This is a genomic window from Leisingera sp. ANG-M1, assembly GCF_000813745.1.
Taxonomy (GTDB): Bacteria; Pseudomonadota; Alphaproteobacteria; order Rhodobacterales; family Rhodobacteraceae; genus Leisingera.
In genome coordinates this window covers 111,894-211,200 of record NZ_JWLC01000027.1, presented here as the reverse complement: position 1 = coordinate 211,200, position 99,307 = coordinate 111,894, and the positions used below count along the sequence as shown (strand labels likewise).

Sequence of the window (99,307 nt, the reverse complement as noted above, 5' to 3'; positions counted from 1 at the left end):
GCCCCCGCTCCAGCCCCAGCCCCCGCCGAAGAGCTTTTGGCCCGGCCTCTGGAGGACAGCTTGTCGATCCCGGTCTGCAGCCCCCAAGGCGATCCCGATTGCATCCAGGCTCAGGACTGCGGCCAGTTCCTCGCCCGTCAAGAGCGCTGGGATGAGCTCTCCCGCCGCATTCGCGAGGCGGATGAGGCCCGCAGCGCCGCCCGCTGCGGCATTCCGCTTGCCGATCTGATTGCCTATGGCGCCCGCGCCGATGTCGTGAACGCGACCGAACACGCGCTGGCCGAAGAGGAGAATGCCGGCAGCCGCAGCCTGATCCGCGGGCTGATGGCCTTTGAAGCCTTGCGCGCCGAACACCGGCACGACCCCTATCTGACGGCCCTGGTGGCACTGGCGCATATCGACATCGGCTGGGCCTGGCGCAGCCCGGGCAGCGGCCAGGACGCACCCCAGGCCAGCAAGCGCCGCTGCGCCGCCCATTTCGACCGCGCCGCCGCACTGCTGCAGCCGCTGGCGGACGAAAACCACGTCAGCCCGTTTCTCACAGGGGCGCAATGCGCGCTGCTCGCCGGACGCTCCGGCGAAACTCTGCGCGTGGCTGACGCCTTCGGCGCATTGATCGATCTCGCTCCTGGCAACCACCGCCCCATGCGCACGCTGGGCACCCATATGCTGCCGCGCTGGTCCGGATCTTACGCCGCGCTTGAGCTGGAGGCCCGCCGCACCGCCGCGCGGACTTCGGAAATCTGGGGCGCGGGCGGCTACACCTGGGTTTACTTCGACGCCATCACCATCGACGATCAGGCCTGCGCCCGGGTCGACACGCGGTTCTTCCTGGACGGGCTTCGCGACATCGTTGCCGCCAACCCGTCGCAGGAGATGATCAACCTGCTGGCTGCCTACTGCACCGTCACCCTGCGCAAAGGGCTGGGACAGAATCTGCAGGCCGATGTACCCCGGCTGAAGATCGCCGAAGCGGCGGACTGGCTGATCCGCGACCACCTGAAAGAGCTGCACCCGCTGGTTTGGGCCCATGCCGCCGAGGGTTTTGACAACAGCGCCCGCATCACTTCGCTCAGCCGTTTTGCCGCCCGCGGCCATTCCGGTGCGCTGCAAGCCATCGCCACTCAGTTCCGCGAGGAAATCGAAGGCGGCCAGAAAGTGTCCTTCACCGAGCAGGGCCTGGAGTTCACTCCGGCCTGAACTGCCAGACGCATGAAAAACGGGGCCTCAGGCCCCGTTTCCTCATTTTTTCTTGAAAGCGTCCATCAGCGCCGCACCCAGCGCACCGGTGCTTTGGCCGGACCCCTGGCCGCCAGGCTTGCCACCCTTGGGCCCGGCGGGAATCTTGCCTTTGCCGCCCCGGTTTCCGCCCTGCGGACCGCCCGGCTTGCTGCCGCGGCGCGGGCCCTGCCCCTTCGGCGCGCCCCGCGCATTGCGGTCCTCCTTGGCCGAGGCGCCGCCATCCTTGCGCATCGTCAGCCCTATACGCTTGCGTGGCACATCCACCTCGGTGACGGTCACCTTTACCACCTGGCCGGTCTTCACCACCTCATGCGGATCCTTCACAAACCGGTCGGCCAGCTGGCTCACATGCACCAGCCCGTCCTGATGCACGCCGATATCCACAAAGGCGCCAAAGGCCGCCACATTGGTCACTGTTCCTTCCAGCACCATGCCGGGCTTCAGATCGGTGATCTCCTCGACCCCGTCTTTGAAGGACGCGGTCACAAAAGACGGACGCGGGTCGCGGCCTGGCTTCTCCAGCTCCTGGAAAATGTCGCGCACGGTGGGCAGGCCAAAGCTATCGCTGACGAAATCCTCAGCTCTCAATCCCCCCAAGGCCCTCTCATCGCCCATAATCTGCCGGATATCCCGGCCGCAGGCTTGCACCACCTTGCGCGCCACGTCGTAAGCTTCGGGGTGAACCGAGGAAGCATCCAGCGGCTCCTTGCCGTCACGGATCCGCAGGAACCCTGCGCATTGCTCAAATGCCTTGGGGCCAAGGCGCGCAACTTTCAGCAACTCCCGCCGCGATTTGAAGGCGCCGTTCACGTCGCGGTGCGCCACAATCGCCTCTGCCAGCCCGGGGCCAAGGCCCGAGACATGGCTCAGCAGCGGCGCCGAGGCCATGTTCAGGTCGACGCCCACCGCGTTCACCACATCCTCGATCACCGCCTCCAGCGACTTCGACAGTTTATGCTGGTCCACATCATGCTGGTACTGGCCGACGCCAATGCTTTTGGGCTCGATCTTCACCAGTTCCGCCAGCGGATCCTGCAGCCGCCGCGCAATCGACACAGCGCCGCGCAAACTCACATCCAGATCCGGAAACTCCCGCGCCGCCAGCTCAGATGCGGAATAGACCGAAGCGCCCGCCTCGCTCACCACCACCTTGGTCGGCGCCTTCACCTTGGCCGGCAGATGCTTCAGCACCTCCGCCACCATCCGCTCGGTCTCGCGGCTGGCGGTGCCGTTGCCGATGGCAATCAGCTCAACGCCATGCTCGGCAATCAGCTTCACAATAGACACCTGCGCCCCGCGCAGATCGTTCTTCGGCTGGAACGGGTACAAGGTCTCGGTGGCCACCAGTTTCCCGGTTGCATCAACCACTGCCGCCTTAACGCCGGTGCGGATGCCCGGGTCCAGCCCGAGAGTCGGCCGCGCACCGGCTGGCGCTGCAAAGAGCAGGTCTTTCAGGTTGCGCGCAAAGACCTGAATGGCATCCTCTTGCGCGCGGCCGCGCAGATCGCCCATCAGCTCCAGCATCATCGACAGCGACAGTTTCACCCGCCAGGCCCAGCCCGCCACCTTGCGCAACCATATGTCGCCCGGGCCCTGGCCGCCCGCGCCCAGCACCGCCGCGACCATGGCTTCGGCCCGCGCCCCGCCCTCTTCCGGCTCGGGGCCAACGTCCAGCGTCAGCACGCCCTCGTTGGAGCCGCGCAGCATCGCCAGCGCCCGGTGCGAGGGTACATCCGCCCAGCGCTCTGAGTGTTCGAAATAATCCGAGAACTTGGCGCCTTCCTGCTCCTTGCCCTCAATCACCTTGGCGGTGACCACGGATTCGCGCTGCAGAAACTCCCGCAGCCGGCCCAGAAGTTCCGCATTTTCGGTCAAACGCTCTGTCAGAATATCCCGCGCGCCATTCAGCGCATCCTTCACCGTGGCCACGGCCTCGGTGACATAGCTTTCAGCCAGTTTCTCCGGATCGGCGCCGCGGTTGCCCACAATGGCCTCCGCCAGCGGCTCCAGCCCGTTTTCGCGCGCAATCATCGCCTTGGTGCGCCGCTTGGGCTTGTAGGGCAGATAGATATCCTCCAGCTGCGCCTTGGTCTCCGCCTTGGCAATCGAGGCCGCCAGCTCATCGGTCAGCTTGTCCTGAGACTTCACCGATTCCAGGATCGCTGCCCGCCGCTTTTCCAGCTCGCGCAGATACTCCAGCCGCTCCGCCAGAGTGCGCAGCTGGGTGTCATCAAGCCCGCCGGTCGCTTCCTTCCGGTAACGCGCAACAAAGGGCACCGTCGCCCCTTCATCCAGCAGCGCCACCGCGGCGCTCACCTGCTTAGCGGCAGCGCCGATCTCTCCGGCAATGGTCTGACTGATGCGGGCGGATGTGTCCAAGGCGGCCTCCTGAAGTTCTGCTCGGGCTGCCAGTCTTAGCCGCCTGCCCGCGCCGCGCCAAGAGTTCAATGCCAGTTTGGCGGCTGCCAGCCCGCTTATCAGGGACCGTCTGGCAGATCCGGCGTATGCGCTTCCCCCCAGGCCCTGATTGCGGTCATGACAGGGGCCAGCGCCTCGCCGCTACTGGTCAGGCGGTATTCCCACCGCGGCGGGTTCTGCGAATAGGCCTGCCGCTCCAACACGCCGTTTTCCTCCAGCCTGCGCAGCCGCCCGGAAAGCGTATTCGGCGAGATCTTCAGGATATCCTGCAAGTCCTGAAACCGCCGCGGCCCTTCCAGGAAAAACTCGCGCAGGATCAGAAGGACCCACTGGTCCCCCATCACATTCGTCGCCCTCAGAACCGGGCAATTTTCACGTGGCATTTGGCTCATGGAAAGAATTTAGGCGTTTGGCTTGCAAATGTGAAGTAACTACTTATCTGATAGCCACTATCAAACCAGAACCAACCTAGCAACGGTCCAGCCAGGAGTCAGGACAATGTTTGAAACCTTCGCCACATACTACGTTCAGGCCTTCGCAGTCATTCTGCCCGCCTTTGCCATCGGCCTTCTCTGCATCGGCGCTCTGAAATCAGGCCTCCCCTTGAGGCAAGCTGCAATGGGTGTCGCAGCGACCGCTGTTCTCCTTGGCCTGTGGTTTCCGCTGATTTCAGTCCTGGCCAAGGCAGGCATTCTCATGCCTCCCCTCGAATACACCGACCCGCCTTACGCGCTGATGCCTCTGCTTGGTGGTGCATTTCTCCTCTGGTCAATGGGGCGCCTGACAGCCACCGGGCGGGCGATCCTGGGAGGGTTAAGCCATTCTCATCTGATCAGCATCCAAAGTCTCCGGCTGATAGGCGGCGTGTTTGTAATAGGCTGGCTGACGGGTGACCTGCCTTGGCAATTCGCATTGCCCGCCGGTATTGGCGACATCCTGGCCGGCGTTGCTGCAATTCAGGCTATGCGCGCCCTGAACCGCGGCGATGCCAATGCTGAAAGCCTGGTCCGCCGCGCCAGTTACATCGGCCTGGTGGACTTTGCCGTTGCGGTCAGCCTCGGCATTGCGACCTCGGCAGGAGCCCTGCAACTGATGTCCTTTGACAATCCCAATATCATCAACGCCTACCCCCTGGCCCTGTTCCCGGAATACTTCGTACCGGTGTTTATTGCCTTCCAGCTGTTCTCCCTCGGTGCCCTGCGCCGCAAGAGCCGGCAGCTGGCTGCAGTCTAAAGCCTCCCGCGGCGGTTCTTCGGGGCCGCCGCCTTCAGTCGTCCGCCTTCCCGTCACGGCACAGCCGCCCGATTTCCACGGCTGGCCGCTGTTTCCCATCCTTGCGGCTCTTGCTCCCCCTGCCGCACTGGCCTAGAACGCTTGCCAACTAGGACATTCGGATACGGCGGAAAACCATGCTCGACCTGACATATGAACTCCCCAAGCCCAAGGTGATCGCGGGCGCCAAGCATGACTGGGAATTGGTCATCGGCATGGAGGTGCATGCCCAGGTCAGCTCCAATGCCAAGCTGTTCTCCGGCGCCTCCACCAAGTTCGGCGCCGAGCCGAACTCCAACGTGGCCATGGTCGACGCAGCGATGCCCGGCATGCTGCCGGTGATCAACGAATACTGCGTCGAGCAGGCGGTACGCACCGGCCTCGGCCTCAAGGCGGACATCAATCTGTGGTCGGCCTTTGACCGCAAGAACTATTTCTACCCGGACCTGCCGCAAGGCTACCAGATCTCTCAGCTCTATCACCCCATCGTAGGCGAAGGCGAAGTGCTGGTGGAACTGGGCGACGGCACCGCGCGCAACGTGCGTGTCGAGCGCATCCACATGGAGCAGGACGCGGGCAAATCGATCCACGACATGGACCCCAACATGTCCTTCGTGGACCTGAACCGCACCGGCGTCTGCCTGATGGAGATCGTCTCCCGCCCGGACATCCGCGGCCCCGAGGAAGCAGCAGCCTATATCGCCAAGCTGCGCCAGATCATGCAGTACCTGGGCACCTGCGACGGCAACATGCAGAACGGCAACCTGCGGGCTGACGTCAACGTCTCCGTTTGCCTGCCGGGCCAGTATGAGAAATACCAGGAAACCCAGGACTTCTCGCATCTCGGCACCCGCTGCGAGATCAAGAACATGAACTCCATGCGCTTCATCCAGCAAGCGATTGAGGTCGAAGCCCGCCGCCAGATCGCCATCATCGAGGCCGGCGGCGAGGTCGAGCAGGAGACCCGCTTGTACGATCCGGACAAGGGCGAAACCCGCTCCATGCGCTCCAAGGAAGAGGCGCATGACTACCGCTATTTCCCCGACCCCGACCTGCTGCCGCTGGAAATCGAGCAGGCCTGGGTGGACGACATCGCCGCCAATCTGCCGGAACTGCCGGACCAGAAAAAAGCACGCTTTATCGGCGACTTCGGCCTCAGCGATTATGACGCCTCGGTGCTGACCGCCGAAGTGGAAGCCGCGGCATACTTCGAGGAAACCGCCAAGGGCCGCAGCGGCAAGCTGGCTGCCAACTGGGTGATCAACGAGCTGTTCGGCCGCCTCAAGAAGGACGACAAGGGCATCACCGACAGCCCGGTCACTCCGGCACAGCTGGGCGGCATCATTGACCTGATCGCCTCCGACGCGATCTCCGGCAAGATCGCCAAGGACCTGTTCGAGATCGTCTATACCGAAGGCGGCGACCCGGCCCAGATCGTCGAAGAACGCGGCATGAAGCAGGTGACCGACACCGGCGCCATCGAGACCGCCCTGGACGAAATCATCGCCGCCAACCCGGCGCAGGTGGAGAAAGCCAAGGTGAACCCGAAACTGGCAGGCTGGTTTGTCGGCCAGGTGATGAAAGCCACCGGCGGCAAGGCCAACCCCAAAGCGGTGAACGAGCTGGTCGCCAAGAAACTGGGCGGCTGAACTTGCCCGTCTTGCACGCACAGGAGAAGGCACCCCATGGGTGCCTTTTTTTGTCTGGCCACAGCGCCTGCCAGCAAAGGCTTCTCCCGCCATTCTGACTTCGCAGCTCTTTCAAACCGGCTGCTGCATTTCTGATACGCCTTTTTCCATTGATACTCCGTTGACGCTGACCGGGAGCCATCATGCACGTCACCATTCACATCGGCCTGCCCAAATGCGCGTCTAGTTCCCTGCAGGGATACTTTGCTGACAACGACGCCCTGTTCCGTAACGCCGGACTGCTTTACCCGGTCAGCCACCGTCAGGAAGACGGCTACAGGCATCATGACCCGCTGCTGGCCTCCGGATTGGACGTGGCTGCTGCGGCTGATGACATTCTGCAGGAGGCCGAAGCGTCCGGCTGCCGCCGCGTTCTGCTCTCCGCCGAACAATTCTCCAGCGACCGCACCGGCAAGCTTGCCGCCGTGGCCGGGGCATTTGCGGACCGGCTCAGCCCTGATGCGGTCTCTTGCCTTTGCCTGATCCGGGACCCGGTTGCGATGCTGCGCTCAAGCTACCAGCAATTCGTGCGCGCCGGTCTTTGGCGGATCGACCGCCAGGCGTTCTACCAAACCACCGATGCGTCGATGGAGGCCTATATCCAGGAATTCCACAGGCTTTGGGGCTGCCACTGGTTTGCCTATGACCAGTTAATCACGCGTGCCATGGCTGGGGTTCCCGCCAGCGGGCTCCAGGTTTGGGACCTGGACCAAACCCCAAGCTTGACGGAGCGTTTGAACGCCCATTTCAATCTTCCGGACGGCACCGCCGCAGAGGTCCGGAACACTCGTCTGCCGCAAGTGAAGATACAGTTTCTGCGCCGCTTCCAACAGGATTTCGGCCACAAGATCTATGACCGCAACCGCCCCGCGCTTATCCGCAGGGTCAATCTCTCCGGCAGCGGCTACACGCCCGAGCAGGCACTCCTGGACGGCCTAGACCTGCCGGACGGCCAGCTGCAACAGCGCTTCCCGCAAATGCAAACACATAAGTTGAAGGCCCTGGCTATGAGCGGCCCCCGGTAACACTCTGCCCGGCCGCCGTCCGCCAAAGCTTGACCCGCAGCCCCTAACCGCTAAACCTGCGCCTTGAGACAGGAGACGTTCATGCAAGCTTTTGAGTACAAGGTTGTTCCCGCCCCCGCCAAGGGCACCAAGGCGAAAGGGGTGAAATCACCCGAGGCGCGCTTTGCCAATTCGATCGAGATCCTGCTGAACGAAATGGCAGCCGAAGGCTGGGAATTCCAGCGCGCCGAGCTGCTGCCGAGCGAAGAGCGCTCAGGCCTCACTGGCTCTACCACCAATTGGCGCAACGTGATGGTATTCCGCAGGGCCGTTGCCGCCGATCAGCCCGCCGAAGCGCCTGCAGAGGACGCCGCCGCCCCAGTACCGGAATTCCGCCATAGCGAACCGCCGCTGACCGCCGCTGCAGGCGATCCGCTGGCGCCGCCGGAAGCCACTCAGGTGCCAGGCCCCGGCGCTGCCAAAATGCAGGCCGACGATGGTGTCGAAGAACTGAGCCCGGTCTCCGGCATGACCGCCGCGCTGAAAAAGCGGGCCGAGCAAAAAGGCGACGGGGAGGACTGATCCTCCCCCTTTTCTGATTACGCCCCGATATCCAGCGCCAGCGCGTGGATGCGCGGCACTATACCGCCCAGGGCTTTGTGCACGGCCCGGTGCTGCGCCACCCGGGACATGCCCTGAAACGCCTCAGCCCGGATCATCACCGCAAAATGGCTCTCGCCCGAGCCATCATCACCGGCATGCCCCGCATGCTTGTAGCTTTCGTTCTCAACCTCCAGCGCGCTTGGCGCAAAGGCCTCTTGCAGCGCCGCTTCGATTTCGTCCTTCACACTCATTTTCCGCTCATCCCCTCACTTTTTTCTCTGCGCCCTCTTCAATCTGGCGCCCCTTAGACTAAACTGCTGCCTCCGAGTCGAACAGATGCGTCTAGAAGGTGCACCCCCATGAGCAAGTCCGATCCTTTTGGCTTTGATATGTCCGTCCGCTCCGCGAAAAAGAAGAACCCGCGCGGGCGCCGGGCGGCCACCGGAGCGTCCGAAACATCCCAGCGCGTCTGCGACAAGGAAGGCTGCAACGAGCCCGGCAAGTTCCGTGCGCCGAAAGCCCCGGATGTGCTGGATGATTTCTACTGGTTCTGCCAGGAGCATGTGCGCGAGTACAACAACCAGTGGAACTTCTTCGAAGGCACCACCGAGGCCGAGATGAACGCACAGCGCTCCAAGGACAAGGTCTGGGAGCGTGAGACCAAACCGATGGGCGACCCCGAAGCTCGCGCCTGGGCGCGGCTTGGCATCGAGGATCCGCATCAGGTTCTGGGCGCCAACGCCACCCAGAACCCCGGCCGCAGCGCCAAGGCAGGCCGCCGCCTGCCGCCCACCGAGCGCCGCGCGGTCGAAATCCTGGAGGCCAAGGACGACTGGTCCAAGGCCGACATCCGCAAGGCCTACAAGAAGCTGATCAAAGTGCTGCACCCGGACATGAACGGCGGCGACCGCAGCCAGGAGGAACAGCTGCAGGAAGTGATGTGGGCCTGGGACCAGATCAAGGACAGCAAGAGCTTCAAGTAATCCGGCAGATACAATTCGTGAGGGCGGCAGGCAGCCGCCCTTTTCTTTGCCTGGCTCCCGCCCCGGCTTGCAGAATTCCCGCATCCGGGCAGAGAGCCGCTCAGCGGTTCACCGGCGCTTGCAGCTCCGGGCGGTTTGCCGCTAATTCGCACCATGCCAGCCAAGATCTTTTCCATGCAGGCGCGGGAAGACGGCAGCGCCCGCCTCGCGCTCAAACTCAAACCTGCCGGACGCAGCGGTATCGAGCGCATTTCCTGCGATGTGCCGCCGGATGGCCTGGTGCAGCTAGTGCTCTTTTCCGAAGCGCTTTGCCTGCGCAGCGCTGCAGGTCTGCCAGCCGCCGCCGAAGTCGCGTTCGACGGGCTTGTACTGTCCTTCGATCCGGCCCGGCAGGACATTCTGGTCGAACGGCAGGCCGGCTATTCCCAGCAGACCGCCCGCCTTCCCGCCGGCAGCTTTCTGGCCGAAATGGCCGCCATGACCGAGATTTGCATTGCCCGGGCAGAGACCTCGAAACACGGGCAGGCGCTCAAGGAACTGCTGGCCGGCTGCCCTGCTCCCGAAGGGCTGGAGGCATTGGCGGGCAAGGATGATGCTGAACAGGCGCTGCACCATCTGCATGAAATCGCTTTGCTGCTCCTGGTGCAGGAGGCCGCCGCCCGCGGGTCTGCGCTGGCCCGCATGCTGCGCGGGAAGAAGTCCCGCGACCAGGCCGCGGGCGCGGTTCGCAGTCTGCTGCACGGGCTCGCCGCCGAACTGGTTGCAGAACCAGCCCCTCTCTCCGCCTCCCCGCTCCACAGCGCCTGAGCCTGAGCGCAACCGCCTCGCTGCGAACGGCAGGCGGGCTGCGCACCGCAAGGCCATCCCGCTATCCTTTGGGATAAGTGCCCGCGCCTTTGCACCGGGCAAGACCGCACTTCTATCCTTTTGCAGTCGGGCAAGGCACGCGGATCCCGTGTAAATTGAGTGCACTGAGAACGTTCGCTTCAACCGCCTTACCTGCCCTGCCCCCTGCTCAGGAGACCGCCAATGATCCGCCTCGTCCTTTCCGCTGCCCCGGCCGCTGGCCTCACTCACCAGGATATCGGCAAGTTCATCAGCGAAACCCGCCCGCAGTGCCGCAACAACGGAGTCACCGGCATGATGATCCGCAACGGCGGAACCATTCACTTCATCATCGAGGGCCCCGAAACCGCGATAAACGCCACCGCATCCCAAATCCTCTCCAGCCCGCTGTTTGAGGGGGCTGCGAAAGGCGGCACGATGCCGATCCGTTTCCGCGCCCTCGACAAGATCTGCCTGGCCTATGCCAAACCTGAAAACCTGTCGGAAGACATGTGCCGCGAGATCACCATGCTCACAGGGCTGGAGTTCGAACAGGACGCCCTGGCCGCCTGACTCCTGCCCGCCCAGCTTACCCCCTCCCGTGAAAAGACCGTCCCGGCCGCCCCAGCCATGGGCGGTCTTTTGCCGAAAATTAACGATTGCCCCCGGCCGCTTTGACGCCTGCTGCCCCTCGGGCTACGCAAAGATGTGCCGGCCGCAGCTTACCCCCCCGAAGCGAGACAAGAGCCGGTGAAAATGCGCCCCCTGCTGCCCGGCCGGGGGCGCTGTTTCGTTGCCGCCCCGCGCTGCCTCCGGCTGCATCTCAGGCCGCAGCCTGTCCAGTTCCGGCACAATCGCATCATCAGCTGGATTGAGGCGCGACTTTCCCTTGCGCGCGGGCGCCAGATCGGGCACCAATCCCGCGGATTGGACCCTGAACACAGGGAAGAGAGATAAGGATCGACTGGGATGACCGAGGGCTTTGTGGACATGAACGCGAAACCGACTGAAGCGGTTTCGGTGCGTGACGTATTCGGGATCGACACTGACATGACGGTCAAGGGCTTTGCCGAAGGCTCCGACCGGGTGCCGGCACTGGACCCGACCTACAAGTTCGACCCGGAAACCACGCTGGCCATCCTGGCGGGCTTCAGCCACAACCGCCGCGTTATGATCCAGGGCTACCACGGCACCGGTAAATCGACCCACATCGAGCAGGTCGCCGCCCGCCTGAACTGGCCCTCTGTCCGCGTGAACCTCGACAGCCACATCTCCCGGATCGACCTGATCGGCAAGGACGCGATCAAGCTGCGCGACGGCAAGCAGGTCACTGAATTCCACGAGGGCATTCTGCCTTGGGCGCTGCGCAACCCTGTCGCAATCGTGTTCGACGAATACGACGCAGGCCGCGCCGACGTGATGTTCGTGATTCAGCGTGTTCTTGAACATGACGGCAAGCTGACCCTGCTGGACCAGAACGAGATCATCACCCCGAACCCGTTCTTCCGCCTGTTCGCCACCGCCAACACCGTCGGCCTCGGCGACACCACCGGCCTCTACCACGGCACCCAGCAGATCAACCAGGCCCAGATGGACCGCTGGTCGCTGGTCTCGACCCTGAACTACCTGAGCCACGATGCCGAGGCCGCGATCATCCTGTCGAAGGCACCGCATTACAACACCGAAGCAGGCCGCAAGACCATCAGCCAGATGGTGACCGTTGCAGACCTGACCCGTACCGCCTTCATGAACGGCGATCTGTCCACTGTGATGTCGCCGCGGACTGTGATCAACTGGGCCCAGAACGCCGAGATCTTCCGCAATGTGGGCTATGCCTTCCGCCTGTCGTTCCTGAACAAATGCGACGAGCTGGAGCGCCAGACCGTGGCCGAGTTCTACCAGCGCTGCTTCGACGAAGAACTGCCGGAAAGCGCCGCCAGCGTCTCGCTGGGCTGATTTTGACGTGCCGCCCGGCCGAAAGGCCGGGCAGCGCCCGACCCGCCCCCCACGGGGCGGGCGCTTCGCTTCCTGCCCCGCCGGGACGGGCGCTGCCCTAACCGCAGCCCGCCCACTGGACTTTACCGGAGGCTAAGGCGATGCTGACAAGCGGATAAGGTGCGACCATGAAAAAGCCAAACGACAACCCAGCCGATCCGTTCAAGAAGGCGCTGGCCGAAGCCACCAAGGTGATGGCCAACGACCCGGAGCTGTCGGTCAGCTACACCGTCGATCCCTCAGGCCTGTCGGGCGACTCGATGCGGCTGCCGCAGGTCTCCCGCCGGATGACCCGCGAGGAAGTGCTGCTGGCCCGCGGCACCGCCGACGCACTGGCCTTGCGCCACAAGTTCCACGACGACGCCACCCACGCCAAATATGTGCCGCAGGGCGAAATGGCCCGCGACCTCTATGAGGCGATGGAAACCGCCCGCTGCGAGGCGATGGGCGCACGCCACATGCCCGGCACCGCGTCGAACATCGACGTCAAGATCCGCAACGAGTCGATCCGCCGCGGCTATGACCAGATGAAGTCCTCCTCCGAGGCGCCGCTGGCCGCAGCCGCAGGCTTCCTGGTGCGCCATCTGGCGACCGGCCGCGAGCTGCCCGAAGGGGCTTCCAACATCATGGAGCTGTGGCGCGGCTTCATCGAATCCCAGGCCGGCGGCACGCTGGAAAACCTGGACGAAACCATTGCTGATCAGGCGGCATTCGCCAAGCTGGCGCGGCAGATCATTTCCGACCTTGGCTACGGCGACCAGCTGGGCGACGACCCGGACGAGCTGGATGACGACGCCAACGACGAGGCCGAGGACAACGCCGAAGAGCAGGACGATCCGGACAGCACCGGCCAGGATGACTCGGAAGAGGAGCAGGCCGACGCATCCCCCGAGCAGAGCCAGGAGCAGCAGCAGGACGAAAGCCAGGCCCAGGTCTCGATGGACGAGATGGCCGAGGACGAGCTGTCGGAAGAGACCGAAATGCCCGACGGCGAGGCGCCGCTGGAGCCGCCTGCGCCGCCGCCCGCCTCCGAAGCGGATCCCGACTACAAGGTGTTTCTCGACACCCACGACGAGGAAATCGCTGCCGAAGACCTGGCCGAGCCCGCTGAACTGGAACGCTTGCGTGCGTATCTCGACCAGCAGCTGGAGCCGCTCAAAGGCGCAGTGTCACGCCTTGCCAACAAGCTGCAGCGCCGCCTGCAGGCGCAGCAGAACCGCTCCTGGGAGTTCGACCGCGAGGAAGGCATCCTGGATGCCGGCCGCCTGGCCCGGGTTGTCGCCAACCCGACCACACCTCTGTCGTTCAAGGTCGAGAAAGACACCGAGTTCCGCGACACTGTGGTGACGCTGCTGCTGGACAACTCCGGTTCCATGCGCGGCCGCCCGATCTCGATCGCCGCGATCTGCGCCGACGTACTGGCCCGCACGCTGGAACGCTGCAACGTGAAGGTCGAAATCCTCGGGTTCACCACCCGTGCCTGGAAAGGCGGCATGGCGCGCGAGGCCTGGCTGAACGAAGGCCGCCCGCAGCAGCCCGGCCGCCTCAACGACCTGCGCCACATCATCTACAAGGGCGCCGACGCCCCGATGCGCCGCACCCGCGCCAACCTGGGCCTGATGATGAAAGAGGGCCTGCTGAAGGAAAACATCGACGGCGAGGCGCTGGAATGGGCCCACCGCCGGATGGCCGGGCGCCCCGAGGCGCGCAAGATCCTGATGGTGATTTCGGACGGCGCTCCGGTGGACGATTCGACGCTCTCGGTGAACCCGGCAAATTACCTGGAGAAACACCTGCGCGACGTGATTGCCATGGTGGAGAAGAAAAAGCAGGTGGAGCTGCTGGCGATCGGCATCGGCCACGACGTGACCCGCTATTACGAACGGGCAGTGACCATTACCGATGTGGAGCAGCTGGCCGGCGCCATGACCGAACAGCTTGCCGCGCTGTTCGACAGCGACCCGCGCGCCCGCGCCCGCGTCATGGGCATGAAACGCGCCAGCTGACAGCAGCCGCCGGAGCAAGGTGCCAGGGCAGCTCTCCCGCGCCTTTGGCCTGCATCAAAGATGCCGCCAAAAGCCTTGGGCGTGGCCGCGCGCATTCGCGCGCGGCGGCACCGGAGGCTTTGCCTCCGGTGCCCGGCCCAACGGGGCGGGGAGCATCTTCGATGCTCCCAAGCCCGGGCGGGAGCCTCCCGTTTCCCTAATGCCGCAAGGTCCCTGTCATTCTCTGCCCGCCGGGCTTGCCAGCCGCGGGGCGATTTGGGACAAGAAGGAATGCGCGGAAGCTTTCCGCGCCTTTTCTTTGCCGCCAGGGGCCAGCGCCCCCAGCCGCCCCGCCCGTCAAGCAGGAGAGTTGCCCCATGTATCAGACCTTCGATGTGACCGCGCGCCCGGAGCAAGGCCCGCCGCGGCTGGCAGCATTGCGCAAGGAGCTGGCCGCAGAAAACCTCGACGGCTTTCTGGTGCCCCGCGCCGATGCCCATCAGGGCGAATACGTGGCGCCCCGCGACGAACGGCTGGGCTGGCTCACCGGCTTCACCGGCTCGGCCGGATTCTGCGCCGTGCTCCGGGACATCGCCGGCGTCTTTATCGACGGCCGCTACCGCACCCAGGTGAAACGGCAAGTTGCAGAGGAGTACACCCCTGTCCCCTGGCCCGAAGTGCAGCTGGCGGACTGGCTGAAAGAACAGCTGCCGCAGGGCGGAAATGTCGGCTTCGACCCCTGGCTGCATGCTGCAGGACAGATCACCTCCCTCACCCGCGAGCTGAAAGGCAGCAGCATCACCCTGGTGCAATGCGAAAACCTGGTGGACCGCATCTGGGCGGATCAGCCCGCGCCGCCGATGCAGCCTGTGGCAGCGCACCCGCTGGACTACGCGGGCGAAAGTGCTGCGGACAAATGCGCCCGCCTCGCCAAGGGCCTGCAGGATGCAGGCCAGGCGGCGGCTGTCATCACCCTGCCCGACAGCATCATGTGGCTCTTGAACATCCGCGGCGGCGATGTGGCCCGTAACCCGGTGGCGCATGGCTTTGCCATCCTGCACAGCGATGCCCGCGTGGACCTGTTCATGGCGGCGGAAAAACTTGCAGGCCTTAAGGGCCACTTCGGCCCCTCGGTCACGCTGCTCGCGCCCGAAGACTTCCTGCAGGCCGCCGCCGCGCTCAACGGCTCGGTCGCAGCTGACAGCGGCACCCTGCCGCAAATCGTGGCCGACGCATTGGGAGACCGTCTGGTGCCCGCAGGCGACCCCTGCGCCCTGCCCAAGGCCCGCAAAAACGCGGCTGAAATCGCAGGCAGCGCCGCAGCGCATCTGCGCGATGGTGCCGCCGTGATCGAGCTCCTGGCCTGGCTCGATGCACAGGCGCCCGGAACCCTTACCGAAATCGGCGTGGTCAAGAAGCTGGAAGAGTTCCGCCGTCAGGACCCTTCCTTACGCGACATTAGCTTTGAAACCATCGCAGGCACCGGCGAAAACGGCGCCGTCATGCACTACCGGGTCACTGACGAGACCGACACCCGGCTGGAGGACGGCCACCTCCTGGTGCTCGACAGCGGCGGCCAGTACCTGGACGGCACCACCGACATCACCCGCACCATTGCCATCGGCACGCCCGGTGAGGAGGAACGCAACGCATATACCCGCGTGCTACAGGGCATGATCGCCATGTCCCGCCTGCGCTGGCCCAAGGGGCTTGCGGGCCGCGATATCGAGGCCATCGGCCGGATGCCGCTGTGGCTGGCAGGACAGGACTTCAACCATGGGCTTGGCCACGGTGTTGGCGCCTATCTAAGTGTCCACGAGGGCCCGCAGCGCCTTGCCCGCACCAGCCACGTGCCGTTTGAACCCGGCATGATCCTGTCAAACGAGCCCGGCTACTACCGCGAAGGCGCCTTTGGCATCCGCATCGAGAACCTGATCGTTGCCCAGGAGGCCCCGGCGCTTGAGACCAGCGATCCGGAGCGCGAGATGCTTTGCTGGCGCACCCTGACCTTTGCCCCCATTGACCGGCGGCTGGTAAACGTGGCAATGCTTACCGCCTGCGAACGGGACTGGCTGAATGCCTACCACCAGGAGGTGGCCGAAAAGACCGCAGCACAGCTCAGCCCCGCCGCAAAGGCGTGGCTTGATGCCGCAACCGCCCCCTTGTGACACGCGATTGTTACATAGGCTGCTACATAGACTGAGCAAAGACGACACGAACGAAGAGAATGGGAAAACACGCATGACCACTATCCGCATCCGCAAGGCCGAAGGCACCTGGACCGTCCGCTCCGGCGGCGCCGTGTTGGGGGAAAGCTCCAACGCTCTGGAGCTGTCTGAGGGCGATCTGGATCCGGTCATCTATTTCCCGCGCGGCGATCTGGCGATGGCCTTCTTCGACAAGACCGAAAAGACCAGCCATTGCCCGCACAAGGGCGATGCCAGCTACTATTCGATCGCCAATAAATCCTCGGTCACCGAAAACGCCGCTTGGAGCTATGAAGATCCGATCGAGGCCGTGGCCGAAATCAAAGGCTACCTGGCCTTTGTTCTGAGCGATTCTGTCAAGGTGGAGCAGGTCTGAACCGGCTTCCCGCCCTGCCCCCCCGGCGGGGCCCGGCTGCATCACCCTGAAAACTCAAAAACCGGCGCGTTGAGTGCCGGTTTTTTTGTGTCCATTTTTGTGTCCGGCAGCGGGGACCGCACCGTCAGAGCTAAAGACTAAAACAAATATTCCGCCGCCCTGGGTCCGGGCGCTGGGAGTGCCTCGCGGCAATTGGGAACCAGTCAGGTCAGGACAGCACGGCTGAGGTTCAGCCTGGCTTCTTCCAGCGCATCGCCTGCGCCGAGAATATCCGTCTCCCGGGCGCATTGGATCGCGTAATTGATCACCGCCTCCAGCGCAGCCCGTTCATTTTCCCGCTCGTCCGCCTTCATGTTCGCACCAGCCTCTTGCGGGCCGATTTCGAGATTACGCATCTTTTTCCTGCCAAAAGTGAGAAAGACCTGCTTTTATTCACAGTCTTGCTGCAGGTGCTGCGGCGGGCAACGAATTTCTTAGTAATTTCTTAACCTGCACGTTCAAAGTGTATCCAATTCCCCACAGTTCTGGGGAGGCAGTGGAAAAAATTCCCCTTTAGGGTCACAGTTCCGTGTCAGGCGAACCGCACGGACGGGGGCAGCCCTGGCAACCCGCTATCTGTGCTCTTCGGCAGCGGCGGCGGCCAGCGCCCGGTTATAGGCCTTCAGGGCATCCACCTGGTACAACGCGCCGATAATCTCTTCACTGCCGCCCTCCTCCATCATCACCGGCAGGAACACCGCATCTGCCCGGTCAAACACCGGCATCGCCGCCTCCAGCGAGGCGGAGGCGCGGATGCACAGCCCCTGCTCCACCAGCCCGCGGCACTCTTCCAGAGGCGCACAGCGGCTGTCGCCCATCGGCCGCATCACTGCCCCTGCCCGGATCAGCGACAACAGATAGGCTTGCGGGCCAGCCGCGCAGTGGATGTTGCGCTTTTCCAGCTGGGTAAGGAAGAAGGAGCGGTCCACCAGACGCGAGGCCAGCGCCGTCGACATCGAGACCGACACCATCACCGCCAGGCCGATCTGCCAGTCGCCCGTCAGCTCGAACACAATCAGCGTGGTGGAAATCGGCGCCCCGAGAACAGCTGCTGCCACCGCCCCCATGCCGGCAAAGGCATAAAGCGTGTGGGTGCCGGAGACATCCGGCAGCACCGCAGTGGCAATCAGGCCGAAGGCTAGCCCGGTCAGCGCCCCGACCATCAGCGAAGGGGAGAACACGCCGCCGCCCATGCGCCCGCCCATGGTGATCGCCACAGCCGCGGTCTTGACAGCGGTAAAGATCACCGCCTGCCCCAGGAGCAGCCCGCCAGTGAGCGCCAGCACCGTGGTTTCATAGCCGACACCGATGATATGCGGATACCAGATGGCGATAACGCCCAGCATGGCGCCCGACACCGCCGGGCGCAGCCAGCGCGGCAGATGCAGCCGCTGCTGCACCGTATTGCCCACCTTATCGGCAAAGAAGATCGCCTTCATCAGCGCCACAGCAACCAACCCGCAGATCAGCCCCAGGATCAGGAAGGCCGGCAGCTCCACATAGAACTGCAGCGCCCCGGGCGTATTCAGGGTGAACTCGGTGACATCGCCGTATTCCAGCCGGTTGATCACAGTTCCGGCCACAGAGGCCACCACAATCGGCGCAAAAGCATTGACCGAAAAATGCCGCAGCACCACCTCCATCGCAAACAGCGCGCCTGCGATGGGCGCATTGAAGCTGGCCGAAACCCCTGCCGCCACCGCGCAGCCCAGCAGGTCGCGCCCGGTGATGCCGTCGGCGTTGATCCGGTTGCTGACCCAGGTGGAGATCACCCCGGCCAAATGCACCACCGGCCCTTCGCGTCCGGTGGAACCGCCCGTCGACAAGGTGATGAAGGAGGCCAGTGCTGAGGCCAGCCCCTCTTTGTGCTCGACCCGCCCGTTGTGCAGCGCAGCGCCTTCGATCACATCAGCAACCGAGCGCACCCGCCCGTCCGGCGTGAACCGGTCCAGGATCAGCCCCACCACCAGCCCGCCGCCGGCGGCAATACTGACCAGCGTGTACCAGGGCAGGTCTTGCGCAAAGGAATGCAGGTAGTGGATGTCCGGCGCGCCGTAGATCCAGGCTTGCAGCGCCGTGATCCCCTTGCGGAAGAACAAGGCGGCAAACCCCGCCGCGATGCCAATCCCCAGGGCAATCAGCCAGAACTGGAACTGGCTGGGGCCGCGGTGCCGAAGCACCCGCCAGATGTCTTTCAGGCCCGCCAGCCACTGGACAAGCATTGCGGAAAGGGACGAACGGATTTCTTCTACCATAGCCTGCCAGCGGGTCGTTTGTTTTCAATGGCCTAAAGTGCCACACAGCCGGTTAAGGAACCCTCACCCGGTGCGGCATTTCAACAGCTCAGCCGGCCAGCAATGCCCGGGCCGCGGCACGGGCCTCATCGGTGATCGTATCACCTGACACCATGCGGGCAAGCTCGTCCACCCGCTCGCCTTCGGCCAGCGGCACCACCTGCGACAGTGTCATGCCATCGACCACCTGCTTGCGCACCTGCCAGTGATGGCCGCCAAGCGCCGCCACCTGCGGCGAGTGGGTCACTACCAGCACCTGGCCGCCGCCCGCGAGGCTGCGCAGCCGCCGGCCCACGGCATCGGCAGTCGCGCCGCCGACACCGCGGTCGATCTCGTCGAATATCAACGTCTTGCTGACATTCTCGCCGCGCAGGCAGACTTTCAGCGCCAGCAAAAAGCGGCTCAGCTCGCCGCCCGATGCGATCTTGTTCAGGGCCCCTGCCGGCGCGCCCGGGTTGGTGGCCACGGTAAAGGCCACCGCATCCATGCCCTCCGGCCCCGGCTCGGCAGTGCTGATGCGGGTCTGGAACACGGCGCGCTCCATCTTCAGCGGCGCCAGTTCGGCCATCACGGCCTTGTCCAGCGCAGCCGCCGCCTGGCGGCGCACCGCGCCCAGCTGCTTGGCCGCCTGCGTGTAAGCCGCCTCCGCCGCCTTCAGCGCCGTTTCCTGATCTGCCAGGTTCTGATCGCCCGCATCCAGCGCCGCCAGCTTGGCGCGCAGGGTTTCGGCATAACCCGCCAGCTCATCGGCTTGCACATCATGCTTGCGGGCCAGCCCGCGGATGGCAAACAAGCGCTCTTCACAATCTTCCAGTTCGCCCGGGTTGAACTCCAAAGTTCCCAGCACCCGCTCAACCCCGTCCTGGGCCTCGCCCAGCTCGATCATCGCGCGCGAAAGCGCGGCCAGCGGCTCCTCCAGCCCGGTATCGTCTTCCTGGCCCGCAACCCCTTCCAGCCAGCGCTGCGCCTCGCCCATGGCGCCCTCGGCGCCGTCGCTCAGCAGCGCATGGGCGCGGGCGATGTCGCCGCGGATGCGTTCTGCCGACTGCATCTGGCGGCGGCGGGTGTCCAGGGCTTCATCCTCGCCCGGCTGCGGGTCCAGCTTGTCCAGCTCGGCGACGGCATGGCGCAGGAATTCCTCCTCTGCCCGCACCGCCTCCAATGCGGCCCGGGTGGCCTCCACCGTTTTGCGCGCCTTGGCGGCACCGGTCCAGGCACCGCGCACCTCGCCCAGCAGGCCCTGCACATCCGCGTACTGGTCCAGCAGCGCCATATGCCCCCGCGGGTTCAACAGCCCACGGTCATCATGCTGGCCGTGCAGCTCTACCAGGGTTTCCGACAGCGCCCGCAGCACCTCGCCCGAGCAGCGGCGGTCGTTCACCCAAGCGGTCTTGCGCCCCTCGGCTGTGTTCACCCGGCGCAGGATCAGCTCATCGCCGCCCGGCAGCCCGGCTTCCTCAAGGATCGCATGCGCAGGATGGCCCTCACCCAATTCGAATTCGGCCAGAACCTCGCCCTGTTTGGCACCCTGGCGCACCAGCTCGGCCCGGCCGCGCCAGCCCAGAACAAAGCCAAGGCTGTCCAGCAGAATGGATTTCCCGGCACCGGTCTCGCCGGTCAGCACATTCAGCCCGGGCTGAAAATTCAGCTCCAGGTGATCAATGATCAGGATGTCCCGGATATCAAGCGCGCGCAGCATGACCCTGCCCCCGTGCTGCGGCGGCCGTTACAGCCACCGCCCCTTGATCGTCTGGCGGTAGATCTGGCTCAGCCAGTTGTTGCCGCGGTCCTTGGGCTTCAGCCCGTTGGCGGTCAGCAGCTTGTAGCTGTTCTCGTACCAGTCGGTGGACTGGAAGTTATGCCCCAGGATCGCACCGGCGGTTTGCGCTTCAGCGGTCAGACCCAGCGACAGATAGGCTTCGACCAGACGGTGCAGCGCTTCGGGTGTGTGGCTGGTAGTCTGGAAATCCTCGACCACGACCCGGAAGCGGTTGATGGCTGAGGTGTAATGGCCGCGGCGCAGGTAATAGCGGCCGATCTCCATCTCCTTGCCCGCCAGATGGTCGAAGGCCAGGTCGAACTTCAGGATCGCCGAGTTGGCATATTCGCTGTCGGGGTAGACCTCGATCACAGTGCGCAGCGCCTGCAGCGCCTGGAACGTCAGCCCCTGGTCGCGGCCAACCTCGTCGATCTGGTCATAGTAGCTCAGCGCCAGCAGATACTGGGCATAGGCCGCGTCTTCATCCGCCGGGTAGAAATCAATGAACCGCTGCGCGGCTGCACGGCTTTGTTCGTAGTCCTTGAGGCCGTGATAGGCAAACGCCTGCATGATCACCGACTGTTTGGCCCATTCAGAATAAGGGTAAAGACGCTCGATTTCCGCAAAGTGATAGGCCGCATCCTTGGCCCGGTTGTTGGCCAGATCGAACTCGGCACGCTCATAGATCTGTTCCGGCGTGAAGGCTTCCAGCGACTCATTCCGCTTGACCGCAACACCGTCACCGCCGCCGCACCCCGCAAGGGCTGCTGCCAAAAGCACTGCGCCGAGGGTCCTGGCTCCTGCTCTGATGCCGTTCATAGTGCCTAACCTCACCGTCTTTGCCTTACGGGTGTGTGCCCCGGTTATGCCGTCTCTAGCATATTCAACTGGGGCACAAAACGCCTTTTGCCACTTGTGCGTTCACATGGCAGAGAAAGATCAGGCAGGTCAAGGGCAGCCATTCCCTGCCGCAGCGCCCTGCAAGAAAAGACCCGGGACACAATGGTCCCGGGCCAGTCTGTCCGCTCGTTCCTGGTTCTCTGCCTTATGCCACGCGGCGCTGCTCGGCCGGGATTTCCGACCAGATCAGCCCCTGTCCCGGCAGCCGTGCGGTCATCGCTGCATCGCAGGCGACGGCCCGGACCGCACCCGGCTCCGCAAACAAGGCACGCAGCAAGGTGTTGGTCAGCGCGTGCCCCGCGCGCTCGCCAACATAGCGCCCCAAGATCGGCCCCCCGGCCAGCGCCAGGTCCCCCAGCGCATCCAGCATCTTGTGGCGCACAGGCTCATCCGAATGGCGCAGTCCCGCGCCGCTTTCGACCCGCTCGCCATCAAACACGATGGCGTTTTCGCCCGGCACACCGCCAAGAGCGAGACCGTTGGCCTGCATAGTTTCTACATCCGCCTGGCGGCAGAAGGTGCGGCTGTCGCACAGCTCACGCGCAAAGCTGCCGTTGCGCATGTCCAGGACCTTGCTCTGACGGCCGATTGCGGCCTCGGCAAAGTCGATGTGGAATTCGATGGTCAGCCGGTCCGACGGCAGCAGGGTGGCGCGGGCGCCGTCCCGTTCCACCGTCACCGGCTTCAGCACTTCAAAGGCAGTGGCAGGCACGCCCAGACGCTGCACGCCGTACTGCATGATGCCGCGCACAAACGGAGCCGAGGAGCCATCAACGATCGGCACTTCCGGGCCGTCGATCTCGATCAGCGCGTTGTGCACGCCGCAGCCCGCCAGGGCCGCCATGATGTGCTCGATTGTTGAGACGCTCACGCCGGCCTCATTGACCAGCCGGGTGCACAGCGGGCTGCGCTCAACCAGGTCCCAGCGGGCGGGAAGCAGCGTGTTGCCCAAAGCAATATCGGTGCGTTTGAAGACGATGCCGTGCCCCGCCGGAGCCGGGATCAGAACCATGCGAGCAGGCTTGCCGGAATGCAGGCCGACCCCTTCGAATGCCACCGATGCCTTGAGCGTATTCTGCACGTTGCGCCTCGTTCCGCTGTTTCCGGCCTCGGGGGCCGTGTTGCGAACGAGAGTTAAGGTTTTGCAAAAAAAGGCACAACTCAATCTTTGTAACGGATTGAAACATGCCTGTAACAGATAGGCAAAACGCCGCTCAGATCCAAGCAACCCTATGCATTTAAACAAGAAAAAGCCGCCCTAAGGCGGCTTCCTCAATGCGCTTTGTGAACCTTTAATTGGCCTGGCGGCGCAGGAAAGCGGGGATTTCGATCCGTTCCTGGTCCGGATCCGCCTGCTGCTGCACCTGCTGCGGCTGTGCAGCGGGGGCCGGTGCCTGCATAGCGGGCTGCTGCCGCGCTGCCTGCGGCTGCTGCTTGACGGCCGAGGTTTCGGCGCTGCCGGTCATCCGATGGATCAGCGAATTGAGACCGAAACGGCGTTGGCCTTCAGGCTGCTGCTGCTGCGGTTGCGGTTGCGGCGCGGACGCTGCAGGGGCTGCAGCCGGGCGCTGCTGCTGCGGCTGTGGGGTCTGCACCCGCTGGGCAGCTGCCTGCAGACGCTCCAGAGCCTGCGGCGACGGAGTGCCCGGCGCAGGCGCCTTTGGCGCCACGAAAGAGGCTTCCGGCTGCGCTTCTACTGCATCCGCCTGCGGACGGAATTCCGGCACCTGCGGCTGATAGGCCGGCGGCGGCAGGCCGTCGTCGCCCATCGGCTCAACCTCTTCAAAGATATCCTCGGCCTGTTCCTGGGCCGCGGCCTGTTCAGCGTTCATCTCGGCAAACAGAGACGGCTCTTCCAGTGCGGGCGCTGCTTCCGCAGCCTCGGCTGCCGGAGCCGGTGCGGCCTCAGCAGCAGCGGGTGCGGCAACCGGGGTTTCCAGCTCCAGCGGTGCGGCGGCGCGGGTTTCCTCGACGGTCACGGTCTGGCGCAGCGGCGCCGACATCGGACGGCGCGGCACCGGCATTTCGGTGTTCACGTCGGTCGCATCGATGCCGGTGGCCACAACGGACACACGCATCTTGCCTTCCATGCCGGTGTCCAGGGTCGAGCCGACAATGATGTTGGCGTCCGGGTCCACTTCCTCGCGGATGCGGTTGGCGGCTTCGTCCAGTTCGAACAGGGTCAGGTCGTGCGAGCCGGTGATGTTGATCAGCACGCCCTTGGCGCCTTTCAGGCTGATCTCGTCCAGCAGCGGGTTGGCAATCGCCTTCTCGGCAGCCTGGACCGCGCGGTCCTCGCCCTCGCCCTCGCCGGTGCCCATCATCGCCTTGCCCATCTCGTCCATCACCGCACGCACGTCGGCAAAGTCGAGGTTGATCAGGCCCGGGCGCACCATCAGGTCAGTGACGCCTTTGACACCCTGGTACAGAACATCATCCGCCATCGAGAACGCCTCGGTGAAGGTGGTCTTCTCGTTGGCCAGGCGGAACAGGTTCTGGTTCGGAATGATGATCAGCGTGTCGACAACGCGCTGCAGGCTTTCAACGCCGGCTTCGGCCTGGCGCATCCGCTTCAGGCCTTCGAACTGGAACGGCTTGGTAACAACACCCACGGTCAGCACGCCCAGCTCACGCGCGGCCTGCGCGATGATCGGCGCCGCACCGGTGCCGGTGCCGCCGCCCATGCCCGCGGTGATGAAGCACATATGCGCGCCTGCCAGGTGATCGACGATCTGCTCGATGCTTTCCTCAGCCGCGGCCGAGCCCACCTGCGGGCGGGCGCCTGCACCCAGGCCCTCGGTGACTTTCACACCCAGCTGGATGCGGGCCTTGGCCGCGCTCTGCTGCAGCGCCTGCGCGTCGGTGTTGGCCACGACGAATTCAACGCCGTCGAGCTCTTTCTCGATCATGTTGTTGACAGCGTTGCCGCCGGCCCCGCCGACACCAAACACCGTGATCTTCGGCTTCAACTCTTCCTGCCCGGGCATCGATAGATTCAACGTCATGCTCTTACCGCCTGTGTTACCCGCCCTTCCCGCAAAGGGCTTATTCCTGTCCTATTCACATAATCCTACCGCGCAGAGGTTGTTGCGTCATCCAAAAAAGCGTCAAACGCCACAAAATAAGGCCTCATTCTGAGGTGAAACCCGCGGTATTTCGCCGTCCCTAGCAGATATTGGGGATCAAGCACAAGCCACACACAACAAAGCTCCGCCACCCGCGAAACCACTGGCGCGGAGAGATCTTCGAATTGCGTGACGGCCACTGCTCGGCCTTCTGACTCGCCGCATTTTTGCGGACGTTAAGAACAACCTAACGGGTCACAAGAGCGCTGTCACGCCCTCATTCGCCACCAGGGTTGAATTGAACTGCAGCTTACCAGTTGTCGCGGAACCACCGCACCGCCCGGCCCAGCGTGCCCGCCGGATGACGGCTGGCAGGCATGTCGAAATCCCACCATTCGTCCTGCGGATGGGCCGCGAACAGGCACAGCCCCACGGCGGACGCAAAGCCCGGCCCGGTTGCCGATTGCGGCAGGCCATGCACCCGCAAAGGCCGCCCCAGGCGCACCTGCTGGCCCAGAATGCGGCTCGCCAGCCCATCCAGCCCCATGATCTGGCTGGAGCCGCCGGTCAGCACGATCTGCTGGCTTGGGAGGTATTCGAACCCGGCCGCATCCAGCCGCGCCCGCACCTCTTCCAGGATCTCTTCCACCCGCGGCCGCATGATGCCGATCAGCTCGGCCCGGCTGACGGTGCGGCGGTCATGCTCCCAGTCACCGGTGTCGCCGCCGATATCGATCATGTCGCGGTCATCGGCGCCGGTGGCATGCACCCCGCCGCAAAAGGTCTTTATCCGCTCGGCATTGGCCAGGGGCACGCCCAGCCCCATCGAAATGTCGCTGGTGATGTGATCGCCGCCCAGACGCACCGCGTCGGCATAGATCATGTGTTTCTTCATGAAGACCGAGATCGAGGTCGAGCCGCCGCCCATGTCGATACAGGCCGCGCCCAGCTCCTGCTCATCTTCAACCAGCGAGGAAAAGCCCGAGGCATAAGCCGAGGACGCGATCCCCGCCAGCTCCAGATCGCAGCGCTGGATGCAGCGCACCAGGTTCTGCACCGCGATGGCATCCACCGTCAGCATATGCATGTCGACCGCCAGGGTCTGGCCCATCTGGCCGCGCGGATCACCCAGGCCCGACCGGTTGTCGAGCGCAAAGTTCACCGGCTGCGCGTGCAGCACCTCGCGGCCCGCGCCGTACTCCGGCACCTCGCAGGAGGCCAGCACCTGCGCCACCTCATTCTCGGAGACAACCTGCCCTTCCAGCTCCAGCTTGGAGTCGAGGCCATAAGAGCGCGGATTGGCGCCCGAGAAACAGGCGATCACGTGATCCACCCGCACCTCGGCCATCTTCTGCGCTGCCTGCACCGCGGTGCGGATGGCGCGCTCAGTCTCCTGCATCGCGTTGATCTCGCCGAACTGCACCCCGCGCGAACGCGTGGTCGCAGCGCCAATCACCCGGAAGCCCGACTGCCCGGCCAAAGCCCCGATCGAGCCGTCCTCGCTCAGCTTGCCGGTGCCGTCGAAACGCAGCACCAGGCAGGCGATCTTCGAGCTGCCCACGTCCAGAATGGCCACCACACCGCGCTGCATCGCCTGGCGCCGCATCTGCCGCATCGCCCGCTGCGATTGATAGAGATCTGTCATCTTACTGCCCGCCCCCGTTCAGCTGCCGGATCCGCCACCAGTTTTCCACTGAGTTTTCGGTCATGCGGATGGTCGGGCGCCCAGCCAGGCGCATATCCACCGCCGCCACATCGCGTTCCAGCAAATCCTGCACTTCACTCACCGCCAGCACCCGCTCCAGCGCCGGCACCGGGTTCTCCGCCGGCAGCATGATCCGCTGCTTGCGGTCCAGCACCACGTCCCAGCGCCGCTCGCCCACCCGCACCAAGCCGCGCAAACGTGCACCCAGCGGGCGCGCCGCCGCAAACAGGCGCAGTGCCTCGGCCGCCTCGCCGTCGGCGCCCTCGCCGGCAATCAGCGGCAGGTCCGGATGCAGGCTGCGGTGGCCCAGCTCGGCCACGTGAATGCCGCTTTCGTCCAGCAGCGCCAGCCCCTCGCGGCTGCGCCAGATCAGCGCCGGTTCGCGCTCTTCCACGTCCACCTGCAGGATGCCGCCCGGACGGATCCGCACGCTTGCGGATTTCACCGGATCCAGCCCGGTGATCACATCTCGTATCTGCTGCAGGTCCAGATCAAAGGAGCTGACCGGAAAATCCAGCGGCACCACTTCGCGGATATCCTGCGCCACGCTGGTGCCCGCCCCATCCACCGCCATCACATTGACCATGAACTCCGGCCGCTCTTCGATCGCGGCGCGGGCATCATTGACCAGCCCCCGCAGCGCGTCGCGCCGCCCTTCATCCGCCAGATAGGCGCTGCCCGCGGCAAAGATCAGGCAGAACGGTATGCCAAAGCGCAGGCCGAACCGGATGCCCGGCGTCAGCATCCAGCGCTGCAGCCGGTACTTCAGCCGTGACGGCGCCGGGTCTGCCCGCTCACCCGTCTCGCGGCGGAAGCGCCCTTTCAGCGATTGCATGACGCATCCTCCACCATCCAGGCGCAGAGCTGGCCAAAGGTCATGCCGCAATGGTCCGCCTGCTCCGGCACCAGCGAGGTCGGCGTCATGCCGGGCTGGGTATTGGTTTCCAGAATGATCAGCCCGTTTGCGCCGCGGGCCTCATCCCAGCGGAAATCGGTGCGGCTGACACCGCGGCAGCCCAGCACCTCATGCGCTTTCAGCGCATATTCCAGGCAGAGGTCGAAAATCTCCCGCGGCAGATCGGCCGGCAGCACATGGCGCGAGCCGCCCGGCTTGTATTTGGCGTCGTAATCGTACCAGCCGTCGGTCAGGATATCGGTCACCGTCAGCGCCTTGTCCCCGATCACAGTGGTGGTCAGCTCACGCCCCGGCGCAAAACTCTCCACCATCACTTCGGCAGGCATCTCCTCCGACAGCTGCGGCGGGCCGTTCGCCGCCTCATGCACAATATAGATGCCGACGCTGGAGCCTTCGTTATTGGGCTTCACCACATAGGGCGGCGCCATCACATGGCCCGCGCTCACGTCATCCCTGGCAAAGATACCGCTTTCGCAGACCGGCAGGGCTGCGGCCTTGAAAACCTCCTTGGAGCGCTGCTTGTCCATCGCCAGGGCTGAGGCCAGCACACCGGAATGGGTATAGGGGATCTGCAGCCATTCCAGCATGCCCTGCACGCAGCCGTCCTCGCCCCAGCGCCCGTGCAGCGCGTTGAACACCACATCCGGCTGGATTTCCTGCAGGCGCGCGCACAGGTCCTGGCCCGCGTCCACCTCAACAACCTCAAACCCCTCACCGCGCAATGCGGCCGCGCATTCGCGGCCGCTGGACAGCGATACCTCGCGTTCGGCCGATGGTCCGCCCATCAGCACCGCGACTTTCGGGAGTGCCCTGCTCGACTTACTCACCTCGAAGCGCCTCAATATGCGGGGCTTTCATGCCCCTGGTTTTTGGAGCCCCCAAAAGGCCCGCCTTATATCCTTGTGCCGGGCTGTTCCCGGCTGATTTTTGCGGGGCGCCTGCCCCCTTAAACCGGCAGATCATTGCCGCCTCTTCGGCACCCTAACGCCCTAAGTCTTACCGGCGCGTTAACGATGCCTTTACCACGTTTAACAATTGCCGCTGCCCGGTTCCTGGCTGGAACACATGCCCCCATCCAGCTGCGGCCCGGGAAGCCTTTGTCAGCGCTGAGGAATTCCAGTTATTCGGGAAGCGGATCACCAATCCGCATGATTTCCCACTCTAGCGTGATGCCGGAATTGGCGTAAACCTTTTTCCGCACCTCCTCGCCCAATCCCTCCAGATCTGCGGCAGTTGCGCCACCGGTGTTGATCAGGAAGTTGGAATGCTTCTCGCTCATCTGCGCAGCCCCGCGCCGGGCGCCGCGCATGCCGGCACTGTCGATCACCTTCCAGGCTTTCAGGTCATGCACGTCGTCTTCCCGCCCGGTCGAGGAGAACCCCGCCGGATTGCGGAAGGTGGAGCCGGCCGAGCGGTCGCGGGTCGGCTGGGTCTCATCGCGCTTCCGCAGCTGCGCCTCCATCCGGGCATGCAGCTCCGCCGGTTCGCCGCTGTGCCCCCGCAGCGTGGCTGAAACCAGCACCGCGCCTTCCGGCATGGCGGTCTGGCGGTATTGAAATGCCAGTTCCTCCGCGGTGATCTCGCGGATTTCACCCTCCCGGGTGACAATCGTGGCCGAGACAAACACATCCGCAGTATAGCTGCCGTAGCAGCCCGCATTCATCCGCACTGCACCGCCGATCGAGCCAGGAATGGTGCGCAGGAAAGTAAGGTCAATGCCTGCGTCCGCCGCCTTCTTGGCCACATGCGCATCCAGCGCCGCGGCGCCTGCAGTAACGGTATCGCCGTTGACCTCAATCCCATTGAAACCGCGGCCCAGCCGGATCACCACCGCGCGCAAGCCGCCGTCCCGCACGATGAGGTTGGAGCCGACCCCCATCGGGAATACCTGCACCGCCGGGTCCAGCTGCCGCAGGAAATCCGCCAGGTCTTCGACATCAGCCGGCTGAAACAGATGGTCCGCCGGACCGCCGACCCGCAGCCAGGTCAGCTCCGCAAGCGGCTTCTGCTCCGTGAGCCGCCCGCGAGCCGCCGGAAGAATAGTTTCAGTTTGCGCCGCCATCGTCTCTTTTGTCCCAAGTTCCAGCCAATGAACGCGCACAGTCCGTAAACAAGATGGCCGTTGAAATAAAGGGACAACACGACTTTGCGGAGATCATGCTGGTGGTTTTCGTGATAGAGGCTAAGCACCAGCCAGACCAAGAGCAGCAGCCAGAATGCCACCAGCCCGCGCGCCAGGCCGCGCCGCCGGAACCGCGCCAGATAATAAAAGCCGATCAGCCAAACCAGGCCAAAAACCAGCCATATCAATGTAATCGCTACCACAACCCGACTCCGGACCAGTACCAGGCAACCGGCCGCGGAGAGAAACAATTTGCCACCGGAAGCGCACATACGCGCCGGGCGGCAGGAGACCGCCAGGCACCCTACAGCTTTAGCACCCCAAGGAAAACACCCGGTAAACGAGCGGAAGAAACTGTTCTGGCGGCGCATCAGCGCCGCAAACCGCATTCACGGCCGTTTCATCCAGCGGTTCAAAGCATAGACCGCAAGCCCGGAAAAGAGCCCCGCCAGGGCCGCAGCCATTGCAGCAATGAGAAAAAACCGAGCGCAATTCCAAGGCCGTTTCCTGCCCCTTTGCCGCCGGTGCCGCCTTCGAAATCTGGCTGGACGAAGACAACGAAATCATAGACGAACGCCCCGATACCCAGCGCCGCAACCGCTCCAAGCACTTTGAAAAAGTGCCAGCGCCCGCCCGGCCAGGCCGAAGGCCAACCCAATACCGGCTGACAAGGTCGGCCAAAACACGGCGGCACTCCGGCTACTCGCGGCTGCCCCGCGGCAAAACACCGATCCAGCGCAGGAAATAAACCACCGGCCAGCGCAGCACCGACATCCCCGCCAGCAGCACTGCCAGCCCCCACCAGGGGCCGTTTTCATAAGTCACATAGCCCAAAAGCGGAATGCCCAGCGCAATCAGCACATAGGCGCGGCGCCAATGATTGTCGCGACTCGGAATCATCGCCAGCAAATTGGCCGCCAGCGCCCAGACGGCGGCAAGGGTCAGGGACAGCGTCACACCCGCCCCCTCAGCCCGCCGGCTTCCTCTTGCTTCAAATATCCCGGGGGGAGCCGCAAAAGGCGGCGGGGGGCAGCGCCCCCGCCACTTCCCGCGACACTCATTGCTGCAACCGGTCCGGCAGGCCGTTGGCCCAGGTACTGATAGTGCCGGCGCCGAGGCAAACTACCATGTCGCCAGGCCGCGCTTGTTCGCGCACAAGGCGCTCCAGGTCGTCTTCGCTCAGGATGGCGCGGGCATGGCGGTGGCCATGGCGGATCAGACCCGCCACCAGATCGTCGCGGCTGGCGCCTTCAATCGGCTCCTCGCCCGCGGCAAAGACCTCGGCAATGGCCACGACGTCCGCCTCATTGAAACAAGCGCAGAAATCATCGAACAGGCTCGACAGGCGGGTGTAGCGGTGCGGCTGATGCACCGCAATCACCCGGCCCTCGCAGGCTTGGCGCGCCGCTTTCAGCACCGCCGCGATCTCCACCGGGTGGTGGCCGTAATCGTCGATGATGGTGACACCGTCGACTTCGCCCACCTTGGTGAAACGCCGGTTCACACCGCCAAAGGCCGCCAGCGCCTCGCGGATCTCGGTGCTGTTCATGCCCAGATGCCGTGCAACCGCAACAGCGGAGAGCGCATTCGAGACGTTATGGTCGCCCGGCATCGGCAGGGTACAGCCCTCGATCACCCGGTCCTCGGCCTGCAGGTGCACGTCGAAATGGGCAACGCCCGCCTTATAGGTCAGGTTCACCGCCCGCACATCCGCCTGCGCGTTGAACCCATAGGTCACGACCCGGCGGTCCGAGATCCGCCCGATCAGCGCCTGCACTTCCGGGTGGTCGGTGCAGCAGACTGCAATGCCGTAAAACGGAATGTTGGAGACAAACTCCAGGAACCCGTCACGCAACGTGTCAAAATCACCCCAATGCTCCATATGCTCGGGGTCGATATTGGTCACCACAGCGATGGTCGCAGGCAGCCGGTTGAAGGAGCCGTCGCTCTCATCCGCCTCGACCACCATCCATTCGCCCTGCCCCATCCGTGCGTTGGAGCCGTAGGCGTGAATAATGCCGCCGTTAATGATTGTCGGGTCAAAACCGCCGGCCACCATCAGCTCGGCCATCATGGTGGTGGTGGTGGTCTTGCCATGGGTCCCGGCAATGGCAACGTTGGACTTGAGCCGCATCAGCTCCGCCAGCATATCGGCCCGGCGCACCACCGGCAGGCCGCGCAGGCGCGCCTCGTCCAGCTCCGGGTTGCCCGGTTTGATTGCCGAGGAGATCACCACAACCGCGGCTTCCTCCAGGTTCTCCGCCTTCTGGCCCACAAAAATCCGCGCGCCCAGCTCCTCCAGGCGATTGGTGATTTTCGAAGACTTCAGGTCCGACCCCTGCACCATGTAGCCAAGGTTCAGCAAAACCTCAGCGATGCCTGACATGCCGATGCCTCCGATCCCCACGAAATGGATCGGGCCGACGTCACCAGGCAGTTTGGTTGCAGGGTTCATAACGTTTATCCTTCCTCGGCCAGCTGCTCCACCAGTGCCGCCAGACGTTCAGCAGCATCGGGAACCCCGGCGCTCAAAGCGGCAGCCGACATCTGTGTCGCAGCCTGCGGGTTACTCAGAATCGCGCCCATATGCTCTGCCAGCGCCGGAACATCAAGGGCGCTTTCCGGGATCATCACGGCGGCATTGGCGTCAACCAGGCCGCGGGCGTTAGCGGTTTGATGGTCGCCGGCGGCAGCAGCAAAGGGGATCAGGATCGAGGGCCGCCCGATGACCGATATATCAGCCACCGACGACGCGCCCGAGCGCGAGATCACCAGCTGCGCCTCGGACATGCGCGAAGGCACATCATTGAAAAAGGTCTGCACATCGGCGTTGATACCGTGTTCCGCATAAAAGGCGCTGACCCGTTCCAGATCTTCGCTGCGCGCCTGATGCGACACCCGCAGGTGCTGGCGCATGGCCTCCGGCAGGGCTGCGACCGCACCCGGCACCACGTCCGACAGGATGCGCGCGCCCTGGCTGCCGCCCATCACCAAGAGCGACATCGGATAGTCGCCCGGCGGAATATAGCCGGCGCCCGCACGCTCCATCACCGCACTGCGCACCGGGTTGCCCACATGCTCATGCGGAACCCCGTCCGGCAGCGCGGTCGGCCAGGTGCCGCAGGCAACGCCCGCAACCCGCTTGGCAAAGATCTGATTGACCCGGCCCAGAACGCCGTTCTGCTCATGAATCATCCGCGGCAGTTTCAAGAGCGTCGCCGCCCCCAGCGCCGGGATCGACGGGTAGCCGCCAAAGCCGATCACCGCATCCGGCCGCTCGCGCCGCATCTGCATCATCATCGATAGAACGCCGCCGGCAATCTTCGGCCCCACCAGCGCCTTGGCCAGCAGGCCGCCGCGGGCAAAGGTGGCCGAGGACACTTCGGAAATCTCAACCGCCTCCGGAAAGGCGCCGGTGTAGCGCGCCCCGCGGGCGTCCGTTGACAGCTTCACCCGCCAGCCGCGGGCCAGCATCGTCTCCGCCAGCGACTGCGCCGGAAACATATGGCCGCCGGTCCCGCCGGCCGCCATCAAGAGCAGTTTCTGTGCCATCCCAGGGGGTCTCTTTCCAGATCTCTCAGCGGCCGCGGCCGTTCAGGTAGTCGGCAATCCCGCCCTGCGGACGGGTCCGGGTAAAGGCCAGCAGCATACCCACCGCAATGCCGGTGGCAATCAGCGAGGATCCGCCGTAGCTCACAAACGGCAGCGTCATGCCCTTGGCAGGCAAAAGCCGCACCGCGACGCCCATGTTGATCATCGCCTGCACACCGAACATGCACACAAGGCCGGTGCCCGCCAGACGGATAAACGTATCGCGCTCACGCATCAGCCGGAACAGCGAGCGCACCACGATCAAGGCATAAAGCGCGATCAGGACCACCACCAGCACCAGCCCGTATTCCTCGGCCGCCACAGCCACGATGAAATCGGTATGGGCATCGGGCAGCGACCATTTCACCTGGCCCTCGCCGACGCCGACCCCGAACAAGCCGCCCTCGCGGATCGCATTGGTGGCGTAGCCCAGCTGGGTGGTCGGATCGACATCCGGGTTCAGGAAGCCGTCGATGCGGCGGGCAAAATGCTCGGAGCTGTTATAGGCAAAGACCCCGCCCATCACGACCACCGCAGCCATGCAGACCAGCAGCAGCATCGGCGCTCCGGCGACAAAATACATCACCCCCCAGCCAAACAGGATCAGGCTGGCCTGGCCGAAATCCGGCTGCAAAACCAGCATCATGACCACCATCAGGCACAGCGCGAAAGACATCAGTGTGCCGGGCGGGCCGTTTATCTGCTGACTGGCGGCAATCATCCAGGCCGCCACCACGATGAAGCCCGGCTTCAGGAATTCAGACGGCTGCAGCGAGGCAAAGCCAAGCGAGTACCATCGCACCGCCCCTTTGCCGAAATCGGTCCCGAAGATGGGCAGAAACGCCAGCGCGACAAAGGCCACGGCAAAGCCCAGCACCGCCAGCCGCCGCACCAGCGTGGGCGACATCACGGATGTGATCAGCATCGCCGCCAGCGCCGTCAGGCCAAACACCGCCTGCCGCTGCACATAGTGGAAATTGCCGAACCCGTTCCTCTCCGCCAGCGGCACCGAGGCCGCCAGACCCAGGAGCAAACCGATCACGAACAGCATCAGGATGCAGGACATCGTCCACTTATCCAGCGTCCGCCACCATTTCGGGAGAATCGGTTCCCCTGCCTGCACAGGAACCGCGCCATAGACCATCTCAGTCATGGGAATACCGCCACTATATGCCTCGCTCGCGCCCCGTTTTCGGGGTCTCACCGAAACTGTAACGAATCGTGAGCCAGCGCGCCAGAAAAAGAACACAGTTCGGCGGAAAACCACCGCCGGGACCGCAGGCCGTCTTGACAGGCAGGAAGCTGCTGCCCGCAGCGCGCCGCCGGCAGTCACGCGCCAGCAGCGGCATGACCAGCGAACCGCCTTTGCCGCCAGAGTGCCCCGCCCCAGGTAACTGGATGATCGCGGATGGCACCGGATCTTGCGGCATGCATTCTAGTGGCTGTCAGGCGCAGGCTTCAGGCTTTGCCAATCTTCGCGCTGAACGGCGGCTAACCAGACGAAGCTGACCCCGGTTTCTACATCACCAAGGTTCGCTTTCGATCTCAGCTCTGATATGCAGTTAAATGACTGCACTTGACATGCAGCAAAGTTACTGCATAAAAACCATGACAGATGAACAGCTCGACTTAATCTTCAAAGCACTATCGGACAGCACGCGCCGCCGCATCATCGACCGCCTGAGCAAACAGCCCGCTCAGTCGCTTTTCGAAGTATGCGCTGCGTCGGTTGCCGAAAACGGCGTTGCCTTGTCACGGCAGACTGTCTCCCAGCATCTTGCTGTTCTGGAGAAGGCAGGCTTGATCGAGATTGAATGGAAGGGACGCACCAAGACGCATTCGTTATGCGTCAGCGAAGACCACGTCGCGGCTGCATCATGGCTAACGAACTACATGCAGAACGGAAGAAAGACATGAAAATCTACGTCACCAGTGTCTTTGTCGATGACCAGGACAAGGCCGAAAAATTCTACACTGAAGTTCTCGGCTTCAAGGTAAAACATAACATCCCGTTGGGCGATAACCGCTGGTTGACGGTTGTATCCGAGGAAGATCCTGACGGGACTGAGCTGCTGCTGGAACCGAGCGACCATCCGGCTGTGGGGCCATACAAATACGCAATCGTTGCCGATGGCATCGCTGCGCATTCCTTTCAGGTTCAAGACCTGGATGCAGAATGGAAGAAGCTGAGCGGCCGCGGCGTGAATTTCGTAACTGAGCCAATGGACGCGGGTGCAGTCCACATGGCTGTTTTTGATGACACTTGCGGAAATCTGATCCAGCTTATCCAGATGAAAGAGGCCTAAGTCTTCTTTGCCCCTGGCCGAATGGAGGGAAAGCAGCCGTTCGGCCAAGACGCGGGGCCGGTTGGTTTGGGCCCGGTTCATTCATTCACCGCTGCCCCCGCTCAAGCAGACATTTCCCTGTTCAGCTCCAGCTCTCCCTAAGGCTCTCCTTCTCTCGCGCCATTAACCGGCCTGCACGACCCGCCCCCTTGCGCCAGCGCCGCTTCCGTGGTCGATGCGCGCCATGCAGGTAAACACTCTGATTCTCGGCGCCGGCGCGGCCGGCATGATGTGCGCGCGCTATTCGGGCGGCAGCACATTGGTGATCGACCACGCCAAGGCGCCGGGCGAGAAGATCCGCATCTCCGGCGGCGGCCGCTGCAATTTCACCAACATGTATGCCGAGGCCAAGAACTACCTGTCGGCCAACCCGCATTTCTGCAAGTCGGCGCTGGCCCGCTACACCCAATGGGACTTCATCGAGCTGGTCAGCCGCCACGGCATCGCCTGGCACGAGAAAACCCTGGGCCAGCTGTTCTGCGACGGCTCCTCAAAACAGATCATCACCCTGCTGGTGGAGGAGTTGCGCCAGGCCGGCGCGGAGCTGTGGCTGCAGACCGCCGTCGAAACCGTGGAAACGACCCCGGCGGGCTACCGGGTCAAGCTCCTGCGCGAGGGCAAAGCGCACACCGTCACCTGCCGCAACCTGGTGCTGGCCACCGGCGGCAAGTCGATCCCCAAGATGGGCGCCACCGGCCTCGCCTATGACCTCGCCCGCCAGTTCGGGCTGCAGGTGACCGAGACCCGCGCGGGCCTCGTGCCCTTCACCTTCCCGGACGGCCGCTTCAAACCGCTCGCCGGCACCGCTTTGCCCGCGCGCCTCAGCAACGCACGCACCTCATTCGACGAGGCACTGCTGTTCACCCACCGCGGTCTTTCAGGGCCTTCGGTTCTGCAGCTTTCCTCCTACTGGCACGAGGGTGAAGAGATCACGGTGAACCTGATCCCGGAAACACCTCTATTCACTCTTCTTCGCGAGCAGCGCCAGGCCGAGGGCCGCCGCGACCTCACAACCGAGCTGTCGCGCCACCTGCCGTCCAAACTGGTAGACTTCCTGAAACCCCAGCTGGATCTCAAGGGCCGCCTTGCCGACCAGTCTGACGCCGCGCTGCAGGCCCTTTGCGAGGCCTTGCAAAACTGGCACCTGCTGCCCGCCGGCACCGAAGGCTACCGCACCGCCGAAGTCACCCTCGGCGGCATCGACACCGATGGCCTCTCCTCCAAAACCATGGAGGCCAAAGCCGCCCCCGGCCTTTACGCCATCGGCGAAGCCGTGGATGTCACCGGCTGGCTCGGCGGCTACAACTTCCAATGGGCCTGGTCCTCCGGCTTTGCAGCCGGCACCGCCATCGCCGCCACCATCTGACCCTCTGCCGGAGCTTTCCGCTTCGGAGCCGCCTTCGCTTGAGCAGAGACAGCCGGGGGTGACGGGCGCGGGCAAGAGAAATCGCGGAGGCTCCGCCAAAGGCGGATACCGCTATTTCCCTTGAGCGCGCGCGGCAGCTCTGGCAGGCACAGATCATGCGAAGGCCGGTCAGAGGCGGATTTTCCGATTAGGTGAGCCTGAAGCCCCTCCCCGGAACCGCCTCACCCCAGCCGTGCTTTGACTTCGGCGGCGAAATCATCGCCGCGCTGCTCAAAATTGTCATACTGGTCAAAGCTCGCCGCGGCCGGCGCCAGCAGCACGGTGTCGCCTTCCCGGGCGTCCTCAATGGCCCGCGCCACTGCTGCCGCCATGGTGGTGCAAACCTCCGCCTCCACATCCAGCTGCAGCGCAAAGCCCGCCGCCTCGCGGCCTATCACATAGGCCTTCACCACATTGCCGGTCTGCCCCTGCAGCGCCTCCAGACCGCCGTCCTTCTCCAGCCCGCCGCAGATCCAGCGGATATTCCTGAACGCCCCCAGCGCCTTTGCCGCGCTGTCCAGATTGGTGGCCTTGCTGTCATTCACATACCGCACGCCGCCTGCCTCGGCGATGGTCTGGCTTCGGTGCGGCAGGCCCGGGAAAGTGGCCATCGCCTCGCCGATCAGCCGCGGCGCCAGCCCCAGGGAGCGCGCCGCCGCATAAGCCGCACAGGCGTTCTGATGGTTATGGGCGCCGGGCAGGCCGGTCATGTCCCGCAGGTCAATCGAAGCCGCCTGCCGCCCTTTGCGGTACTCGCTCAGGAATCCTTTGCGGGCAAAGACCTGCCACCCCGGGCCGGTCAGCTTGCACGCGGCGGAAATCCGGATCACCCGGTCATCGCCCAGCCCTTCCGACAGCTGGCCCGCCAGAAACAGTCCCTCATCCTCGTCAATTCCGATCACAGCCCGATCCGGCCCGCCCTCGGCAAACAGCCGCCGTTTGGCCGCAAAATAGCCGCCCATACCGCCATGCCGGTCCAAGTGATCGGGCGAGAGATTGGTGAAAACCGCCACATCCGGTGTCAGCGCCCGGGCCAATTCAGTCTGATAGCTCGACAGCTCCAGCACCACCACGCCGCCATTGCCGGGCTGATCTATATCCAGCACCCCGCGGCCGATATTGCCCGCCAGCTGGCTCTCGCGCCCGGCTTCCTGCAGGATGTGATGCAGCAGCGCCACCGTGGTCGATTTGCCGTTGGAGCCGGTCACCGCCACCACCCGCGGCGGCTGGTCATGCATCTGCCATTCGGCATCGGCGAAGGAGCGGAAAAACAGCCCGATGTCATTATCCACCGGCACCCCGGCCTCGATTGCCGCGCGGATCACCGGGTTCGGCTTGGGATAGAGATGCGGTATCCCGGGCGAAGTCACCAACGCCGCCACGCCCTCAAATGCCCCCTGCTTATGCAGGTCGCGGCAGGTGAACCCTTCCGCCTCCGCCGCATCCCGCGCCGCCGGATTGTCGTCCCAGCAAAGGGCCTCCGCTCCGCCTTCACGAAGGCTGCGCGCCGTCGCCAGCCCCGAGCGCCCCAGCCCCAGCACCGCCACTTTGGCACCTTCATATCCTTTGACCGGGATCATCGCCTGCCCTCATCTTCAAAAACCAGTTCCGGCGGCACTTTGCACAGGAGCCGCCCCGCCTTCAAGCGCCCGCCCGCACGGGCCGCATGGCCCGTGCCGTGCCCAACAATTGGCAGGCAGGCGCAGCCTGCCGAAATTGGCGGGAGCGCACCCGTTGCCTGCCCAGCGCACGCTGCCCTCACCCGGGGTTCACATCTCCGCGTTAAATTCCCCCCGTTGCAACAATCAGATCAGGAGACCGGCCCCCTAAGACCACCTCTTCATTGGGTGCAGAGCGGGTCCGCAAAAGGCCGATAGACGGGCATGGCTGCTGACAACAGCCGTCCGGTGCTCCGCTCCCTTGGCGGCGCCGCCTTCCTTATCAAAGAAAAACCGCCCAGAGCCTCAGCCCCGAGCGGTTCAAAACAGCAACAACACCCTGAACCGCTCCGCCAAAGAAACGGCGCGGCGGCCACACTGCGTGGCTCAGCGCACTTTCAGCGTCGCCAGGCCGATCATCGCCAGGATCAGCGAGATGATCCAGAAGCGGATCACAATCTGCGGCTCGGCCCAGCCCTTCTTCTCGTAATGGTGATGGATCGGCGCCATCAGGAAGACCCGCTTGCCGGTACGCTTGAAATAAAGCACCTGGATGATCACCGACAGCGCCTCAACCACAAACAGGCCGCCGACGATAGCCAGCACCAGCTCGTGCTTGGTGGCCACCGCAATGGCGCCCAAGGCACCGCCCAGGGCCAGCGATCCAGTGTCGCCCATGAAAACGGCGGCCGGCGGCGCGTTGTACCACAGGAAGCCGAGGCCCGCGCCGAACAGCGCGGCGGTGAAGATCAGGATCTCACCGGTGCCCGGCACGTAATGCACGTCCAGATATTCGGTGAAGTCGACCCGGCCCACCGCATAGGCAATGACACCCAGGGTGCCCGCCGCAATCATCGAGGGCATGATGGCGAGCCCGTCCAGGCCATCGGTCAGGTTCACCGCATTGGCCGCGCCGACGATGACGCAGATCGAGAACGGCACATAGAAGATTCCGAGGTTGATCAGAGTATCCTTGAACACCGGCAGCGCCAGCTGGTTCTGCAAAGGCTCCGGGTGATAGGCGGCGGCCCAAAGCGATGCGGTCACGGCAATCAGCACCCCCAGCATCAGCCGCACCTTGCCCGGCACGCCTTTGGTGTTCTGCTTGGATACCTTGGCATAGTCATCGGCAAAACCAATAAGCCCGTAAGCCAAGGTGACAAACAGCACCAGCCAGACAAAGGGGTTGTCCCAGCGCGCCCACAACAGCGTCGCGGTCAGCAGGGCGCCCACAATCAGCAGCCCGCCCATGGTGGGCGTGCCTGCCTTGGAGAAATGCCCCTCCGGCCCGTCATCGCGGATCGGCTGGCCCTTGCCCTGGCGTTTGCGCAGCACGTTGATCAGCGGCTTGCCGAACAGGAAGCCGAAGATCAGCGCGGTCATAAAGGCGCCGCCTGCGCGGAAGGTGATATAGCGGAAGAGGTTGAAAACATCCCCCCCGTCCGACAAAGCGGTCAGCCAATAGAGCATTGTGCCCTTCCCCCGATCCTTATGGGTTATTCAAGATTTGGGGCCGGAGTGGCCCATTTCGCGGATGCCGTCAACAATCTTGGCCAGCGCCATGCTGAGCGACCCTTTGGCCAGCACCACGTCGCCGCCCCTGATTTCCCCTGCCAGACCCGGCACCGCCTCGGCGCTGGTTTCATACCAGCCGCCGCGTTTTTCCTCCGGCAGCGCGCTGTGCAGCGCCCGCATCAGCGGGCCGATGCAGTGGATCTTGCCGATGCCCTGCACCGCCTCCAGCTCCGCCAGCCCGGCGTGCAGCGCCTCTTCCTCAGGCCCCAGTTCCTTCATGTCGCCAATGTAGGCGATCCTGCGGCCTTCGCCCGGAGTCGCCGCCAGCACCGCCAGTGCCGCCCCCATCGAGGTCGGGTTGGCGTTGTAACTGTCGTCCAGCAGCGTGATCTCGCCGCCCGCCAGCCGGATGGTTTCGCGCAGGCCGCGGCCCTTCACCGGAGACCAAAGCGCCAGGCTCTCCACCGCCTTGACCAGATCTGCGCCAAGCGCCTCGACACAGGCCAGCGCGCCCAAAGCATTCATCGCAAAATGCGCGCCAAGCGATTGAATATGCAACTCAACCTCCCGGCCTGCCGCCGTGGCGCGGGCGACGGTTTCTTCACCCTCGATGCCGGCAGAGTGCAGCTTATAATCATCTGCGTTTTCACCGAACCAGCGGGCGTCAGCCCCCAGCTCCGCAGCCACGCCGCGCAGTACATGCGCCTCGGCAATATCCGCATTCAGAACCGCCACGCCGCCGGGCTCCAGCCCTTCCATGATTGCCGCCTTCTCAGCCGCGATGCCTTCGACGCTGTCAAACGCCTCCAGATGCACGGCGGCCACCGTGGTCACCATCGCCACATGCGGACGCGCCTGTTTGGCCAGCGGCGCGATCTCGCCAGGGTGGTTCATACCGATCTCGATCACCGCAAATTCGGTGTCGCGCGGCATCCGCGCCAGCGTCAGCGGCACCCCCCAATGGTTGTTGTAGCTGGCCACCGCCGCATGGGTGCGGCCTTGATCCGACAGCATCCGCGCCAGCATTTCCTTGGTCGAGGTTTTGCCAACCGATCCGGTGACCGCGACAACCTTGGCATCGGTGCGGGCCCGCGACGCCCGGCCCAGGGCCTCCAGTCCCGCTTGCACGTCGTCAACAATCAACAAGGGCGCATCGTCCGGGACGCCCTCAGGAATCCGGGAAACCAGTGCAGCGCCCGCGCCCTTCTCCAAGGCCTGCGCCACGAAGTCATGGCCGTCACGGGCGGCCTTCAGCGCCACAAACATGTCGCCGGGTTCAATGGTGCGGGTGTCGATCGACATCCCCGTCACAGCCCAATCGCCCTGCGCCCGCCCGCCGGTGGCGGCGGCGGCCTCGCTTGCGGTCCAAAGGGTCATGCCAGCCTCCCGTCCAGTGCAGCCACGGCAATGCTGGCCTGTTCCACATCGTCAAAAGGCAGCACCGTGTCGCCCACAGTCTGGCCGGTCTCATGCCCCTTGCCGCAGACGATCAGCGCATCACCGGCCTGCAGCATGTCAGCGCCGCGCAAGATTGCCTCCGCGCGGTCGCCGATTTCGATACAGTCCGGCGCGCCGCCCTTGACCGCGGCGCGGATAATGGCCGGGTCCTCGCTGCGGGGATTGTCGTCTGTCACGATCACGACATCCGCATTGTCATGCGCCGCCTGCCCCATTAAGGGCCGCTTGGTGGTGTCGCGGTCGCCGCCGGCACCCACGATAGCAATCAGCCGGCCCAGCACATGCGGGCGCAGGGCCTTGATGGCGCTGGCGACCGCATCGGGCGTGTGGGCGTAGTCAACAAAGACGGCTGAGCCGTTGTCGCGCTCCGCCGCCAGCTGCATCCGGCCGCGCACGGTGGTGAGATGCGGCAGGGTTTCAAAGACCCGCTCCGGGTCCTCGCCGCCGGCAATCACCAGCCCGCAGGCGAGCAAAACGTTTTCCGCTTGGAAACCGCCGATCAGGTTCAGCCGCACCTGATACGGCTTGTCATGCCAAGAAAACCGCAGATCCTGCCCGGTGCCGTCAAAGCGCAGGCCCAGCAGGCTCAGATCGCCAAGCCCCCGGCCGACGCTGATCACCTCCTGACCGCGGGCAGCAGCCACTGCGCGCATCTCGGCGCCGCGGGGATCGTTCATGTTGATGACCGCGACGCCCTCCTCCGGCAGCACCCGGCGGAACAGGCCTGCCTTGGCGGTGAAATAGGCTTCAAACGTCTCGTGGTAGTCCAAGTGGTCCTGGGTGAAATTGGTGAAACCCGCCGCGGCCAGCTGCACCCCGTCCAGACGCCGCTGGTCAAGACCATGCGAGGAGGCCTCCATCGCTGCATGGGTGACACCCGCGGCGGCGGCCTCAGCCAAGGCGCGGTGCAGGGTGATCGGCTCCGGCGTGGTATGCGCCAGCGGATAGGCCCAGGCGCCTTCGATGCCGGTGGTGCCCATGTTGACGGCCTGGTGGCCCAGCTCCATCCAGATCTGACGCACGAAAGTCGCGACCGAGGTTTTGCCATTGGTGCCGGTCACCGCGACCACGGTCTGCGGCTGGCCGCCGAACCAGAGCGCGGCGGCATAGGCCAGCGCCTGGCGCGGGTCCTCGACCACCACCAGCGCGGCGTGGCTTTCCTCCAGAACCTTGGCGGCAATCTCGGCCCCTGCGGCATCGGTCAGCACCGCCGTGGCGCCCTTTTCCAGCGCGCCGGGGATGAACTTGGCGCCATGCACTTGGCTGCCGGGAAGTGCTGCGAACAGATACCCTTCACGCACCTCGCGGCTGTCCACCGCAATGCCGCTGATCTCTGGATCGGCGCCGCCGCGAGCGGTCAGCCCCAATTGGCTCAGTCTCAATTGGTTCTGGGGCTGGTCTGGTCTGCTGCTCATGGCGGCCCTCTGCCTGGTTCAGTTTCCTGGTTCAGTTCGAGGTGAGGGTTATACCAGTCACCTCTGGGGGTTCAACTTGCGGACGCAGGCCCAGGAGCGGCGCGACGCGGCCGATCATTTCAGCGGCCACCGGGGTGGCGGTCCAGCCGGCAGTGCGGCGTTCTTCGCCATGGGCGATGATGGAGGGTTCGTCCAGCGTCACGATCAGTACGTATTTTGGGTCATGTGCCGGGAAAATAGAGGCAAAAGTGGCGATCACCTTGTCATCGTAGTAGCCGCCGCGGGGCTTGGGCTTGTCTGCGGTGCCGGTCTTGCCGCCCACCTGATAGCCTTCAACCTCGGCAAAGGACGCGGTGCCCTCGCTGACCACCTTGCGCAACATCTTGCGCGCGGCCTCGGCGGAGGCCGCGCTCATCACCCGTTCGCCCAGCTGCGGGCCGCGCTGTTTCAGAATCGTCGGCGCCACGTAGCGGCCGCCGTTGGCCACCGCCGCGTAGCCCGCTGCCAGATGCATCGGCGTGGTGGAAATGCCGTGGCCGTAGGAAATAGTCATCGCCGACAGCTCCGACCAGTTCGGCGGCAGCAGAGGCTTGCCGCCTGCGGCCTCGGAGATTTCAAACGGGGTTGGCTCCAGCATGCCCATCGCGTCGAGGAAGGACTTCTGCCGCTCCACCCCGATCTGCTGCGCCAGCCGGGCGGTGCCGATGTTGGAGGATTTGACGATGATCTTGGTCACCGACATCTCGTTGCCGTAGTGGCGGAAATCGCGGATCGCAAAGCGGCCCCAGCGCAGCGGGCCGCGGGTGTCGATCACGGTGTCGGCGTTGACCAGGCCCAAATCCATCGCCTGCGCGGCGGTGAAGATCTTGAAGGTCGAGCCGAGTTCATAGACCCCCTGCACCGCGCGGTTGAACAGCGGGCTGGCGGAAGGGTCAAAGCCGGAGGTCGGCGGGCGCGGGCGGTCGTTGGGGTCGAAGTCCGGGAAGGAGACCACCGAGATCACCTCGCCGGTGTGCGCATCCATCAGGATCGAAGTGGCGCCCTTGGCGTTCATCAGCTTCATGCCGCCGTAAAGCACTTGCTCAGCCGCGGCCTGCACGGTGAGGTCCAGCGACAGCTGCAAGGGCTTGCCCGCATTGCCGGGATCGCGCAGGTAATCGTCAAACTGGCGCTCGACACCGGCCACGCCAATCACTTCCGCCGCGTTCACGCCCTCCTTGCCGAAACCGGCGCCGCCCAGCACATGGGCCGCGAGGCTGCCATTCGGATAAAGCCGCATTTCACGCGGGCCGAACAACAGGCCGGGATCGCCGATGTCATGCACCGCCTGCAATTGCTCGGGGCTGATTTTCTTCTTCACCCACAGGAACTTGCGCTTTCCGGTGAAATCCTTGGTGAGCTGCTCCAGATCGAGATCCGGGAAGATTTCCACCAGCTTTTGCGCGGCGCCGACCGGATCAATCATCTGCGGCGGCTGGGCATAAAGGGAATGGGTCTCAAAGTTCGTTGCCAACAGGCGGCCGTTACGGTCGACGATGTCGGCGCGCTGCGCAGCGATGGCGCTGCCGGGGACGCTGGCGACAGGCTCGGCGGGCTCGGACACAGCCGTCATGCCCATGCGGGTGGCGATGGTGCCAAAGGCAAAGAGGAAGAACAGGCCCAGCACCAGAAGGCGCCCTTCGGAGCGCTGGCGCGCCTGCACCTGCATCTCCTGATGGCGCAGAGAGATGTTGTCCTTCTCGATCTGATCCGGGTTCCCGCCGGTGGCGCGGGCGTGCAGGATCCGGGCCAGCGGGCGCAGCGGGGTGCGGATCATGGATAGTCCTCCGCATTGAGGCCCGAGACTTCAACGCCGTTGGTGATCTCCAGCTCCGGCGGCGCCGGGTAAGAGACCTCATCCACGCGGCCGAACTGGTCGGGGCGCAGCGGCAACAGGCCGAGGCTTTCGAAGTTGATCTCTGCCAGTTCGCGCAGGCGCTGCGGGCGGTTGAGGTAAGCCCATTCGGCGCGCAGCACGCCCAGGCGGACCTGGGCAGCGCCGATTTCACGCTGCAGCTGGCGGGTTTCCTTCAGCACCTGCTGGGTGGCGTAGTTTTCGCGGTAGGCCCAGAAGGCCAGGCCAAAGACGGCAAGACAGGTTGCGATGTAAAGCAGCGTCTTCATTTGCGCGCCTCTTTCAGCTGCGGCATTCCAAGCTCCTTGGCCGAGATCGGCCCCGGTTCCGCATCCGTGCGGCGCCCGACCCGCAGGCGGGCGGAACGGGCGCGCGGGTTTTCGGCCAGCTCCTGATCGTCCGGGCCAACCGCCTTGCGGGTGACCAGTTCGAACTGCGACGGCGTCTCTGCCTGTTCCGGTGCATAGCGGTTGGCGCGGCCGGTTTTGCCTGCGCGGTGCTGGAAGAAGCGTTTGACCATGCGGTCTTCAACCGAGTGGAAGGTGACCACCGCCAGCAGCCCGCCGGGCTTCAGCGCACGCTCGGCGGCCAGCAGGCCCTCGAACAGCTCGTCATATTCGGCGTTCACTGCGATGCGCAGGCCCTGGAAGCTGCGGGTCGCGGGGTGCGACTGGCCGGGCTTGGGGCGCGGCAGGCAGCTCTCGATGATGCCCGCAAGGCGCAGGGTGGTGGTGATGGGTTCGATTGTGCGTTCCTTGACAATCGCCTTGGCAATGCGGCGGCTGGCGCGCTCTTCGCCGTAGTGGAACAGGATGTCGGCGATCTGCGCCTCGGTGAGTTCGGCGATCAGGTCGGCGGCGGACGGACCGGACTGCGACATGCGCATGTCCAAAGGGCCGTCTTTCATAAAGGAGAAGCCCCGTTCGGCCAGGTCCAGCTGCATGGAAGAGACGCCAAGGTCCAGCACCACCCCGTCGAGGTCCTGCGCATATTCATCCATGCGGGAGAACACACCGGGCTGCAGGATCAGGCGGTCGCCGTAGTCCCCTGTCCAAGGTTTTGCGAGTTCAAAAGCGAGCGGATCGCGGTCAACGCCGGTGACTTCATCAGCACCCGCCTCCAGCAGGCCGCGGGTATAGCCCCCTGCCCCGAAGGTGCCATCCAGCCAGCGGCCCGAAACGGGGGCCACGGCTGCAAGCAGCGGGCGGAGAAGAACCGGGATGTGGGGACCATTGGCAGCTTCTTGGTCCTGAGTCATTGTTTAAGCGCCCCCAGCGCCGTCTAGGAATTCCATCGGATCGAAGTCCTCGGGCAGGTCTTCCATCCATTCTTCGGCCTTGGCCAGCTCTTCTTCCTCATAGGTCTCGGGCTTCCAGATCTGGAAGGTGTCGCCCGCGGCGATGAAGAAGGCCTCGGCATCGAGGTCGATTTTCTGGCGCAGCTTGGCGGGCAGGACCAGGCGGCCGGTCTCGTCGACATTGGTCGGGAAGGACTGGCCGTGGAACATCCGCTGCAGCATCTTGCGCTGCATCGAGCCGCGCGGGAGCTGGTCGATCTTGGCGTCGACCTCCTCGATCGCCTCGATAGTATAGCATTCCAGGAAGTTGCGGCGCTTGTCGCCGTAGACGATCACCAGTTCCGGGTTCTGGCCCGGCTGCCAGTTGGGATCGGCGGCCTCGAGCACACGGCGAAAGGAAGCGGGAATCGAGACCCGCCCCTTTGTGTCCACCTTATGGTGGCTTTCGCCTCTGAACCTGCGGCCCAAGTTACCGTCCTTTTCGCGTGTCCCTCGCGTTAATCCGTCCCCCAGAATGAAAAGGGGCGGGTTGATCTGCTGCCACTGATCAACCCGCCGCCTTGGCCCGCTTTGCGGGATGTCCGACTGCGCGCGCCACCTGGGGGGATGTCTGCTCGCCCGCGCGCCGGATCTCTTTGTTCGATGAAAGCGAAGGCCTGTATGAAACCTGCTCTTTTAGTTGGCTTGGGGTCGTTTGGCGCCCCGTCCCTCGTCTCATTCGATGAATTAGGGATACTATGGGAATTGATGGCCCTGCAACTGTTTTCTGCGGGAACCCGCCGAATCCTTGACAGGGATTCCGCAGATTCGAGAGGGATTCGGGGCAAAATCAGGGCAAAAATCCGGACTTGTTGTGATCACTCTCAGCCCAGACACTAGATATAGAGGCGAGTTGCGTCTGCAATTTTTTTCCCATAGTTTCCCACGATTCCGCCGAAAGACTCACGCATCCGGCAAAAGTTCCCCTTACGTTCACACGACAGGGCAAGTTCCGCTCTCAGGAATGCCCGTTAAAACCGTTTCAACACCTGCCGATTCGCAACTTCAAGGGGTGAGGTGCGGGATTTGGGCCATAATTTCCCATGGTACCCATGAATTCCCAGCCGTCCCGTGAATTCCCAGGCCTCCCATGCCACCCCAAACATCCCATGGTGTCCCGCGCCGGGCGCGGATCCCATTTGATCCCAAAACCGGCCGCCTTTCCCATTGGCGCCCATCTGAAGGCCCCGGAACGGAAAAAGCCCGCCAAAGCGGCGGGCCTTTGCACATATTATACAGGGGCGCCCGGAGACTTCAGGCCATGCCGCCCTTGACCAGGCCTTCGGCGATGCGGGCATAGGCCTGGGCCATGGCGCCCTCGCCTGCCGCAATAGGCGTGCCGCCGTCGCCGGCCAGACGGGTTTCCAGGTCGATCGGCAAAGCGCCCAGGAGCGGCAGGCCCAGAGTCTCGGCCTCAGCCGCAACGCCGCCGTGGCCGAAGATGTGATGCTCGCCGCCGCAATCGGGACAGGTGAAGAAGGACATATTCTCAATCAGCCCCAGCACCGGGGTTTTCAGGGTCTTGAACATGTCCATCGCCTTGCGCGCATCCAAGAGCGCCACGTCCTGCGGGGTGGAGACGACAATGGCGCCGGAGAGTTCGGCCTTGGTGCAGAGCGTCAGCTGCACGTCGCCGGTGCCAGGTGGCAGGTCGACGATCAGCACATCCAGCTCGCCCCAGTTCACCTGCCCCAGCATCTGCTGCAGCGCACCCATCAGCATGGGACCGCGCCAGACCACCGCCTTGCCTTCCTCCAGCATGAAACCGATCGACATCAGGGTGACGCCATGGGCGTGCAGCGGCTTGATGATCTTGCCGTCGGGGCTGGCGGGGCGGCCCTTGGCGCCCATCATGCGGGGCTGGGAGGGGCCGTAGATGTCGGCGTCCAGCAGGCCCACCCTGCGGCCCTGTTTGGCCAGAGCCACTGCGAGGTTGGAAGAGACAGTGGATTTGCCCACCCCGCCCTTGCCGGAGGCAATGGCCAGGATGCGCTTGACGCCGGAGGGCTTCAACGGCTCCGCCTGCGGCTTGGGATGGCCGCCGACCTTGAGGCTGGGCGCGGGCTGCTGCGGTGCATGTGCGGTGAGCGCGGCGGAGACGGTCTCGACGCCGTCGAGCGACAGGACTGCCGCTTCAGCGGCCTTGCGCAGCGGCTCCATCAGCTTGGCGATCTCGGGGCTTGGCGCTTCGATCACAAAACTTACTTTGCCGCCCTCGATGCGCAGCGCCCGCAGCATGTCGCGCGACACCAGGGTGCCGCCGTCCGGCAGGGCCAGCCGCTCCAGTGCCGCGTGAATCTGTTCCTTTGTGGCCGCCATGACTGCTCTCCTGCGTGTTGTCCGGCACATATATATGCAGCGGTTTCCCGCCTTGGAACCCGCCTTGCAGGATTGCCGCAGGCGCCGGGGCGGAACAGGGATTTGCGCAGCGGTCAACAGCATGCCGCCCAGCCATGCGCGGCAAGCGGGTCTGTGCTGCGAAATTATACAAATGCTTAAGGAGGTGCGGAAAATATTGTCCTTTTCCAGCTACATACAAGATCCGCACCCATGCAAATGCTGCATAGCAGCAATGACGAAGCACGGGATTGCGCCCAGCAGCGGGATGCCTAAATTACCCCTCAAGCAAGCGCTGATGCAGCGCAGGACGAGACGGTTAGACGAAGGAACAGACCCATGGCAGCAGCACATCAGATCTCCGCGGTGAACGTGGCATCCCCGGTGGGCCTGCTGGATGCGCTGCTGGTCAAGTTTGTCCGCTACCGCCTGTACCGCCAGACCGTCAACGAGCTGTCGGCACTGTCGGGCCGCGAGCTGGCCGACCTGGGCCTGAACCGCTCGGAAATCAAGCGCGTCGCCTATCAGGCGGCCTACGAGAACAACTGATAGAGATCAGGCTCTTTCTCCTCCTCCCTTGAAGAGCCTGTCTTACGCGGCAGCATCCTCCTCCTCCCTGATGCTGCCGCACCCTATACCGGCCAAGAGCCGGGTTCGGATCACCGGGATCTCCTCCTCCCTGTTTCCCGGTGTTTGACAGAACGGCGGCGCCCCTCCTCCTCCCTGGGCGCCGCCGTTTTTGTTTCCGCCTTCAAGATTTGTCGCTCCGCTACAAGTTTGGCGGCGGTTTCCTGTTATCGGGCGGCGGCGCTTGCTGGTTCTATTGTCCGGACGGACAGCAGGCTTAGCAGGATAGTGCCATGAAGTTCATCCACCTCACCGATATTCACCTGACGCGCCCCGGTGCCATGCTCAACGGCGGCGACCCGGCGGCGAATCTGTCGCGGGTGCTGGCCGATGTTGCCGCGTGGCACCGCGATGCCGCCTTTTGCGTGATCTCCGGCGATCTGGCCGATGAGGGCGATCCGGAGGCCTATGGCTGGCTGCAGGAGCAGCTGCAGGCGTTTCCGCTGCCGGTGTTTCTGATGCTGGGCAACCACGACGTGCGGGAGAGGTTCCTGGAGGTGTTCCCGGAGCATCCGCGCGACGCAAACGGGTTTATCCAGTACAGCCATGCAGCCGGGGGCGCGAAATTTGTGTTCCTCGACACGCTGACCGGAGGTCCTGGCGTGCATGACGGTGAGTTGTGTGCGGACCGGCTGGCCTGGCTGGAGGCGGAGCTAGAACAGGCGGGCGATGCGCCGGTGTTCCTGTTTATGCACCACCCGCCGTTTGATATCGGCCTGCCTTATGTGGATGATATCAAGCTGCGCGGTCCCGAGGCGTTTTATGCGGCTCTGCAGAAGGGCCGGAACATCCGGCACATCTTTTACGGCCATATCCACCGGATCACCTATGTGAACTGGCGCGGCTATCCGTTCACCTCGCTGCCGAGCACCAACCACCAGATCCCGCTGGTGCCGGAACGGGTTGGCACGGATTACAGTGTCGAGCCGCTGGCCTACAGCGTGGTGCAGCTGAGCGAGGATCAGGTCACGGTGCATTTCGATGCCTATCTGGACCGCCCGGGCCAAACGGCAGGCGGCTGAGTGGCGCTGCTTTGGATCCTGCTGGTTCTGCTGTCAGCAGTCTCGCATCCGCTGCGGGATCTGACCCTGAAAGGCGTGGCGCATCCGGTGTCCTGCTACACCGGCGTGTGCCTCTCCTGGGTGGTGTTTGCGGGCGTGCATATGATGTTGGCCGGGCACAGCACCGCCCTGCCCGCCGGGGTCTGGCCGCTGGTGCTGGTCTCGGCGCTGGGGCTGACGGTTTACTACTACGGCACGCTGTCGGCGCTGCGGCGGGGGAACCTGTCGGCCTATTACCCGATCGTGCGGTCCTCGCCGCTGGCGATCGCTGCTTTCAGCTGGCTGGCGCTGAACCAGAGCTATTCCGGCGCGGCGCTGCTGGGGATGGGGCTGATTATCTGGGCCGGGCTGATGGTTCAAAAGGGCAACGGGCGGCTGCTGGATGATCCGCGCGCCTTTGCCATGGCGGTGATGGCGATGCTGGGCTCGGCTGCCTATTCGATATCGGATGCGGCCGCCATGCAAGGTGCCGCCAGCGCGCCGTTTCTGTTCTGGACCTATATCCTGGTGACGCTGGCAATGGGGGCTTTGCGCGCTTGGGAGGACCGGGGGCAATCGGCACCGCTGCTGGGCGTGGTGCGCGGCTGGGCAGAGAACCCCTGGCGCATCCTGTTTGCGGGGCTTTCGTCCTACCTTTCCTACCTGCTGATCCTGCGGGTGTTCCAGCTGGGCGCGGAAGCCGCGGCTGTCAGTGCGGTGCGGCAAGTGTCGATCCCGGTGTCTGTGATCCTGGCGGCCCTGGTGCTGAAGGAGCCGCGCGGCCTCAGCCGCCTGGGCTGGGCCCTGCTGATTGCCATCGGCATTGCGATGATTGCAATGCGGTAGGACCGCCGCCCGGCACTTGCCCCGGAAAGTTGCGCATACCTTAGAGGGAGGGGTGGCGCGGGCGCCGCGGGCAGCTTTGCTGCCCGCGGCGCCCGCGCCCGGATCGGATCGCATAGCGATCCGATCCGCCGGCCTTGCCGGCGCAAACCGGCTGATCAGAAGGGCACGTCGTCGGTGGCCGAAACAAAACGGGCAACCACTTTCTTGGCGCCGGCCTTTTCGAAATCCACTTCCAGCTTGTCGCCCTCGATGCCGATGATGGCGCCATAGCCGAATTTCTGGTGAAATACCCGCTCGCCCAGAGTGAAGCTGGAAGTGGCCGTGAGATCGATCACCGAGTGCTTGCTCTCCTTGGGCTGCGACATGCCGTATTGCCCGGCCCGCGCCTGCATCCGTTTCCAGCCCGGGGAGTTGTAGCCGTCAGCCTGGGCCACCCGCTCGTCGATAGTCGACCGGACCTGCCCTGCCCCCGGAGCAGCCGCGCCGTAGCCTCCGCCATAGAGGCCCGGCGGGGTCAGCACTTCCACATGTTCCTCGGGCAGCTCATCAATGAAACGCGAGGGCAGCTGCGACTGCCATTGGCCGAACACCCGGCGGTTGCCGGCAAAGGAAATGGTGCAGATCTGCTCGGCCCTGGTGATGCCCACATAGGCCAGCCTGCGCTCTTCCTCGAGCCCCTTCTGGCCGCTTTCGTCCATCGAGCGCTGCGACGGGAACAGCCCGTCCTCCCAGCCCGGCAGGAACACCGCGGGGAATTCCAGGCCCTTGGCGGCGTGCAGGGTCATGATCGAGACCTTCTCGTCCGCGTCCTGCTTGTCGTTGTCCATGACCAGGCTGACGTGCTCCAGGAAGCCCTGCAGGTTCTCGAAGCTCTCCAGCGCCTTCACCAGTTCCTTGAGGTTTTCCAGACGGCCGGGCGAATCCGGGTTTTTGTCGTTCTGCCACATGGTTGTGTAGCCAGACTCGTCCAGGATGATTTCGGCCAGCTCCATATGGGTGACGTCCGCATCCCCCGCCATATGCCCCCAACGGGCAATGCCCTCGACCAGCTGGCGCAGGGCGCCGCCGCCCTTGCCCTTGATCTGGCCGCCTTCAACCGCAAGCCGGGCGCCTTCGACCAGCGAGACGCCGTTTTCGCGGGCGATGCCCTGGATAGTCTGCTGCGCCTTGTCGCCAAGGCCGCGCTTGGGGGTGTTGACGATGCGTTCAAACGCCAGGTCGTCGTCGGGCGAGACCACAACCCGGAAATAGGCCATGGCATCGCGGATCTCCATCCGCTCATAGAAGCGCGGGCCACCGATCACCCGGTATGGCAGACCGATGGTCAGGAAGCGGTCCTCGAAAGCACGCATCTGGTGCGAGGCACGCACCAGGATCGCCATGCTGTTGAGGCCAATCGGCGACTGGCCGCGGGTGCCGCGCTGCATGGCCTCGATTTCTTCACCGATCCAGCGGGCCTCTTCCTCGCCGTCCCAATGGCCGATCAGGCGGACCTTTTCACCTTCGCCTGCATCGGTCCACAGCTCCTTGCCCAGACGGCCGGCATTGCCGCGGATCACGTTCGAGGCCGCGGCCAGGATATGACCGGTGGAGCGGTAGTTCTGTTCCAGCCGCACCACCATGGCGCCGGGAAAGTCCTTTTCGAACCGCAGGATGTTGCCGACCTCGGCGCCGCGCCAGCCGTAGATCGACTGGTCGTCGTCGCCGACGCAGCAGACATTCTTATGCGCACCAGCCAAGAGCCGCAGCCAGAGGTACTGGGCGACGTTGGTATCCTGGTATTCGTCCACCATGATGTAGCGGAACCAGCGCTGGTACTGCTCCAGCACGTCGGGGTGGTTCTGGAAGATCGTCACCATGTGCAGCAGGAGATCGCCGAAATCCACCGCATTCAGTTCGCGCAGGCGGGTCTGATACTGGGCGTAGAACTCGGTGCCGCGGTTGTTATAGGCACCGGCATCGCATGCGGGTACTTTCTCGGGCGTCAGTGCCCGGTTCTTCCAGTCGTCGATGATGTTTGCCAGCATCCGCGCGGGCCAGCGCTTGTCGTCGATGCCTGCGGCCTGGATCAGCTGCTTCAGCAGGCGGATCTGGTCGTCGGTATCCAGAATGGTGAAGTTGGACTTCAGCCCCGCCAGCTCGGCGTGGCGGCGCAGCAGTTTCACGCAGATCGAGTGGAAGGTGCCGAGCCAGGGCATGCCCTCAACCGCCTGGCCAAGCATGCCGCCGACGCGCTCTTTCATCTCGCGGGCGGCCTTGTTGGTGAAGGTGACCGACAGAATCTCGTTCGGGCGCGCCCGGCCGGTGCTGAGGAGATGCACGATGCGGGTGGTCAGCGCCTTGGTTTTGCCGGTGCCGGCGCCGGCCAGCATCAGCACCGGACCGTCGAGGCATTCCACCGCCTCGCGCTGCGCCGGGTTCAGCGAGTCCAGATAAGGCATCGGCCGCGCTGCCATGGCGCGGGACGACAGCGATGCGCCCTCAAAGGCGTCCATTTCGTCAAAACTGCTCATGGCCGTGATCCTAGCGTGATTCAGCCCCGGCGGAAAGAGGACGTTCACACTCTGTTCCCGGCAATTTCCGGCTCTGGAACAGACAGTGCCCCATCCGCCGGACCCGAGGTATTTTAGTCAAGTTTTTCGGGCCTTTGCTACAGGTTAACGGTCCCGAAATCCCTCTGTGGCACAATCAGGAGGCTGCATCTCTGCGGCGCAACTCAATTTTTCAGGCCCCCGGAATGACCCCAAGCCTCAAAACCACAATTGCGGACAAGTTCCGCAGCATGACATTACTCTTCGTCCTGATTGCCGCTGCAGCCGCATCCGGCTGGGCGGTTTTCACCGTGCCCGAGCCGGTTGTCGACCGAATGCTGGAGGCCGACATCCGCAAGCAGGCCATTCATTGGCAGCGCCGGGTTCTGCTGCATATGCAGCACGCCGAAGAATCATTTGAAGAAGGCACCATTCAGCCGCATGACGCCCATATGCTGGAACTGGTGCCGCAGGAGTCGGATGTGTTCCGGTTCAGTCTGCTCACCACCGAAGGCCAGGTGTTCTGGTCGACGCGGAGCGAGGAGATCGGCGAATATGACGCCAATGAGTTCTTCTCGACCCATGTGGCACGCGGCAAAATCTACTATATGCATTCAACGGTGCCGGCCTACGAGGTCGACGGGTTTCCGCTGCAGTCCAGCGGCTATGACAGCAGCCTGACACGGGAAATTGCTCAGGTTTATTACCCGCTGACGCACAATGGCCATTTCGATGGCGCCATTGATTTCTACACCGATATCACCGAGCTGCGGCAGACATTTATCTACCGGGTGCGGATGTCGCTGATTGTCATGTCCTCTGTTGCGCTGCTGGCGATGGCCATTGCGGTACTGGTGGTGTTCAAGACCAACCGGATCCGGATGAACCAGCTGCGCGCGCGGGCGGCCAAGGACCAGGAGATCATGGCCAGCCAGATGCAGCTGGCACGCGAAGTGAAGCTGCTGGGCGAGCTGAACGAGTGGCTGCAGTCCTGCCGCACCCTGGATGAGCTGTTCAAAATGGTGTCGGAATTTATGAGCCATCTGCTGCCGGATGCCGAAGGCAGTATATATGTGTTCTCCAATTCGCGCGATGTGCTGGACGGCTGTGCCACCTGGAACGGCGGCACGCTGAAGGACCACATCCAGCCGGATGAATGCTGGGGGCTGCGCCGCGGCCGCACCTATGAGTTCGGTTCCACCGAAGTAGAGTTCACCTGCAACCATGCCGAACCGCATGACGGGCGGCCCTATTTCTGCTTTCCAATCCTCGCCCATGGCGAGACCGTCGGGCTGATGCATCTGCGGGCGATGCCGGCACGGGCGGGCGATTTCACCTCCTGCAAGCCGCTGGCGCAGATGTGCGCCGAGCAGATCTCGATGGCAATTGCCAATGTGCGGATGCGCGATCAGCTGCATGAGCAGTCGGTGCGCGACCCGCTCACCGGGCTGTTCAACCGCCGCCACATGAACGAGAGCCTGCGCAAATTCCTCAACAACAGCGAGCTGAACTGCAACCGGCTGAGCCTGATTGCCATCGACGTCGACCACTTCAAGAAGTTCAACGACAACCACGGCCATGATGCCGGCGACATGGTGCTGCGCGCGGTCAGCACCGTGCTGGAAAACGCCTGCGACGGCGACGAGGTGGCCTGCCGCCCCGGCGGCGAGGAGTTCACCCTGATCCTGCCCAGCGTCACGCCCGAGGATGCAATGACCCGGGCCGAGCTGCTGCGCCAGTCGGTGGAAGAGGTCACCGTGCGTTACGGCGAGAAAGCCCTGCCGGGCATCACGATTTCAGCCGGGGTGGCGCATTTCCCGGCCCACGGGCTGCTGCCGCAGGACCTGCTGCGGGTCGCCGACGAGGCGCTGTACGAGGCCAAGGCCAAGGGCCGCAACCAGGTCTGCGTGCTCGGCACAGGCAGAGACCGCGCCGCAACCTCCGGAAGCGATGAAACGGAACAACCGCCCGAGGACCGCCGCGCGGCCGGCTGATGCCGGCACGCGCAGGCCGCGAACTCCGTCCGGGGGCTGGACATTTGCCGCAGCCCCCGCCCAAATGCGCGGATGGATTTGCACCAGCGCTACCCCGGCCTTGATGACCTGAAACGCCGCGCTAAAGCGCGGCTGCCGCGGTTTGTCTGGGATTATCTGGACAGCGGCACCGGCGCCGAGCAGGCGCGCGCACGCAACCGGACCGGCCTCGACCGGATCGGCCTGCTGCCCTCGGTCCTGCATGGCGAAATGGAACCGGACCTGACCGCCGGCCTGCTGGGGACACGCCATGCCCTGCCCTTTGGCATAGCACCGGTGGGCATGTCCGGGCTGATCTGGCCGGATGCCGAGCGGATTCTGGCTCGCAGCGCCGCGGCGGCGGGCATTCCTTTTTGCCTCTCCACGGTAGCCAGCCAGTCACCCGAGGATCTGGCGCCGCATATGGGGCAGAACGCCTGGTTCCAGCTCTACCCGCCCAAAGATGAGACCATGCGCACCGATCTGCTGGCACGGGCGCGCGATGCCGGGTTCAATACCCTGGTGCTGACAGTGGATGTGCCCGCCGCTTCGCGCCGCGAGCGTCAGACCCGCTCGGGTCTCACCCAGCCGCCGCGGCTCACCCCGCGGCTGCTGGCGCAGATCGCGTGCCGCCCGGCCTGGGCGTTTGGCATGGCGCGGCACGGCATGCCGCGAATGCGCACGCTGGACAAATACATCTCTGCGCCGCAGGCCAACCTGCCGCCCACCGCGCACATCGGCTATTTGCTGCGCACTTCGCCGGATTGGGGCTATGTGGACTGGCTGCGCCGCAACTGGACTGGGGCCTTTATCATCAAAGGCGTGCTGCGTCCGGAGGATGCAAAGCGGCTGCAGGACGCGGGGGCTGATGCGCTGTGGGTCTCCAATCACGGCGGCCGCCAGTTCGATGGCTGCCCGGCAGCGGTGGACCTGCTGCCGCACATACGCGCCGCAGTGGATATCCCACTGGTCTTTGACAGCGGGATCGAAGGCGGGCTGGACATTCTGCGGGCGCTGGCGCTGGGGGCGGATTTCGTGATGCTGGGCCGCGCCTTCCACTATGCGCTGGCGGCCCTTGGCGCGGCAGGCCCCGCGCATTTGTGCGACATGCTGGCCAAGGACATGCAGGCCAATATGAGCCAGCTGGGTATTGCGGATCTCGCTCAGCTGCGCGCGCTGACGCCTTGCCAGGTTTAGGACGCGCCAGCTTGAGACGTCAGCCGGGGCGGGTTGAACCGTGATCTGGCAACGCCTTCCAGCCGCCCGGCCTATCCCAGGCCGGGACAAAGCCGGGGGCCGGGACCGTCTTGGCAAAGCGCAATTGCAGCAGGCTCAGGCCCTCCGCTCCAGCCGCTCAAAGGCCGCCAGGAAGTCGCGCACCACCTGCCGCACCGCGATTTCATCGCCGCGGTCGGGGCTGTTGATTGGGATCAGGTCCTGCAGCGAGAACACATGCTTGCGCGCCGGTTCCGGAAGCGTCTGCGGATCGGAGAACGCCATCCGCCATTCAGGAAAGGCACGGGCGCCAGCCGGCTCGCTGACCAGCACCTTGATATTTCCGTGCCGTTTGTCGGCCCGGATCCGCTGGAAGATCGCGGCCAGCGCCTGGGCCGGCCCTTCGATCACCTGCAAAAACCATCCTTTGTAACCCACCAGCATGCCAGTGAGATCCGCGGCTTGGTTCGAGGCCTGGGCGCGTTCGACGATTCTGGCCAGCTCCGGATTGGACATGGTGCGGGTTGCCTGGCTCACATAAACAATACGATGCATTCAAGGTCTCCTTTGCAACTGGCCCGGGAGGGAGCTCCGGGCAGGCGGTAGTCTTTTCTGCAATTGCCTCATCATAGCAGTGCCGGAGCAGCCCCGCCTTGTGTCGAAAGAATAGCCGCTTGCGCATCCGGACAGGGGGCAGAACCCGCGGAAGGGAACGAAATTATATTTCGTTACCAATGGTTGAAATCGCGACCGAAACCCGTAACGAAAAACCGAAAACAGGCCGCATGAGAGCGCAATCATGCCGGTTCTACCCAGAACTACGGTTGTCTCTGCCGTTATTATCCGCCTAACACTGCACCAACTTGCACGGACCCCGAGGGTGAAATGACCGACTTCAAAAAGATCCTGATTGCCAACCGAGGTGAGATTGCGATCCGCGTGATGCGCGCTGCCAACGAAATGGGCAAACGCACCGTCGCCGTCTATGCCGAGGAAGACAAGCTCGGCCTGCACCGGTTCAAGGCGGATGAAGCCTACCGGATCGGCGAAGGCATGGGGCCGGTTGCGGCCTATCTGTCGATCGACGAAATCATCCGCGTCGCCAAGGAAAGCGGCGCCGATGCGATCCACCCGGGCTACGGCCTGTTGTCGGAGAACCCGGATTTTGTGGATGCCTGCGCGCGAAACGGCATCACCTTCATCGGCCCCAAAGCGGAAACCATGCGGGCGCTTGGCGACAAGGCATCGGCGCGGAAAGTGGCGATTGCTGCGGGCGTGCCGGTTATTCCGGCCACCGAAGTGCTGGGCGACGACATGGCGGCGATCCGCAAGGAAGCCGCCGAGATCGGCTATCCGCTGATGCTGAAAGCCTCCTGGGGCGGCGGCGGCCGCGGCATGCGGCCGATCCACGGCGACGATGAAGTCGAGGAGAAAGTGCTGGAAGGCCGGCGCGAAGCGGAAGCCGCCTTTGGCAACGGCGAGGGTTATCTGGAAAAGATGATCACCCGCGCCCGCCACGTCGAGGTGCAGATCCTGGGCGACAAGCACGGCGAGATCTACCACCTTTTTGAGCGCGACTGCTCGGTGCAGCGCCGCAACCAGAAAGTGGTTGAGCGCGCCCCTGCCCCCTATCTGTCGGAAGAACAGCGCGCGGAGCTGTGCGACCTGGGCCGCAAGATCTGCAAGCATGTGAACTATGAATGCGCCGGCACCGTTGAATTCCTGATGGATATGAACGACGGCAAGTTCTACTTCATCGAAGTGAACCCGCGGGTGCAGGTGGAGCATACCGTGACCGAAGAGGTCACCGGCATCGACATCGTGCAGGCGCAGATCCTGATCGCCGAAGGCAAGACCATTGCCGAAGCCACCGGCAAAGCAGGCCAGGATGAGATCCGTCTGAACGGCCACGCGCTGCAGACGCGTGTGACCACCGAAGATCCGCTGAACAACTTCATCCCGGATTACGGCCGCATCACCGCCTACCGCTCGGCCACCGGCATGGGCATCCGCCTGGACGGCGGCACTGCATATGCGGGCGGCGTGATCACCCGTTATTATGACTCGCTGCTGACCAAAGTGACCGCCTGGGCGCCGACGCCCGAGAAGGCGATTGCCCGCATGGACCGCGCGCTGCGCGAGTTCCGGGTGCGCGGTGTTTCCACCAACATCGCGTTCGTCGAGAACCTGCTGAAGCACCCGACCTTCCTGTCGAATGAATACACCACCAAATTCATCGACGAGACCCCGGACCTGTTCAGCTTCAAGAAGCGGCGCGACCGCGGCACCAAGGTGCTGACCTATATCGCCGACATCACCGTGAACGGCCACCCGGAGACCGAAGGCCGCGCGGCACCCGCTGCCGACCTGAAGGAGCCGCGCGCACCGCAGGCGGATGTGGGCAACCTGCCCTATGGCACCCGCAACCTCTTGGAGCAGAAGGGCGCCCAGGCCGTTGCCGACTGGATGAAGGCGCAGCGCCAGCTGCTGCTGACCGACACCACCATGCGTGACGGCCACCAGTCGCTGCTGGCGACCCGGATGCGCTCGATCGACATGATCAAAGTGGCGCCGGCCTATGCGCAGCATCTGAACCAGCTGTTCTCGGTGGAATGCTGGGGCGGTGCGACCTTTGACGTGGCCTACCGCTTCCTGCAGGAATGCCCCTGGCAGCGCCTGCGTGACCTGCGCGAGCGGATGCCGAACCTGATGACCCAGATGCTGCTGCGCGCCTCCAACGGCGTCGGCTACACCAACTATCCGGACAATGTGGTGCAGGAGTTCGTGCGCCAGGCGGCGGAGACCGGCGTTGACGTGTTCCGCGTCTTCGACTCGCTGAACTGGGTTGAGAACATGCGTGTTGCCATGGATGCGGTGGTCGAGAGCGGCAAGGTCTGCGAAGGCACCGTCTGCTATACCGGCGACATTCTGGATCCGGACCGCTCCAAGTACGACCTCAAGTATTATGTCGGCATGGCCAAGGAGATGGAGGCCGCAGGCGCCCATATCCTGGGTCTGAAAGACATGGCGGGCCTGCTGAAGCCGGCCTCTGCACGGGTGCTGATCAAGGCGCTGAAGGAAGAGGTCGGCCTGCCGGTCCACTTCCACACCCACGACACCTCGGGTATTGCCGGCGCCACCATCCTGGCAGCCGCAGATGCGGGCGTCGACGCAGTGGATGCAGCGATGGACGCCTTCTCGGGCGGCACCTCGCAGCCCTGCCTGGGCTCGATCGTCGAGGGCCTGCGCAACACCGACCGCGACACCGGTCTGGACATCGCCAAGGTGCGCGAGATCTCCGGCTATTGGGAGCAGGTGCGCGGCCAGTATGCGGCGTTCGAAAGCGGCCTCGCAGCCCCGGCCTCGGAAGTTTACCTGCACGAGATGCCGGGCGGCCAGTTCACCAACCTGAAGGCGCAGGCGCGCTCCTTGGGCCTGGAAGAGAAATGGGCCGATGTGGCGCAGACCTATGCCGACGTGAACCAGATGTTCGGCGATATCGTGAAGGTGACCCCGTCGTCCAAAGTTGTTGGCGACATGGCGCTGATGATGGTCTCGCAAGGTTTGACCCGCGATGAGGTGGAAAGCCCGGAAACCGACGTGGCCTTCCCCGACTCGGTGGTCGACATGATGCGCGGCAACCTGGGCCAGCCTCCGGGAGGCTTCCCGGAAGCCATCGTCTCGAAAGTGCTGAAAGGCGAAGCGCCGAACCTGGAGCGCCCCGGTGCGCATCTGGAGCCGGTTGACCTGGAAGCGGTCCGCGCCGAGCTGTCGAAAGAGCTGGAAGGCTTTGCCGTCGATGACGAGGATCTGAACGGCTACCTGATGTATCCCAAGGTGTTCCTGGATTACATGGGCCGCCACCGCCAGTACGGCCCGGTGCGCGCGCTGCCGACCAAGACCTTCTTCTACGGCATGGAACCGGGCGACGAGATCACTGCTGAGATCGACCCTGGCAAGACACTGGAAATCCGTCTGCAGGCGGTCGGTGAGACCGACGAGAAGGGCGAAGTGAAGGTCTTCTTCGAACTGAACGGCCAGCCGCGCGTGATCCGGGTGCCGAACCGCCTGGTCAAGGCCTCGACCCAAGCCAACCCCAAGGCGGAAGCCGGCAACCCCAACCACGTCGGCGCGCCGATGCCCGGTGTTGTGGCCAGCGTCGCGGTTCAGGCAGGCCAGCAGGTGCACGAAGGCGACATGCTGCTGACCATCGAAGCGATGAAGATGGAGACCGGCATCCACGCCGAGCGCGACGCGGTGGTCAAAGCCGTTCACGTCACCGCAGGTGCACAGATCGACGCAAAGGATCTGCTCGTCGAGCTGGAGTAAACAGCAACAGGCTGCATCTGCAGCGTGTTCAGACGCCCTGCCCCTGGCAGGGCGTCTTTTTTTATGCCTGCAAAACTTGACCTGCAGGCCGGCCGTGCCAGAGTTTTGGGAAGTTAATTTGGTTCGAGGTTTCTGATGGCTGTTCCCAAGCTTACCGCCCCTGTCGGGCAATCCCCGCGTGAAAGCGAAGGCAAACCAGTCAAGAACAAGGGCGAGGACGTCCTTTTGGTGCGCCGGATGCTGGAAGCCAACAAGATCGGGCCGCTGGGCACCTCCAAGAAGGTTGATGCGGGGCTGTTGAAAGCAATCGGGACCTACCAGAAAAAGATCGGGTTCAAGCGCCCTGATCAGGTGGTGGATCCGGGCGGGCGCACGGTCACGGCGCTGCTGCCGAAGTTCAAAGCCCAAGTGACCGCCGAGGAAAAGGCCGCGAAGGAACCCAAGCTGGAGGTCACCTTCCGCGGCAAGAAGATCCTGGTCACGCAGAAGGAATACGACAAGCTGAAAGCGGAGGTGATCAAGAACCTGACGCCCTACATGAAGTCGCTGATCAAGAACCAGAAAGCCTGTCTGGAAACCTATCAGAGCTATCTCGACACCGCGATGATCAAGGACGGGGTGCTGAACGCGGTGGCGCAGGCGATCATCATCAAGGCGGGATCGGTCAAGATGCCCGACAACAAGCTGGCGACCCGCTCGATCAGCGCGGCGGGCAAGCTGGAGCGGGCGATGTCGTCGAAGGATCTGAAACAGATCGACGAGGCGCTGCCTGCGGCGGAGAAGGCGATCAACGCGTTCAGCGACGACCTGCTGCGGTTCCTGAAAGAATTCACCGGCTCGGCCCAGACCACCGGCACCGTGCTGATGGTCAGCTCAGCCGTGTGTTTTGCGGTGGTCGGCGCGCTGGCGGCACCGGTGCTGGTTACTGGCGCGGGCATGAGCGCAGGCAGCGCGGCGGTGGTTTCCGGGGCCGGGGTCGGCGTGCTGCAAAGCGCTAGCCAGGAATTGGGCAAACACGCCAGCGGCCAGAAGGTGACCGTGTGGTCCTCGGTGCAGTCCATCGTGATCGACGGCACCATCGGCGGGCTGACCGCCGGCATCGGCAGCAAGATCCCACTGGGGTTCTGCGACGACATGGCCAAGGCGGTGGCGCCGCGGCTTGCGTCGAAGGTGCCCTTTATGGCCACCAAGCAGCTGGAGAAATTTATTTCCAATTACATCGCCGGTTCCGGCCAGGAGGTGATCAAATCGGCAATCGGCGAGGCGATCAAAGTGGTCGGGAAGATCGCCAAATCCGGCAAGGCACCAACCGAGAAGGACTTCAACGACGCGGTGCAGAGCGTGCTCTATTCGGCGCTATTGGGCGGGCTGGTCAAGAACCTGGGCGGGTTCCAGAAGAAATGGGCCTATAAGAACAAGGACATGCTGCAAGGCAAGATCCTGCCAGACCGCTTTGCCAAACTGGCCAAGGACAACAAGATCCCCAATACTCTCAAGGCGAAACTGTGGGCCGAGGTGTCCAACAAGGTCAGCGACGAGATGCTGAAAGCGGGTTACGGGGCGGTGATCAGTGCGGCTTCGGGCAAGGAGAGCGAGAGCCAGCTGACCGATATGGCCGCCAAGGCGGTGGAGAAGGACAAAAAGCTTCAGAAACTGGTCGATGCCGAGATGCTGAAGGCAATGAAGAAACTGAAGATCGAAGCGAAGTGACAATCTGGCAGTTGCGGAAGCAGTGCCGCCTTAGACCGGGTGCTCCAGAACCTGGGGCAATTCTGCGGTTTCAACCTGCACTGGCTTGATCTCTTCGAACCGGTCTGTCCAATCCGCCTGTTTCTGCGGCGCTGCCTGCAGGGTCATGCCCAACGCAATTGCCGCGCTCAGGCTGCCAATACGAATACCGTCTTTCAAAAGCATTTCACCAACTCTCCCGTTGCAAATCCGGCTGTTTGGAAATGAAACGCCCTTGCCCGCCCGTTCCGTCGCAGCTTTGAAGGATTTTTTTCATCCGGGATGTTTTTTCCGCTTGCAGCCTGGGCCCGGAGACCCTATTCCACCGCTCACCGGATGGCAGCGCGGGCGTAGCTCAGGGGTAGAGCATTACCTTGCCAAGGTAAGGGTCGTGAGTTCGAATCTCATCGCCCGCTCCATCGGAAGACGAACAGGCCGTCCCTCGGGGCGGCCTTTCGCTTTTCAGCAATTGCGCATAGTCTGGCCGGGGCGGAAATCCTTGTGCGGAATCACCTTACCGCTTAGGAACAGAGCAAGAACGCGAACGGACAGGCAGAGCAGAATGCTGACATCGGTAGAACTATGCGCAGGTGCGGGCGGCCAGGCCCTTGGGCTGGAAAAGGCAGGCTTTGATCACACTGCGCTGGTGGAGATCGACAAGCATTGCTGTGCCACCCTGCGCCACAACCGCCCCCAGTGGAACGTGCTGGAAGAGGACGTGCGCAAGTTCAAGGACGTTGCCGGTGACTACAAGGGCATCGACCTGCTGGCAGGCGGACTGCCCTGCCCGCCGTTTTCGGTGGCCGGCAAGCAGCTGGGCGAGAAGGACGAGCGCAACCTGTTCGACGATGCGATTGAGATCGTCGATGCCACCCGCCCCCGCGCGGTGATGATCGAGAACGTGCGCGGCTTTCTGGATGCGGTGTTCTCCGACTACCGGGAGAAGCTGAAGAAACAGCTGTCGAAACTGGGATATGAGACCGATTGGCGGCTGCTGAATGCCTCTGACTTCGGCGTGCCGCAGCTGCGGCCGCGAGTGGCGATTGTCGCCCTGCGCAAGGAATTTGCGGGCCAGTTCAATTGGCCCGAGCCGCTGCCGCACAACCCGCCCACCGTGGGCGCGACGCTGATTGACCTGATGAAGGAGCGCGGCTGGCGCGGGGCTGAGGACTGGGCGGCCAAAGCGGATGAGATTGCGCCGACGATTGTTGGCGGCTCCAAGAAACACGGCGGCCCTGATCTGGGCCCGACCCGGGCGCGGCGCGCCTGGGCGGCTTTGGGGGTCGAGGGGCGCACCATCGCCAACGAGGCGCCGGATCCGTTCCACAACGACATGCCGCGCCTCACGGTGCGGATGGTGGCGCGCATCCAGGGCTTCCCCGACGAATGGCATTTCACCGGGGCCAAGACCAATGCCTACCGCCAGGTCGGCAATGCCTTCCCGCCGCCGGTGGCGGAAGCGGTGGCACGCGAGCTGAAGGCGGCAATTGCCAAGCCGAACCTGCATGCTGTGCGGGCGTAAAACCTCTCTGCCATTTCAGAACCCAAGGCTGTGCCCGGCCCGGCGGAACACCATATGAAACAGAAACTTCCCGACAGCCTTGTTGTGCCGGGCCATCCGGATTTCGGCCTGCTGTTTGAGCTGATGGCCGAAATCACCACACGCGCCGGCGGCGCGCTGGCGCTGGAATATGATGTGCCGCAGATGCTGCGGCGCTGCATCGACGATGTGATCATGACGCCCAAGACCGGGCGGCGCGCCTATGAGGATCTGGAAAAGACGGAGAAGACCTATATCGGCACGCGGGTCGAGATCGAGCTGCGGGCGCTGCTGGGTGTGAAAAAGGGGCGGCTGGATACCGAGATTTTGGGCCATGATGTCGATATCAAGCACACCATGGGCACGAACTGGATGATCCCGACCGAGGCGCTGGACAGCGTCTGCCTGCTGGTGGCTGCCGATGAGGCGCGGGCACGCTGTTATCTGGGGCTGATCAAGGCCCGCCCGGACTATCTGACCCGGGGCCAGAACAAGGACGCCAAGCGCAGCATTTCGGCCGAGGGGTTCAAGCATATTTTCTGGCTGTTCAAGGATCACCCCTACCCGGCGAATTTCTGGCGCACTGCGGACGCAGAGGCGGTGGAGCAGATCTTTGCCGCCGCCACAGGCAATGAACGCATGGCGCAGCTGTTCCGGCTGATCCAGCGCCAGCCGATTCACCGCGACGCGGTGGAGGCGGTGGCGCAGCAGAAGGACTTCATGCGCCGCATCCGGGCAGACGGCGGCCATGGAACCCGGGACATTCTGGCACGCGAGCAGATCGTGCTGCTGGAAGGCCAGAAGGATGCCCAGCTGATCAAGGCGCTGGAGCTGCCGCCCTGCCCGGCCAGCGCCTTTATTTCCTGCCGGATTGAAAGCGGCTACCATGCCCGCATGGTGGAACAATCCAGGCATCACGTGGAATGGCCGACACCCTGACACCCGAGCGGCGCAGCGCCAATATGGCGAAGATCCGCGCCAAGCACACCAAGCCGGAAATGCTGGTGCGGCGGATGGTGCATGGGATGGGCTACCGCTACCGGCTGCACCGCAAGGACCTGCCCGGCAAACCGGATCTGGTGTTCGGGCCGCGGCGCAAGGTGATCTTTGTGCATGGCTGCTTCTGGCATTTGCATGACTGCCGCGCCGGCCGTATCCCCTCTTCGCGGCGGGACTATTGGGAACCCAAGCTGCTGCGCAACGTGGAGCGCGACGCTGAGCATCTGGCCGAGCTGGAAGGTGCAGGCTGGCAGGTGCTGACCGTCTGGGAGTGCGAGACCAAGGACCAGGAAGAGCTGGAGGTGCGGCTACGCACCTTCCTGAGTGAGCAAAAATAGGTTTATCCACAGATACTTGCCCGGTTTTTCATTTTTCCGCTTGCAGCCCCATGGGGAAAGCCCTACATACCGCCTCACCGAATGGCAGCGCGGGCGTAGCTCAGGGGTAGAGCATTACCTTGCCAAGGTAAGGGTCGTGAGTTCGAATCTCATCGCCCGCTCCATTCGAAACCGAAAAGGCCGCCCTCCGGGGCGGCTTTTTGGTTTTCGGACCGCCTCCGGACCCTCGGCATTTTCTTTACCTTCCTGTCATTTTCCGCTTGCAGTGCAGCCCCGGATTTCCTATTCACCGCCTCACCGAATGGCAGCGCGGGCGTAGCTCAGGGGTAGAGCATTACCTTGCCAAGGTAAGGGTCGTGAGTTCGAATCTCATCGCCCGCTCCATTTGGAACCGAAAAGGCCGCCCTCCGGGGCGGCCTTTCGCTTTCTCCAGCCTGCCTTTTTGCTCTGCCGATAGAATATGATCAAATTCCTTTTGACCTGCGATGCAAAGCCGGCCAATGCTACGGGCAAAAGCGCCCCTCGGGTCATTTGAGGGGCGGTTCGCGCAAGGAGTTTGGCCATGGCCCCAGTGATCTACCCCACCACCAATTTCACCGCGACCGAGCAACTGTGCCTGGACCGCGGCGAAGGCATCTATGTCTATGACACCGACGGCAACAAATACATCGAAGGGCTGGCAGGCCTGTGGTGCACTTCGCTGGGCTACAGCAACACCGAGGTGATGGATGCGATCACCGAGCAGCTGCACAAGCTGCCGTTCTCGCACACTTTCGGCGGCAAGACCCATGAGCCGATCATGGCGCTGGCCGACAAGCTGAAGGCGATGGTGCCGGTGGAGGATGCCTACATCTTCTTTGGCAACTCCGGCTCGGACGCCAACGACACCCACTACAAAATGCTGCGCTATTACTTCAACGCCATCGGCAAGCCGGAGAAGCGCAAGATCATCACCCGCGAGCGCGGCTATCACGGGGTGACGGTGGCGGCGGGCTCGCTGACCTCGCTGCCTGCAAACCTGGCGCATTTCGATGCACCGCTGGAGGCACTCTCGATTCTGCGCTCGGATTCGCCGCACTACTACACCGGCCGCCAAGGCAATGAGACTGAGGAACAGTTTGTCGACCGGATCATCACTAACCTGGAAGAGCAGATCCTGGCGGAAGACCCCGACACCATCGCGGCGATGATTGTCGAACCGATCACCGGCGCCTCAGGCGTGATCGTGCCGCCGGAGGGTTATTACGAGAAGCTGCAGGCGCTGCTGCGCAAGCATGGCATTCTGGTCTGGGCTGACGAGGTGATCTGCGGCTTTGGCCGGACCGGCGCGGACTTCGGCTGCACCACCATGGGCATCAAGCCGGACCTGATGACTTTTGCAAAGCAGCTGTCGTCGGCCTATTTCCCGATCTCGGCCTCGGTTATTCCGGGCTACATGTATGAGGCGATGATCGACCAGACCAATGAGGTCGGCGTGTTCGGCCATGGCTATACTTACTCCGGCCATCCGGCAGCCTGTGCCGCGGCGCTGAAGACGCTGGAGATCTATGAACGCGACAACCTGTTTGAGCACGCAGCAGAGGTGGGCGCCCATATGCAGGCGCAGCTGCGCGAGATTTTCACCGACCACCCGCTGGTCGGCGAAGTGCGCGGCAAAGGCCTGATCGCGGCGCTGGAGCTGGTGTCGAACAAGACCACCGGCGCGAGCTTTGACAAAGGCATCGCGGGCGCCACAGCGCAGAAGGCCTGCGAGGCAAACGGGCTGATCATCCGGGCGGTGGCCGGCAATGCAGTGGCGCTGTGCCCGCCGATCATCATCACCAAAGATGAGGTCGACGACATGCTTGCGCGGATGAAGAAGGCTATCGACGCCACCTATGCAGACCTGAGGGACAAGGGGCTGATTGCCGCCTGAGCCGAACAACTTCCCGTGAGACGCCCTGGCTTAGCCAGGGCGTCTTCCGTTTAAACGCTTGAGACTGAACAGTTAACTGTGGCGCCTGCCGCCCGCGCAGTTTTTCCTGAAATTCCAGCCGGAATCCGCTATACTCGCCGCAGTTTGTTTCAGACCGAGATTTTCACGATGACGCGCCGCTCCGGCATTGCCGGTTCTTCCGACAGAAACCCCGCCGCCAGGTTCCGCTCCTTGGACCTGTGAGGGCTTTGCAGCGAATCTCTGCCTGCTGAAACGCAGACCGGGCGCCTGTTCCGGTCATGAGTTCCGATGGGGACCGGGGACCCTCAAAGCCCCTCGCAGCACTCACCGCTGCGGGGGGCTTGGTTTTTCCGGCCTCAGAAGACCTTGAAGGTCATTGTTGTCAGCGACCGCTCAATCCCTTCGATCGGCAAGAGCTGCTCGTTGATGTATTTGCCGACATCTTCGCCGGTGGGGATGTAGAGCTTCATCAGCAGGTCGAAATTGCCGCTGGTGGAGTAAAGCTCGGAATGGATTTCGCGCAGGGCAATCTCTTCGGCCACCTTATAGGTGGTGCCGGGCTTGCAGCGGATCTGGACAAAGACGCAGGTGGACATGAGGATCCTTGTTACGGTTTGGTTGATTGCGCCCAAGCTCGCATGCGCTGCCGCGGGGCGCAAGTGACGGGACCGCAAGCGGGGAGGCTGCAACAGATTGGCCGCCTTGCACAATGCCGCACTTGAGCCCTGCCCCCTGCCCGCCCTATAAGCGCCCATGCAGAATTGGAATTCCTGCAGCTTGACGAAGGACAGCCCGCAGATGCGTACAGCCCAAGTGACCCGCAAGACCGCGGAAACCGATATCTCGGTGGAGATCAACCTCGACGGCACCGGGGTTTACGACAACCAGACCGGGGTCGGCTTTTTCGACCACATGCTGGACCAGCTGGCACGGCATTCGCTGATCGACATGACCATCCGCGCCAAGGGCGACTACCACATCGACGACCACCACACGGTAGAGGACACCGGCATCGCGCTGGGTCAGGCGCTGGTGCAGGCGCTGGGGGACAAGAAGGGCATCCGCCGTTACGGTGAGTGCCACCTGCCGATGGATGACGCGCAGGTGCGCTGTGCGCTTGACCTGTCGGCGCGCCCGTTCCTGATCTGGAATCTGGAGCTGCCCACCCAGAAGATCGGCGCCTTTGACACCGAGCTGGTGCGGGAGTTCTTTCAAGCCTTGAGCACCCACGGCGGCATCACCCTGCACATCGACCAGCTGCACGGGTTCAACAGCCACCATATCGCCGAGGCCGCGTTCAAGGCGGTGGCCCGCGCCCTGCGGCTGGCGGTGGAAACCGATCCGCGCAAGGCGGATGCAATCCCCTCGACCAAAGGGGCGCTGTGAGCATGCTGACCGCGATTATCGACTACGAATCCGGCAATCTGCACTCCGCCGAGAAAGCGTTTCAGCGCATGGCGCGGGAGATGGACGCGGGCGAGGTTGTCGTGACCTCGGATGCGGATGTTGTGGCGCGGGCGGACCGGCTGGTGCTGCCCGGCGACGGCGCCTTTCCCGCCTGCGCCGCCGAGCTGCGCGGCCACAAGGGCATTTATGATGCGATGGTCGAGGCGGTGGAGCAGAAGGGCCGCCCATTCCTCGGCATCTGTGTCGGCATGCAGCTGATGGCCACCACCGGCCATGAGTATGAGGAAACCCCGGGCCTGGGCTGGGTTGGCGGCGATGTGGTCAAGATTGAACCCGCGGATGCGTCTTTGAAGGTGCCGCATATGGGCTGGAACGATCTGGTGATTGAGGCGGAGCACCCGGTGTTCGACGGCATCAACACCGGCGATCATGTGTATTTCGTGCACTCCTACCATTTCCGCGCCGCTAGCCCGGCCGAGCGGCTGGCGCATGTGGATTACGCCGGCGATGTCACTGCAGTGATCGGCCGGGACACCATGCTCGGCATGCAGTTCCACCCGGAGAAAAGCCAGGCCACCGGCCTGCGGATGATCGGCAACTTCCTGACCTGGAAGCCTTGATGGTACGGCGCTGACGCGCCGTTGCCCCCCCCTCTCGGCGGCAAAGCCGCCTGCCGGTCAGCGGGACAGGGGTATTTAGGACCAGAAAGAAGCTGCAGGGCTTTTTAGGCCGCAACGGTGCGCAATGAAACCGGAGCAACGCCGTAGGCCTTGCGGAAGGCGCGGGTGAAGCCTTCGGGGGACCCGTAGGCATAACGGCGCGCCACCGCCTCGACCCGGTCGCCGCGCATCAGGTCCTGATGCGCTAGGATCAGCCGCCACCGGCGCAGGTAGCCGATCGGGGTTTCCCCGACTTCAGCACCAAAGAGCTCCGAAAATCGCGACAGCGACAGCCCGGCCTCCTGAGCCAGGTCCGCGTTGGTCCAGAGGCGGCCCGGGTGGTCGTGCATGGCTACGATGGCGCGGCTGAGGCGCGGGTCGGCGAGGCCCGCCAGCAGGCCTGGCTCAGTCGCGCCCTTCTGGATCTGGTTGCGCAGGAGGCGCACCATCAGCACCTCGCCCAGCCTGTTGATCACAGATTGCGCGCCGCAATGCTGGCCCTCCGCTTCCTCCTGCATCAGCCGCACCAGCCCCTGCGCCTCGGCATTGCCGGTAACCTCGTAATCCACAATTTCGGGCAGTGCCGCCAGGAACGGGTTGCTCTGCCCCGACCATTCCACCCGCGCCGCCCACATGAGGGCCTCAGCCGCCAGCCGGGGCAGCGGACCGCGGGTGAAATAAAGTATCCGGAAAGGCTCTCCTGCCGCGTCTGCAAGTGCAATCAGATTTGCCTCCCCTGGCCCGGCGGCCCGCACTGCCAGCTGAAAGCGGTCCATGAGTGTGGTCAAGCGGTCCATATTTCCGGTGTTCCTGTCAGGTTTTTCGGATTTATGAGACATTAAACCAGGCAATACAGTCAAGCAACCACCACTCATACCACTCTCATGGAGCGCGCCTATGCTGATCCCCCGCCAAAAGACACCGAACCTGACGCTGCCGACACTGGACCACGGGCAGTTCGATCTGTCCTCGGAGCAAACCGAACGCGGCACTGTCGTCTGCTTTTACCGCGGGTTGCACTGCCCGCTGTGCGCCACCTATCTGAAAGAGTTTGAGAAGAAGGTGGCCGCCTTTGCCGAGCGCGGTGTCAACTGCATCGCCATCAGCTCGGACGGCGAAGAGCGCACCCGCGCCATGGCCGAAAAAATCGAGGCCAAGGATCTGCGGTTCGGCTATGACCTGCCGCTGTCCGTGGCCAAGGAATGGGGGCTTTATATCTCCACCTCGCGCGGCAAAACCTCGATCGGCATCGAAGAGCCTGCGCTGTTCTCGGAGCCCGGCCTGTTTTTGGTGACGCCGGAGCAGACGCTGTATTACGGCGCCGTGCAGACCATGCCCTTTGTGCGCCCGCATTTCGCAGAGCTGGTCGCGGCCCTGGATTTTGCCATCCCCAACAACTACCCGGCGCGCGGTGAATACACCGGTGAGGTTTGACCGCACCGGCCGGTAAAAACCGGCCGATTGAGCAATAGACAAGAGGTCCGCTTCCATGCATACGGGGCGGACCTTTTTTGCGCCTCAGGGTCCCCTTTGCACATCCGTTTCGAGAAATACGACCACGCCGAAGGCAAGCACCGCTATTGCCTCTTGAGCCTGACGCCGACGCTGTTCGGCGACTGGTGCGTGGAACGTGCGACCGGGCCGCTGAACGCGCCGGGCGGAGCGCAGAAGCGCACCTATTTCGCCGCCCATGGCGAGGCGCTGGCGATTTTTGAGCGGTTCCGGGACCGGCAGCTGAAGCGCGGCTATGCGCCAATCCCGGTGCAGCTTGGGCTGTTCTAATCCTATTTGACCCGCGACCAGGTCTGGCCGCGGCAGATCAGTCCGCCGGCCACGCAGCCCTTTACCGTCAGCGCATTGCCGCTGAGGGACATTTTCGAGGCATAGGTCTTGCCTGAGTCCGGCGCCCAGATCTTGCCGCCGGAATAGCTGCCGCTGCCCTCGCTTGCCATGTCCCAGATCATCCGCTTGCCTTTGTGCTCATAATCCGCCTGCTCGGCGCCTTCCGCACTGAAAGCCGCCTGGATAGTTCCGCACATGGCCGCACCACAGGGGCTGACGGCCACATGCAGATAGCCGCCGGTATCGCCAGGTTCGGTTTTCCATAGCCCGGCCGCCGGGTCTGCGGCGGCTATGCCCGCCGAGGCCAGCGCCAGGGCTGTGCCTGTCAATAGATGTTTCATTCCGTTTCCTCCCTGTTTCAAAGGCAGCCTGTTCCTGATGCCGGGACCAAGGCAAGGTTGACTTCGGGTCGCGTTGCAATTCCGGCCCGCCTTGTGCAAAAGACCTTGCAAAACACTGCCAGCTTGATTTCACGAAGGACCGCCCGGATGATCCTCTACCCCGCGATTGACCTCAAAGACGGCCAGGCCGTGCGCCTACTGCATGGCGAGATGGACCAGACAACCGTGTTCAACGACAACCCGGCCGCCCAGGCGCTGGAGTTTGTCGCGGCGGGCTGCGAATGGCTGCACCTGGTGGATCTGAACGGCGCCTTTGCCGGCGAGCCAGTGAATGCGGCGCCGGTCGAGGAGATCCTGAAGCAGACCAAAGTGCCCGCGCAGCTGGGCGGCGGCATCCGCGACATGGCCACCATCGAACGCTGGATCGATAAAGGCCTGGCGCGGGTGATCCTGGGCACCGTGGCGGTGGAAAACCCGGACCTGGTGCGCGAGGCCGCGCGCGAATTCCCTGGCAAGGTTGCCGTCGGCATCGACGCCCGCAACGGCAAGGTGGCCACCAAGGGCTGGGCCGAGGAGACCGATGTAATGGTCACCGACCTCGCCAAAAGCTTCGAGGACGCAGGCGTAGCCGCCATCATCTACACCGACATTCTGCGCGACGGCGCCATGAAAGGCCCGAATGTGGAGGCTACCGCCGATCTGGCCAATGCAGTCAGCATCCCGGTGATCGCCTCCGGCGGCGTGTCCTCTTTGGACGATTTGCGGGCGCTGAAATCCTGCGGCGCTCCGCTCAATGGCGCCATCTCCGGCCGCGCGCTTTATGACGGCGCCATTGACCTGGCCGAAGCGCTGGCCACGCTCAAGGCCTGAGCTTCTTTCTGGTCAAAAATACCCCGGGGGTGAATGGGCCATAGGCCCAGAGGGGGCAGCGCCCCCTCCTCCCGCCACTAGAACAGCGCTTATTGCGCCGCCGCCGCGGTCAGCTTGCCCAGGGCGCCCTGCATCTTGGCAAGAAACCCGGCGTCCGCCGGCACATCCAGCCCTGACAGCATCGCTGCCGGGTCCTCGTAGGTGAGCCAGACCTGGCCCTCTGCGTCCTCATAAGCCAGCACCTTCAACGGCAAGTACAGCCCGGCGCGGATATCGGCCTGCATCGCCGGAGTGCCCAGCTTGGGATTGCCGAAGATCAAGAGCTGCGCGCCGTCCAGCTCCAGCCCCGCCTTTTGCGCCCCCGCCGCATGGTCGACCCGGGCAAAGACAGTGGCGCCCGCCCCTTCGACAGCTGCCCGCAGCGCATCCATGGTCTCGGCGACCGGTTTCTGGCTTGGCACTTTCATCAGTTCGGCGGCGGCGGGAAATGCGGACATGAGGGCAAAGGCTCCTGCAAGAATGAGGCTAGGTTTCATCACGAAAACTCCAAATCGTCAGACTATGGGATGAAATCAAGCCAGCCAGGCGCTGCGATCAAGTCACGTTTCCGGCATCGGCAGGACCCTGCGGGGCCGGGCCAGCTACAGCCCTGTCCCGGATTGCAGAACCCGGCATTCGCCAGCGCACCAGTTACTCCGGTTCCGGAATACCTGCATTGCCCTTCCGCCGGCTAGCATACATTGCCTGGCAGGATATATTCTGAATCAGCATTTTTAATGCCCTTACCCAATAGAAACCATGGATTTTCAACTCGTTTTCCACTTCGCTGCTGCCACATTGCCCTTATTGATCTGTTTCGTCTGCGCGGTGCGCGACACTGTGAATAAGGCCCCTAGCCAAGCGACACTTGCCCCTTTTGCAAACCGCTGGGCCGGCTATGGGGCGTCCTGGATCCTCGTCCTCCTGCTTATCTATTGCGGGGCTCAAGCAGCTCTCACACTCGGAGACTGCAGAGGCGGGTTCAAGGACTGCTGCAGCTGCGCTTTGATCCCCGACGCAGCGGGGCGCTATGCGTCTTTCCTGACTTTCTTCGGGTTCCTCTACATTCTTGCGGTTGTGTTTCCTGCCCTCGCGCTTTTTGCGGGGATAGAAATTGCCTACCGCTGGCGCAGGAGGAAGGCCGGCCTGGGCTGAGGCTTAGCCGCTACTTCGCTTCTGCAGGACGCACGATCCGCCAGGCATTCGGCAGCTTTCTGTCCCCGTGATAGGGCTGGATCGTTTCCGCATCGACCTGCTCCAGCCGCCAGCAGCCCCCGCCGCTGCCCCAGTCCTCGCACCACAGATCGCGCCACACCGACCACTGCGACGTGTAGGGCCGCTCCCCGAACGTGCCCATACTGCCGCCCGAGCTGCCGCCGCTGTCATAGGTCTGGGTCCAGCGGGTCCGGAAGTCCTCGTTGGAAATCCCGGTCAGAGTCGCACCGGGGATAGTGGCCAGAAGGTCCTCTGCATCCATCATTTCCCCCGCGACGCCTTCTTGCGCCGCTGACATGGACACCGCACACAAGGCGGCAGAAACCAGATTGAAGCAGGCGAAACGGGGCATGGTGCAATCTCCGGTCATTACAGGCACGATCCTGACAAGGCACTTTGGCAGCAAGAGTACCACGCCCGCAGCCCTGGACCAAAACGCGCGGAACAAGCCATAGCTGTTGCGCTTTCCAAGCGCTTTGCGTACCCACAGAACCAAGCAGCTTGAAAGGCAGCGCAGCATGCTGAAGACCCGTATCATCCCCTGTCTCGATGTCGCCGACGGCCGTGTGGTCAAGGGCGTGAACTTTGTCGGCCTGCGCGATGCGGGCGACCCGGTGGAATGCGCCAAAGCCTATGATGCGGCCGGTGCGGATGAGATCTGCTTTCTGGATATTCACGCGACCCATGAAAACCGCGGCACTATGTTCGACATGGTGCAGCGCACGGCTGAGCAGTGCTTTGTGCCGCTGACCGTGGGCGGCGGGGTGCGCAGCAAGGAAGACGTGCGCGCGCTGCTGCTGGCGGGGGCTGACAAGGTCTCGTTCAATTCCGCCGCGGTGGCCAACCCGGATGTGATTGCCGAGGCCGCCGATCAGTTCGGCAGCCAGTGCATCGTCTGCGCCATCGACGCCAAGACGGTGGAGCCGGGCCGCTGGGAGATTTTCACCCATGGCGGCCGCAAACCCACCGGCATCGACGCGGTGGAATTTGCACGGACCGTGGCGGCCAAGGGCGCGGGCGAGATTCTGCTGACTTCGATGGACCGCGACGGCACCAAGGCCGGGTTCAACCTGCCGCTGACCCGGGCGATTTCCGATGCGGTGGAGGTGCCGGTGATTGCCTCCGGCGGCGTCGGCAACCTGGATCACCTGGTGGAGGGCGTGACCAAGGGCGGCGCTTCGGCGGTGCTGGCGGCGTCGATCTTCCATTTCGGCGAATACACCGTGCAGGAGGCCAAGGAGCACATGGCGGCTGCAGGCATCCCGATGCGGCTGAACTGAAGGGGCATGGTATGAGCCTGCTGCACGATCTCGAAGCCACCATCCTGTCCCGCAAGGGCGCCGACCCGGAAAGCAGCTGGACTGCCAGGCTGCTGGCAAAAGGGCCGGAGAAATGTGCCGAGAAATTCGGCGAGGAAGCCATTGAGGCGATCATCGAGGCGGTGAAGTCCGACAAGGCCAAGCTCGCCTCGGAAGGCGCCGATGTGCTTTATCATTTCCTGGTGATGCTGGCCGCGCGCGATGTGGCACTGGATGATGTGCTGCAGGTTCTGGCAGAACGCCAGGGCCTCAGCGGTATTGCCGAAAAGTCCAGCCGCCCCAACAGCTGATACCCGCCGCTGGGGCCGGAGCCGGCAAACAGGCTCTCCCGCGCCGGACAGATGCACTTGCCTGCGGCAAGCACATCCTCTCCGCCTTGGGCCTGGCGCCGTACGTTCCGTGCAGCGCCTCCGCCGTTTGCAGCCAAGGCCAAGACAGAGCGCACCGGTGGCAGCTCCGGGTCAAGGGAGGCGCAGCCTCCGCGCGGCCCGCGCGGCTTGCCCTTGACGCGCCCGTGCCTAAGACTATCAAATAGGCCGCTGAGGGGCGCATCTGCCCTTCAGCGGCTTCTCAGCAGGCTCTTCCCTTTGCGCCGCGCAGCGGCGCCAGGCCCAACCGTGAAGGCCGTCCGCCAGGACGCGGCGGGAATGGGCGGGAGCACCCCGCCCTGCCGCAAGCTCAGAGCTTTGAGGAAATGATTCCGGTGGCAAAGCCGCCCATGCGCAGTTCACCGAACAAGCGCTGGTACTCGATCTTGGGGCAGCGGTTCTGGATCACGGTAATGCCGCGCGCTTCAGCCTTGGCGGCGGCTTCGGCGTTTTCCACCCCGATTTGCATCCATATGGTCCGCAGCCCCGGAAAAACCTCCAGCGCCTCATCCACAATCGGCGGCACCGCTTCGGAGCGGCGGAAGATGTCGACCATGTCCACCGGGGCATCGATCTCCGACAGGCTGGCGCGTACAGTTTCGCCGAACAGCATTTTGCCCGTATGGCCGGGATTCACCGGGATCACCCGGTAGCCCTTGAGGCCCAGATAGCGCGCCACATAGTAGCTGGGCCGCACCGGGTTCATCGAGACGCCTACTACCGCCACCGTCTTGGTGCGCTGCAGCACGGCTTTCAAATGGTCATCGCTATGGTCTGTCATGCGCGCACCCTAGCCCCGCCCCTAACCACGGCAAAGCCGGATTCGGCACCTGCATACATAAAAATGCGCCCGGACGAGCCGGGCGCGAGGTATGGAACGAGGGACAGTGAAAAAGATCTGCGGTGGTTCCACTCCGCAGTCTGTATTGAATATGGGTCACAGTCAGAAAAATAAAAGCCCCCCTCTCGATTTTGTGAGGTGACGCGCTATTTCCTGAGAATCACCGGCCAGTGACCCCGTGCCAGCACAATCATCTCGGCCTGGCTGGCGGTCCAGATCTTCTGCACCTTTGCATTGTTCAGCAGGAACAGCTCGCCATCCACAATGGCCCAGAGCTGCGGGTTGCCGTCCATCAGCATGCCCTGCGACATCGCATAGGCGCAGTAGCCGCCAAATGCCGGAGCATAAGCACGCGGGTTGGCCTCGAAGCGGGCCTGGTTGCGGGCTGAGGAAAAGCGCCACACCGCGCCTTTCCACATCACCGCGTGGCTGCGGCGGCCTTGTTCTGCGGTGCCGTCTTCAAAGAACGCCACCGCATCATAGCCGCCAATGGCCACGCCGCCGCGGGACGAGAACACAGCAGCATCTGCCCGTGCCATCCCGGGCAGGGTCAGAAACATCACCGCAGCAGCCGTCAGCAGCAGGCGCAGGACCACATTTTTCTCCATTCACATTCTTTACAGCAGTCCATCGACTCTGCCTCACGGCTGCAGCCTTGCAAAGACAGCCTACGCAGAAGTGATCAGCCTGTGACAGCCAATGTCCTAGCGGGCCACCGAGGCATAAAGCGCAATCGCTGCCGCGTTGGAGACATTGAGCGAGCCAAAGCCTCCCGCGGCGTCGATCTTCACTAGCTGGTCGACGGTCTCCTTGGTCTTCTGGCGCAGCCCCGGGCCTTCGGCACCAAGCACCAGTGCCACTGGCAGGTGCTTCTTACCCTCCAGCGCGGTCTCAATGGTCGCTTCTGCCTCGCCGTCCAGGCCAAGAACGATGAAGCCCATCTGCTGCAGCTCAGTAATGGTGTCGGCCAGGTTGCGCATCCGCAGATAGGGCTGGCGCTCCAGCGCGCCGCTGGCGGTCTTGGCCAGAGCCCCGGTCTCGGGTGCCGAGTGGTGGCGGGTGCCGATCACCGCGCTGGCGCCCAGCACCTCGGCTGAGCGCAGAATCGCACCGACGTTATGCGGATCGGTGACCCGGTCCAGCAGCAGCACCCGCGGCGCCTCGCGGCCAATGCAGTTTTCCGCCAGGCCGCCCCAGTTCAGCGGCTTCACTTCCAGCGCTGCGCCCTGGTGCACCGACTGGGGGTCGATTGGCGGATTGAACTTGCGGGGGTCAATGACCTCGGCCTCGATGCCGGAGGCGGCAATTGCATCTGCCAGTTTAGCCTGAGCGTTCATGGTCACCATAAGGCGCAGTTTTTCGCGCTTCGGGTTCTGCAGCGCATCGCGCACCGCATGCAGCCCGAACAGCCACACGGTTTCGGCTGCAGCGGCCTTTTTGGCCTGTTCTTTTTCGACGACCCATTTGGGTTTCTTGGTCATTTTGCTCTCCGGCAGAAAGAATTTGCGGACTGTCTGAAAAACTTGCGATTTTCCTGTTGACGCCCGTTTGGCCTGCTAGTAATCACGCCCCCACGTCAGGTGCAACACGCAACTGACAGTGGGCGACAGGCCGCAAGGTGTGGCAGGGGACTGTAACTCCCTCGCGGAGACGCACGCCTGGTTCGATTCCAGGGTCGCCCACCATCTTCTCTCTTTTTCACGATAGACGATGGTGGTTCAGCAGCAAGGCTGAACAGGCCGCGCGCTGCCCGGCACAGCAAAAAGCCCGCGTGAACTTCGCGGGCCTTTCACTTGAATTAAAATAACAATCCGCAGATCAGGCGGTCTCAGCCACGGCTTGTTCCGCCCATTCAACCAGCGCATCCAAATCGGGCCCTGCGGCCACGGCCATGCCGTCGGCGAATGCCTGGAACGGCTCCACGTTCATTTTGTTAACGCCGGAAATCACCGGGATGCCCTGCGCCAGCGCCTCGCCGATGACGGGCCGCATGCCGCGACCGTCGGCCTCGTGCTTGCCGAATTTATTGACGATCAGAAGCTGCGGAATCTCATCCGATTGCAGCGCTGCCGAGACCTGTCCAACAGCCTGCTCCAGCGCCTCGGGGTTCAGGCGGCAGCCGCGGGCGCCGGCGCCCAGGGACTGCGAGATTCGGATGGTTTCGCCTGCAGGCAGCACCCGCACATCCATATCGCAAAGCTCCTTGTCGTAGCATTCCACATTGGTCTGCACGATGCCCGCCAGGCGGATGCCCTTGGCCTGCAGTTTCTCGGCCAGCGCGCTCAGCAGACGGTCGGTGGCGCCGCGTTCTTCGGTCATCACATAGGCCAGGTGCATCGGTTTGTCTCTCCAGTTTCGTGTCGGTTCATAGGTGGTCATGCGGCGGCCGGGGTCAACCCCTACCACGGAAGCGGGTGATAGCCGATGATGGGCGCGTGCAGGACCAGCAGCGCCAGGAACACAGCCGCCGCCAAGGACGCCTCGCTGGCTGAGGGGCGCAGTCGGGCCAGGTTCAGCCGTGCGGTGCTGCGGCTGAGCCGGGTCCATTCCGCCCGCCCCAGCTGGCGCTGCTTGCGGGTGTCGATGATCTTCATGCCCATCACCGCAAATCCCGCAAACAAGCCGAACAGGATCACATGGGCCAGATCGCCATTGGCCAAGAGATGCGCCCCGGCCCAGAGCGCCATGGCGGCCAGCAGCGGGTGGCGGCTGACGGCCAGGATGCCGGGATCAGCGGGGTCAAAGGCGCGCAGGCCCAGGCCGCCGAAGCTGAGGGGGTTTTGCCGCATCATGCCCGCGACTGCCAGCAGGCAGGCCAAAGGCATCAGCAGCAGCGGCGCCCAGCGGAGGATCTCCCAATAGGGCAGTATGCCAATGAAAGGCGCCCGCTCCGCCGCAACGATCAGCCATGCCAGGATCAGCAGCGACAACAGGCTGTAGGCAATGATGTAGCCGCGCAGCCCCAGGCGGGCGACCAGCCAGGGCCGCACCGGCGGGCGCACAGGGATGGCGTGGCTGGCCAGGAACAATCCCAGTGCTGCGGTGAATTCAAGCCAGCCCATGGGCGTCTCTCCAGTCGTAGATCAGTCTTGGTTGCAGCTATATGCGGGCGGGCAGTTTAGAACGTTGCCCCAGATTAAAAAAGGGCGCCGCTGGGGCGCCCTTTTTGTGGTTTCGGAGGCGCCTAAAGCCCTAGCGCCTTGCGCCGCTCCTCGGCAAAGCCCTGCACCATGCGGTCGGCGATCAGGGCAAGGATCGCCATCGCCGCGCCCGCCGAAATGCCCAGCCCCACATCCGCCTGCCCCAGCGCCAGGTAGATCGACTGGCCCAGGCCGGTGGTGCCGATCAGCGCCGCGATCACCAGCATGGCAAAGGCATAGAGGATGGTCTGGTTGAGCCCCAAGAGGATCGATGGCGCCGCATAAGGCGCGCGGATGTCTTTGAGCATCTGCCACTTGGTGGCACCCGAGGCGGTGGCGGCCTCGATCATCTCGTCCGGGGTCGAGACCAGGCCGTGGCGGGTGTAGCGGATCATCGGCACAATCGCATAGGCGATGATCGCCAGGAAGGCCGAGAACTCGCCGATCTGAAACACCATCAGCACCGGGATCAGGAAGACAAACAGCGGGATGGTCTGCAGCATGTCGCAGATCGGGCGCACCACGCGCCAGATGCCGGGCGAGACTGCCGAGGCAAGGCCGACAGCGCCGCCCATCACTGCGCAGGCAAAGACTGCTGCACCTGAAAGGTAGAGCGACAGGAGTGCCCGCTCCCACAGGCCCGACAGCAGAATGGTGCTCAGCAGGACTACAGTGAGGATTGCCAGATTGCGGCCGCCTGCGACCCACGCCAAGGCCCCGGCACCAACCAGTACAAAAGGCCAAGGCAGCTGCGAAACGCCGGTTTCCAGAATACCAGCCGCGATCAGCAGCATCACACCCAGCGCCAGCCGGCCGCGGATCGCGCAGACGGCGCCGGCGGCAGCGCCTGCCGCAAACAGCCACAGGCTCATCGCCGGGGTCCAGGCAAAGCCCCAGGTGAAGGGCAGAACCGCCTGATCCAGCCCGATACGGACCGGCAGCAGCACGTAGAACAAGACGTTGTTCTTAAGCGCGGTCAGCACCTCGGCATTGGCACTGGTAAAGGCGGACAGGCCTGCGTCCACGCTGTCTGCCACCGGGTTGAATAGCGCATAGGTGCCGGGCTGCTGGACCTGGCTCCAGAAGGCTGCGCTGACGGCCGCGCCGAGCGCCAGGATACCCCAGGCGACGCGCGGGTCATGCTTGTCGCGCCGGTCCTGGGTCAGGGTGCCGCTCATCCGGTCGATCAGGATCGCAAAGATCACGATCACCGACCCCGCCAGCAGGCTTTGCCCGAATTGCGCTTTACGCATGGTCAGCAGGACTTCCCAGCCGATGTCGTCGAAGCCGCCGATCACCGCCGCGATGATCACCATCGACAGTGCGGCCATCAGGCATTGGTTGACGCCCACCATGATCTGCTGCCCGGCCGACGGGATCTCGCACTGGAACAGCTGCTGCAGGCGGGTGCCGCCGGCCATGATGGCAGCTTCCTTGATTTCGGGCTCCACCCGTTCAAGACCCAGCAGCACATTGCGTGCCATCGGCGGCGCGGCGTAGATCGCCGAGGCGATGAGGCCCACCACTGGGCCAAAGCCGAACAGCACCAGCAAGGGGGTGAGATAGGCGAAGGTCGGCACCGTCTGCATGATGTCCAGCACCGCCTGCACCGGCTGGCGGATACGGGGGTATTCATTGGCGAGGATGCCGATACCGCCGCCTATGATCAGCGCCAACGGCACCGAGACGGCCACCAGCGCCAGCGTGTTCATGCTTTCGGGCCAGTAGCCGGAGGCGAGCACGAAGCCCAGGCCTACAACCGCCATCAGCGCCATCCGCACGCCGCCCAAGGTCCAGGCCAGCGCCGTAGTGGCGCAGATGATAAGCGGCCAAGGGGTGCTGCTCAGCACAAAATTGGCGGCCTCCATCGGGTAGAACATCAGTGCCGAGAAGGCGCGGGCTGTTGGTTTGATCAGCGCCAGGAACCACTCGAGCCCTGCCCCCACCCAATCGGTTGCAGGCAGCACCCAGGCCGCTGGGAACTTGACCAGCCACGGCACGCTGCTTTCCAGCAAGAGACACAAGGCGCCGGCCGCCGCCGCAATCAGCGCCGCGACGGAGCCTTTTGAAAGTCCCGCCATCAGCCCTGCTCCACCTGCAAGGCCGCAGCGAGGTCTGCCGGGTTCACCACACCGACCAGTTTGCCCTCAGGCGTGCGGACGGGCACCGGTTCATAAAGCTCCATGCAGCGTGCAAGGGCCGCATCCAGGGTCATGTCCTGCCGCAGGCCGGGATCGTCGGCACCGTAGACATGGTGCTCCCCCTCCTGCATTACCGAGGCGACACGGGCGTGCTGGCCCTTGGCTACGTCCTTGGAGAACTCGCGCACATAGTCATCGACCGGGCGCAGCACGATGTCAGCCGGGGTGCCGATCTGCACCACCTTGCCGTCGCGCATGATCGCGATGCGGTCGGCGAGCTTCAGTGCCTCGTTGATGTCATGGGTGATGAAGACAATAGTGGTCTTGAGCTTGGCCTGGATCTCCAGGAACTCATCCTGCAGCTGCCGCCGGATTAGCGGGTCGAGCGCCGAGAACGGCTCATCCAGGAACCAAACCGAACAGTCCGCCACCAGCGAGCGGGCGATGCCGACGCGCTGGCGCTGACCGCCGGACAGCTCGCGCGGGTAGTTGGTTTCGCGGCCGCCGAGGCCGACGAGTTCGATGACCTCCTGCGCTTTGGCCAGCCGTTGCTTCTTTTTCACGCCCTGCACACGCAGCGGGTAGGCCACGTTATCAGCCACGGTCATATGCGGGAACAGGCCGAAGTGCTGGAACACCATGCCCAGTTTCTTGCGGCGCAGTTCGATCAGCCGTTTGGGGCTGGCTTCCACGATGTTCTCGCCGTCGATGCGGATCTCGCCGCCAGTGGCGTGCAGCAGATGCGAGATGCAGCGGATCAGGGTGGATTTTCCGGAACCCGAGAGGCCCATGATCACGAACAGCTCGCCCTCTTTCACGTCAAAGGAGGCGTTCTGAACGGCCGGAATCAAACCCTTGCCGCGCAGTTCTGCTGCTGCGTCTTCAGCGGTATCAGTGTTCGACAGCGCCTCTTTCAAAGCGCTGTCTGCATTATTGCCAAACACCTGCCAGACATTCCGGCAGGTGATGGCAGGCGTGTCAGAGCCCGTCACTGTGTGCAGCTCACTTGATGGCGGCGTCGACGACCGGGCGCCACTTGGCCTCGTTCTCGGCCATCCAAGCCGCGACCACTTCCTCGACCTTGCCGCCATCCACATCGACCGCACCCATCATCGGCTGCTGATCTTCCACGGCCAGGGTATAGTTGGAGAGGATCTCAAAGGCGGCGGGCCAGGTTTCCTCGGTGCCGGACCAAGCGGCCTTGAATATGCGCGAGGGCGAGAAGTCGCAGTCATTCACCGCGTTGGGGTTCGGGCCCCAGGCCGGGTCATTGAAGCAGGCGTCTTCACCAGCCGGCAGGTCTACAAACTGCACGTCATAGGCGGACATCGCCCAATGCGGCTGCCAGAAAGTGATCAGCAGCGGCGTCTTGCGCTCAGTCGCAGCACGCAGCTCGACGATCAACGCGGCCTCGGACCCTGCGGGCACGGCTTTAAAGGGCAGCTCCAGCCCGGTCATGCGGTCGGCACCCGGGGTGCCCCAATCGGCCGGGTAGTCAACCAGGCGGCCGTTCGGCAGAGTCTCGGCGGTGGCGAACTGCATGGCGCAATCCTTCAGCGCTTCCCAAGCCGGCAGGCCGGGGCAGATCTCGGCCACATGGGCCGGATAGGCGATGCCCTCGCGCGCGTTCAGCTCCAGGTCGCCCAGTTCGACAACCGTGCCCTCTTCGACCTTCTTGGCGTATTCGTCGGAGACGTTGGAGGACCAGATTTCCAGCGTTGCGTGGATGTCGCCATCGGCAATCGCCTGGAACTGGTTCATCATGCCGGCCGAGACATATTCCACATCATAGCCCGCGGCCTTGAGCATCTCGCCCGCGATATGGGTGGTCACATGCTGGCCGGTCCATTCGTTCACCGCCAGTTTGATTGGCTTGCTGGTGTCGCCCAGCTCGGCCGCTGAGGCGATGCCTGCGGCAACTGTCATCGTGGCGGCGCCCAGCGCCAGCGCATATCCCTTGAAGTTCATGTCAATACTCCCTGTCATTATCGTTTGCGCCGCACGGTGTGACGGGTTTGGCGCATCTTTTGGAACCCGGCGGTTCATGGCACCTGCCTGGCCTTGCGGCCGGTCTTGGTCTTATCCGCTGGTGCCGGTGGCCCAAGTGTGGCCGGGGACAATGCAAGTATTGGAACACTTTGCGGCGCTTTGTCGAGAAAATGCGGCGCAAACGGCAAAATATTTTGATTGACGGTTCAAGTTTTTGTGCAAACGGACAAGTTCCGGAATCACCCTGGCCCAGGCCGCCCGCCTGGCTGGCCCCAAGCTAACCCGGTTCCGGCACCGCGCTCAAGCCGCCATGCCATGGCGCAAACAGCGCCTCCGCCGCGGCGGAGGCGCTGCCGATTTCCTGCAAGGATCAGGAGCGGCCCTTGCCGGTGGCTTCCTCGACAACCGGCATCCATTTGGCGCGGTTCACCGCCAGCCAGCCGCGGGCGGCGCCCGGCACGGTCTCGCCGCGCACATCTACCAGGCCGATCAACGGCTGCTGGTCCCATATACTCAGCTCATAGTTCTTGAGGATCTCATAAGCGGCCGGCCAGCGCTCTTTGAAACCGGTCCAGCTCGCCTTGACCACGCCGCCGCGGTAGAAATCGCAGTCACCGGTGGCATTGGGGTTCGGCCCCCAGGACGGATCCGTGTAGCAGGCAGGCTCCGGTTTGGGCAGGCGCACGAATTGCAGCGCATAAGAAGACATCGCCCAATGCGGCGCCCAGAAGGTGGAGATCACCGGACGCTTTTCCTTGTAGGCCTTCTGGAACGCTTCGATCATCGCGGCTTCAGACTCGGCTGCCACCACGTCAAACGTCAAGTCCAGCGCCCGGATCCGGTCCGCCCCGGGCGAGCCCCAGGATTCCGGATAGGCCAGGTAGACGCCCCGCTTGCCTTTGCCGTCCTTGGAGAAAATGCCAGCACAGTTGCGCAGCGCCGTCCAATCGGGCAGGCCCGGGCACATCTGCGCCACATAAGGCGGGAACACCACGCCGTTGCGTGCGTCCAGCCCCAAGTCGCCAAGCTCTTCGACCCGTCCGTCATCACGGACAGAAAAGTAATCAGCCGGGTTGCTGGTGGTCCAGATTTCGACCATCGCATGAACATCGCCCGAGGCGATCTGTTCATACATGGCGCCCTGATCGGCTTCTACGTATTCGACCGTGTAGCCGGCCTCTTCCAGCATACCGCCGGCGATATAGGTCGACAGCTGCTGGCCCGTCCAATTGTTCAGCGAAAGCCGGATCGGCGTGCCGGTATCCCCCATATCCGCGGCTTCGGCCGCGCCCGAAACCGCCAGCGCCGTCAGCGCTGCCGCAATGGTTTTGAATGTCATGGCGTCACTCCCGTACTGCCAGTCTTTCCACATGCCGCGCGCAAAGACGCAGCCCCTGAACCGGCATATCAGGGGGATATTGACAAAGATTAACGCCGCAGCGGAACAGCACAGCAACCAGATAGGAAAAAACTTAAAACTCGCCGCAAGCGCGCATAGCGCACAGAAAGCGGCGCATTCCTGTCACCCAGTCTTGCGGGCAACCAGCAGCACCGGATCATAGGTCAGCGGCAGTTTTCCGCCCCGGCCAAAGCGGGCCTGGTAGGCCGCCTCGAATTCCTGCAAGCGGCGGCGGCTCCAGTTCTGCCGGGCCTGGCCGTTTACCCCGGTCTGGCGCAGGTGTTTCAGCAGGGCGACAGCGCTGCCGAATTCCAGCACCGCCGGAGCCTGCTCCACTGCAAGGATCTCCACGCCTTCGGGCAGTACTGCAGGCCAGTCCGCTGCATCCAGGTAACTGGGCGCCGCAGCACCGGAGCCCAGCGCTGCCAGTTCATGGAACTGGCGGCGGCCGAAACCCGAGAGCGCCAGCCAGCCTCCGGGTTTCAAATGGGCCGCCAGCTGCGCTGTCAGCGCCGGCAGATCCGGAATCCATTGCACAGTGGAGGCCGAGGCAATCAGATCCAGGTCCTGCGGCAGCACCAGGCTTTCGATCGGGCCGCACTCGAACCGGGCCTGCGGCGGGGCCGGCTGCAGCTCTTTCAGTCCCAGCGCCGCTTCCGGCACCAGGTCGTTAAGAACCAGGCTGCCAATGTCAAACCGCTGCAGCAGCTGCCGGGTCAGATGGCCGGTGCCGCAGCCAAACTCCAGCGCCGCTCCGAACCGCCCGGGCGCCCCCTCCTCTTGCAGCATTTGCGCCAGCCGCGCGGCAATTTCTGCCTGCACCGAGGCGTTGCGGTGATAGCTCTCCAGCCCGCGGCGGAAGCTTTGGCGGATACGGCCCTGATCCGGGTGCTGCGCTGCCATATCTCGCATCAGAACAGCGCCTCCCAGGTTTTGAACCGGTCAAACGGCGCATGAGCGGCATCGATTTGGCTGACATTCTGCCCGGCCCAGGCGCGGGCCAGATTAGCGGGCGGAAAGATCTTGTCCTGTGCGCTGATCCAAATCCTGTCAAACCGCATCTGAGGCGCATCCCCGCGCCGCTCCACTGCCAGCAGCTCGCCGCGGCGGGCCTCCACATCCAGCGGTTCCGCCTCCTGCGGTGAGCCGAACACCCGGGTGAGAAAGCCTTGGTACGCCTCCAGGCTCAGTGTTTCCACTGTTTTGCGGAAGATAGCAGGCGGAATGCCGGCACCGCGGTTCACCGGCTGCAGGCTGCCGTTCACTGCAACCTTGCGCGTGAAAGGGTCGTAACGGCCGGCCTGCCAATGGGCATAGGCGGCGACGCCAAAGGACCATGCCAGCAGACTGACTCTTTCATAGCCAGAAAGATCCGGCAGTTCTGCATCCAGCGAGCTGTAATCGCTGGCAAACAGAACGTCCTGCGGGCCGTCCAGATGCCAGAACACCTCCGGCCCCACAGCCCAGCCGCCGAAGACCACGATGGCCTCGGCTGCCTGGTTCTGTTTGAGCCAGCGGAATTCCATGCCTACAGCTCCTGCGCCAGCCGCAGCATGCCTGCGGTGATCTCGCTCAGCTGATCGGGCGAAGTGATGAAGGGCGGCATGGTGTAGATGTTGTGCCCGAAGGGACGCAGGAAGACGCCCATTTCATGGGCGCGGGCGTGGGCCTCGTCCGCCGACACCCGGTGTTTCATCTCAATCACGCCGATGGCGCCCAGCACCCGAACATCCGCCACATTCGGCAGGTCACGGGCCGGGGCTAGTTCGGCTTCCATCTGCTCGCCGATTGCGGCCACGGTGCCGCGCCAGTCCTGGCCGGTGAGCAGATCCAGAGAGGCCTTGGCCGCGGCGCAGGCCAGCGGATTGCCCATGTAGGTAGGACCATGCATGAACAGGCCGGGATTGCCGCCGCCGATGCCTTCGGCAACGCGGTCGTTGGTCATGGTGCAGGCGAAGGAGATATGGCCGCCGGTCAGCCCCTTGCCGAGGCAGATGATGTCCGGCTCGACAGTGCAGAAACCGGTGGCGAATAGTTCGCCGGTGCGGCCAAAGCCGGTGGCGATTTCGTCGAAGATCAGCAGGATGCCCAGCTCGTCGCACAGCGCGCGGGCCTGGTTCAGGTACTCCGGGTGGTAGAAATACATGCCGCCGGTGCCCTGCACGACGGGTTCCAGGATGAAGGCCGCGATCTTCTGCGCGTTGGCCTCCAGCACTTGGCGCAATTCGCCCAGCCCGTTGCGGGCCGGATCGTCGATCCATTCCTCATGGATGCGGATCGGCGGGCGGGAGACGAAATGCTGCACGCTCAGCGCGCCCTGGAACAGGTGGTGCATGCCAGTGTCCGGGTCGCAGACGCTCATCGCTTTCCAGGTGTCGCCGTGATAGCCGGAGCGGATGGTGGCGAACTCCTTGCGCCCGGGCTGGCCGATAGCGTGCTGGTACTGCACCGCCATCTTCATCGCCACCTCGACCGAGACGGAGCCGCTATCGCAATAAAAGATGCGGGTCAGGCTTTCGGGGGTGATCTCCAAGAGCTTGCGGCCCAGGTCGATGGCCGGGTCATGGGTCAGCCCGCCGAACATCACATGCGGCAGAGTGTCGAGCTGGTCGTGAATTGCCTTGGTGATTGCCGGGTTTTTATGCCCGTGCATCATACACCACCAGGACGACATGGCGTCGATCAGACGGGTGCCGTCGTCCAGCGTGATATGCACGCCTTTACTTTCCTTCACCACAAAGGTCGGGCCCGGTTTGGCGACATTGGTGTACGGGTGCCAGAGATGCTGCTGGTCGAATTCCAGCTGGGTCAGGTCTGCGGCGCTCATGCCAACGCCTCCTTGATCACATCCACGCGGATGCTGGCCTGGAAGGCCACGGCCAGCGCGTCAGAGGTCAGTTCACCCAGCACCGGCAACCGGCCCAGGTAGGCAACCTTTCCAAACTGGCAGATGGTTTCCTCCACCTCTGGCTCCGCGTCCCCGATGAAGGCGACGCCCACCACTGCACAGCCCGCATCCCGCAGCGCTTTCAGCGACAGCAGCGTGTGGTTGATGGTCCCCAGCTGGGTGCGGGCGCAGAGAATGACCGGTGCGCCCCAGCGGGCGAAGAGGTCGAGATACAGCATCTCACGGTTCAGAGGCACCATCAGCCCGCCTGCCCCTTCGGCTACTAGCGTGCCGTCGACTGCGGGCAAAGGCAGCGCAGCCGGGTCGATCTCGACGCCTTCGGCCTCCGCCGACAGATGCGGCGAGGCTGGGAGCTGCAGCAGGTAGCCTTCCGGCAACGCCGGGCGGCCGGAAAGGCGCGCCACGATCTGGCTGTCGGTCTCTTCCTCCAGCCCCGATTGCACCGGTTTCCAGTATGTGGCGCCCAGCGCCTGCACCAGGCCTGCGGAGAAGATGGTCTTGCCAATGCCGGTATCGGTGCCTGTGACAATCAGCGCGCTCATGGCAGTGCCTCCATTTCCCGGGCAAGGTCTTCGAACATCGCAGTAACGACCCCTGCCCCTGTGTTCAGCGTGATCGACAGCCGCAACCGTGAGGTGCCGCGGGGCACCGTTGGCGGGCGGATGCCGCGGATGTCATAGCCGCGGGCCTGCATCGCAGCGGCCAGCGCCATGGTGCGCTTGTCGTCGCCGATCACCACCGGCAGGATCTGGCTTTGGGAACCGGCCAGCCCGCACAGGCGCTTGGCCTCGCCTTGGGCATGGGAAATCCCCTCCCACGCCTTTTCACGGCGGGCCGGGTTCTCCTGCAGTTCTTGCAGGGCGGCACGGACCAATGCGGCATTCAGCGGCGATGGCGCGGTGGCGTAGATGAAGCTGCGGGCCTTGTTGATCAGCGTCTCGATCAGCACCTTCTGGCCGCAGATCAGAGCACCAGAGGCGCCCAGCGCCTTGCCGCAGGTATGGAGCGACAGCACGTTGGGGCGGTGCGCAATTTCATGCGCCAGCCCGCGCCCCTGATCGCCGAACACACCGGTTGAATGGGCTTCGTCGACCACCAGCACGGCGCCCGCTGCGTCAGCCAAAGCCATCAGAGCGTCCAGCGGCGCCAGATCGCCGTCCATGGAGTAAACCGCCTCAACCGCGATCCAGACCTGGCCTTCGCCGCCTGCCGCCCGCCACTCCTTCAGTACTCGCGCAACGTCTTCCACGTCGCTATGGGCAAAGCTGCGGGTCTCGGCCCGGCCCAGCCGCATTCCTTCGTGGACGCTGGCATGGACCAGCGCATCATACAGCACCAGATCACCCTGCTGCGGCAGGGCCGAAAAGATCGCCTGATTGGCGTTGAAACCGCCGCCCATGAACAGCGCCGCCTCGGTGCCGAAAAACTCCGCGGCCTCGGCTTCCAGCAGCTGGTGCTCGGCGTCATTGCCGCGCAACAGGCGCGCGCCGCCAGCGCCAACCGGCACGCCCCGCGCCACGGCGGCAATCGCCGCTGCCCGCAGCACGTCGTCGCCGGCCAGGCCGAGATAATCGTTGGAGGCGAAGTCATGCCCTTCCCGCGGCATCAGCTGCCGGTAGCGCCCGCGGGTGCGCAGCGCTTCCAGCGATTTCTCATGCCTGGGAAAGGCGCCTGCCATCAGCGGCTGCCGTCGCAGCCCGCGGCCATCGCGGTGATGCCCAGACGGTCGAACAGCTGCTGGTCCTTGTCCTCTTCCGGGTTGTCCGCGGTCAGCAGCGTGTCGCCCACAAAGATTGAGTTGGCACCGGCGAAGAAGCACATCGCCTGCATCTCGTCGGACATGTCGGTACGGCCTGCGGACAGGCGCACATGCGACTTCGGCATCAGGATGCGGGCCAGCGCCACCGAGCGGACAAATTCGATGGGGTCCAGCTTTTCGACATCGGCCAGGGGCGTGTCGGCAATCGGGATCAGCATGTTCACAGGCACCGAATCCGGGTGCACCTCCAGCGTCGCCAGCGCCAGCATCATGTCGATACGGTCGAGCTGCTGCTCGCCCATGCCGACGATGCCGCCGGAGCAGACCTTGATGCCCGCTTCACGCACCCGGTTCAGGGTGTCGATCCGGTCGGCAAAGGTGCGGGTGGTGATGATTTCCGAGTAGTAGCGCTCGGAGGTGTCGATATTGTGGTTGTAGTAGTCGAGACCCGCGTCGCGCAGGCGGAACACCTGCTCCTCGTCCAGCATGCCCAGCGTCATGCAGGTTTCCATGCCCAGATCCTTGACCCCCTGCACCATCGCCTCCAGCGCCGCCATGTCGCGGTCCTTGGGCGAGCGCCAGGCCGCGCCCATGCAATAGCGCGTCGCGCCGCCTTCCTTGGCTTTCTTGGCCTCGGCAATCACCCGCTGCACCTCAATCAGCTTGGAGGCCGAGAGCTGCGCGCCGTTGCGGGCCGACTGCGAGCAATAGGCGCAATCCTCGGCGCAGCCGCCGGTCTTGATGCTCAGGAGCTTGGATTTCTGCACCTGGTTGGGGTCGAAATACTGCCGGTGCACGGTGTGCGCCTGAAACAGCAAGTCCATGAAAGGCTTGTTGTAAATCGCTTCCGCTTCCTCGCGGGTCCAGTCGGTGCGGATGGGTGCAGCGTCCAGCATGCTGTCTCCTGTTCTCGTATACCTTTTGGCCATGCGCGGATGGCGCCTCCGGGTTTTATAGATAATTTTGCCAGCGCCGATCAAGCACCAAAGCTGCGCTGCAGCGATTTGCCCCAAATACGCGCAAATAAGGCCAATACGAGACTGATATTAAGGCCAAAAAATAATCTACAAAGATTCCGGTTGACGCAAACCCCGTGCCTCCCCTAGCCCTATAGGCACGCAGGGGAGTCCCGCCAAGGGGACTGAGAGGCGTTTAGGTGCGGGGCAACCCGGACCGGCGGCGCGACCCTTTGAACCTGACCCAGTTGATACTGGCGTAGGAAGCTAGGTGCGCATTGCCACGGGACCCGTACATCCCGCCAGCCGTGCGAAACTGAACAAGGGGCCCCGTACAGCCTCTGTTTCCCGAGCCAAACCTCATCTGGTGTCTTTTCTGAGTTTAGGCTTCGAGGAGCACCAAAATGAACGTCCCCAATCCCAAGATCACCACCGGTGGCCTGCCCGCGTCGCGCAAGATCTATGTCGAAGGCGAGCGGTTCTCCGATATCCGCGTGCCGATGCGCGAGATTTCGGTCCACCCCACCGCCGGCGAAGAGCCGCTGCCGGTCTATGACAGCTCAGGCCCTTACACCGACCCCAATGTGCTGACCGATATCCGCCAGGGTCTGCCCGCGTTGCGCCGCCAGTGGATCCTGGACCGCGGCGATGTCGAGGAATACGACGGCCGCGATGTGAAGCCCGAGGACAACGGCTTTGCTTCGGGCGAGCGGCTGGTGCCGGAATTCCCGGTGAAACCGCGCCCGCTGCGCGCCAAGGACGGCAAGGCCGTGACCCAGCTGGCCTATGCCCGTGCAGGTATCGTGACGCCGGAGATGGAATTCATCGCCATCCGTGAAAACCAGCTGCGCGAGGCGGTGGCGCCGGAGCGCGACGGCCACGACTGGGGCGCCAATATCCCCGACTACGTGACCCCGGAGTTTGTCCGTGACGAGGTTGCCGCGGGCCGCGCCATCATTCCGAACAACATCAACCACCCGGAAAGCGAACCGATGATTATCGGCCGCAACTTCCTGGTCAAAATCAACGCCAATATGGGCACCTCGGCTGTCACCTCCTCGATGGAAGAGGAAGTGGACAAGCTGGTCTGGTCGATCCGCTGGGGTGCGGACACGGTGATGGACCTGTCGACGGGGCGCAACATCCACAACACCCGTGAATGGATCGTGCGCAACTCGCCGGTGCCGATCGGGACCGTGCCGCTGTATCAGGCGCTTGAGAAGGTGAACGGCATCGCCGAAGACCTGACCTGGGAGGTGTTCCGCGACACGCTGATCGAGCAGGCGGAACAGGGCGTCGACTATTTCACCATCCATGCCGGCGTGCGCCTGCATATGGTGCCGATGACCGTGAAACGGGTGACGGGCATTGTCTCGCGCGGCGGCTCGATCATTGCGCAGTGGTGCCTACACCACCACAAGGAAAGCTTCCTCTACACGCATTTCGACGAGATCTGCGACATCTGCCGCAAGTATGACGTGGCCTTCTCCCTTGGCGACGGGCTGCGCCCCGGCTCGATTGCCGATGCCAATGACGAGGCGCAGTTTGCCGAGCTGGAGACCCTGGGCGAGCTGACCAAGATCGCCTGGGCCAAGGACTGCCAAGTGATGATCGAAGGGCCGGGCCATGTCGCCATGCACAAGATCAAGGAGAACATGGACAAGCAGCTGGAGTGCTGCCACGAGGCGCCGTTCTACACGCTTGGGCCGCTGACCACCGATATCGCGCCGGGCTATGACCACATCACCTCGGGCATCGGGGCGGCGATGATCGGCTGGTTCGGCTGCGCGATGCTGTGCTATGTGACGCCGAAGGAGCACCTGGGCCTGCCCGACCGCGATGACGTCAAGACCGGGGTGATCACCTACAAGATCGCGGCCCATGCGGCGGATCTGGCCAAGGGCCTGCCGGGCGCGCAGCGGCGCGACGATGCGATTTCCCGTGCCCGGTTCGAGTTCCGCTGGGAAGACCAGTTCAACCTGGCGCTCGACCCGGAAACCGCCCGTGACTATCACGACCAGACCCTGCCCAAGGAAGCCCACAAGGTGGCGCATTTCTGCTCCATGTGCGGGCCGAAGTTCTGCTCGATGCGGATCTCCCACGACATTCGCGCCGAGGCGCAGAAAGAGGGGATGGAGGCGATGGCGGCCAAGTTCCGCGAGGGCGGCGAGCTGTACATGCCCGCCGACAAAGCGGAGCCGGCCGAGTGATCACTATCGCAGGCGCAGGCCTTGCCGGTCTCGCCTGCGCCTATGAACTGGCGCAGCGCGGGGCGGCGGTCACCGTCTATGAGCGGGGCGAGACCCCCGGAGACAGCAGTGTCGCGCGCTTTGCCGGCGGCATGCTGGCGCCCTGGTGCGAGCGCGAGAGTGCGGAGGCGGAGGTGATCACCCTCGGCAGCCGCGCCTCGAACTGGTGGGCCAGGATCACCCCGGTCCACAGGCGCGGCACGCTGGTGGTGGCGCCCGCCCGCGACCGGGCGGAACTCCCCCGCTTTGCCCGCCGCACCTCAGGCCACCGGACGGTGTCTGCGCAGGACCTTGCGGAACTGGAACCGGCGCTGGCCGGGCGGTTTTCGCAGGGGCTGTTCTTTGAAGGCGAGGCGCATCTGGACCCGCGCCGCGCTTTGCGGGACCTAAGCGCCAAGGTGCAGGAGATGGGGGTGGAGATCCGCTATGGCACCCCTGCCCCGGCCCGTGTCACGCTGGATTGCACCGGCATGGCGGCACCGCTGCCAGGTTTGCGGCCAGTGCGCGGCGAGATGGCCATCCTGCACTGCCAGGATGTGCAGATCAGCCGCACCCTGCGGCTGCTGCACCCGAGGATGCCGCTCTATCTGGTGCCGCGCGGCGACGGGCATTTCATGATCGGCGGCACCATGGTCGAGAGCAGCTCGGACCGCCCCGTCACCCTGCGCTCGCTCAGCGAACTCTTGAGCGCGGCTTATGCGCTGCACCCCGGGCTGGCCGAGGCCAGCGTGGTGGAAACCGGCGCGGGCCTGCGCCCTGCCTTCGCCGACAACCTGCCGCGGCTGAGTGAGCAGGACGGCACGCTCTATCTTAACGGCCTTTACCGGCATGGCTTTCTGCTGGCGCCTGCAATGGCGCAGCAGGCCGCCGGGCTGCTGATACCGGAGACAACAGATGAAGATCATCGTGAACGCCAAACCGCATGAGGTGGCCGGTGCAACCCTGGAGGCGGCTCTGAACGAGCTGGGCTTTACCAGCCCGGCTGTCGCCACCGCTTTGAACGGCGCCTTTGTGGCCCGCGGCAAACGCAGCGATGTGCAGCTGGCTGAGGGCGACCGGCTGGAAGTTCTGGCCCCGATGCAGGGAGGCTGACATGCAATTCTATGGAATCGAAATCAACTCGCGGCTGCTATTGGGCACCGCGCAGTACCCCTCGCCTGCGGTGCTGACGGAAGCTGTGAAATCCAGCGGCACGGAGATCATCACCGTTTCCTTGCGCCGGGAAACCGCCGATGGCTCTGGCGCGGGGTTCTGGGAGAACCTGCGGGAGACCGGCTGCCGCATCCTGCCCAATACCGCCGGATGCCATTCGGTGCAGGAGGCTGTCACCACCGCGCATATGGCGCGCGAGCTGTTTGATACGCCCTGGATCAAGCTGGAAGTGATCGGCCATTCCGACACGCTGCAGCCGGATGTGTTTGGCCTGGTGGAGGCGGCACGGATCCTGTCCGCAGACGGCTTCCAGGTCTTTCCCTATACCACCGACGACCTGGTGGTGGGCGAGAAGCTCTTGGAGGCAGGCTGCGAGCTGCTGATGCCCTGGGGCGCGCCGATAGGATCGGGCCAGGGGCTTCGCAACCCGGATGCGCTCAGGGCAATGCGGGCGCATTTCCCCGACGTACCGCTGATTGTGGATGCCGGTATCGGGCGGCCTTCGGATGCGGCCCAGGCGATGGAGATGGGCATGGACGCGGTGCTGCTGAACACCGCGGTGGCCAAGGCAGGCGATCCTGCCGGAATGGCTCATGCCATGGCGATGGCGGTTGTTGCCGGGCGCGAAGGCTATGAGGCCGATCCGATGGAGCGGCGCGATATGGCAGTGCCTTCCACACCGGTTCTGGGAATGGCGGAGTTTGCATGATGGAACGTTTTTACCTGATCGTGGGCCATGTCGGCCGGCTGGAGCTGCTGGTGCCGCAGGGCGCCAAGCTGGTGCAATTGCGGATCAAGGATGAGCCGGAAGCGGAGGTGCGGCGTCAGATTGCCCGTGCGCGCGATTTCTGCGCGGTGCATGATGCGCAGCTGGTGGTGAATGACTACTGGCAAGCCGCCTTGGATCTGAACTGCAATTTTGTGCATCTGGGCCAGGAGGACATGGACACCGCCGATTTTGCCGCCTTGCGCCGCAAGGGGGTGCGGTTTGGTCTTTCGACTCATGACGAGAGCGAGCTGGAGCGGGCTTTGTCCTTTGGTCCTGCCTATGTGGCGCTGGGACCGGTCTATCCGACGCTGCTGAAGAAGATGAAATGGGGACCGCAGGGGCTGGAGCGAGTGACCCGCTGGAAGCAGATGGCCGGGGATACGCCTTTGGTAGCTATTGGCGGGCTGACGCCGGAGCGGCTGCCTGGAGTGTTTGCTGCAGGCGCTGACAGCGCTGCGGTGGTGACAGATATCCAGCTGGCTGATGACCCCGAGGCGCGCACCCGAGAGTGGGCCGCGGCCTGCAGGATCAGGGAAGAGGCATGAACCGTTACGCCCGCCAGATGGTCCTGCCGGAAGTCGGCGCGGAAGGTCAGGCACGGCTTGCCGAAGCGCATGTGCTTGTTGTCGGTGCCGGGGGCCTCGGCTGCCCGGTGCTGCAGTACCTGGGCGGAGCCGGCGTGGGCCGGATCACGCTCCTGGACGGCGACACGGTCGAGGAGAGCAACCTGCACCGGCAGGTGCTGTATTCCATGACAGACCTGGGACGGCCCAAGGCGGAGACGGCGCGGCGGCATCTGCTGGCGGGCAATCCGGCGCTTAAAATTGATGCGCAGGTCCGGCGGCTGGACGCGGCCAATGCAGCCGGGCTAGTGGCTGCCGCCGATCTGGTGGTGGATGCGGCGGACAGTTTTGCGGTGTCCTATGTTCTCTCAGATGAATGCCTGCGGCAGGGCAAGACGCTGATCTCGGCCTCGGCGCTGGGGCAGTCGGGCTATGCCGGCGGATTTTGCGGCGGCGGGCCTTCGCTCAGGGCGGTCTTCCCGGATCTGCCCGCACAGGCCGCGACCTGTGCAACGGCGGGTGTGATGGGGCCGGCTGTCGGCATGATCGGCGCGCTGCAGGCACAGCTGGCGCTGAAGGCGCTGCTGGATCACCAGCCGTCCCCGCGGGGGCAGCTGTTCATTTTCCGGCTGGAAGAGCTGCAAGTAAGCTCTTTCCGCTTTGACGGCGCAGAGGAACCGGACGCCGCCCTGCCCTTCATCGCCGCCGCGCATATCACGCCGCAGGACACCGTCATCGAGCTGCGCGATGCAGCCGAGGCCCCCGCCTTGCCGGCGCCTCAGGCCCGGCGGATTGCCCGGGCGGATCTCGCCGGAGCAGGCCTCCCCCGCGAGGGGCGGATTGTGCTGTGCTGCCGGACCGGGCTGCGGGCCTGGGGGGCGGCGTCAGACCTGCAGCACGCTGGCTACAGCAACCTGGCGCTGCTGGCCGCCGGGGACAGCGCATGACCGCCATCCTGGCCATCGGCGGCACCGACAGCAGCGGCGGCGCGGGTCTTAGCCGCGATGCTGCTATGGCTGCGGAACTGGGCGCCGCTGTGCGCCCGGTTGTGACCGCCGTTACAGTACAGACCAACAAAGCGGTGCTGGCAGTCCACCCCTGCACCACGGAAAGCATTGCAGCCCAGGCCCGCGCGGCATTGGCAACGCTGCCTGCGGCCGGTGCCGCCAAGACCGGCATGCTGGGCTCGGCTGCCGCGGCCAAAGCGGTTGAGGCTGCCCTGCCCACGAATCTCCCGATCGTGCTGGACCCGGTTCTAAAGGCCACGTCGGGCGGCCTGCTGATGGAAGCGGACGGTTTTGGCGCGCTGCTGCGGCGGGCAGCACTGGTCACCCCGAACCTGCAGGAGCTGGAAATTCTGTCCGGCACCGGCGGCAGCCCGGACACCCAGGCTGCCGCGCTTTTGGCGCAGGGCGTGCAGGCGGTGCTGGTCAAGGGCGGTCATGGTTCCGGAACCAAGAGCACTGACCTGCTGTTCACGTCCGAGGGAACTGTCACCCCCTTCGGCGCACCGCGGCTGGCGGCCTCGAAGCGCGGCACCGGATGCAGCTTGGCCACCGCCATTGCCTGCCATCTGGCGCAGGGGGCCGGGCTGGCGGAGGCCTGCCGCCGGGGCAAAGACGCCGTGCACAGCTGGCTGCGCCGCTGACAGCAGGTCGCGGACGGGCCGGTTATTCGACGGTTTCAGGACGGAGGCGGTGCGCGCCTCTTCGTAGGCTGGCGGCAGTTTCTTCATTCCATAGACCCGGAGACCTGCCGCATGACCGAGATCACCGCCCTGAGCGCCGTCGAGATGGCCGCCAAGCTGCGCCGCCGCGAACTGAGCGCCAGCGAGGTCCTGGAGGCGCATAAGACACAGACCGAGGCGCTGGAAGAAACCGTCAATGCATTTGTCACCCTGGATTGGGAGGCCGCTGCAGCGCGGGCAGCGGAACTGGACACAATGGCAGCCGAAGGCAGGTTTGCCGGGCCGCTGCACGGGCTGCCGCTTGCGGTGAAGGATTGCTTTGAAACCAAAGGGCTGCGAACCACCTGGGGGTCGAAAAGCTTTGCAAACCACGTGCCGGACTACGATGCGCTGCATGTGGCCCGGCTGCGGGCGGGCGGCGCAGTGATCACCGGCAAGAGCAACACGCCAGAGTTCACCTTTTCCGGGCAGACCTCGAACCTGGTGGCAGGCACCACCCGCAACCCGCTGAATCCGGAGAAAACCGTGGCCGGCAGCTCTGGCGGAGCGGCGGCGGCTTTGGCGGCAAACATGGTGGCGCTGGCGGATGGTTCAGACCTGGGCGGCAGCACCCGCACCCCTGCAGCCTGGTGCGGTATCGTGGGTTACCGGCCGACTTCAGGGCTGGTGCCCTACGGCCCCAACCCGGCGCCGTTCGACGGGCTGTCTGTGCCCGGGCCGATGGCCCGCTCCGTCAGCGATCTGGTGCTGATGCTGGAGGCGATGCAGGGCAATACCGCCAGCCAGCCGCTCGGCTTTTGGCAGGAGCTTCCGCAGCTGGCCAGCCTGGAGCAGGCGCCGCAGCGGGCCGCAGGCCGGATCGCCCTGTCGCTGGCGCCCTTTGGAGCAAACGTCGACCCGTCCATCCAGGCAGCAATTGCCCCGGTGGAGCAGCTCTGCCGGGATCTGGGCTGGCAGGTGGCCGAGGACGCCCCTGATCTGGCACCGCTGCTGGCGCATGGCGGCATCATCCGCGGCCAATGCGCCCTGCAGATCCGCGCTGCGCTGGACCCGGATATGGCCCTGGCCGGTGAAAGCTACCGCACCGCCTGTTCCCAGGCCGAAGGGAGCAGCCTGGCTGACCTGACAGCCTATCAGAAAACCCGCGCCCAGGTCTGGGCGGACGTGGCCGCGTTCTTCCGCCGCTACGATTTTGCGCTGTGGCCAACCGCCACCGGCCTGCCCTTCCCGGCGGATCTGCGAGATGGCGAGATCACCGAAGACTGGCGCACTGTAACACTCACGCCGCCACTAGAGCTGCCTTCGGTTTCCATTCCCTTTGGCACGTCCTCAGACGGGATGCCCGCCGGGCTGCACATCACCGGGCCCAAGGGCTCGGACGCGCGATTGCTGCAGTTTGCCCGCAGTATTGAGCGCATGGTGCAGTCCTGACGCCCGCCTGCCGGGGCAGCCGGTCCGGTATGGCCGCCGCATCACCGGACCACATGAACCGAACAGGAAGCCTGGCGTACAACCCGGGCGGCGGTTGATCCCAGCAGCAGATCCTGCATGCCGGGGCGATGGCCAGCCAGAACGATGCAGTCTTTTGCGTGCTCTTCAGCATAGTCCAGAATGCTGCGGGCGCTGTGGCCTTCCACCACCACCAGCTCGGCATCCGGCAGGTTTTCTGTCAAAGGGGCAAGCTTGCCGGAGACGGTGGCACGCGCCGCGTCGATGTGGTCGGCGGGCAGCTGGTCGCTTGCATATTGCGGCAGCTGCTCCAGCACGTGCAGCACAGTGATCCGCCCACCGCTGGCGCGGATAGCGTCTGCGATTTCCAGCGCCTGGGCGGCATTGCGGCCGGCCTCAAAAGAGACCGGGACCAGGATGTTGTTGTATTTCGGCATTGTGATTTTCTCCGGTGAAAAAGGCGGCAGGCGCTCCGCAAAGCGGAGGCGCCTGCCCAGGGAGAGGAGTGTCAGGACGCAAACATGTCTTTGTACTGGTCGCGCAGAATGTTCTTCTGAACCTTGCCCATGGTGTTGCGGGGCAACTCGTTCAGCAGGATCAGCTGGCGCGGATGTTTAAAGCGGGCGAGCGCCTGGCGTACGGCCTCCATCATGGCGTCCAGATCGGGGGACTGGCCGGGTTCAGCGATGACGATACCCAGCACGGTCTCGCCGAAGTCCGGATGCGGGACGCCGATCACCGCACTTTCCAGC

At 64.0% G+C, this 99,307-nt stretch carries 94 protein-coding genes, 4 tRNA genes and 1 riboswitch (1 of these 99 running past the window's edge); of the genes, 46 read left to right on the top strand and 52 right to left on the bottom strand.

Features of this window, described 5'->3' with window-relative positions; genetic code table 11:
* The coding region (locus tag RA19_RS22785; RefSeq protein WP_052261995.1) for a hypothetical protein at positions 1-1,200 on the top strand (1,200 nt) is incomplete at its 5' end.
* Between the two features lie 42 nt (positions 1,201-1,242).
* On the opposite strand, the gene RA19_RS22780 is transcribed toward RA19_RS22785, so the two are convergent.
* Together RA19_RS22780 and RA19_RS22775 are read right to left on the bottom strand one after the other, a co-directional pair.
* Complete coding sequence (locus RA19_RS22780; protein WP_039167283.1) at positions 1,243-3,621, bottom strand: Tex family protein; 2,379 nt, start codon at positions 3,619-3,621, stop codon at positions 1,243-1,245.
* A gap of 98 nt (positions 3,622-3,719) precedes the next feature.
* Positions 3,720-4,043: a winged helix-turn-helix transcriptional regulator gene (locus tag RA19_RS22775; protein ID WP_206540299.1), complete on the bottom strand. Its 324-nt coding sequence runs from the start codon at positions 4,041-4,043 to the stop codon at positions 3,720-3,722.
* Positions 4,044-4,278: 235 nt separating this feature from the next.
* On the opposite strand from RA19_RS22775, the gene RA19_RS25940 reads away from it, so the two are divergent.
* The 4 genes from RA19_RS25940 (at position 4,279) to RA19_RS22755 (ending at position 8,206) form a co-directional block, all read left to right on the top strand.
* Complete coding sequence (locus tag RA19_RS25940) at positions 4,279-4,893, top strand: hypothetical protein (protein WP_206540298.1); 615 nt, start codon at positions 4,279-4,281, stop codon at positions 4,891-4,893.
* 176 nt (positions 4,894-5,069) lie between these two features.
* Positions 5,070-6,581, top strand: coding sequence for an Asp-tRNA(Asn)/Glu-tRNA(Gln) amidotransferase subunit GatB (gene gatB, locus RA19_RS22765; protein ID WP_039167280.1), 1,512 nt, complete (start codon positions 5,070-5,072; stop codon positions 6,579-6,581).
* A gap of 182 nt (positions 6,582-6,763) precedes the next feature.
* Positions 6,764-7,645 (top strand): hypothetical protein, encoded by an 882-nt coding sequence (locus RA19_RS22760; RefSeq protein ID WP_039167278.1) that lies wholly within the window; start codon positions 6,764-6,766, stop codon positions 7,643-7,645.
* A gap of 81 nt (positions 7,646-7,726) precedes the next feature.
* Positions 7,727-8,206: a DUF4177 domain-containing protein gene (locus RA19_RS22755; protein WP_039167275.1), complete on the top strand. Its 480-nt coding sequence runs from the start codon at positions 7,727-7,729 to the stop codon at positions 8,204-8,206.
* A gap of 17 nt (positions 8,207-8,223) precedes the next feature.
* Here RA19_RS22755 and RA19_RS22750 read toward each other — a convergent pair whose 3' ends face one another.
* A complete protein-coding gene (locus RA19_RS22750) occupies positions 8,224-8,478 on the bottom strand; it encodes a BolA family protein (RefSeq protein ID WP_039167273.1) in 255 nt (84 codons plus the stop codon).
* A gap of 108 nt (positions 8,479-8,586) precedes the next feature.
* Here RA19_RS22750 and RA19_RS22745 point away from each other — a divergent pair, with 108 nt between their 5' ends.
* The 7 genes from RA19_RS22745 to RA19_RS22710 all read left to right on the top strand — a co-directional run bounded on the left by RA19_RS22745 (position 8,587) and on the right by RA19_RS22710 (position 16,598).
* A complete protein-coding gene (locus tag RA19_RS22745; protein ID WP_039131749.1) occupies positions 8,587-9,210 on the top strand; it encodes a DnaJ domain-containing protein in 624 nt (207 codons plus the stop codon).
* A 153-nt stretch (positions 9,211-9,363) separates the two neighbouring features.
* Positions 9,364-10,017: a hypothetical protein gene (locus RA19_RS22740; protein ID WP_052261989.1), complete on the top strand. Its 654-nt coding sequence runs from the start codon at positions 9,364-9,366 to the stop codon at positions 10,015-10,017.
* A gap of 222 nt (positions 10,018-10,239) precedes the next feature.
* A complete protein-coding gene (locus tag RA19_RS22735; protein ID WP_039167271.1) occupies positions 10,240-10,608 on the top strand; it encodes a BLUF domain-containing protein in 369 nt (122 codons plus the stop codon).
* Positions 10,609-11,004: 396 nt separating this feature from the next.
* The gene (cobS, locus tag RA19_RS22725) at positions 11,005-11,991 is read left to right on the top strand and encodes a cobaltochelatase subunit CobS (RefSeq protein WP_039167267.1); all 987 of its coding nucleotides are present in this window, start codon (positions 11,005-11,007) and stop codon (positions 11,989-11,991) included.
* Between the two features lie 167 nt (positions 11,992-12,158).
* Positions 12,159-14,036 carry a cobaltochelatase subunit CobT gene (gene cobT, locus RA19_RS22720; protein ID WP_039167264.1) on the top strand — a complete coding sequence of 626 codons (1,878 nt, stop codon included), beginning with the start codon at positions 12,159-12,161 and terminating at the stop codon, positions 14,034-14,036.
* A 356-nt stretch (positions 14,037-14,392) separates the two neighbouring features.
* Positions 14,393-16,183 carry an aminopeptidase P family protein gene (locus RA19_RS22715; RefSeq protein ID WP_039167263.1) on the top strand — a complete coding sequence of 597 codons (1,791 nt, stop codon included), beginning with the start codon at positions 14,393-14,395 and terminating at the stop codon, positions 16,181-16,183.
* A gap of 73 nt (positions 16,184-16,256) precedes the next feature.
* Complete coding sequence (locus RA19_RS22710; RefSeq protein ID WP_039167262.1) at positions 16,257-16,598, top strand: DUF427 domain-containing protein; 342 nt, start codon at positions 16,257-16,259, stop codon at positions 16,596-16,598.
* 203 nt (positions 16,599-16,801) lie between these two features.
* On the opposite strand, the gene RA19_RS22705 is transcribed toward RA19_RS22710, so the two are convergent.
* The 15 genes from RA19_RS22705 to ftsW form a co-directional block, all read right to left on the bottom strand.
* The gene (locus RA19_RS22705; protein WP_039167260.1) at positions 16,802-16,993 is read right to left on the bottom strand and encodes a hypothetical protein; all 192 of its coding nucleotides are present in this window, start codon (positions 16,991-16,993) and stop codon (positions 16,802-16,804) included.
* Positions 16,994-17,209: 216 nt separating this feature from the next.
* Positions 17,210-18,892 carry a chloride channel protein gene (locus tag RA19_RS22700; protein WP_039167258.1) on the bottom strand — a complete coding sequence of 561 codons (1,683 nt, stop codon included), beginning with the start codon at positions 18,890-18,892 and terminating at the stop codon, positions 17,210-17,212.
* Positions 18,893-18,980: 88 nt separating this feature from the next.
* Positions 18,981-20,630 carry a DNA repair protein RecN gene (gene recN, locus RA19_RS22695; protein ID WP_039167257.1) on the bottom strand — a complete coding sequence of 550 codons (1,650 nt, stop codon included), beginning with the start codon at positions 20,628-20,630 and terminating at the stop codon, positions 18,981-18,983.
* Between the two features lie 27 nt (positions 20,631-20,657).
* A complete protein-coding gene (locus RA19_RS22690; protein ID WP_039167256.1) occupies positions 20,658-21,509 on the bottom strand; it encodes an outer membrane protein assembly factor BamD in 852 nt (283 codons plus the stop codon).
* Between the two features lie 226 nt (positions 21,510-21,735).
* On the bottom strand, positions 21,736-22,671 hold the full coding sequence (lpxC, locus tag RA19_RS22685; protein ID WP_039167254.1) for a UDP-3-O-acyl-N-acetylglucosamine deacetylase: 936 nt from the start codon (positions 22,669-22,671) through the stop codon (positions 21,736-21,738).
* Positions 22,672-22,882: 211 nt separating this feature from the next.
* A complete protein-coding gene (gene ftsZ, locus RA19_RS22680; protein WP_039167253.1) occupies positions 22,883-24,595 on the bottom strand; it encodes a cell division protein FtsZ in 1,713 nt (570 codons plus the stop codon).
* Between the two features lie 370 nt (positions 24,596-24,965).
* Positions 24,966-26,300 carry a cell division protein FtsA gene (ftsA, locus tag RA19_RS22675; protein ID WP_039167250.1) on the bottom strand — a complete coding sequence of 445 codons (1,335 nt, stop codon included), beginning with the start codon at positions 26,298-26,300 and terminating at the stop codon, positions 24,966-24,968.
* Position 26,301: 1 nt separating this feature from the next.
* A complete protein-coding gene (locus tag RA19_RS22670) occupies positions 26,302-27,195 on the bottom strand; it encodes a cell division protein FtsQ/DivIB (protein WP_039167248.1) in 894 nt (297 codons plus the stop codon).
* The gene (locus RA19_RS22665; protein ID WP_082020650.1) at positions 27,183-28,103 is read right to left on the bottom strand and encodes a D-alanine--D-alanine ligase; all 921 of its coding nucleotides are present in this window, start codon (positions 28,101-28,103) and stop codon (positions 27,183-27,185) included. Before RA19_RS22665 ends, RA19_RS22670 begins: the two co-directional genes overlap by 13 nt.
* 293 nt (positions 28,104-28,396) lie before the next feature.
* The gene (murB, locus tag RA19_RS22660; protein ID WP_039167246.1) at positions 28,397-29,338 is read right to left on the bottom strand and encodes a UDP-N-acetylmuramate dehydrogenase; all 942 of its coding nucleotides are present in this window, start codon (positions 29,336-29,338) and stop codon (positions 28,397-28,399) included.
* Positions 29,263-29,787, bottom strand: a complete 525-nt coding sequence (locus RA19_RS26705; RefSeq protein WP_152615846.1) for a hypothetical protein — start codon at positions 29,785-29,787, stop codon at positions 29,263-29,265. The genes murB and RA19_RS26705 overlap by 76 nt, the downstream gene beginning before the upstream one ends.
* A gap of 310 nt (positions 29,788-30,097) precedes the next feature.
* On the bottom strand, positions 30,098-30,355 hold the full coding sequence (locus RA19_RS22650) for a DUF2484 family protein (protein WP_039167242.1): 258 nt from the start codon (positions 30,353-30,355) through the stop codon (positions 30,098-30,100).
* 100 nt (positions 30,356-30,455) lie between these two features.
* A complete protein-coding gene (murC, locus tag RA19_RS22645) occupies positions 30,456-31,853 on the bottom strand; it encodes a UDP-N-acetylmuramate--L-alanine ligase (RefSeq protein ID WP_039167240.1) in 1,398 nt (465 codons plus the stop codon).
* 5 nt (positions 31,854-31,858) lie between these two features.
* A complete protein-coding gene (locus RA19_RS22640; protein WP_039167237.1) occupies positions 31,859-32,950 on the bottom strand; it encodes a UDP-N-acetylglucosamine--N-acetylmuramyl-(pentapeptide) pyrophosphoryl-undecaprenol N-acetylglucosamine transferase in 1,092 nt (363 codons plus the stop codon).
* Positions 32,951-32,975: 25 nt separating this feature from the next.
* The gene (gene ftsW / locus RA19_RS22635; protein WP_039167236.1) at positions 32,976-34,142 is read right to left on the bottom strand and encodes a putative lipid II flippase FtsW; all 1,167 of its coding nucleotides are present in this window, start codon (positions 34,140-34,142) and stop codon (positions 32,976-32,978) included.
* 455 nt (positions 34,143-34,597) lie between these two features.
* Between ftsW and RA19_RS22630 the strand changes: the two genes are divergently transcribed.
* From RA19_RS22630 to RA19_RS22620, 3 genes are all read left to right on the top strand, one after another.
* The gene (locus RA19_RS22630) at positions 34,598-34,906 is read left to right on the top strand and encodes an ArsR/SmtB family transcription factor (RefSeq protein ID WP_039167312.1); all 309 of its coding nucleotides are present in this window, start codon (positions 34,598-34,600) and stop codon (positions 34,904-34,906) included.
* Positions 34,903-35,295, top strand: a complete 393-nt coding sequence (locus tag RA19_RS22625; RefSeq protein WP_039167234.1) for a VOC family protein — start codon at positions 34,903-34,905, stop codon at positions 35,293-35,295. Before RA19_RS22630 ends, RA19_RS22625 begins: the two co-directional genes overlap by 4 nt.
* A 223-nt stretch (positions 35,296-35,518) precedes the next feature.
* A complete protein-coding gene (locus RA19_RS22620) occupies positions 35,519-36,700 on the top strand; it encodes an NAD(P)/FAD-dependent oxidoreductase (RefSeq protein ID WP_039167310.1) in 1,182 nt (393 codons plus the stop codon).
* Between the two features lie 221 nt (positions 36,701-36,921).
* Here the strand turns inward: RA19_RS22620 and murD are convergent, their stop codons facing one another.
* The 9 genes from murD to RA19_RS22575 all read right to left on the bottom strand — a co-directional run bounded on the left by murD (position 36,922) and on the right by RA19_RS22575 (position 48,334).
* Positions 36,922-38,319 carry a UDP-N-acetylmuramoyl-L-alanine--D-glutamate ligase gene (gene murD, locus RA19_RS22615; RefSeq protein WP_039167233.1) on the bottom strand — a complete coding sequence of 466 codons (1,398 nt, stop codon included), beginning with the start codon at positions 38,317-38,319 and terminating at the stop codon, positions 36,922-36,924.
* 465 nt (positions 38,320-38,784) lie between these two features.
* Positions 38,785-39,867 carry a phospho-N-acetylmuramoyl-pentapeptide-transferase gene (mraY, locus tag RA19_RS22610; protein WP_039167231.1) on the bottom strand — a complete coding sequence of 361 codons (1,083 nt, stop codon included), beginning with the start codon at positions 39,865-39,867 and terminating at the stop codon, positions 38,785-38,787.
* Between the two features lie 30 nt (positions 39,868-39,897).
* A complete protein-coding gene (locus RA19_RS22605) occupies positions 39,898-41,289 on the bottom strand; it encodes a UDP-N-acetylmuramoyl-tripeptide--D-alanyl-D-alanine ligase (protein WP_039167228.1) in 1,392 nt (463 codons plus the stop codon).
* On the bottom strand, positions 41,286-42,785 hold the full coding sequence (locus RA19_RS22600; RefSeq protein WP_039167226.1) for a UDP-N-acetylmuramoyl-L-alanyl-D-glutamate--2,6-diaminopimelate ligase: 1,500 nt from the start codon (positions 42,783-42,785) through the stop codon (positions 41,286-41,288). Before RA19_RS22600 ends, RA19_RS22605 begins: the two co-directional genes overlap by 4 nt.
* A gap of 31 nt (positions 42,786-42,816) precedes the next feature.
* The gene (locus RA19_RS22595) at positions 42,817-44,601 is read right to left on the bottom strand and encodes a peptidoglycan D,D-transpeptidase FtsI family protein (protein ID WP_039167223.1); all 1,785 of its coding nucleotides are present in this window, start codon (positions 44,599-44,601) and stop codon (positions 42,817-42,819) included.
* Positions 44,598-44,948 carry a cell division protein FtsL gene (ftsL, locus tag RA19_RS22590; protein WP_039131818.1) on the bottom strand — a complete coding sequence of 117 codons (351 nt, stop codon included), beginning with the start codon at positions 44,946-44,948 and terminating at the stop codon, positions 44,598-44,600. The genes RA19_RS22595 and ftsL overlap by 4 nt, the downstream gene beginning before the upstream one ends.
* The gene (rsmH, locus tag RA19_RS22585) at positions 44,945-45,937 is read right to left on the bottom strand and encodes a 16S rRNA (cytosine(1402)-N(4))-methyltransferase RsmH (protein ID WP_039167220.1); all 993 of its coding nucleotides are present in this window, start codon (positions 45,935-45,937) and stop codon (positions 44,945-44,947) included. The genes ftsL and rsmH overlap by 4 nt, the downstream gene beginning before the upstream one ends.
* A 3-nt stretch (positions 45,938-45,940) precedes the next feature.
* Positions 45,941-46,444: a division/cell wall cluster transcriptional repressor MraZ gene (gene mraZ, locus RA19_RS22580; protein WP_082020649.1), complete on the bottom strand. Its 504-nt coding sequence runs from the start codon at positions 46,442-46,444 to the stop codon at positions 45,941-45,943.
* A gap of 825 nt (positions 46,445-47,269) precedes the next feature.
* On the bottom strand, positions 47,270-48,334 hold the full coding sequence (locus RA19_RS22575; RefSeq protein WP_039167214.1) for an Mrp/NBP35 family ATP-binding protein: 1,065 nt from the start codon (positions 48,332-48,334) through the stop codon (positions 47,270-47,272).
* 357 nt (positions 48,335-48,691) lie between these two features.
* On the opposite strand from RA19_RS22575, the gene RA19_RS22570 reads away from it, so the two are divergent.
* The 3 genes from RA19_RS22570 to RA19_RS22560 all read left to right on the top strand — a co-directional run bounded on the left by RA19_RS22570 (position 48,692) and on the right by RA19_RS22560 (position 50,865).
* A complete protein-coding gene (locus tag RA19_RS22570; protein WP_039167212.1) occupies positions 48,692-48,901 on the top strand; it encodes a DUF1127 domain-containing protein in 210 nt (69 codons plus the stop codon).
* 311 nt (positions 48,902-49,212) lie between these two features.
* Positions 49,213-50,001, top strand: coding sequence for a phosphodiesterase (locus RA19_RS22565; RefSeq protein WP_039167210.1), 789 nt, complete (start codon positions 49,213-49,215; stop codon positions 49,999-50,001).
* Positions 50,002-50,865, top strand: a complete 864-nt coding sequence (locus tag RA19_RS22560) for an EamA family transporter (protein ID WP_039167208.1) — start codon at positions 50,002-50,004, stop codon at positions 50,863-50,865.
* Positions 50,866-51,020: 155 nt separating this feature from the next.
* Here RA19_RS22560 and RA19_RS22555 read toward each other — a convergent pair whose 3' ends face one another.
* Positions 51,021-53,378 (bottom strand): ATP-dependent helicase, encoded by a 2,358-nt coding sequence (locus RA19_RS22555; RefSeq protein ID WP_039167206.1) that lies wholly within the window; start codon positions 53,376-53,378, stop codon positions 51,021-51,023.
* Between the two features lie 269 nt (positions 53,379-53,647).
* On the opposite strand from RA19_RS22555, the gene RA19_RS22550 reads away from it, so the two are divergent.
* Positions 53,648-55,390: a sensor domain-containing diguanylate cyclase gene (locus RA19_RS22550; protein WP_446720304.1), complete on the top strand. Its 1,743-nt coding sequence runs from the start codon at positions 53,648-53,650 to the stop codon at positions 55,388-55,390.
* A gap of 72 nt (positions 55,391-55,462) precedes the next feature.
* The gene (locus RA19_RS22545; protein ID WP_039167202.1) at positions 55,463-56,605 is read left to right on the top strand and encodes an alpha-hydroxy acid oxidase; all 1,143 of its coding nucleotides are present in this window, start codon (positions 55,463-55,465) and stop codon (positions 56,603-56,605) included.
* A gap of 135 nt (positions 56,606-56,740) precedes the next feature.
* Here the strand turns inward: RA19_RS22545 and RA19_RS22540 are convergent, their stop codons facing one another.
* A complete protein-coding gene (locus RA19_RS22540; protein ID WP_039167200.1) occupies positions 56,741-57,178 on the bottom strand; it encodes a BLUF domain-containing protein in 438 nt (145 codons plus the stop codon).
* Between the two features lie 330 nt (positions 57,179-57,508).
* On the opposite strand from RA19_RS22540, the gene RA19_RS22535 reads away from it, so the two are divergent.
* Both RA19_RS22535 and RA19_RS22530 read left to right on the top strand, forming a co-directional pair.
* Positions 57,509-60,952: a pyruvate carboxylase gene (locus RA19_RS22535; RefSeq protein ID WP_039167198.1), complete on the top strand. Its 3,444-nt coding sequence runs from the start codon at positions 57,509-57,511 to the stop codon at positions 60,950-60,952.
* A gap of 135 nt (positions 60,953-61,087) precedes the next feature.
* Positions 61,088-62,662: a hypothetical protein gene (locus RA19_RS22530; protein ID WP_039167196.1), complete on the top strand. Its 1,575-nt coding sequence runs from the start codon at positions 61,088-61,090 to the stop codon at positions 62,660-62,662.
* 30 nt (positions 62,663-62,692) lie between these two features.
* Here RA19_RS22530 and RA19_RS27075 read toward each other — a convergent pair whose 3' ends face one another.
* Entirely contained in the window at positions 62,693-62,866 is a 174-nt protein-coding gene (locus RA19_RS27075; RefSeq protein WP_193748318.1) for a hypothetical protein, read from the bottom strand.
* Between the two features lie 158 nt (positions 62,867-63,024).
* Here RA19_RS27075 and RA19_RS22525 point away from each other — a divergent pair.
* The 7 genes from RA19_RS22525 to RA19_RS22495 all read left to right on the top strand — a co-directional run bounded on the left by RA19_RS22525 (position 63,025) and on the right by RA19_RS22495 (position 67,472).
* Positions 63,025-63,099 (top strand) — tRNA-Gly (locus RA19_RS22525).
* A 143-nt stretch (positions 63,100-63,242) separates the two neighbouring features.
* The gene (locus RA19_RS22520) at positions 63,243-64,202 is read left to right on the top strand and encodes a DNA cytosine methyltransferase (RefSeq protein ID WP_039134632.1); all 960 of its coding nucleotides are present in this window, start codon (positions 63,243-63,245) and stop codon (positions 64,200-64,202) included.
* 54 nt (positions 64,203-64,256) lie between these two features.
* A complete protein-coding gene (locus RA19_RS22515; protein ID WP_039167194.1) occupies positions 64,257-65,159 on the top strand; it encodes a NaeI family type II restriction endonuclease in 903 nt (300 codons plus the stop codon).
* Positions 65,144-65,557: a very short patch repair endonuclease gene (locus RA19_RS22510; RefSeq protein WP_039167192.1), complete on the top strand. Its 414-nt coding sequence runs from the start codon at positions 65,144-65,146 to the stop codon at positions 65,555-65,557. Before RA19_RS22515 ends, RA19_RS22510 begins: the two co-directional genes overlap by 16 nt.
* 89 nt (positions 65,558-65,646) lie before the next feature.
* Positions 65,647-65,721, top strand: a tRNA-Gly gene (locus RA19_RS22505).
* Positions 65,722-65,866: 145 nt separating this feature from the next.
* Positions 65,867-65,941 (top strand) — tRNA-Gly (locus tag RA19_RS22500).
* A 178-nt stretch (positions 65,942-66,119) separates the two neighbouring features.
* Positions 66,120-67,472 carry an aminotransferase gene (locus RA19_RS22495; RefSeq protein ID WP_039167189.1) on the top strand — a complete coding sequence of 451 codons (1,353 nt, stop codon included), beginning with the start codon at positions 66,120-66,122 and terminating at the stop codon, positions 67,470-67,472.
* Between the two features lie 377 nt (positions 67,473-67,849).
* Here the strand turns inward: RA19_RS22495 and RA19_RS22490 are convergent, their stop codons facing one another.
* Positions 67,850-68,089: an Lrp/AsnC family transcriptional regulator gene (locus RA19_RS22490; protein WP_039167188.1), complete on the bottom strand. Its 240-nt coding sequence runs from the start codon at positions 68,087-68,089 to the stop codon at positions 67,850-67,852.
* A 202-nt stretch (positions 68,090-68,291) separates the two neighbouring features.
* Between RA19_RS22490 and hisB the strand changes: the two genes are divergently transcribed.
* Entirely contained in the window at positions 68,292-68,879 is a 588-nt protein-coding gene (gene hisB, locus RA19_RS22485) for an imidazoleglycerol-phosphate dehydratase HisB (protein ID WP_039167309.1), read from the top strand.
* Between the two features lie 2 nt (positions 68,880-68,881).
* Positions 68,882-69,520 (top strand): imidazole glycerol phosphate synthase subunit HisH, encoded by a 639-nt coding sequence (hisH, locus tag RA19_RS22480; RefSeq protein ID WP_039167185.1) that lies wholly within the window; start codon positions 68,882-68,884, stop codon positions 69,518-69,520.
* Between the two features lie 104 nt (positions 69,521-69,624).
* Here hisH and RA19_RS22475 read toward each other — a convergent pair whose 3' ends face one another.
* On the bottom strand, positions 69,625-70,356 hold the full coding sequence (locus RA19_RS22475; protein ID WP_039167182.1) for an AraC family transcriptional regulator: 732 nt from the start codon (positions 70,354-70,356) through the stop codon (positions 69,625-69,627).
* Positions 70,357-70,456: 100 nt separating this feature from the next.
* Between RA19_RS22475 and RA19_RS22470 the strand changes: the two genes are divergently transcribed.
* Both RA19_RS22470 and RA19_RS22465 read left to right on the top strand, forming a co-directional pair.
* Positions 70,457-70,993 carry a peroxiredoxin-like family protein gene (locus RA19_RS22470; protein ID WP_039167179.1) on the top strand — a complete coding sequence of 179 codons (537 nt, stop codon included), beginning with the start codon at positions 70,457-70,459 and terminating at the stop codon, positions 70,991-70,993.
* 96 nt (positions 70,994-71,089) lie between these two features.
* Entirely contained in the window at positions 71,090-71,341 is a 252-nt protein-coding gene (locus RA19_RS22465; RefSeq protein ID WP_039167177.1) for a WGR domain-containing protein, read from the top strand.
* Between the two features lie 2 nt (positions 71,342-71,343).
* On the opposite strand, the gene RA19_RS22460 is transcribed toward RA19_RS22465, so the two are convergent.
* Positions 71,344-71,742, bottom strand: coding sequence for a DUF2147 domain-containing protein (locus RA19_RS22460; protein WP_039167174.1), 399 nt, complete (start codon positions 71,740-71,742; stop codon positions 71,344-71,346).
* A 147-nt stretch (positions 71,743-71,889) separates the two neighbouring features.
* On the opposite strand from RA19_RS22460, the gene hisA reads away from it, so the two are divergent.
* Complete coding sequence (gene hisA / locus RA19_RS22455) at positions 71,890-72,612, top strand: 1-(5-phosphoribosyl)-5-[(5-phosphoribosylamino)methylideneamino]imidazole-4-carboxamide isomerase (protein ID WP_039167171.1); 723 nt, start codon at positions 71,890-71,892, stop codon at positions 72,610-72,612.
* An 89-nt stretch (positions 72,613-72,701) separates the two neighbouring features.
* Here the strand turns inward: hisA and RA19_RS22450 are convergent, their stop codons facing one another.
* On the bottom strand, positions 72,702-73,148 hold the full coding sequence (locus RA19_RS22450) for a DUF302 domain-containing protein (protein WP_039167168.1): 447 nt from the start codon (positions 73,146-73,148) through the stop codon (positions 72,702-72,704).
* Positions 73,149-73,410: 262 nt separating this feature from the next.
* Between RA19_RS22450 and RA19_RS22445 the strand changes: the two genes are divergently transcribed.
* Positions 73,411-73,806, top strand: coding sequence for a hypothetical protein (locus RA19_RS22445; RefSeq protein WP_039167165.1), 396 nt, complete (start codon positions 73,411-73,413; stop codon positions 73,804-73,806).
* 10 nt (positions 73,807-73,816) lie between these two features.
* Here the strand turns inward: RA19_RS22445 and RA19_RS22440 are convergent, their stop codons facing one another.
* Entirely contained in the window at positions 73,817-74,218 is a 402-nt protein-coding gene (locus RA19_RS22440) for a hypothetical protein (protein ID WP_039167163.1), read from the bottom strand.
* Positions 74,219-74,384: 166 nt separating this feature from the next.
* Here RA19_RS22440 and hisF point away from each other — a divergent pair, with 166 nt between their 5' ends.
* Both hisF and RA19_RS22430 read left to right on the top strand, forming a co-directional pair.
* A complete protein-coding gene (gene hisF / locus RA19_RS22435) occupies positions 74,385-75,146 on the top strand; it encodes an imidazole glycerol phosphate synthase subunit HisF (protein ID WP_039167161.1) in 762 nt (253 codons plus the stop codon).
* Positions 75,147-75,157: 11 nt separating this feature from the next.
* Complete coding sequence (locus RA19_RS22430) at positions 75,158-75,475, top strand: phosphoribosyl-ATP diphosphatase (protein WP_039167160.1); 318 nt, start codon at positions 75,158-75,160, stop codon at positions 75,473-75,475.
* A 388-nt stretch (positions 75,476-75,863) separates the two neighbouring features.
* Here the strand turns inward: RA19_RS22430 and RA19_RS22425 are convergent, their stop codons facing one another.
* The 3 genes from RA19_RS22425 to rlmB all read right to left on the bottom strand — a co-directional run bounded on the left by RA19_RS22425 (position 75,864) and on the right by rlmB (position 77,875).
* Positions 75,864-76,334: a CoA-binding protein gene (locus RA19_RS22425; RefSeq protein WP_039167158.1), complete on the bottom strand. Its 471-nt coding sequence runs from the start codon at positions 76,332-76,334 to the stop codon at positions 75,864-75,866.
* Between the two features lie 206 nt (positions 76,335-76,540).
* Positions 76,541-77,002, bottom strand: a complete 462-nt coding sequence (locus RA19_RS22420; RefSeq protein WP_039167155.1) for a YHS domain-containing (seleno)protein — start codon at positions 77,000-77,002, stop codon at positions 76,541-76,543.
* Positions 77,003-77,098: 96 nt separating this feature from the next.
* Entirely contained in the window at positions 77,099-77,875 is a 777-nt protein-coding gene (gene rlmB / locus RA19_RS22415; RefSeq protein WP_039167153.1) for a 23S rRNA (guanosine(2251)-2'-O)-methyltransferase RlmB, read from the bottom strand.
* 120 nt (positions 77,876-77,995) lie between these two features.
* Between rlmB and RA19_RS26700 the strand changes: the two genes are divergently transcribed.
* Positions 77,996-78,079: transfer RNA gene (locus RA19_RS26700), tRNA-Tyr, on the top strand.
* Between the two features lie 133 nt (positions 78,080-78,212).
* On the opposite strand, the gene RA19_RS22410 is transcribed toward RA19_RS26700, so the two are convergent.
* The 12 genes from RA19_RS22410 to bioB all read right to left on the bottom strand — a co-directional run bounded on the left by RA19_RS22410 (position 78,213) and on the right by bioB (position 90,626).
* Positions 78,213-78,731, bottom strand: a complete 519-nt coding sequence (locus RA19_RS22410) for a DUF2478 domain-containing protein (protein ID WP_039167150.1) — start codon at positions 78,729-78,731, stop codon at positions 78,213-78,215.
* A gap of 62 nt (positions 78,732-78,793) precedes the next feature.
* On the bottom strand, positions 78,794-79,456 hold the full coding sequence (locus RA19_RS22405) for an NnrU family protein (protein WP_039167148.1): 663 nt from the start codon (positions 79,454-79,456) through the stop codon (positions 78,794-78,796).
* Between the two features lie 122 nt (positions 79,457-79,578).
* Positions 79,579-81,615, bottom strand: a complete 2,037-nt coding sequence (locus RA19_RS22400) for an ABC transporter permease (RefSeq protein ID WP_039167147.1) — start codon at positions 81,613-81,615, stop codon at positions 79,579-79,581.
* Complete coding sequence (locus RA19_RS22395; RefSeq protein ID WP_039167145.1) at positions 81,615-82,667, bottom strand: quaternary amine ABC transporter ATP-binding protein; 1,053 nt, start codon at positions 82,665-82,667, stop codon at positions 81,615-81,617. Before RA19_RS22395 ends, RA19_RS22400 begins: the two co-directional genes overlap by 1 nt.
* A 10-nt stretch (positions 82,668-82,677) precedes the next feature.
* On the bottom strand, positions 82,678-83,643 hold the full coding sequence (locus RA19_RS22390) for an ABC transporter substrate-binding protein (RefSeq protein ID WP_039167144.1): 966 nt from the start codon (positions 83,641-83,643) through the stop codon (positions 82,678-82,680).
* Positions 83,644-84,034: 391 nt separating this feature from the next.
* Positions 84,035-85,003: an ABC transporter substrate-binding protein gene (locus RA19_RS22385; RefSeq protein WP_039167143.1), complete on the bottom strand. Its 969-nt coding sequence runs from the start codon at positions 85,001-85,003 to the stop codon at positions 84,035-84,037.
* Positions 85,004-85,186: 183 nt separating this feature from the next.
* Complete coding sequence (gene bioC, locus RA19_RS22380; protein ID WP_039167140.1) at positions 85,187-85,975, bottom strand: malonyl-ACP O-methyltransferase BioC; 789 nt, start codon at positions 85,973-85,975, stop codon at positions 85,187-85,189.
* Entirely contained in the window at positions 85,975-86,589 is a 615-nt protein-coding gene (locus tag RA19_RS22375) for a pimeloyl-ACP methyl esterase BioG family protein (protein WP_039167139.1), read from the bottom strand. Before RA19_RS22375 ends, bioC begins: the two co-directional genes overlap by 1 nt.
* A gap of 2 nt (positions 86,590-86,591) precedes the next feature.
* Positions 86,592-87,890: an adenosylmethionine--8-amino-7-oxononanoate transaminase gene (gene bioA / locus RA19_RS22370; RefSeq protein ID WP_039167137.1), complete on the bottom strand. Its 1,299-nt coding sequence runs from the start codon at positions 87,888-87,890 to the stop codon at positions 86,592-86,594.
* Positions 87,887-88,513 carry a dethiobiotin synthase gene (gene bioD, locus RA19_RS22365; protein WP_039167135.1) on the bottom strand — a complete coding sequence of 209 codons (627 nt, stop codon included), beginning with the start codon at positions 88,511-88,513 and terminating at the stop codon, positions 87,887-87,889. Before bioD ends, bioA begins: the two co-directional genes overlap by 4 nt.
* Positions 88,510-89,649 (bottom strand): 8-amino-7-oxononanoate synthase, encoded by a 1,140-nt coding sequence (locus RA19_RS22360; RefSeq protein ID WP_039167132.1) that lies wholly within the window; start codon positions 89,647-89,649, stop codon positions 88,510-88,512. The genes bioD and RA19_RS22360 overlap by 4 nt, the downstream gene beginning before the upstream one ends.
* Entirely contained in the window at positions 89,649-90,626 is a 978-nt protein-coding gene (gene bioB / locus RA19_RS22355; protein ID WP_039167130.1) for a biotin synthase BioB, read from the bottom strand. Before bioB ends, RA19_RS22360 begins: the two co-directional genes overlap by 1 nt.
* Positions 90,627-90,840: 214 nt before the next feature.
* A riboswitch (TPP riboswitch) is annotated at positions 90,841-90,969 on the top strand.
* A gap of 121 nt (positions 90,970-91,090) precedes the next feature.
* On the opposite strand from bioB, the gene thiC reads away from it, so the two are divergent.
* The 8 genes from thiC to RA19_RS22315 all read left to right on the top strand — a co-directional run bounded on the left by thiC (position 91,091) and on the right by RA19_RS22315 (position 98,537).
* Positions 91,091-92,896 (top strand): phosphomethylpyrimidine synthase ThiC, encoded by a 1,806-nt coding sequence (gene thiC / locus RA19_RS22350; RefSeq protein ID WP_039167128.1) that lies wholly within the window; start codon positions 91,091-91,093, stop codon positions 92,894-92,896.
* Complete coding sequence (locus RA19_RS22345) at positions 92,893-93,861, top strand: FAD-dependent oxidoreductase (RefSeq protein ID WP_039167126.1); 969 nt, start codon at positions 92,893-92,895, stop codon at positions 93,859-93,861. The genes thiC and RA19_RS22345 overlap by 4 nt, the downstream gene beginning before the upstream one ends.
* A complete protein-coding gene (gene thiS, locus RA19_RS22340; protein WP_039167124.1) occupies positions 93,830-94,027 on the top strand; it encodes a sulfur carrier protein ThiS in 198 nt (65 codons plus the stop codon). Before RA19_RS22345 ends, thiS begins: the two co-directional genes overlap by 32 nt.
* 1 nt (position 94,028) lies before the next feature.
* A complete protein-coding gene (locus tag RA19_RS22335; RefSeq protein ID WP_039167120.1) occupies positions 94,029-94,796 on the top strand; it encodes a thiazole synthase in 768 nt (255 codons plus the stop codon).
* Entirely contained in the window at positions 94,796-95,401 is a 606-nt protein-coding gene (locus tag RA19_RS22330; protein WP_039167307.1) for a thiamine phosphate synthase, read from the top strand. The genes RA19_RS22335 and RA19_RS22330 overlap by 1 nt, the downstream gene beginning before the upstream one ends.
* Positions 95,398-96,366 (top strand): HesA/MoeB/ThiF family protein, encoded by a 969-nt coding sequence (locus tag RA19_RS22325; RefSeq protein WP_039167118.1) that lies wholly within the window; start codon positions 95,398-95,400, stop codon positions 96,364-96,366. The genes RA19_RS22330 and RA19_RS22325 overlap by 4 nt, the downstream gene beginning before the upstream one ends.
* Positions 96,363-97,067, top strand: a complete 705-nt coding sequence (thiD, locus tag RA19_RS22320) for a bifunctional hydroxymethylpyrimidine kinase/phosphomethylpyrimidine kinase (protein WP_039167117.1) — start codon at positions 96,363-96,365, stop codon at positions 97,065-97,067. The genes RA19_RS22325 and thiD overlap by 4 nt, the downstream gene beginning before the upstream one ends.
* 111 nt (positions 97,068-97,178) lie before the next feature.
* The gene (locus tag RA19_RS22315; protein ID WP_052261988.1) at positions 97,179-98,537 is read left to right on the top strand and encodes an amidase; all 1,359 of its coding nucleotides are present in this window, start codon (positions 97,179-97,181) and stop codon (positions 98,535-98,537) included.
* A gap of 41 nt (positions 98,538-98,578) precedes the next feature.
* On the opposite strand, the gene RA19_RS22310 is transcribed toward RA19_RS22315, so the two are convergent.
* Both RA19_RS22310 and RA19_RS22305 read right to left on the bottom strand, forming a co-directional pair.
* A complete protein-coding gene (locus tag RA19_RS22310) occupies positions 98,579-98,992 on the bottom strand; it encodes a universal stress protein (protein ID WP_039167114.1) in 414 nt (137 codons plus the stop codon).
* 71 nt (positions 98,993-99,063) lie between these two features.
* Positions 99,064-99,307, bottom strand: partial view of a malonate--CoA ligase gene (locus RA19_RS22305; protein ID WP_039167110.1) — the 3' end only. It continues 1,271 nt past the right edge of the window; 244 of the gene's 1,515 nt are visible here — the last part of the coding sequence; its start codon lies beyond the right edge, outside the window; it ends in the stop codon at positions 99,064-99,066.

What these genes read in the sequence shown, in the direction of transcription:
- RA19_RS22775 (WP_206540299.1), bottom strand. Translation starts at nt 4,043, where the DNA reads ATGCCACGTGAAAATTGCCCGGTTCTGAGGGCGACGAATGTGATGGGG.
- RA19_RS25940 (WP_206540298.1), top strand. Translation starts at nt 4,279, where the DNA reads ATGGGTGTCGCAGCGACCGCTGTTCTCCTTGGCCTGTGGTTTCCGCTG.
- gatB (WP_039167280.1), top strand. Translation starts at nt 5,070, where the DNA reads ATGCTCGACCTGACATATGAACTCCCCAAGCCCAAGGTGATCGCGGGC.
- RA19_RS22760 (WP_039167278.1), top strand. Translation starts at nt 6,764, where the DNA reads ATGCACGTCACCATTCACATCGGCCTGCCCAAATGCGCGTCTAGTTCC.
- RA19_RS22755 (WP_039167275.1), top strand. Translation starts at nt 7,727, where the DNA reads ATGCAAGCTTTTGAGTACAAGGTTGTTCCCGCCCCCGCCAAGGGCACC.
- RA19_RS22750 (WP_039167273.1), bottom strand. Translation starts at nt 8,478, where the DNA reads ATGAGTGTGAAGGACGAAATCGAAGCGGCGCTGCAAGAGGCCTTTGCG.
- RA19_RS22745 (WP_039131749.1), top strand. Translation starts at nt 8,587, where the DNA reads ATGAGCAAGTCCGATCCTTTTGGCTTTGATATGTCCGTCCGCTCCGCG.
- RA19_RS22740 (WP_052261989.1), top strand. Translation starts at nt 9,364, where the DNA reads ATGCCAGCCAAGATCTTTTCCATGCAGGCGCGGGAAGACGGCAGCGCC.
- RA19_RS22735 (WP_039167271.1), top strand. Translation starts at nt 10,240, where the DNA reads ATGATCCGCCTCGTCCTTTCCGCTGCCCCGGCCGCTGGCCTCACTCAC.
- cobS (WP_039167267.1), top strand. Translation starts at nt 11,005, where the DNA reads ATGACCGAGGGCTTTGTGGACATGAACGCGAAACCGACTGAAGCGGTT.
- cobT (WP_039167264.1), top strand. Translation starts at nt 12,159, where the DNA reads ATGAAAAAGCCAAACGACAACCCAGCCGATCCGTTCAAGAAGGCGCTG.
- RA19_RS22715 (WP_039167263.1), top strand. Translation starts at nt 14,393, where the DNA reads ATGTATCAGACCTTCGATGTGACCGCGCGCCCGGAGCAAGGCCCGCCG.
- RA19_RS22710 (WP_039167262.1), top strand. Translation starts at nt 16,257, where the DNA reads ATGACCACTATCCGCATCCGCAAGGCCGAAGGCACCTGGACCGTCCGC.
- RA19_RS22705 (WP_039167260.1), bottom strand. Translation starts at nt 16,993, where the DNA reads ATGCGTAATCTCGAAATCGGCCCGCAAGAGGCTGGTGCGAACATGAAG.
- RA19_RS22700 (WP_039167258.1), bottom strand. Translation starts at nt 18,892, where the DNA reads ATGGTAGAAGAAATCCGTTCGTCCCTTTCCGCAATGCTTGTCCAGTGG.
- recN (WP_039167257.1), bottom strand. Translation starts at nt 20,630, where the DNA reads ATGCTGCGCGCGCTTGATATCCGGGACATCCTGATCATTGATCACCTG.
- RA19_RS22690 (WP_039167256.1), bottom strand. Translation starts at nt 21,509, where the DNA reads ATGAACGGCATCAGAGCAGGAGCCAGGACCCTCGGCGCAGTGCTTTTG.
- ftsZ (WP_039167253.1), bottom strand. Translation starts at nt 24,595, where the DNA reads ATGACGTTGAATCTATCGATGCCCGGGCAGGAAGAGTTGAAGCCGAAG.
- ftsA (WP_039167250.1), bottom strand. Translation starts at nt 26,300, where the DNA reads ATGACAGATCTCTATCAATCGCAGCGGGCGATGCGGCAGATGCGGCGC.
- RA19_RS22670 (WP_039167248.1), bottom strand. Translation starts at nt 27,195, where the DNA reads ATGCAATCGCTGAAAGGGCGCTTCCGCCGCGAGACGGGTGAGCGGGCA.
- murB (WP_039167246.1), bottom strand. Translation starts at nt 29,338, where the DNA reads ATGGCGGCGCAAACTGAAACTATTCTTCCGGCGGCTCGCGGGCGGCTC.
- RA19_RS26705 (WP_152615846.1), bottom strand. Translation starts at nt 29,787, where the DNA reads ATGCGGTTTGCGGCGCTGATGCGCCGCCAGAACAGTTTCTTCCGCTCG.
- murC (WP_039167240.1), bottom strand. Translation starts at nt 31,853, where the DNA reads ATGAACCCTGCAACCAAACTGCCTGGTGACGTCGGCCCGATCCATTTC.
- RA19_RS22640 (WP_039167237.1), bottom strand. Translation starts at nt 32,950, where the DNA reads ATGGCACAGAAACTGCTCTTGATGGCGGCCGGCGGGACCGGCGGCCAT.
- ftsW (WP_039167236.1), bottom strand. Translation starts at nt 34,142, where the DNA reads ATGACTGAGATGGTCTATGGCGCGGTTCCTGTGCAGGCAGGGGAACCG.
- RA19_RS22630 (WP_039167312.1), top strand. Translation starts at nt 34,598, where the DNA reads ATGACAGATGAACAGCTCGACTTAATCTTCAAAGCACTATCGGACAGC.
- RA19_RS22625 (WP_039167234.1), top strand. Translation starts at nt 34,903, where the DNA reads ATGAAAATCTACGTCACCAGTGTCTTTGTCGATGACCAGGACAAGGCC.
- RA19_RS22620 (WP_039167310.1), top strand. Translation starts at nt 35,519, where the DNA reads ATGCAGGTAAACACTCTGATTCTCGGCGCCGGCGCGGCCGGCATGATG.
- murD (WP_039167233.1), bottom strand. Translation starts at nt 38,319, where the DNA reads ATGATCCCGGTCAAAGGATATGAAGGTGCCAAAGTGGCGGTGCTGGGG.
- mraY (WP_039167231.1), bottom strand. Translation starts at nt 39,867, where the DNA reads ATGCTCTATTGGCTGACCGCTTTGTCGGACGGGGGGGATGTTTTCAAC.
- RA19_RS22605 (WP_039167228.1), bottom strand. Translation starts at nt 41,289, where the DNA reads ATGACCCTTTGGACCGCAAGCGAGGCCGCCGCCGCCACCGGCGGGCGG.
- RA19_RS22600 (WP_039167226.1), bottom strand. Translation starts at nt 42,785, where the DNA reads ATGAGCAGCAGACCAGACCAGCCCCAGAACCAATTGAGACTGAGCCAA.
- RA19_RS22595 (WP_039167223.1), bottom strand. Translation starts at nt 44,601, where the DNA reads ATGATCCGCACCCCGCTGCGCCCGCTGGCCCGGATCCTGCACGCCCGC.
- ftsL (WP_039131818.1), bottom strand. Translation starts at nt 44,948, where the DNA reads ATGAAGACGCTGCTTTACATCGCAACCTGTCTTGCCGTCTTTGGCCTG.
- rsmH (WP_039167220.1), bottom strand. Translation starts at nt 45,937, where the DNA reads ATGACTCAGGACCAAGAAGCTGCCAATGGTCCCCACATCCCGGTTCTT.
- RA19_RS22575 (WP_039167214.1), bottom strand. Translation starts at nt 48,334, where the DNA reads ATGGCGGCCACAAAGGAACAGATTCACGCGGCACTGGAGCGGCTGGCC.
- RA19_RS22570 (WP_039167212.1), top strand. Translation starts at nt 48,692, where the DNA reads ATGGCAGCAGCACATCAGATCTCCGCGGTGAACGTGGCATCCCCGGTG.
- RA19_RS22565 (WP_039167210.1), top strand. Translation starts at nt 49,213, where the DNA reads ATGAAGTTCATCCACCTCACCGATATTCACCTGACGCGCCCCGGTGCC.
- RA19_RS22555 (WP_039167206.1), bottom strand. Translation starts at nt 53,378, where the DNA reads ATGAGCAGTTTTGACGAAATGGACGCCTTTGAGGGCGCATCGCTGTCG.
- RA19_RS22550 (WP_446720304.1), top strand. Translation starts at nt 53,648, where the DNA reads ATGACATTACTCTTCGTCCTGATTGCCGCTGCAGCCGCATCCGGCTGG.
- RA19_RS22545 (WP_039167202.1), top strand. Translation starts at nt 55,463, where the DNA reads ATGGATTTGCACCAGCGCTACCCCGGCCTTGATGACCTGAAACGCCGC.
- RA19_RS22540 (WP_039167200.1), bottom strand. Translation starts at nt 57,178, where the DNA reads ATGCATCGTATTGTTTATGTGAGCCAGGCAACCCGCACCATGTCCAAT.
- RA19_RS22535 (WP_039167198.1), top strand. Translation starts at nt 57,509, where the DNA reads ATGACCGACTTCAAAAAGATCCTGATTGCCAACCGAGGTGAGATTGCG.
- RA19_RS22530 (WP_039167196.1), top strand. Translation starts at nt 61,088, where the DNA reads ATGGCTGTTCCCAAGCTTACCGCCCCTGTCGGGCAATCCCCGCGTGAA.
- RA19_RS27075 (WP_193748318.1), bottom strand. Translation starts at nt 62,866, where the DNA reads ATGCTTTTGAAAGACGGTATTCGTATTGGCAGCCTGAGCGCGGCAATT.
- RA19_RS22520 (WP_039134632.1), top strand. Translation starts at nt 63,243, where the DNA reads ATGCTGACATCGGTAGAACTATGCGCAGGTGCGGGCGGCCAGGCCCTT.
- RA19_RS22515 (WP_039167194.1), top strand. Translation starts at nt 64,257, where the DNA reads ATGAAACAGAAACTTCCCGACAGCCTTGTTGTGCCGGGCCATCCGGAT.
- RA19_RS22510 (WP_039167192.1), top strand. Translation starts at nt 65,144, where the DNA reads ATGGCCGACACCCTGACACCCGAGCGGCGCAGCGCCAATATGGCGAAG.
- RA19_RS22495 (WP_039167189.1), top strand. Translation starts at nt 66,120, where the DNA reads ATGGCCCCAGTGATCTACCCCACCACCAATTTCACCGCGACCGAGCAA.
- RA19_RS22490 (WP_039167188.1), bottom strand. Translation starts at nt 68,089, where the DNA reads ATGTCCACCTGCGTCTTTGTCCAGATCCGCTGCAAGCCCGGCACCACC.
- hisB (WP_039167309.1), top strand. Translation starts at nt 68,292, where the DNA reads ATGCGTACAGCCCAAGTGACCCGCAAGACCGCGGAAACCGATATCTCG.
- hisH (WP_039167185.1), top strand. Translation starts at nt 68,882, where the DNA reads ATGCTGACCGCGATTATCGACTACGAATCCGGCAATCTGCACTCCGCC.
- RA19_RS22475 (WP_039167182.1), bottom strand. Translation starts at nt 70,356, where the DNA reads ATGGACCGCTTGACCACACTCATGGACCGCTTTCAGCTGGCAGTGCGG.
- RA19_RS22470 (WP_039167179.1), top strand. Translation starts at nt 70,457, where the DNA reads ATGCTGATCCCCCGCCAAAAGACACCGAACCTGACGCTGCCGACACTG.
- RA19_RS22460 (WP_039167174.1), bottom strand. Translation starts at nt 71,742, where the DNA reads ATGAAACATCTATTGACAGGCACAGCCCTGGCGCTGGCCTCGGCGGGC.
- hisA (WP_039167171.1), top strand. Translation starts at nt 71,890, where the DNA reads ATGATCCTCTACCCCGCGATTGACCTCAAAGACGGCCAGGCCGTGCGC.
- RA19_RS22450 (WP_039167168.1), bottom strand. Translation starts at nt 73,148, where the DNA reads ATGAAACCTAGCCTCATTCTTGCAGGAGCCTTTGCCCTCATGTCCGCA.
- RA19_RS22445 (WP_039167165.1), top strand. Translation starts at nt 73,411, where the DNA reads ATGGATTTTCAACTCGTTTTCCACTTCGCTGCTGCCACATTGCCCTTA.
- RA19_RS22440 (WP_039167163.1), bottom strand. Translation starts at nt 74,218, where the DNA reads ATGCCCCGTTTCGCCTGCTTCAATCTGGTTTCTGCCGCCTTGTGTGCG.
- hisF (WP_039167161.1), top strand. Translation starts at nt 74,385, where the DNA reads ATGCTGAAGACCCGTATCATCCCCTGTCTCGATGTCGCCGACGGCCGT.
- RA19_RS22430 (WP_039167160.1), top strand. Translation starts at nt 75,158, where the DNA reads ATGAGCCTGCTGCACGATCTCGAAGCCACCATCCTGTCCCGCAAGGGC.
- RA19_RS22425 (WP_039167158.1), bottom strand. Translation starts at nt 76,334, where the DNA reads ATGACAGACCATAGCGATGACCATTTGAAAGCCGTGCTGCAGCGCACC.
- RA19_RS22420 (WP_039167155.1), bottom strand. Translation starts at nt 77,002, where the DNA reads ATGGAGAAAAATGTGGTCCTGCGCCTGCTGCTGACGGCTGCTGCGGTG.
- rlmB (WP_039167153.1), bottom strand. Translation starts at nt 77,875, where the DNA reads ATGACCAAGAAACCCAAATGGGTCGTCGAAAAAGAACAGGCCAAAAAG.
- RA19_RS22410 (WP_039167150.1), bottom strand. Translation starts at nt 78,731, where the DNA reads ATGCACCTGGCCTATGTGATGACCGAAGAACGCGGCGCCACCGACCGT.
- RA19_RS22405 (WP_039167148.1), bottom strand. Translation starts at nt 79,456, where the DNA reads ATGGGCTGGCTTGAATTCACCGCAGCACTGGGATTGTTCCTGGCCAGC.
- RA19_RS22400 (WP_039167147.1), bottom strand. Translation starts at nt 81,615, where the DNA reads ATGGCGGGACTTTCAAAAGGCTCCGTCGCGGCGCTGATTGCGGCGGCG.
- RA19_RS22390 (WP_039167144.1), bottom strand. Translation starts at nt 83,643, where the DNA reads ATGAACTTCAAGGGATATGCGCTGGCGCTGGGCGCCGCCACGATGACA.
- RA19_RS22385 (WP_039167143.1), bottom strand. Translation starts at nt 85,003, where the DNA reads ATGACATTCAAAACCATTGCGGCAGCGCTGACGGCGCTGGCGGTTTCG.
- bioC (WP_039167140.1), bottom strand. Translation starts at nt 85,975, where the DNA reads ATGCGAGATATGGCAGCGCAGCACCCGGATCAGGGCCGTATCCGCCAA.
- RA19_RS22375 (WP_039167139.1), bottom strand. Translation starts at nt 86,589, where the DNA reads ATGGAATTCCGCTGGCTCAAACAGAACCAGGCAGCCGAGGCCATCGTG.
- bioA (WP_039167137.1), bottom strand. Translation starts at nt 87,890, where the DNA reads ATGAGCGCCGCAGACCTGACCCAGCTGGAATTCGACCAGCAGCATCTC.
- bioD (WP_039167135.1), bottom strand. Translation starts at nt 88,513, where the DNA reads ATGAGCGCGCTGATTGTCACAGGCACCGATACCGGCATTGGCAAGACC.
- RA19_RS22360 (WP_039167132.1), bottom strand. Translation starts at nt 89,649, where the DNA reads ATGGCAGGCGCCTTTCCCAGGCATGAGAAATCGCTGGAAGCGCTGCGC.
- bioB (WP_039167130.1), bottom strand. Translation starts at nt 90,626, where the DNA reads ATGCTGGACGCTGCACCCATCCGCACCGACTGGACCCGCGAGGAAGCG.
- thiC (WP_039167128.1), top strand. Translation starts at nt 91,091, where the DNA reads ATGAACGTCCCCAATCCCAAGATCACCACCGGTGGCCTGCCCGCGTCG.
- thiS (WP_039167124.1), top strand. Translation starts at nt 93,830, where the DNA reads ATGAAGATCATCGTGAACGCCAAACCGCATGAGGTGGCCGGTGCAACC.
- RA19_RS22335 (WP_039167120.1), top strand. Translation starts at nt 94,029, where the DNA reads ATGCAATTCTATGGAATCGAAATCAACTCGCGGCTGCTATTGGGCACC.
- RA19_RS22330 (WP_039167307.1), top strand. Translation starts at nt 94,796, where the DNA reads ATGGAACGTTTTTACCTGATCGTGGGCCATGTCGGCCGGCTGGAGCTG.
- RA19_RS22325 (WP_039167118.1), top strand. Translation starts at nt 95,398, where the DNA reads ATGAACCGTTACGCCCGCCAGATGGTCCTGCCGGAAGTCGGCGCGGAA.
- thiD (WP_039167117.1), top strand. Translation starts at nt 96,363, where the DNA reads ATGACCGCCATCCTGGCCATCGGCGGCACCGACAGCAGCGGCGGCGCG.
- RA19_RS22315 (WP_052261988.1), top strand. Translation starts at nt 97,179, where the DNA reads ATGACCGAGATCACCGCCCTGAGCGCCGTCGAGATGGCCGCCAAGCTG.
- RA19_RS22310 (WP_039167114.1), bottom strand. Translation starts at nt 98,992, where the DNA reads ATGCCGAAATACAACAACATCCTGGTCCCGGTCTCTTTTGAGGCCGGC.